Source organism: Aquimarina sp. AU58 (assembly GCF_900312745.1).
Classification (GTDB): domain Bacteria; phylum Bacteroidota; class Bacteroidia; order Flavobacteriales; family Flavobacteriaceae; genus Aquimarina; species Aquimarina spinulae.
The window spans coordinates 2,249,187-2,364,529 of the sequence record NZ_OMPD01000014.1; the positions used below are offsets into that span (position 1 = coordinate 2,249,187).

Genomic DNA, 115,343 nt, shown 5'->3' on the forward strand with positions numbered 1-115,343 from the left:
TTTAGGATTGTAATAATTTAATTTTGAATTAGGCAATTGATCATACAAGAGTTTATTTAATTTTTATAGTAAAATGTATAAAACTACCAAAATAAACTCTTGTATTGAATTAGAAAATACGCTTCGAACAGCAGCAATAGAACTATCTGCTAAGGTCATAAATTCAATAAATGATAAATGTTATAAATATAGAATTTAATCAGGGACACAATGGAAAAAAATGAAAAATATTGGAAGACAAATCTTAAGTATTTAGTGATTTTACTTTCTTTCTGGTTTGTTTTGGGCTTGGTCTTTCCAGTCCTAATTGTAGATAATTTAAATGCATATAAATTAGCAGGTTTTCCTCTAGGATTTTGGTTCGGTATGCAAGGAACACAAATTTCATTTGTAATATTAATTTTTATTTATGTCTATTTAATGAACAGATTAGACAATAAATATGATATAGATAAATAACCTTTTCAATGAATAATCAACAACTTATCACTGCAGTTTTTGTAGGAATTACTTTCTTAATATATACTATAATAGCAATACGTAATAAAGCTAAAAATACTCATGATTTTTATGTAGCAGGAGGTAATGTACATCCTTTGGCAAATGCAATGGCAACAGCAGCCGATTGGATGTCGGCAGCAACATTTATTTCACTACCTGGTATAGTATCTTTTATGGGATATGATGGATCAGTTTATTTATTAGGAGGCTCCGGAGGCTTTGTCCTTTTAGCAATGCTCATAGCACCTTATTTAAGGAAGTTTGGTAAATTTACAATACCAGATTTTATTGGAGATAGGTATTATTCCGACGCCGCCAGAATAGCAGCAATTATATGTACAGTTTTTATAACATTTACCTATTTAGCAGGACAGATGAGAGGGGTTGGTGTTGTTTTTTCACGGTTCCTTGAAGTTGAAATTAATACAGGTGTTGTAATAGGCGCAATAATTGTATTTGTATATGCAGTATTGGGAGGTATGAAAGGGATAACATATACGCAAGTAGCACAATACTGTATTTTGATATTTGCTTTTATGGTTCCTATTATATTTTTGTCTATACAACTCACAAATAATCCCATACCATTTTTGGGATTAGGGTCTAAAGTAGTAGAGTCTGAAGTATTTTTATTGGATAAACTAGATGGCTTAAATAACGAACTTGGGTTTGCAAAATTCACAGATCATGCTATGAGTATGACTAATTTGTTCGCAATTGCAATAACCTTAATGATTGGTACAGCAGGAATGCCCCATGTAATTGTTAGATTTTTTACCGTTCCAAAAGTTAAAGATGCTAGAAAATCTGTTGGTTATGCTTTGTTCTTTATTGTTATTTTATTTATTTCTATTCCGGCAGTAGGAGCTTTCACAAGAACTATATTCATAGAAAGCTTACAAGGAATTGCTTATTCAGAAGTACCCTCCTGGTTTAAAACCTGGGAGAATATTGGATTAATCACTTTTAATGATTTAAATATGGATGGGGTTATTCATTATACAAAAGATACAATGGTTAATGAATTGACGGTAGATAAAGATATTATGTTTTTAATGAGCCCCGAAGTAGCTAACCTACCAAATTGGGTGGTTGCTTTAGTAGCCGCTGGAGGTTTAGCAGCGGCTCTATCAACTGCTGCGGGATTGATTTTAGTATTATCAACTTCTATTTCCAGAGATTTATATAAAAGTTTGATAAATAAAAAAACCAGTGATAAAAAAGAATTAACCATCGCTAGGTTAGCGTCTGTATTTGCTATTTCTGTAGGAATATATTTTGGCATAAATCCTCCAGGATTTGTAATGGAAACTATTTCTTTAGCATTTGGAATTGGCGCTTCTGCTTTGTTTCCTGTAATTTTTATGGGAATATTTAGCAAGAAAATGAATAAAGAAGGAGCTATTTCGGCAATGATTGTTGGTTTAGTGTTTTCTGTAAGTTATATTATATATTTTAAATTTTTAGGAGGAGCTCCAGAAAATTATTGGTTCAATATTTCCCCTCAAGGTATAGGTCTATTAGGTATTCCTTTAAGCTTTATCACAATGTTTGTAGTATCAAAATTTTTTGATAATGCCCCAGAAGAAGTTCAGCAATCCGTCGATAAAATACGCTTACCATAAAAAAAATCCTACGAAGGTTGTCAATACTTAAGTTTTTGCTTTAATATGATAAAAAGCATATTGGTTGTGATACATTTATTTGTATGTTTGAACAATTACGTATTATCCATATACCATGACAAAGGAAATACCAAATATAGTATACAACTCTGATCATTCAAAAATAAAAGGAGTAGAGGTCATTTTAATTGAAAATCTAATAAAAAGAAGTGAAAACTTAGATCATTTTCCCGAAAAACCACACCAATTAGATTTTTACCTAATAGCCTTTTATACACAAGGAGAGACAGAACATCTTGTAGATTTTGTATGGCATAAAGTAAAAAAATACTCATTGGTGTACTTGGCAAAAGGGCAAGTGAATGCATTTAAATTCAAAAAAGATTTAAAAGGGTTTATTCTACTTTTTACTAAAGATTATTTTGATAAACAATTAAAAAACCTACCCAATGATGCGGTAAAACGATTATTTATACCACAGTTGTTTAAGCCTATTGTCCAAGTAAAAGAAAATTCAAATTTAAGGGGCTATATTGAACTTATATATAATGAATACCATATAGGAAAAAATGACTTCAATAAGAATGCTATTATTGATGCTTTGCATACTATTATATTATCAAAGGCCGAACAAATTAAAAAAGACCAAACAGAGTATCTAAAAGAATCAGACAAATTAATTCTATTCTTAAGGTTTAAAACACTTTTGGAAGAGGAATATGTAAAAAGCAGAAAAGCAGATTTTTATGCTCAAAAACTTAATATTACTTATAAACATCTAAATGTTATCTGTAAAGAAATAACAAGTAGTACTGCAAAAAGTTTTATAAATGAGTTTATTATTTTAGAAGCAAAAAGAAAATTAATTAATTCTTCTATCAAGAGTACAGAATTATCTTTTTTAATGGGCTTCGAAGAACCGTCTAATTTTGTAAAGTTTTTTAAAAAATATACAGGCTTGACTCCTAATAATTTCAAAACTCAATTTTTATAAATTTAACCTGTGTACTACTTAGTTTTTTTACACTAAATCGTAAATTAGTTTTTTTCTTCTTTATTTAATTTCTAACTCTTACAGCTCGGTTTTTACTAAAGTGTCTTACGGTAATTTTATTACATTTTTTGATAAATCTTAAAAAACAAAGAATATTAAAAAGTATTAAATTAACCTTTAAAATTGCTTTTATAGCATTTTCATATGATTTTTGGTTTGTTTTTTACCATTTTTATTTCAAATACTACCTATTCATACCTTTCCTTTTGCTTTAATTTTGTGTTATAATTTAATCAGGTATAATGAAACGAATAATTATAATGTTAACCTTATCTGGAGTATTACTTTCTTGTAATTCTAGAGAAAAGAGAAATAACACTGAAAAAGAAGAAATAATGGAAACAAAAACGCAATTATCAAACAAAGAAAAAGTAGTAGCACTATTAACAAGTCTGGAGACAGGAGATCAAAAACCTGTGAGTTATATTAATCCAAATAAATATATCCAACACAATTTAGCTGTAGCAGACGGGTTAGAAGGGTTTGGTGCGCTTTTGCAAAATGCTCCAGAAGGAGGATTTAAAGCAAAAGTAGTTAGAACATATCAAGATGGTGATTATGTGTTTACACATACCGAATATGATTTTTTTGGAGACAAAGTTGGTTTTGATGTATTTCGATTTGAAAATGGCTTAATTGTAGAACATTGGGATAACCTTTTAGAGAAAAAAGCCCCTAATCCTAGTGGACATACACAGACAGATGGACCAACAGAGGTTAAAGACCTTGATAAAACAGAAGCAAATAAAAACCTTGTAAAAGATTTTGTTTCAACCATTTTAATGAAGGGAGAGCTAGATAAACTAGTAAACTATTTTGATGGTGATAATTATATACAGCACAACCCCGCTATTGGAGATGGATTATCAGGATTGGGAGAAGCATTAGAAGAAATGGCAGCACAAGGGATATCTATGGTATATTCAAAAAACCATATCGTATTTGGAGAAGGTAATTTTGTATTATCTATTAGTGAAGGAACATTTGCAGGTGAACCAACCTCGTATTATGATTTGTTTAGAATTGAAAATGGTAAAATAGCAGAACATTGGGATGTTATGGAGCCTATTCTTCCCGAATCAGAGTGGCAAAATAAAAATGGGAAGTTTAACTTTTAATACTAGAGATTATGAAAAAGAGATTATTGTCGATATTATTGGTGAGTTTGATGTTGATATCGTGTTCCAAAAATGATGAAGCCCCAATAGAATTATCAAACAAAGAAAAAGTAGTAGCACTATTAACAAGTCTGGAGACAGGAGATCAAAAACCTGTGAGTTATATTAATCCAAATAAATATATCCAACATAATTTAGCTGTAGCAGATGGGTTAGAAGGGTTTGGTGCGCTTTTGCAAAATGCTCCAGAAGGAGGATTTAAAGCAAAAGTAGTTAGAACATATCAAGATGGTGATTATGTGTTTACACATACCGAATATGATTTTTTTGGAGACAAAGTTGGTTTTGATGTATTTCGATTTGAAAATGGCTTAATTGTAGAACATTGGGATAACCTTTTAGAGAAAAAAGCCCCTAATCCTAGTGGACATACACAGACAGATGGACCAACAGAGGTTAAAGACCTTGATAAAACAGAAGCAAATAAAAACCTTGTAAAAGATTTTGTTTCAACCATTTTAATGAAGGGAGAGCTAGATAAACTAGTAAACTATTTTGATGGTGATAATTATATACAGCACAACCCTGCTATTGGAGATGGATTATCAGGATTGGGAGAAGCATTAGAAGAAATGGCAGCACAAGGGATATCTATGGTATATTCAAAAAACCATATCGTATTTGGAGAAGGTAATTTTGTATTATCCATTAGTGAAGGAACATTTGCAGGTGAACCAACCTCGTATTATGATTTGTTTAGAATTGAAAATGGTAAAATAGCAGAACATTGGGATGTTATGGAGCCTATTCTTCCCGAATCAGAGTGGCAAAATGAAAATGGGAAGTTTAATTTTTAATTGCCCTTATAGTTTACATTTTAAACAAAAGCAAAGAACTATGATCATAGTTCTTTGCTTTTGTTTATTAGGAAAGAAGAATCTTTTCTTTTTTATATTCGAGGAACTTTTCAATTTTTTTGATAGGCTTATGCTAACCCCATTTAACATTGACTGTGCTATTATTTTTTTGAATGTTTAATAATTATATTAATAAGTTTTACTAATGTATATGATAAGAAAATAATGTTTTACTAATGTAAAAATAATTTTAAACTTTGTACTTCAATTCCTTTCTAACTTATAATAAAAGAGGATGCCACTACAGTAATGAAAACAAAAGCAGAAAGAAATACAAGACGTTATAAAGAGATCCGAAAAGCGATCTTTATCCCTGGTTTAGCTGCTTTTTCACAGTTTTATATGTTTCAGCCATTATTACCATCATTAAGCGAAAGTTTTTTGGTATCTCCGGCTGTCAGTAGCCTGGTTGTTTCATCCTCTATGATTGGTATTGCTTTAGGCCTTTTTATGTTTGCGTTTTATGCAGATATACTACACCGCAAAAAATTAATGTTGATTGCTTTATTTCTATCTTCATTAATCACAATGCTATCGGCAATCTCATGGAATTTTAATGTATTGGTCGTTTTTGGTTTTATAAAAGGGTTTTTGTTATCGGGAGTGATCGCGGTTGCTATTGTTTATATTTCTGAAGAAGTTGAGGTAAAATATGTTGGGATTGTGATTGGGATATATTTGGCCGGAAATGTATTAGGTGGTATGTGGGGGCGTGTGGTAGCAGGTTTAATTTCTAGTTGGTATGATTGGAGAATAGCTACATTATGTATTGGAGGCATAGGAATAGTATTAAGTACTTTCTTTATGAGACTTTTACCACAATCCTTAAACTTTAATCCACAAAAAATCCAAATATCTCAAAAGCTAATATACATGAAAAACTTCCTAAAAAACCCTTTATTTTTGGGAGTTTATATTTTGATGATCTTAATGATGGGGACTTTTGTGAGCATTTATAATTATTTAAGTTTTAGGCTAGAAATGCCTCCTTTTTCACTTCCGCATTATGTTATTTCCCTGTTATTTCTAATTTATATCACGGGAGTAGGAGGGACAATAACAATTGGAGCACTAACTCATCGAATTCACTCTTTTCGTATGCTTAAAATTCTGTTAGTACTATTTCTAATAGGAACATTAGGGCTATTTGTAGAAGAGTTGTGGTTATTAGTATTGGGTTTAAGTTTACTTACGTTTAGTTTATTAGGCATCCAGACTGTAGTAAACAAGATAATATCTCAGTATGCTATTGAAGGAAAAAGCACAGCAAATTGCTTATACTTAATATGCCAGTACATGGGAGCAGGTGGTATCGGAAGTTCGACAGGGCATATAGTATCAAAATGGGGATGGTCTAATTTTCTTTTTACTTTAATTGGATTCATTCTTTTTTCATTACTATTATTTATGCTGTGTGCCAGGCGGTATACCCATACATATAAATTAACAAAAGAGGTTTCTTAGAGAAGATCATGATCTAGTTTTAAAGAATAAATTTATTTAACTATGCTAAAATCTAATTACTTATTGTTTATAATTCCAGCATTAATATGGGGATCTACATGGTATATCATTAAATACCAATTGGGAACTGTAGATCCAATAGTTTCTGTTGCCTATCGGTTTGGATTAGGTGGGATTATACTATTGGGATATTCTAAGATTAGAAAACTTCCATTATCATTTACAAAGCAGCAACACTTTTTTATTGCCTTACAGGGAATTCTACTATTTGGAACAAATTATTGGTTAGTATACTTATCAGAACAATACCTAAGTAGTGGGCTGGTGGCTGTAGCATTTTCTACATTAATTTTTATGAATATAGTTTTTGGAGCGATATTTTTAGGAGATAAAATAAAAAAACAAATCATAATAGGAGCTGTCTTCGGGCTTTTAGGAACAGTTCTGATATACCAGGCCGAGTTTAGAAGAATAGATTTAACCAATGATCAACTTAAAGGATTGATGTTTTGTATTTGCTCTATCATTTTTGCTTCTTTGGGAAATATTACTTCTTCAAATAATCAACGTAGATTTAAACTACCCGTTATCCAAACCAATGGTTTCGGAATGCTATATGGCGCAACTGCTATGTTATTAATAGCCTTGTTTACCGGAAAATCTATACATTTCGACACTTCATTTTCCTATATTTCGTCACTAGCATATTTGACCATTTTTGGATCTATTATCGCATTTACTTCTTATCTCACTTTAATAGGCAAAATTGGAGCAAGTAAAGCAGCTTATGTTATTGTAGTGATACCAGTAATTGCTTTAACGATTTCTACCGTTTTTGAAGGATACAAACCTGATGTATACGCTTTTCTAGGAATTGGACTTATTATTTTTGGAAATGTACTAGCATTAAGAAACAAAAAAACAAGCTGATCAAATTCTTGGCAAACTAAAGGAAACTACAGAAACATATATCACTTATATACTAATCTATTGATTTATTGTATGAACCCTTCATTTGAAAAATATTTCATTTGGTCTTTTTTTATGAAGAAAATTCTAAAGAAATTTAATAAGCAGGATAAAGAAAAATTTCTTGCAGAAATTAAAAAAAGAAAAGATTATATGGATTAAAAAAACGATTCAAACCTCTTAAAAATATTACTTTTGGTTAAAAAATAGTTCTTAATGTCTCGACATTACATTACCAAAATCATACATAAACCTTATCCTTACCTATTTTATTTCAAAAGAAATTTAATAATTGCTCTCGTACTGGGAATGTTGATCTACATTATTAATGTATTAGCAGTAGACGAAAGTTATGTGAATGCAAACTTTGTGTTTTCAAAACCGCTCCTCTGTATACTTGCAGGGTTAATGACATTTTTTAGTATTCTCTTGGTACTCGAAGTTATACCCCGGGTATTTTTTAAACCTGATTTAAAAGAAAATTGGACTATAGGAAAAGAATGTCTTTTAATTGTTTCACTTCTTTTTGTAATTACTATTTTTAATAATACCCTGTCTCTTGTAATTAGTAAAGAACCTTCTGATAATATCATATTACATTTTTTAAACTCTTCACTATATGTTGTTCTACTTGGTATTGTTCCGGCTTTTCTTCTTGTATGGATCAATTATACCATTCTTTTAAAGGAAAATTTAAAAAAAGTCTCCTTATACAATGAACAACTTGAATCTAGAATTACATTTACAAAGAGTGAAGTATCCGATATTATAAGTATCCGAACTAGTAATAAAAATGAGGTTCTGGAGCTAGATATTGGTTCCTTCTTATTCGCTAAATCTGAAGGAAATTATATAGATGTTTTTACCAAAACGTCTGGTAAAGTACATTGTAAACCATATCGACTTACGATTCAAAAGCTAGAGGAAGAACTTAATAGTTATGCATTTATTATTAGTACACATCGATCGTATGTCATTAATATAAGAAACATTAATACGACCTCTGGCAACGCCAGAAATTACCGCATTAGTTTTGAAGGAGTTCCTCATGAAGTTCCTGTGTCAAGAAATAAATTTCAGGCATTTAAAGATGCCTTTACTATTAAAAAAGTGTAATCTTATCAAAGATTACACTTTTAAAAATTGTAATTATTATATATGTTTTCTACAAAGTATACCCAAGGCCTAATCCTAAGAAAAATCGGGAATCAAAATCTGCGGGTCTGTTTCTTCCTTTATCTAAAAACCCTTTTAAAGAAACCCATGCAAATGCACTAACACTAAAATTATTAATATTGTAACCTAGAGATTGAGAAACCCCATAATTAAAATACACATATTCATTTTTGTACTTTTCGTATACCGAATATTGTGGGATTCTTAAAGTTCCTTTTGATTTTAAATGTGTTGCTCCTATAAAAGGTTCTAGCGATAGGTAGAATTTTTTCTTGTTAAATGGGTAATAAGTAACATCAAAAATAGAATACAATCCTATATCTCTTGTATATCCTTCTACATAATCGGTAAACAAATTATCTGTTTCGGCTATGTAACTATTTTGATGAGCTGCACCATAGGATAACGTAAAATGTTTGTTGTCTAGGAACTTTAATTTTCCTTTAAATATATACCCATAGTTTTTTCCATAACTGGTATTTAATATATCCTGAGTGTATAAAAGCTCTAATTTCCATCGTTTTTGACCTGATTCTTTGTTTCCTTTTTGTCCCTGAGCCAAAACCGGTAATGCAAGAAAAAACAAAAGGACTACTACATAGTTTTTCATGATGTTGTATTTATAGAATTATAGATAATCCTTTTTTAAAGGTGATTATTGGGCTGTTTCTATGCGAAGTATTCTTTAACCTCTCATGATGTAGAATTAAACCAGTATAAGACCGTTTATCCATTTTTTCCTTAAAGGCATTATAAAAAAGATTGATCGAAGCTCCTTCTAAATCACCAACAGTTATATAAAGATTTTTATCTAATGAATCGTGTGTATCAAAATAGTGCTGTTCTAAATCAAATAGATATGCATTATACCACATGAAATTTGAACTTGCAGCAATAATATTATCAAAAGAATTGGGTTGATCTTGCTGAAATAATATATACAAAGCAAGATATCCACCTAGAGAATGACCAAATAATGTCCTGTCGACACTTTCAATTTCAAGTTCATTTTCGATATGAGGAATAAGTTCGTTATTTACAAAATTGATAAATTCTTTTGCACCTCCCGAAGTTCCGGGAAAATCTCTGTCTTCGGGATAAGAGTAATCTCTTCCTCTCTGGTTTTTATTGGCATATCCCACTCCGATAAGAATAATATCCTCTCTACCAGATTCTGCAACGATATCTGCTGCTTCTTTGAAATAGTCATCTCCATCTAACATATAAATTGTATGATAGCTATTTGAAGGATCATAAGCCCGAGGATACAAAATATTAATACTATATGTAGTATTTGTGTGATCCGATGTAATCGCAAAGGGGTGATTGTTTTTTATTGAAGAAAGGTTGTCTTTCTCGCAACTGTTTAGGCCCAATATGCCAATGATTAAACACAGAAAACTCATAGAGTTCTGAATAATTTTTTTCATAATGATTCTTATTTTTTAAATTTCTAATTCCAGCAAAAGTATTTTTGAAACCTTTATATATCGCTTAAAGAAAGGCGATTGGTACGAAGTGTCACTTTTTTGTGATGTACTGGAGTCTTAGACAAAAGATAGATTCATCTAGAAAAAGAGGAGGAGGTATGATAGAAGTATATTATTTGTAGTCTCTTTTATTTTCTTTTGTATGTAAATGTGATGTTTTTGTTATTCTTAGGTTTCATTGTCATCAGGTTGCCCTGAAACGAAACTATAAATACCTGAACATCTATAGCGCGATTATAGTCAATTAAGTGTAGTTCGGGTTTGTGTGCATTCATATACCAATATCCGTTTGATCTTGAAGTATCCGGATGTGTTTTGCGGTACGTTCCTGTCCAGCGAATAAAAATAGCTTCTTTACCTTCTGGATTGTGAGATTTTGTAATGTTTTCTTGATTCTTGTATACAGATATCAGTTGCCAGTTTCCGACAGCTTTATCTTTGGGGGATTTAGGTACATTAGAGATTCTGGATAAAGAAACTATTACTTTCATTCCATCTTCTATACGTGCCCATTTCATTTTGTTGTTAGAAAATTCTACTTTAAAGGCTCCGTACTCATCTTTACCATTTTTACTTTCAGGAAGAAATTGCTTTTCTTTTTTATTGTATGTCCAGCAACCTTCGTCATTTTGTAACCATCCATTACCAGCCTGATAAGAGTGATCAGTATTGTATTTAAACCATTTAGCGATTGGAGTCATTTTTTTGTCACCTACGCTTACTTGATCTACGGCCCATAACCCTGTTATAGATTGCGCATTTATGATGCCTGAAACAAACAAGGTAATGCTTAGAAATAGTAATCTAGTTTTCATTTTCTGTAGTATATAGTAGTGCTGTAATTTTTTTAGCAAGATCAAGTTCATTTGTTTGATCGCCTGTATTGGCAAGAAAAGCGATAATATACTCACCATTTTCGATATTTATAAGCATAGATTTATACCCTTCGGTAGCTCCCCCATGTATGATGTATTTTTTATCGATACCGATATCTCCTATACGATATTGCTTTTCTCCATCAAATACCACCCAACCGTAACCATAAGAGATTTCGAGATTAATCTCTGATAAGTGATTGGTTTGCATAAGCTCTATCTGTTTGTCATTAAAAAGAACAGGAGAACTCATTTCTTTTCCCCAACGATAGAGATCTTCAGCCGAAGAAAATATTCTTCTACCAAGGGTTAGATCAATAAATTGATTTCGCATCCAGTCGTTAGTTGCTTCGTTATAATTATATCCTTCTACTACATGCTCAAAAACAATACGATTGTCAGAAGTACTAAAAGTATGTTCTAGCTTAAGAGGTTTAGTAATTTTTTGCTCTAAAAGTTTAGAAAAAGGAAGTTGATAAAGGTCTTCCAGAATGATAATAAGCAAGTGATAAGCAAAATTGCTGTAATAAAACTGCTGGTTTGGATCACTTACTGCAGGAATCTTACTAATGAAATCAATATACTCTGTATTATCAAAGTGTTTGCGCTTAAATTTTAAGTGTTTATTTTTTGAAAGATTTGGATGTACCTGACCATAATCGGGTAAACCAGAAGTGTGGCTCAGCAAGTTATGAATTGTGATATTATGATTAAACTCTCCAGAGTATGAATATGTATTAATATGATCGGTAAGATGATCATTAAGAGATAATTTACCTTCTTCTACCGCTATAAGAATTAGTGCTGCGATAAATGATTTATTGATAGAACAAATGTCAAAACGATGATCTATTTGCATTGGGATATTCCAGATTCTATTGGATATGCCTATCGATTTTTTATAGATTATTGTATCCTTAGTGCCTATCACAACAGTACCATCAAACCGATTTTTACGATGTTCAATTTCAAATAGACTATCCAACTTGCTTGTTAGGAAACTAGTATTTACGCTCTTTTGTTTAGAGCAGGATAATGAAATAAGAACAATGCATGTGGCAATTACAATATATCTTTGCATATTTCTATTTAGTTGCTTTGTACAAAAGAATACCTCTGGATAGACTTTCTCAATTAATTTAGGGGTTTTGGTACGAAATTTCTTAATGTGTGGCGAATAATTTGGGAAACTTCTTAGCAAGTGATCTGGCATATTTTTTAGATACAGGAATAACTTCACCAGCAATACATACTTCTATTTTATTGTTTAGTCGATTTACATGATCAATGTTATTAGAATTAATGATATAACTTCGATGACACCTTATTAAAGATTGATTTAAACCAAACTCATCTTCAATATCTTTTAAACTTTTACGCATTAGATGCATATTAACCTGTTGGTTCGACAAGTAGAATATTTCGATGTAATTATCTGCTGATTTAATATAAAGTAAATTTTCTATACTGATTTGAAACCGTTGCCTTTGATTACTGGATACAATCACAATTAATGAACTCGGTGAATTGTGAAAATGACTTAAAAAGTGGTCAATTAAAATACTTAAAGTAATAGGAAATGCGATAATAAGAGGGTATTCATAGAGAAAAGGCCAATAACTTGTCCAGTATAATTCTGTCCACTGATAAAAATAATTGAATGCAAGAAATGAAAGGTTAAGTCCAATAAACGTAGCCATTAATGCAGTTACAAATGGTTTAACCTTTTTATCAATAGTCAACCATGGACTTAAATGAAATTCAACTAAATAAAAAGAAAGAGAGGTTATAATTGCGTGTGATAGCGATCTAGCAAACATGCTGTGTCCGGTTATGGCTGGTATTTTATCAATATGGTAAGCTCTATAAACAAACAATACCAGAAAAATGAAAAATCCCGACAGGATTGTAACTATCCATTTGTAGTTGTTTTTTCTAATATTTGATAATAATCTGATTTGCATGAATCGCTGGTAATGGCTTATTAAATACGTTTATGTATTTTTTAAGTAAATATAAAAAATCTATTAACCATTATTTGATTCCATCTGATATGCTTCAGCTTTTGTTTTATTGCTTTCTAAATATAATAATCTCAAGGGAGTCCCTCTTTTAGTAGATTTACTTCTTCCCTTATTATTTTTATTGGATATCTTGAGAATTCTACCTCAGTTTTTATTTATTATTAGAGTTGTACACATTTATTATTTGTGATTTTTCCTCCGGTCACAATATCAGATAGGATAACAGAAGTTGAAGGAGTTCCATATTGAGATAAAATATCGATAAACTGTTCTAAATGATAATTATCCCGTACTACAACTTTCATAATAAGACAATGAACTCCTGTTATTCTACTACACTCCAGGATTTCAGAAAAATTACCAACTAATTCTAAAAAGGGATAAAACTGGTTGTCTTTAAAACTCATAGAAATATAGGAAGATAAAGAGTATCCTAGTTTTTCATAATTTAATTCACTGGTATAAGATAATATTACACCTGTATCTTCTAACCTTAGGATTCGTTCACCTACTGCAGATGAAGAAAGCCCAATTTCTCGCCCTATTTGAGCATATGAAAATCTTGAATTTTTTTTTAGTAATTGAATTATTTTTAAATCTAGATTGTCTTTTATCATTATTGGTGGGGTTTTGAAAATTTAGTATATAATTAATAAAGAATTAGGCTAAATTTTATTAAAAATGAATTATGGCTGTTTATTTACTGCATAAACTTAATCATGAATTTGTAATATTCTTAGTTATAATTATCATAAAAATTCTAAACATTTTCTTAAATAAAAAACAAAATAATGTATTGTCATTAAACGATTTCCTTCTATTTGTATAAGATATTTCCTGAGCTTTTTATTGTACGTTTTAAATTCTTGGTTTGTTGGCTAAAAAAAACTTAATTCATCGGATAATGATTGTTTTTTCAGGTCAGTTCATTTAGATAGAAACTTGATGTTTAGGTAATTTTGAAAAAGAGAGTAAACCAATTTTAGTTTTTAAGAATTGACACTTGTATTTATGATATTGTATGTCCGTTTTGAAACTTAATATATTTTTTATAAAAGGTTGAAAAAGTTTTTTTTGGCGAGTTTATAAGCAGATTTGCGATTTCAAAATGTAAAAAATGCTGAATGAAGCTAAAACGGATATACAATTATAAAATCAAATTATTTTTTAAGAAGAACAAATTGATTTTTTTCTCACTCTTTTCATAACTAATGTAATACTAGTTACATGTTAGTCAAGCATACAAAGAGTACTATGGATTTTAGAAGTTCTGTTTTCTTACTGAAGCGATGAAAATTTATACAAAAAACTTACTTAGTTTTCTCTCAAAATTAGGCTATAGTTATTAAATGACCCTAAGTTAATGGATATAGTTGAGTTTTAGTCTGGTTTTGAGTTTTCTCCCTACAATACATTGTTGTGTAATGAATAATAAGGAGAAAGGGGTTTAGGATGAAGAGGTATGAGTAAACCCTCTTCACCTTGATCCTTTATATACAGGATGGTTAAATAAATATCTGGGCCAAATATGGTACTTTAAATACTAATAAAAAGATAACCATTTGCTGTGTTGTAATATTTAAAAGTTTGAGGACAGTATCATTTTCTCTACTTATTTATGTTTTCAGAATACTTCTAAAAAAGAACCAAAATTTAATGCCTTAACACAAATCAAATCTAAAATGAAAAAAAATGTATTTAAATCTATCATGATGATAGTCATGGTATTACCCCTCAATTTTGCGATGGCTCAAGATACTGTCTCCAGGCCTGATCCCATTATAATGCCTAGAAAAGCTCGTGATATTACGTATCACGTACAACAAAATAAAATGCAGTACTTAGACTTATCTGCAACCAGTCCACTTTTTAGTTACGGCACCTTAACCAAAGAAACTGCGGCAGACTATGTGAGAGAAATCCCTATGCGTATTGGTACAGGAAAAAATGCCAAAACCATAGGAAAATCTGCTTTTAGTGATTGGGTGATCGATGAGTTACCTACTAATGGAAAACTGTATTATGAGGAAACGCTAATCACATCAACAGGCAGTATCCCCAGTTCTAGAGGGTTGGTGTATGTGCCAAATTCTGATTTTACTGGTGAAGATACTCTGAGGTATCATGCAGTAGAAACTACAGGAAGCTCTACATCTCCTGGAGAGATTACATTTGTGGTAAATAGCCCAGAGGAGTATGTAATGCCAGCAGGTTTTCCAGAGAATCAATGGGGGTTATTTATACCAACCCCCAGTGAACCAGCAGAATGGCCAGATAGAGAAGCACCTAATGCATGGTATATCAATAACAGATGTAACCCTTGTGCTACTTCAGGAAAGGGAACTCCTAACCTACCTCGAGCTACGTTACCTCCACACAGAACAGTTTTTGGACCAGGAACTTTTATTAAGATAATTCCTTCAGAAACTCCTTATTATTTAAATAATTCAGGACAACATAACTATACTTTTAATGGTACAGCTGCTAATCCTGTTTTTATGGTAGGGGTAGATAACAATCCTAACCAACCCATCATAAGTACATCAGATGGTCGCACCTCTACTACACTATTGGCTATGGATGCTAATAATTTGGTGATTAGTGGTCTTAGGTTCTGGAATGTAAAAGTAGGAGGAGCAAAGGATGCATCTAACAATAATGTTGTTGTGCGTCACTGTCAGGTCGCATATTCAGCACAAACCAATGGTTCTGCTCTTAGTCCACAAGGACGTAGGGCATCTACAGATATCAGTATATTTTCTTGTTCGATACGAGATAACGGGTTTCGAGATGATAAATTTGAAGAAATGGATATACATGGTATAGGGTTCTTTAGCTGCACTGATTGTATGATTCTTGATATAATTTCTAGTGGTAATGGAGGCGATTCCTACCAAAACCTTCAGAAAAATGCAAATGGCCAGATCAATATAGGAAGGCTTAAAGGCCATGGTGAAGGAGAAAACTGCGTGGATATCAAAGCTCAAAACGGAGTTGCTGTAGTAAATTCTGATTGTTGGGATTTACGATCAATACGATGGGTTGGCGGCTCTGGTGGTAATGCACAATGTTACTTTACAAATGATGATGATGCAAGCCAACAAGTAGGAGATGTGCTTTTTTACAATAATAGAGGATGGGATACTAACGGCCCAGTTATAGAATGTTCTGCAGGTGGAGGAAGGCATTACCTTATAGGAAACCGTATAGAAGATGTTGCCAGAACAGGAATTAATCTGGAAAACTCACAAACTTCTGAGGTATATGTAGCTTTTAACACTACGAGTAATGCATTTGATGCTATACATACCAGACCTCATGGTGGCAGTACAAAAACTTATATATTCGCCAATGCGCATAGCGAAGCACAGGTTAATGGCTGGTTGTTAAACAGGCGTGATTATACCACTTATGATTATAATTTTTATAGCGAAAACGAGGATGATATTATATTTTCATGTTGTAGCAACAGTAATCGTCGTTTTTATGAAGGACTAGCAACTTGGCAGCAAGTTTCTGGTAAAGATCAAAACGCTGTTGCAGGGGTACAAATGGATTTAAACCCAGATTTATCTTTGAAATCCACATCAGAATTAATCGACACTGTGGATGAAGCACTTATCAATCAAATAGCCCCAGGATTCTTTGATTTTGTAAATCTTTTTGGCTTGGGAGAGTGGAGAGATGGTAATGGAGTAAAAAGAGTAAGTCCTTATGATGCAGGAGCGTTTGAGTTTGGTTCGGGAGATCCTGTTAATACTCGTCCTATTGCCAATAATGATGTAGTGTCGGTAGATGTAGATAGCAGTAATAATGACCTCAGAGTACTTGATAATGATAACTATAGAGGAGATGGAGCTAGTACAGAAACCGCTGTTATAATAACTACCTCACCAACTAATGGTACAGCTACTGTGGATGATAAAGGAACAAATTCACAAGGGGATGACAGTATAGTATATACCCCAGATCCAGAATATAATGGTCCAGACTCTTTAGTCTACCAAATAGAAGATAGTACTGGCGATACCAGTACAGCAAGGGTAGACATAACAGTAGGTGTTATTGCGACACCACCTGTAGCCAATGATGATGCAGTAAGTGTTGTACAAGATAGTGATGCCAACACGATCAACGTATTGACAAATGATGAGAATTTTAACCCAGATGAGGATAGTATTGCAATAGCAACTGCACCAGCCAATGGTACTGCGTCTGTTAATACTACAAACAATACCATTGCATATACCCCCAATGCAGGATTTAATGGTTCTGATTCATTTACCTATACGCTTACAGACCCAAATAATGCTACAAGCACTGCAATAGTAAGTGTAACGGTAATCCCTGAAAACATAACCCCGGTTGTATTAGAAAACGGAGTGCCGGTAACGGGTATCACAGGTCCTGATGAAGCAAAATTTTATTATAGCATAGAAGTCCCAGCGGGAGCAGAAGATTTGGTATTTGCGTTAACAACTCCTGACGGAGGTTCTGGAAATGGAGATTTATATGTAAAATTAGGAACATTACCAACATTTACCGATAATACTTGTAAATCAGAGAGTAATGCTTTACCTACTAATGAGCGATGTCAAATTACTGATCCTGTACAAGCAGGAACATATTTTGTATTTGTAAACCCGTATAGAGGGGCTATTGAGAATTTAACACTTACGGCTAGTTATACAGTACCAGCAAATGTATTACAAAACGGTGTACCGGTTACTGATATTCGTGGAGAAGATGATGATGAACTTCGGTATACAATGGTAGTACCAGCCGGAGCAACAGATTTATTATTTGCATTGAGCAGAGATCCTAAGATACGCCCAGGAGATGCTGATCTATATGTAAATCTTGGTGAACCAGCAACATTTAAAGAAAATATTTGTGCATCTGCGGGTAATACAAGTAATGAAGAGTGTGTCATCCCGGATCCAGTAGAACCAGGAGTTTATCATGTATTAGTAAACCCTTCGGGTGGTCCTATTGCAGGATTAACACTTGTAGGAAGCTATACCGAGCCGTCTAGGGTTGCAGAAGTTAATTCTTCACAAATTGTTATCTCACCAGTTCCGATAACTAATTCTATGCAAGTGCAGTTACCTATTATAGAATCTGGTAAGGTGACTATATTCGATCTTTTTGGAAACCGTTTAGTAGAAGAACCTTTTGTAAATACATCAAAAGTTGTGCTGGATGTTAGTAACCTTCCTGAAAATAAATTATATGTCATGAAGATAACCACAAAAGATGGTAGAATCTCTTTGAAGAAGGTGATCAAATAAGGAGATATGATATAGGATGTTTTCATGTAACCTCATTTAGACTTTCAATTTACCCAATTAAAAGTCTAAATGGGATTACTCAAATAAAGACGAATCAAATGATTAAAACCAGGGCCTTACTTTTATTTATAATAATAAGTGGCACGTTTATAAGAACACAAGCGCAAACTGAAGTTGGACTTAAAGCAGGTGTCAATTATGTCAACAATGTATTAGTAAATGACAAAATAGGAATTAATGGATCAGATAATGAGTATCGTTTCGGTTACCATGCTGGAATATTTGTAAGGATAAAATTTACAGATAAATTCTTACTTAATACCGAATTACTTTTCTCAAATAAGGGATATAAATTTGAAGGCCTTCGTAATGCTAATGCCCAGCCTTCAGGTAGTGGAAATTTACATCTTAATTATCTGAACTTACCAATATTATTTGGGTACAATATTTTTGACAAATTGATATTTGAATTAGGGCCTGAGCTTGGTTATTTGTTATCTGCCAAATCAAAATTTGGAACAGAAACAATTGATGTTAAGAACATATGGGATAACGATCTGGATTTTGGTTTATCCGCTGGTTTAGCTTATTCTGTTATGGAAAACTGGATGATTGGAATTCGATATACTCATGGTATTTCTTCTGTACTTAAAGATGTAGTTTTGAGGAATGATGAAAATGGAACTCCTAGAGATGGAAATTTGAAATTTCAGAATCGAACTTTCCAACTCTCCCTTTTCTATAAGTTGAAATAAAATCTACAAACATTAGATGAAAATGGTTGGTGTTTACTTTTTTCATAGAAATAGAGAAATAAAATTGAAAGATTCTTATCACTAACAAATGATAAGTACATTGATTTTTTAGAAGAAAAAGAGGCTGTCATAAAAGACAGCTTTTTTTATAAACTCATTTTAACCTGAATTCTAAAAACAACATATCCAAAAAAATGAAGTGTACTCTGCTTACAATTATCACCAAAATACAGATCAAAGGTATTTTTGTTAATAAACACTTCATTCAGTGGTTATAAGCCTATTTTTTAGAAGAAAATGAGTTTTTTGTATTTATCTATATAGTATAATTTTGTCCACCCTCTTATTATTTTTTTAACCTAGGAAGCTTTTTAAGAAGCTCCTAATGATGATAAAACCTCTTCTTGATAAAGTTAGCATATAAGGGATTTAAAATCTTTTATGCTATAAAAAAGTCGAGATGAATTCAATACTAAACAATCAATTTAAATTAATTATTAATGAAAAATCATTTTAAAATTAAAAGACTTGCCATTTATACAATAGCATTAAGTTCATTTTTTATTTCTTGCGAAAAAGAAATACCAGAGGCTATAGAAGAAGAAAGCGTAGAACATGTTTTGGTAAATACCGATGTTTCTGTCGAGCAAGCATATCCCGATACAAGAGGAGAATGGGTAGAGATTCAATTATATGGAGAAAAGGTAATGGTAGAAAAAATAGGAGAAAATTATATCCTGGAAGGGGATATGTTAGTAACTCCTGATAACATGGTTAAACAAAAAAATCAAAAAAGTGTCGGGAGAACACGACTTGACACCCGATGGCCAAATAAAACCGTTTATTATGCGATACAAAGCAGTATACCTAAAGATAAAAAAGAGTCTATAAAAAGTGCGATAGCACACTGGGAAACTCATACTCCCTTAAAATTTGTACGACGAGAGAATGGATCTAGTCAATCAGATTATGTGTTTTTTAAGAAAGGTAATGGATGTTCATCTTATGTAGGTCGTGTTGGAGGCCGGCAAGAGATTATTATAGGTGAAGGTACTTATTGTACTCGAGGAAATATTATTCATGAAATTGGCCATGCCGTAGGACTCTATCATGAGCACAGTAGAAAAGATCGAGACCAATACGTCAAAATTCATTATAAGAATATAGAATCAGGCAGGGAATCTAATTTTTTGAAATATGAAGAACTGGGGGCTGACGGAAATGAATTTACTTCTTCATTAGATTTTAATAGTATTATGATGTATGATTCGTATGCTTTCACAAAAAGCCTCAGAAAACCTACTATGACCTATCTCAATGGAACCCCTTTTGCCTCTAATAGAAGTTTTTTAAGTACTGGTGATATCGAAGGGATTAAAAAAATGTATCCTGGTCTTAGAGAGTTTACCCAAAAAAGATGGGCAACTAGGCAAGGAGGATTTTGGGATCCTGAATATCAACAATGGTTGAGTGGTGATTTTAATGGAGATGGTAAGGAGGATTTTGCACATGTTTTTAACCATGATCATCGTACAAGTATTAATGTACATATATCTAATGGTTCTGGTTTTTATTTACAAACATGGGCAACTAAGCAGGGGCCATATTGGAATGCTCTGTATCAACAATGGGTAAGCGGTGATTTTAATGGAGATGGTAAGGATGATATTGCACAAATTTATAACGAAGAAAATTATTCGACTATTAATGTGCATGTATCTAATGGTTCTGGTTTCACTTTAAAAAGATGGGCCACTAAGATAGGAGGGTACTGGGATGCTCAATATCAACACTGGTTGAGTGGTGACTTTAATGGAGATGGATTTTGTGATATTGCCCATGTTTTTAACCATGAAAATGGTGCAAGTATTGATGTACGTGTATCTAATGGTTCTAATTTCTTTTCACGGAGATGGGCAACTAGAGTAGGACCATATTGGAATGCCCTATATCAAAAATGGGTGGTTGGTGATTTTGATGGGAATGGTAAGGATGATATTGGACAAATTTATAACGATGCGCATCGCGCGACTATTAATGTACGTATATCTAATGGCTCTAGTTTTTCTAATCATAGATGGGCTACCAGATATGGTAGTTATACTAAAGAGGGTTCTCAAAAATGGGGAGCAGGTGATTTTGATGGAGATGGGGCTGACGATATTTTTGTAGCTGAAGATTTTTTAGGAAATGCCAATTTAAGCGTGTACAAATCGAGTGGTTCAGATTTTGGTTTACCCTATCGTAAAGGCACCCAACAGGGTGGCTATTGGCCTTCTCAACAATGGAGGGTTGGTGATTTTAATGGAGATGGATACTATGATTTCTTAAAAGCCTTTCATGATGGAGGATTTGCAACTATAGATGTACATCTCTCAACCGAAAAGTAGCTATATACCATCATATTTATCGATTTATTAATATAATCAAGGAGCACTACATTTTCCTTACTCCCTTAATATTCCCCTAGACCTCAATAGGGGAATAAATATTCCTCCTTTTAAGAGAGGTGGGACAGGTACAATTATATACACAAAACTGTACATTTTATGTTAAAAGGAAAATTTGTCGTACACCCTTAACTAATTTAAATTAATTATTAATGAAAAATGATTTTAAAATTAAAAGGTTTACCATGTACACAATGGTATTAAGTTTATTTCTTATTTCTTGCGAAAAAGAAACACCTGAGACTATAGACGAAGGCGTAGAAAATATTTTGGTGAATACCGATGTTTCTGTCGAGCAAGCATATCCCAATGCGAGAGGAGAATGGGTAGAGATTCAATTGAATGGACAATCGGTAATGGCAGAAAAAATAGAGGAAGATTATATTTTTGATGGAGACATACGGGTGATTCCTGATGCTATGGTTAAAAGAAAACATCAAAAAAGTACAGGAAGAACTCAAGCACGATGGCCAAATAATACGGTATATTATACGATAGATAGAGATTTGCCTAATAAAGAACGAGTAACGTATGCAATAGCACACTGGGAAGCTAATACTTCTCTAAAATTTATACCCCGAACGCATCAATCAGATTATGTTCATTTTAAGAAAGGTAGTGGATGCTCATCTAATATAGGTCGTGTTGGAGGTCGACAAGATATTATATTGGCTTCCGATTGTACAATGGGGGTTGTTATTCACGAAATCGGTCATGCCGTAGGATTATGGCATGAGCAAAGCAGAGTAGACAGAGACCAATACGTCACAGTTCATTATGAAAATATAGAACGAGGTAGAGCAAATAATTTTCAAACGTATATAGAGCAAGGGTTTGATGGAGATGAATATACCCAAGCATTAGATTTTGGAAGTATTATGTTGTACGATTCGTATGCTTTTTCAAAAAATAACAAACCTACCATGACCAGAAAAAAAGATGGAAGAATTTTTTATTTGCAACGAAATGGTTTGTCAAGAGGAGATATGCAAGGAATTGCAAGGATGTACCCTGCTGTGAGTAGATTTACTGCACAAAGATGGGCAACTAAACAAGGAGGATTTTGGGATCCTGAATATCAACAATGGTTAACCGGTGATTTTAATGGCGATGGTAAGGAGGATTTTGCACATGTTTTTAACCATGATCATCGTACAAGTATTAATGTACATATATCTAATGGTTCTGGTTTTTATTTACAAACATGGGCAATTAAGCAAGGGCCGTATTGGAATGCTCTATATCAACAATGGGTGAGCGGTGATTTTAATGGAGATGGTAAATTTGATATTGCACAAATCTATAATGAGGAAAATCATTCGACTATTAATGTACATGTATCTAATGGCTCTGGTTTTACTTTACAAAGATGGGCTACCAGGATAGGAGGGTATTGGGATGCTCAATATCAACACTGGTTGAGTGGTGACTTTAATGGAGATGGCAAGTATGATATTGCACATATTTTTAACCAAGAAAATGGTACAAGTATTGATGTACGTGTATCTAATGGCTCTAATTTTTCTTCACAAAGGTGGGCAACTAAAGTAGGACCGTATTGGAATGCCCTATATCAAAAATGGGTGGTTGGTGATTTTAATGGAGATGGTAAGGAGGATATTGGACAGATTTATAACGATGCACATCGTGCGACTATTAATGTGCGTATATCTAATGGTTCTAGTTTTTCTAATCATAGATGGGCTACCAGATATGGTAGCTATACTAATAAGGATTCTCAAAAATGGGGGGCAGGTGATTTTAATGGAGACAAGTTTGACGATATTTTTGTAGCTGAAGATTCTTCAGGAAAGGCCAATTTAAGCGTGTATGAATCAAGTGGTTCAGATTTTGGTTTCCCCCAGAGGAGAGCTACCCAACAATGGGGCTATTGGCCTTCTCAACAATGGAGGGTTGGTGATTTTAATGGAGATGGGTATTATGATTTTTTAAATGCCTATAATGATGGAGGGTACGCGAGTATAGATGTGCATGTTGCAAACTAAAAGTAGCTATATACCGTCATATTGTATTTATGACTATCGGTTTATTCATATAAGGTGTGCTACAAATTTTCTTTACTCACTTCCTTTTAGGGGGAGTAAAGAAAATCTTGCAAAAAAAGAGAAATTTACTGTACACTCTTTAAAACTTTAAAGCTCGCCCAATTCATTTGAACCTGAATTCTAAAAACAATCTATCCAAAAAAATAAACCCTACTCTGCTTACAATTATCACCAAAATACAGATCAAAGGTATTTTTGTTAATAAACACTTGATTTAAAGCTTAAAGGCTTGTTTTTTCAATGAAATGAGTTTTTTAGACTTGTATAAGTTATATAATTTTACTTTCTATTTTGTTACTTTTTAGCCTATTGTCCCTACTTGGTATTACTAATTAAGAAGTTTTTTATTATGCAAAAACCTTTTCTTATGATTTTACGTAGATACTATTGTTTCCGATTATATCTGTAAAGGAAGTAAACGGTATGTATTGAAAAATCATGAAAATTAAATCTTAGTATATCGATTAAAGAGGATACTATTTTTTACCCAAATCTTAAATGTTTCTATGAAAGTAAAATTATATTTAGTCCTGTTTTGTGTTGCATTAAATTCATTTTTTGTTATAGCTAATGAAAAAGATTCTTTGTCAATAAGTAAAAAAGATAGAATTAAAAAAGAAAAAATTAATGATGAATTTACTTATTTAAAGGAATTAGATAAAAAATTCCCAATCCAAAACCTAATGCAGAAAGCATCTCCAGAATTTGATTTTGATACTATAGAAAATGAATTTTTGGAAACTCCTCCAAGTGTCAATACCTCTAGAGCAACAGCAAAAAAATGGTTTGAGAAAATAGAAAAATTAGGAACTTGGATATCCTCTTTCGCTACTAGTAATAGTCAAGCACTACCTGTAGGTATTAAAAAAGAAATAAATGGAGTAGAATATCAATTGGGTTTTATTAAAGCTAAATTTACCAAGGATTATACAGAACTTACAGTTTTTGCAAGAGTTATATTACCTCAAACCGATGAAAAAGGAAATCCAATTGATCTCTATTTTGGAGCTGACAATATTAAACTATCTCATCAAGGAGGTATTATAGGAGAAGCCAAGCTTGTACTATTAGGGGATATGTTTATCCCTTTTAATGCAGGAAATTGGTTACTTACTCTTAAAGGAGGATTAGATTATACTACAGGTGCTATTGCTATTAATAATAAAACATTTGTAGCTATTGATTGTGATGGAGTAAAGGAAATGGGAATAGTAGGAGAAGTACAGTTTTCTAGAAATTTAATCCTGCCTGTAGATGAAAAAGGAAATTCTTTACCAGATACCCGAACATATATTGGAGCGAACAATAAAACTACTCAAATACCCAATCGAGTAACTGGTACTTTTAAAACAACAGCTTCAGACTGGAATGACCTTATTGTAGATATTAATCTTTCGCCATTTGTATTGGCAAGTCAACCCGATAAATTTGTCTTTTCTGCAAACCAGGCTGTTTTTGATTTTAGTGATTTAAGGACAGAAAATGTTAATTTCCCCCAATATTACTTTGATGAAGGCTTATTGCTTCCTGATATAGAATCCTGGAGAGGTATATATATAGCTTCTCTAAAGGTAGGCCTACCCAAAGAATTTAAAACCAAACAAAGTATTTCTGCAAATAGTAGGGTTCAATTTGAAGCTGCAAATTTGTTAATAGATAGCTACGGTGTTTCAGGATATTTTACTGCGAAAAATCTTTTTACTATTGATTCTGGACGTACATCAACATCAAAATCCTGGGCATATTCTATAGAAGAAATCAGTATTGATATCGCCACAAGTAAATTTATAGGGGCAGATTTTAAAGGACAACTACAACTTCCAATATCTTCTATTAAGAAAAATAATACTGATCAAAATGGATTAACATATGTTGGGATTATTTCTGAAGATGAATACTCATTAACGGTATCTGCAATTGACACCTTAGATTTCGATATTTTTAGTGCAAAAGCAGAATTATTGCCCAACTCTTCGGTAGAATTAAAGGTCGTAGAAGGCTCTTTTAGGCCCAAAGCAATCCTGAATGGAAGTATGTCAATAACTGCAAATCAGAAAACCTCATTAAACAATTCGAAGGCAGGTAGTAATAGTAAAACAGTAGATTTTAAAGGAATAGAATTTCAAAATCTTGTTCTTCAAACTGTTTCTCCAATTATTCAGGTTGATTATTTAGGATATAAAGGATCAGTAGCACTGGCAAATTTCCCCGTTTCTATAGATAATATAGCGTTTAGATCTAATGAACAGGAAGCCGGTATCGAATTTGACCTTAAGGTTAACTTAATGGGGAAGAATAGTAAAGGTTTTTCGGCGGATACACGTCTAGGGGTCTATGGGAAATATAAGGAAGAAGGATATAAACAACAATGGGAATATGATCGTATAGAATTATCTAAAATTAATTTAGATGCCAATTTAGGTGCGATCAAATTTAAAGGAGCATTAGAACTTATAGAAGATGATCCCGAGTATGGCGATGGTTTTTCAGCATACTTAGAAGGTACTTTTGGTAGTTTTGGTCCTATAACCAGTAAGGCATTTTTTGGAAAGAAAGATTTTAGATACTGGTATGTAGATGCAGCAGTGCATGGGTTAAAAATACAAACAGGGCCATTACAGATAAATGGCTTTGCAGGAGGGGCTTTTTATAAGATGAGTAGAACATCCGATATAGGCTCTTCTTTTTCTCCATCTGGGCTTTCTTATATACCTAACGAAGATGCTAATCTGGGCGTTAAGGCTATGATACTTGGTGCTATTGGAGATGAAAGGACAATGCCTGTTTCTGCAGGGTTTGAAATAGAATTCAATGGCAATGCAGGAGTGAACAGACTTGGATTCTTTGGAGAAGCACAAATAATGAAACCATTTGATTTTTCTAATCCCGTAAATAAATTAAAGCAAAAACTTGGCCAATTGGCTAATAATGAATTGGTAAAAGGTGCTTTGGAAACCAAATCAGGTAAGACATTTTTACAAAAGGCATCAGAACAATATGATTTTGAATATATTGGTAAAGCAGCCATAAGCGCAAAATTGGGGATGGATTTTGATTTTGTGAATGATTCGTTTCATGCAGAGCTAGATCTTTATGTAGATGTTGCAGGAGGGGCTATAAAAGGAAGAGCATCAAACGGTAGGGCTGGTTATGGAGTGATACATATTTCTCCTGATGAGTGGTATGTACACATGGGAACACCCACAGATAGGCTTGGTTTAAAAATGAATGTAGGCCCTATATCATTAGAAACAGGAGGGTATTTTATGATGGGAGATAATATTCCTTCAAGTCCCCCTCCCCCTCCTATAGTAGCTAGTATACTTGGTGTAGATGCAAATAGCCTTGATTATGGAAGAGATGAAGGCTCTTTGGGCCAAGGTAGAGGGTTTGCATTTGGAGCAGATCTTCAGGTAGATACCGGGGATTTGAGGTTCCTGATATTATATGCTCGTTTCCAGGCAGGAGTTGGCTTTGATCTAATGCTCAAAGACTATGGCAATGCACGTTGTGTAAATACTGGTGATGAGGTAGGGATCAATGGATGGTATGCTACCGGACAAGCTTATGCATATTTACAAGGTGAACTTGGGATTAGGATTAAACTATTCTTTAAAAAGAAAAAAATACCAATTATCAAAGGTAGTGCTGCAATCCTGATGCAAGGTAAAGGACCTAACCCATATTGGTTTAAAGGATATGCCGGAGGAAAATACAGTTTGCTAGGAGGACTAATCAAAGGGAAATACAGGTTTAAGATTACTATTGGAGAAGAATGTGAACTTGATAATACATCTCCTATAGGAGGGCTTAAAATGATTACCGATCTAACCCCAAAAGATGGAGGAAATGATGTTGATGTATTTGCAGCACCTCAAGCAACCTTTGCCTTAAGAGTGAACCAGCCAATAGTTTTACCTGAAGACGATGGAGATAAGACCTATAAAATTATCCTAGAAAAATTCACACTTACAGATGAATCAGGAACTGAGATCGTAGGTAAACTAGAATGGGGACTTTATAATGATAGGGTAACCTTTATTTCAGATGATATTTTGCCACCTCAAACCAAATTAAAAGCTTCAGTACAGGTAAGTTTTCAAGAAAAAATAAATGGTGTATTCCAAACTATACTTGAAGATGGGAAAAAAGCTATCGAATCTGAAGAGAGAACTTTCGTTACAGGAACTGCACCCAATAATATTCCACTGTCTAATATTTCATATTCATACCCTGTGGTAGACCAACAATTGTTGTATTCTGGTGAATATGGTAATGGATATGTGCAGTTAAGAAGAGGGCAGGATTACCTTTTTGATGATAAACAATGGAAAAGTTCATTGCGATATGTAGATGAAAATGGCACTCAGGAAGAGTTTAATTTTACATATTCAAATGCTGATAATAAGATTACCTATAAGCTGCCCAAAGTAAGTAAAGACACCAAGTATCAAATGTCTATTGTTAGTACTTCTAGGGGAGCAAAAAATAATACTAATGATAAGGAAGTGACTCAGACAACCAATTTTGATGATCAAAACACATTGAGTATTACCAGTAACACTGCCCAAAATGTGTTTCAAGAGGGGGAAATAGATAGGTTAACCTATGATTTTAAAACCAGTACTTACAAAACTTTTAAAAACAAAGTAAATAGTATTGATATTAATAATAACAGTTATGAAAAAATAAACTCCCTGGTCATTAATCTTGTCTCCAGAATAGATACACATGAGGGGTTTGATTTGGTCGAGTTACAAGGAAATAAGTTTTCTCAAAATAAACCTCTTGTAGTTGTAGAATCGGATTTAAAAGACCCCTATTTTAATAGAGATATAAATCCAGTGTTATATCAAAAATACCCAGAGGGAAGTAAGTTTAGCTCTAGTGTTAAGAGGGATTATTCTATATATGGATATGTACCTAAAAAAGCAGTTCCGATAATAGGAAGTTATCTAACGAGTCTCGAAAATAATATAGATATAGACTCTAGGGCAACCAGTTTTCCATTTAGGTACAATTTGGCCCAGGTATACTATCAGGATTTTGAAAATATTCAGGATGCAGTAAGGTTATCTTATGTTAGAGGTTTAGGGACTACTCCTCAGGAGTTAAGCATTCTTTCTGAATACTTTAAGTTCATATCATATGGTAAATATACCATAAACCTACAATATACTTTGCCTGGAGGAATAAAAGGAACTTCTGCAACCTATAAATATACTAACCCTATTAAATAAGTTGATGATGCCGATAGTGAAAAGTGATATATGTATATATAGGAAATCGATCCGCCTGTTGTTTTTTATGGCTTTTTTGGTAAGTTTTTCTCAAGAAAACCAAAAAGATGAGGTAAAAATTGTAGCGAGAGCCAATACAGGTAAAATTCTACTTAGATGGGGGGTTACTACGTCATCAGCATGGCTTAAAGCTAATAGATATGGGTATGTTATAGAACGTTATACGATCTTAAAAAAAGGTCAATTAGTAAATCCACCAATAAAAAAAGTTATTACACCAAATCCATTGCTTCCCAGTCCTGTTGAAGATTGGGAAAAAATTTCCGAGACTAATGACTATGCTGCCATTCTTGCACAGGCTTTATACGGAGAAAGTTTTGAAGTAGAAGAAATGCAACAAGGCGGTTTAGCGTCGATTGTTAACAAATCTAGAGAAATCGAACAACGTTTTTCTTTTGGGCTATTTGCTGCTGATATGAGCTTTGAAGCCGCAAAACTAGCGGCATTGGGGTATGAAGACAAGGATATCGTTGCAGGAGAAGAATACCTGTATATAATACAAACAGCAGTTCCTGAATCACTTTTAAAAATAAAGGAAGGAAAAGTATCGGTAAAAACCTCAGGTATTGAGCCTTTACCTCCTCCTGTAGATTTAATTGCCGTACCCAGAGACAGAAGCATTATGCTTACTTGGGAGTACGATCTTTTCAGGTCTATCTATACATCATACTATATAGAACGATCAGAAGATGGTACAAATTTTAAAAGATTGGGAGGAGATACCCCTTTAGTAAATTTGAACGACTCTCCAGAGAATCCTGCAAAAAGGATGTTTTATATTGATACATTATCCCAAAACAATAAAAAATATTACTATAGGGTATTGGGGATATCTCCCTTTGGTGAACAAAGTGGCTCTTCAAAGGTAGTCGCTGCAGAAGGAGTAAAAGAGCTTACGGCAATTCCTTATATATCAAAGCATAAAATTGATGATTCTGGTAATATTATCATTTCATGGGATTTTAAAAAAGAAGCCGAAAATGAGATTAGTAGGTTCGAACTTAATTGGGCACCAAAAGAAAAAGGCCCCTATAAAGTTGTAAAATCTGATCTACCCCCTAACAGTCGAACTTCGGTATATACACAACCTGAAGAATCTAATTATTTTAGGGTAGTGGCAATAGGAAAAAATAACCAAAGTACGAGTTCATTAACCGCTTTTGTGCAAACTGTAGATTCACTTCCGCCAGCACCTCCTGTAGGTTTACAAGGAGTTATCGATACATTAGGAATCGTAAAATTAAATTGGACAGCGAATTTAGAAAATGATATGTTAGGGTATAGAGTCTTTAGGGGTAACCTTAAAAATGATGAACTATCGCAGATAACCATAGCCCCAATTGTTAACAATAGTTTTGTAGATACAGTTCAGGTAAAATCGTTGAATGACAAAGTTTTTTATCAGGTAGTAGCTGTAGATAAACGTTATAATATGTCGGGATACTCAGACCTTCTTGAGCTTAAAAAACCAAATGTAGTACCACCATCATCACCTGTATTTTCAGGATATAAGGTTAATAACAGTGCTATTTCCCTTACATGGATAAATAGCACTAGTGCTAACATTAAAAATCATCTACTGTATAGAAAAAATGTAGAAAAATCAGAATGGAAGTTACTTTTTAAAACTGATACCGTATCGACATATACAGATGCTCAAATTAATCCTGGAATCAAATATCGTTATGCGATATATGCAGAAAACGAAGCAGGAATTCAATCAGTTTCATCTACTCCAATTACTGTTACAAGTAGGATATCTGTCGATGAAGATTTTGTTAAGGGATTCACGGTGATACCGGATAGGACTAATAATAAAATCGTATTAAACTGGAGGAAAACGTCTGCTATGATTACAGAAATTTTAATTTATAAATCAAAGAAAGAAGAGAAACCTACACTATGGAAACAGCTACCGGGTTCAATTAATAAATTGGCCGATGAATCCGTTTCTCCAAATAATACGTATGTATATCAAATAAAAGCTATTTCCAATAAAGGAAATCACTCTAAATTGAAAAAAAAGGAAGTAAAGTTTTGAGAATATAAACCTTATTCTGCTATACAAAATTGTAACAATGAATGATGTAAAAAAGAATGAAACTATGACCAATGTATATAAAATGCCCCTAATTATTAACTATAAGAGTATCATGTCAATGTTAGTTTTTGTAATGATGTGTGCTGGTATATTTGCTCAGGCTGGTGATACTACAACAGAGAAAACAAAAATAGTAGTAGAGGAATTTATTCGTGGACTGGGATTTGATCCTCGTACAGATCAAATAAGTGTTTTTGCTGTGTACGAAGATCCTACTAAAGGATATGTTATACCTGACTTTGGAGGCAAGCCTGCAACAAATGGCCAACAGTTTATTTTTTGGAGTAAATTTTTCTATTATGACGTTTTTAAATATCCCTTTAATACAGCACCGAATAATCCGTTACAAAAAGATTATATATCGTTTGGCGATTTTAATGAGGGTGTTCAAAAGTCTATTGGTCATAATCAATCACTGGTGGCTCCTTTTGAACAATATTTGCAACGAGAATATTACTTTGAGCATAAAGTAAAAGAAATTCGTATTCATTTTAATTATAGAAGAAAAAAGAACAGTAGTGATAGACATGAGGAAGTATATTCTTTTCCTGTTGGTGGGGTAGATCCATGTCAACCACAAACGATCAATACGGGAGTTGTTAATGGCAGCTTTCCTGTAGGACGTGATATCAACCCCCAAAGTATTAATTTTAGGTTTAGAGTAATTCCTTTACCAGGTATAACAAGAGGAGGCTCTGGTGTTAATATTGCCGGTTTCAATGACCCAATGAGGGTCAATGCCACTGGTTCTAATCACCCCAATGCATACCATTGGAAATATAGAATAGAAGGAGAAGGAGGGTCAAACATACAGCCAATAGCAAACGCTTTCAGACAAGGAGATTTTGCTAATGGTAATCTTGGTTTTGTTAATAAAACCAATTATCAATGGATCGATATACCTGGTGCTCCAAATGGGCCAGCTTTTGATTTAAGACCAAGTGATTTTTTAGGAGGACCCGGTAATGAAGATGCCTTTTTGGATAAAACCATTATCATAGGAGCATTTGCAAGAAATGGATGTGATAGTCATACCGTACATCATAATTTTACATCATTTAGGATCGTTAGGTCAGCACCCTATTTTCAAATTGCAAGGAATACACCTGTAACTTGTAAAGGAGGTAGTGATGGTGAAGTAACCGTTAATTTTACTCCATTTAAGTCTGGTGATCAATTAAATTTCACACTACATAAAAAACTCACCAGTGGTATTTATGATACTGGTGTAGCGTATTCAAATATAACCCCTACAGGAACAGTATCCAGTATGACGTTTTCTAATCTCCCGGCAGGGGATTATAAATTCGATAACCTTATAGGAAAGTATATACGAGGTGGGGTTCTTCAGAATTTTTATACAGATGGAGAATTCCATACATTAGAATTTACCGTAAGCGAACCAGATGCAGTTGCTTTTGCAAGGGAACCAGCCGATGACAAAACAGATGTTTGGTGTTTTGATGGGGCTGATGGTGAGATTTTATTAACAGCTACAGGTGGTGTTGGTGGATATCAATATCTTTTAAGAAAAGAAGGAGACACTTTTGGAACCAATTGGATGTCATTTCCTTCGGCAACAACACATTCTATTACAGGATTAGGGGTTGATACGTATTATATAAAGTTGAGGGATAGAAATGGTTGTATTGCCGTAGATGCTTCAAATAATGATATGGTCAAGCAGGTAACTATAGATAAACCTGATACCCCAGTAGATGTAGATGTAGAACTTATTAACCAACCAAGAGCTTTTGGTTTTGAAGACGGAAGAATAAGTGCCAGAATTTTTAACGGAACTCCTTTTACAGATGGTACGTATACGTTTGTATGGAAAAATGAAAGAGGAGATGTACTCAGTACAACTATAAATACTGTGCTTTCAGGTGATCAGGGATATCAAACCATACTGCATTCAGTTGGGGCAGGAGTGTATACTCTAGATGTATTTGATGCTAATTTTAATCCGGCTACTGATAAAAAAGGATGTTTTGTAACCAATGTTCAGTTTAATTTACAGCAACCAGAACCGTTACAAGTTACCATAGAGGTTTTTAACCCTATTTCTTGTCATATCGAAAACGAATACAACGATGGGATTGATTTTATAAATCCTATTGGGATTGCAGATCAGTTTCAGGATGGAGCGTTAATAGCAACTGTAACAGGAGGGGTTCCTTTTGATGATACTACTCTTGCTAAAGCAGGAGAATGTAGAGAAAATTTTAGCTCATATTGTTATCGTTGGAAAAAAAATGTAGGAGGAGTTTGGCAAGACATTGCTGATAATGATGAGATTATTGAGGAATTGAGTGTAGGCACTTATGCATTAAATGTAGAAGACGCAAATGGAATTGTTTTAGGAACTTATGAAGCGTACACCGATATTGATGGCTCTAGAGAATATAGATTAATTCAGGCTGTTGATAATACAAAATATTTAGCACAACCTGATAAACTAGAAGTTTCCTTTCAAAATACAGAAGTAACTTGTGCTAGTGGTAGTAATGCAAAGGCAGAAGCTATCGTTACAGGAGGAACTGAGCCATACACCTATCAATGGAGTAATGGAGAGACGACATCGACAATAAGTAATCTTATAGCCGGTACATATCTTGTTTTTATATCTGATGCTAAAGGATGTCAGGTAGAAGGAAGAGTAAAGATTGAACAACCAAATGGACTTGAAGTGAATACGGTTTCGGTGATTTCACCCACATGTTTTGGCGGGAATGATGGAAGCATAAGTGTTGATATATCAGGAGGCAGCCCTCCTTATCGTTACCTCTGGAATACGGGAAACACATCGACCAGTATTAATGGAGTACCTTCTGGGGTGTATAGAATAGAAGTAACCGATAGTAAAGGGTGTAAAGCTGTTTATGAAGAAATATTAAAAGATCCAGATCCTATTGTTGTTCGCTTAGAAAATAAAAGAACTCTTTGTAAAGATCAATCCTTTAATCTTGATATTACAATTGATGATCCTGGAGCGACTTATTCATGGTCAGGTGATAATGGATTTACGAGTTCGGATAGTGAAGTAGAACTTAACCAATCAGGTAAATATATAGCTACTATTACAAATAGTATTGGATGTGTAGGAATCGGAGAAATACAAGTAGAAGCTTTAGACACTCCTATAGATTCAGATTTTTTGATTACTACTCAGGCATATACTAATCAGGAGGTTATACTGGTCAATATTAGTGAGCCAATTGGAGAAACAATAGAATGGACAATCCCTGAAGGAGTAGAAGTAGTTTCTGAAACAGAGGATCAAATAGTTCTCGTATTCGATGAAGAAGGATCGTATGATGTTACCCTGAGGTCAACTCAAGGAGACTGTTATCAGGATTTCACAAGAACTGTTTTAGTCCAACCAGCCATAGTAGGCCCAGCAGTTTCTAATTCTGAAAATGATTTTATAGAAGAGTTTATTGTATTTCCTAATCCTAACAACGGAAACTTTCAGACTAAGATTGGTCTGGCGGAAGAAGCTAATGTAACACTAAAGATCATAAGCCTGATGTCGGGAACAATAGTAGATGAGCGTGTCGAAAGTAGTAATATTGATTTTTTAATAGACTATTCTCTTTCTCTACCTTCTGGAGTGTATTTGATGCTATTGGAAACTCCTAGAGGTTCAGAAACCCGTAAGCTAGTGTTTGAATAAGACTTTCGTTTTTGTTGAAACCTTTTTTATACTATGAAAAAAATAATATATATCATATCAGTACTTTCTCTTTTTGGTTGTGCCAAAGAAGAGGCCATCCCTGTTATTGTTGATTTTGATTTTGAAGTTTTTAATAATGACTTTTCTATTCCTGTACAAGTTGTGTTTTTTAATAAAACAGAAGGAGGAGAGGAGTATGAATGGACTTTTGAAGGAGGGACGCCCTCTAGATCTGTTAACCGTAACCCCGGAGTCATACAGTATGATCAAAAAGGAGTATATACAATAGAACTTACCGCAACTAATGAAGATGGGTCCAGAGATACTAGAATAGAGGAGATACAAATAGATGATGCTGTAATTGTAGATTTTGAGATTAATAATAGTATAGATAATTTCTCTCCAGCTACATATACTTTACAAAATAAATCATTTGGAGCAGATACTTTTTTATGGAATTTTGAAGGAGGTACTCCTACAACATCTACAGACCAAAATCCGGAAGAAGTCATTTTCACAGAGCCTGGAGATCATATAGTTACATTACAAGTGAGTAATGGAAGAGAGACATATGAGCAGCAAAAAACAATTACTGTAGCTCCATTTTTGGTATCAGATTTTGATTTTGAAGTAGCTTTTGAAGATGATGATTTTCAAATCCCAGCACGTATACAATTTAAAAATAACTCGATTAGCGATACATCATATCAATGGAGTTTTGAGGGAGTTTCAACCTCTATGTCAACAGAAGAAAACCCAGAAGTGATATTTACCCAGGAAGGAGTTCAAACGATTAGTCTAACGGTTTCTAATGGAAAAGAAACAAAGACAGTTAGTAAACAAATCGAGTTTTTTAAAAACACCAACCTCAGAGAGCTAAAAGATGTTAGGTTTGGTATTAATACAGCTCATACTACTAATGCTGTAGGAAGTTTTTACAGTATTGAAGATCGAAAAATATATACAGCAGAGGAGATCACTGCTGATATCGAGAAACGTACTGACCTTGTCTTTTTTGGTTTGAGTGATATGTTTAACCGTAATAGGTTTGTGAGCCCTGATGCATTATCAGGAACCACATTTGATGAATTGATAAACCCTAAAAAAACCATTTTTATTAATTCTCAAGAACTATGTAGTTGCTCTGCTTCATTAACAGTGACAGAGTTTGATACTATGAATGATGATATACTACTTGAAAGTTTAATTATAGAAGAGACCCCGGGAGGGTTACAGGACTTTGATGATACAGTGGTCCCAAGAATTATTCTTTTTAAGACTCAAGAAGGTAAAAACGGAGCTATTAAAGTTAAAGATTTTGTTAGGGATGGACAAAATTCCTACATACTTACGGATATCAAAATCCAAAAAGAAAACAGATAAATGTGCCATGTCTTCAAAGACAAGAACAGTTTTTAGAAATTATATAATTATGCAAAAAAAATATAAATATTATCTTTTAGCGTTTACCCTATTTTTTATATCTATTGTAAGAGCACAAGTATTTCCGGTAAATATTACTCCGCAAGTAATACCACCTTATAGTTTACAATTGTCAGAATATAGAACTTCTACTTCAGAGAAATTATTGGTAAACCTATTGCTTACGGATATCACAAGATCTAACTTAGAAATTCGGTTAAAACTCTTTATAGAAAATAATGCAGGATTGTCTATACAGAGTACCGATGTGGTAATTGGGGCAACTCCTATTTTTTTAGATGGTGGAGTACCTTTGCGCTTAAGCAATATTGATCTTCAGTCTTATTTTGCTCTTCAAAACTTAACAGGAATAACTCCTCAAAAGTATGGCACAAGCCTACCAGAAGGTATGTATCGTTTTTGTTTTGAAGCTTATGAAGTTATATCTGGCAAACAAATTTCTCGTAAGAGTTGTGCGATGGCCTATTTGGTACTTAATGACCCTCCATTTTTAAATCTCCCTAATCAAGGCGAGCAAGTTGTTATGAGAGATCCACAAAACATTATATTTCAGTGGACTCCCAGACATCTTAATGCCACTAATGTAGAATATGAATTTACACTTACAGAACTTTGGGATAGCAAAATGGATCCTCAAGCTTTGTTTTTGGCAAGCCAACCGATATATCAAACTAATACTTTTGCAACTACTTTGCTATATGGCCCTTCTGAGACTGGATTGTTACCAAATAAAAGTTATGCATGGCGAGTGCGTGCCATGGTAAGAGATGGAATAAGTGAATCTTCTGTTTTTAAAAATGATGGATATAGTGAAGTTTATAATTTCACGTATTCTGGAGATTGTGCTGAGCCAGCATATATACTAGCAGAAGCAAAAAATACAACTTCAGAAAAAATCTATTGGCAGGGAGTAAATCACTTAAAATACAATGTGCAATATCGTAAAAAAGATGTTGAAAATGCAATATGGTTTGAGGGAAATGCTGTAAATCAAAACATAAGCATATATAACCTCGAGCCCGGTACTACATACGAGTTTAGAGTTGGTGGGCAATGTATGGAAAATGGAGCATATACCTATTCTCAAATTTATGAATTTACAACAACAATTGCCTCTAATGATGCTATTACATATAATTGTGGTATTACTCCAGAAATTGAAATCACCAATCAGGATAAGTTACAGGCATTAATAAAAGAAGATGTATTTACCGCAGGAGATTTTCCGGTAGTTGTAGAAGAGATAAGACAGAGTGGAGGAACATTTTCTGGAGAGGGATATATCATTGTTCCTTACCTCTCTAATCTAAGTGTTAAAGTAAAGTTTGATGATATTGGTATAAATACAGATTATCAATTAATAGAAGGTATTGTAGAAACTGTTTATGATGAGAATAGTGGAGGTATTGTTACTATAGATGATATTTTAAATGACGATAAGGGTGATAATGATACAGCAAGTAATGATGATTCTGGTGAATATGATCCCGAAGACCCGTATTCGATTCCAAATAATAATAATGAGCCTGTTAATGAAATAGAACCCACCGTTGTAGTTGATAGCCCGGTTACAGGCAATGATAATAATAATACCCCTGTAGTTGATAATGGAACTAATACTCTTCCTATAGATAATCCTACGAATATTGATGATGATCCTGATTTAGATAATGATGATGTGACAGTTAATAACCCCGAAGAAAACAACACTACTACAGGAGGAAGTCCTGGAGGAGATGATACTAATATTTCGGATGATAATATCAATGCAAAAATCTTATTTGAATCAGATAATACATTGTATAGTGATGGAGAAACTATTGATATTCAATTCAATTATGAAGAATTACCAGTTGTATTTCAATTAGAGAACTACCCCGAGGAAACAAAAGAATTTAAATGGCAAATTTTTGAAGGAAAAGAAGATCAAACGGTTAATTTTATTATAGGACAAGGTATTAATGCAGATCAGGATACATTTAGTTTAGATCTCAAAAAAAGGAGTGGGTCAATGAGATTGAGAATTACCTATGACGATAAACAAATAGAAGTTAATCTAAATATAACTAAGAAAAGCTTTGATTTTGTAGAGTTAACTGCTACTCATAATGAGAAGAGAACGGCAAAATCTGGTGAAACCCTCTATGTTGTTAATGATTGGAGTATTCTTAAAGGTCTTGGGAATAAAGAAATTAAGTATGAAGCTGATCTTGATCCAGACCCCAAATCAAACGAATATTATAATGATATTACTTGGTCTTTTGATGAACAAAATTTATTTAAGGATAGAAAAAGTATTACTAGAAAATTGAAATTTAACGAATCTTTAAAAGAAATAAACGGTGATATGGTTTCTGAACCGGTAATGACTACCGTTAGTGCAGGGTATCCTGAAAATACAGAAAAGAGTGTTGAAGTACGATGGATTCGAGAAAATAGAATTCGTAGAGATTGGACAAAAAAGTTTAAACCCGTGTTAAGCTCATTCGACAAGTTTAATAAGTTATCCGAGATATTAAAAAATAAAGGTTTTCCATGTGAGCTATCATTTTTTGAAAACTATAAAGATTTGATAAAAAAGAGCGAGCTTAAGTTTATTGGAGAAACTTATAAAGAGGAAAGTAAAGAAAGTAGATTTTATAATGATGTTTGGCAGTTTAGGATAATGGCAAGTGGTTTTGATGTGGTAAAACTTGCATGTGGCCCTAAATTTAAGGTGCCAATTCCATTTATTCCTGATCCTGAGGTTGAATTTAAGTTTGAAATTAAGGCTGGTTTGCGAGGAACTGTAGACATCAAATATGAGAAAGAAGCCGAGACAGGAGTTAAATACTTTAATAATAGTTCAGTTTCAGGAGGCGGATATATTAACCCAGCTATTAAATTGAAAACTAAAGTATTGTCAAAAGAAGTATCAGCAAATATAGATGCTAATTCTGGGATAAGATTTATATATCCATATAAAGGAGATCCTAATGTATTGGCTTTAACTGCTTATATTTCAGATATTTATGGGTATGTTGCTTTAGATGGCGATGGTGCAACTTCAGGTTCATCATATAGACATCATCTATTTCAATTAGATGTACAATCAGAATTTGAAATTTATAAATTTAATATTAAAGAACTTTTTGAAGAAGAAGGTATAAACTAAATGGTGAGTATTATGAAAAATGGATGGATTATAATTTTGTTTTTTCTATCACAAAGCATGTTTGGACAAGAAAAGTATATGGCAAGCATTCCTACACTTGGTTTTTCGGTTACAAATAATGTTTTCTATTATACAAAATACCCAGAAGGCTTTAAAGTTTATGCAGATTGTAATTCTGTCGAAACATGTAAAAATAAATACCCTGAAAGTACACTACAATCTATTTTATCAAGTAAAAATTATGAATGGAATCAAAATAATTATGAGTATAAAATAAAAAATGATTCTGGCGAGTATGAGAAAAAAAATAAACACGGTAAAGAAGAATTATATGCAGAACTATTAAACAAGGTTACTTTTAAGGCAAACGGTCATGAGTTTGCAATTATAAAGTATCATTTTAAAACAAATAATAAAAAAACTCCTGCATGTATTACATTAAAAAAAAAGAACGATCAGTGGTTTGTTTATGTAGCTACAAGAACCATGGCTAAGGTATATATGATGTTTAATTACCTGTCTTCTGATTCTATAGATGCAATTTTCATGAATAAAAAAACAAATATGAAGTCACTAGACAGCCAAATAGCAGAAATGTATGCATCAGGGATATTAGATTTCTCCAAAGCGATACATTCTGAAAATTCTGGAATGACTCAAGAAGAATTAAAAAAAGTTTTAGATCCATTAATGATTCAACAATATTTTGGTATGAATTAATAAAAGTAAACACATTAAATAATTAAATACATGAAATATATAATCCCCCTATTTATTACATTTCATATGTTTTCTCAAGGAACAGATTACAGTCAGTTTGATAAAGGAACACTTATTAAAGTTGACTATCTAAAAGAAATATATGATCAGGTAATGTATACTTATAAAGATAGTATATATACCAATGCTAAATCAGATGATAAGTTTATGTCAATCATTGGTGTTTTGGGTATTGACAAAGACAAGGTAAAACCAGTTTTTAAATATGTTTTTTATAGTAGTAATAAACAATATTCCATTTTTAAATATAAAACAGTAGGAGATGAATTAGAAACAAAAATAATTACAAAGCTACTCGTTTTTGAAAAGGGTATATTCAAGATAGTAGATACCCCTACCAAGAATGTAAAACTCCTTTACGAAATTTTTAAAATGATCAATCTTGACTTTTATAAAGCTATTAAAAGTGAATCTAATGATCCTGAGTATTCAGAAATAAACAAACTTAAACCGTTATTAAAAGATGATAACCAAATCATAGATACTGAAAAATTATTAGAAATAATAAATAATAATAGTGATGGTTTGGGTAAATATTTAGATGATAGTTTATAATAGATACGAAGATATTATCTACATTTTCTTGTTGAAGAATATTCTTTCTTTTATCGTTAATGAGATATAAAAAACACATCGGGGATGCGTTTTTAGCACCACTTTGTGTGATTACTACTATTCATTAGATACATCTAACCTTATAATTATTGATTATTAGAGTTTCTGCAATCAATCAGATAAACAATAGAATGAAAATCAAATATAGAAATCAGAAAAGGAGAGAACCATTTTTTTGTTTTTCTCGTACATACCTATAGAAGTATATGATTAAAACAGATGAAAAATTATTTTGATTTTTAATACGTGAATACTAATAGCCCCATCAATGTAAAACAGATATATAAATTACTGGCAATACTAGTATTGCCTATGCTATCGATGAGTCAAACAATTGATTATGATAATATAAAAAACAGTAATCCTTTTAAAATCACTGGGCGTATTTCTGCCAATGGAGTGTATTATGAATCCAATAAGAATATGAATCGAGAACAGTTTACTTATTTTTTGCAAGGAGCCCTTACTATAAATATTTATAGCTTTTCAATCCCTGTTTCTTATAGTTTTTCTAATCAAGGAGAGAATTTAGGATACCAGTTACCTTTTGATTTTAACCGCATAAGCTTGCATCCAAAATATAAATGGGCAACTGGGCATATAGGAAATGTAAACATGAGTTTTTCTCCTTTTACCTTAAATGGGCATCAGTTTATGGGGGGAGGAATTGATCTTACGCCATCTGGTTCGCTAAAAATAAGTGCTATGGCAGGTAGATTGCTTAAAGCAGTAAATGATGATGGTGATCCAAGAACAGTCCCTTCTTATAATCGTATGGGATATGGTATAAAAACCGGTTTTGAAAAAGAAAAATATAAAATAGCAGTGATTGGTTTTTATGCCAAAGATGATGAAAATTCTATTGATTCTGTTCCCGAAGAAAAACAAGTATTACCTCAGGAAAACCTGGTAGTAAGTATAGAAGCCGAAGTTAAGTTAGGAAATAATTTTACTATCCAGGGAGAATACGCAACCTCTGCCATCACCAAAGACCTTAGGGCAGAAGAAATAGAAAATAATGGATCTTCTCCAATAGGAATACTTTTTAATAATCGCGCATCTACAGAATATTATAAAGCTATTAGTACCCGGTTGGGATATGTAGTAGGAAAAATAAACTTTGGATTGGGGTATGAGCGTATAGATCCGGGATATGAAACTCTGGGGGCCTATTATTTTAATAATGATTTTGAGAATATAACCTTAGATATATCCAATACGTTTTTTGGTGATCGATTAGCATTAGCATTTAATATAGGTTATCAAAGAGATGATTTAAACAGTTTAAAGAACAGTAATACAAATCGTACTGTAGGATCATTAAATGCAAATTTTAATCTATCTGATAGATTTAATGTTTCGGGGTCATACTCTAATTTTAGTACGTTTACCAATATCAAACCAAACCAATTTGATGATATTAATGATGGAGATCTTCTAGACGAACAGGTTGAAGAGTTAGATTATAAACAATTATCACAAACAGCCACTTTAGGAATAAATTATATGCTTTCTGGTAAAAAATCAGCACGGCAAAATCTAACCATGAACTATACATTAAATGATGTCTCTAATGAACAGGGTGGGGTAGTAAGACTAGGTGATGCTTCTACTTTTCATAATTTAAATTTAGGACATACCATAGGTTTTTCTGAAAGAAACCTGAGTGTTACAACTTCTCTTAATGGAACCTATAATACTATCGGGAGAGAAGATGCCACTACCTGGGGGCCTAACATGAGTGTAATCAAAAAGTATTTTAAAAAGACGCTACAAACAAGACTTTCTGCTGGATATAATACCACTAACAATAGTACTTCGAAAACCAATATAATAAATCTTAGAGGAGGAATAACGTATGTACTTAAGGAGAAACATAATTTTAATCTTAATCTCATACAATTATTTAGAAATGGTAGTAGTAATGGTAACCTAAGCGAGTTTACAGCGACTTTTGGATACAACTATACTTTTGGGCTTAAAAAACCTAAAATTAACTTCAACTTAAAACCTAAAAAACCAAAAGAACAGAACGATACAATCAATATACAATATAGAAAGTATCGTTATGAAGGTCTACCTAAGGATATTACACCACAATTACTAGCACTTCCAGAAAAAGAAGGTTTTGCAAATCTTATTGAAGATAAAAAAGGAAAGTTGGTAATATTGGGAGAACAGCTAGTAGAAACACAAGATAAGGATAAAAAAGTATACAAAGAGATAGGAGTAAATTATCTTAAAGCAATGAACCTATATTTTGATTTTATAGAATTCTATAATGAAAAAATCTATGAATCCTATTTAAAATTGGTTCGCGAGGCTCAGGATGTTGATCGTGAAATACGTGATGAATATACAATCTTAACCGGTAAAATAAATAGTGCAAAAGAAAAAGACCCAGAAGATTTAAAACGACAAAATGTACTAGAGAAAAGATATGAATCTCATACCGAACTGTTACAATCTTTATTACAATGGAATTTAAAACCTGAAGATATAGAAAATTCAGATGGAGATATTATGATACTCAAAAAACGTAATGCAGTAAACGTATTCTCTATGTATCAAAATAAAAAATCAGACGAACAAATAGTTAATTTCATTGAAATTAGACTGGCAGATTTGTTTCACAAATTACTCGAAGAATAAGAATAAAAAACAACCATCATTAACCTGGGTTATTCTTATTTAAATAACCTAAAAAACTTCACTAAACTAATTTAGTGTTAGTGGTTCTTAAAACTCAAACGAATCATGATAAAAGACAAATTAGATCATAAAATAATCAAATTACTTAAAGGTAATTCGAGGTTTTCTTATGCTCAGATTGGGCGAGAAATAGGGCTCTCATCATCTGCAGTAGGAGAGAGAATTCAGAGGTTAGAAGAAACAGACGTAATCGAATTTTACACCACAGTAATAAACTACGAAAAACTCGGATACACTTTATCTACTTATATTTCTATGCGTTTTAAAACTGCTGATAAGTTTTTTCACTTCGTGAAGTTAATAGGGGATTTTTCAGAAATACTAGAGTGTAGCAGAGTCACTGGAGATACTTCTCTTATTATGAAAGTAATTGTCTATGATCATCATCATCTAGAAGATTTTATTGACACCATATCCCAATATGGAATACCTTCAACTTCTCTTATTTTGTCTGATATTGTAAAAGAAGGGATTGTTATAAAAAAAAATATTGGAAAGCATCACATATAAATTGTTTTTAGATAGTATAAATGATATCATTCTGAAGTAAATTAAACTTTTTCAATAACCTCATTGAAAAAGTTTAATTTTTTTTTTAAGAAATAAAATTCATCTTAATTTCTCATACTCTAAGTTGTTATAGCCTTGACATAAATTCTTGCAGTTTTACTGTAGCTAGTTTAGCATTCGTGGATAAGTGAGTTACAATTGCTTGTTTTTCATTGTCATCTACAATTTTTCCTGTAATGGTTGTTTATGCAATAGTAGTAATACCACTTAATATTAGCATTATAACAAATGTGATCGTTTTCATGTTTAAGAGTTTTAATATTTATTATGTTTTTAATAAGGAGTGGTATGAAGATATTTTAGATAATACCTTTTAATTCATAAAAAAACTATGTAATATGAATACCCATAATTTAAACTTAGGTTAGTGCCGAATGACCTTTCAAAAATACATAGCGAATATAATTACAACTTAGTGATAGGTGACATATTAATACTGCGAAAAAATAACCATTGACCAATGAATTAACCTTTTTTTAAATGCTAAACAATCAAATCAAGTTTTAAAAGAAAAGACTAGTCAATTATGTACCCTATGTATAGGATATTAGATATATTTTTATGATTTTGGTTATAAATATAGATTACTTTTCTATTATATATTGAAACTATAACTAATTTAAATGAAAACATTCTATAACAAAATAATCATTGTACTATTTTTCCTTACCGGTCAATGGTTACTTGCACAATATGAAATATCAGGAAAACTATCGAATTATGATAGCTTATGGACTAATGAAATCTATTTATCCTATTTTGCTCCCGATGGTTATGGTTATAACATGATGTCTGAAGATCAAATTATTAATTCGGACATTTTAGATGAGCAAGGAAATTTTAAGATCAAGGGAAATAGTTTACCAGATCATAACAGTATTGTTCGGTTGCATTTAGGAAGTGAAAAATCGAAGTATACCTTATCCATGAGACCTATAAATCATATACATATGATTCTTAATAATCAATCAAAGATATATGTTGAAGCTCGAGATTTTAGTAGTGCCCCCTTAAAATATAATGTTTCTGGAGATTTTTCTGATCAAAATGAAAAAATAAAAGAATTAGAAGTGTTACTTTCTAACATTAATACCTTAAGAAATGAAAATTATTCAAAAACAGGATATGGTAAAGAATTACTATCGTTTAAAAGAAACCAGGACATTAGAAATTTTTGTTTATCCAATAACTATCCTTTGGTTGATTTTCTGGCGATGGAAAACACAAATTTGGAGAAAGAGTATTTGAAGAACCCTGTTTTTTATGAAAGTCTTCTTCAAAAAATGAAACAAAGTAAAGAGGGACCATCACCATATATTAATTCTTTTGAGGAAGAACTCGCTATTATTAAATTGAAGAATAACATGCAAAAAACGAATCCAGAGGTTATACATTACATGATCATTACTGGTATTCTTGCAATCATTGTTGTAGCTCTTATTGGGTATATATTGTATTTGAAAAAAAGTTCTATAGCAATAAAAGTTAATAGTTATAAAGAAAGAAGAGGAGTGGCCAATTCTAAAATATTAATTGAACAATTAAATAAACGGGAAAAACAAATATTAGAACTTATCATAAAGGAATACCAAAATAAAGAAATAGCTACAGAATTACATTTAGAAATTTCTACCATAAAAACACACCTTTCTAAAATGTATCAAAAATTAAAGGTAAAAGACAGAACTCATGCCAAAAAAAGATTTGGACATATTTTAAAATAGGACTAATAGCTCTATTTTCATACGGGACTACATCTGTTTTCATACTTCTCAAAGACATCTTAATACCATGCTAGGCTTAGTTTTGTTATCTGAAACTTAAATAATAATTCTAAATGAGAAAAATAGTATTGAGCTCTGTCATCATAGTAAGCCTTATCATTGTTAGCTGTTCAGATAAAAAGAATACAGCTTTACAGGCTATCCAGGAAGAAAATAAAATGCCTAAAGCTATTGAGTTTACTTTAGAAGGAATCTATAACAAATCAGATCACAAAATTCCTAACTTGAAGTCTCTAGAAGGCAAAATTGTGATTCTCGATTTTTGGGCGATATGGTGTGGTCCCTGTGTAGCTGCATTTCCTAGATATAATAAACTAAGTGCCAAGTATAAGGATAAAGGAGTACAGTTTATAGGAATTACAGATGACCCAAAAGAGAAGTTGAGTAATTTTTTTGAAAAAGTTGAGATTGATTTTTGGGTAGGTAGAGATGACGATAAACAAGATTTTAAAAATTACGAAATTATTTTTCGACCTACAATGATTATTATTAATAGAGACGGAAAAATAGCGTATAGAGGTTCTTCGGTTACTGAGGCTATGATTGAAGAAGTGTTGGCAACTAATACCATAGCAACCCCAGAAAAAGACGAGTGTTTAAGAGAATTTAAATATGGTGGTTTTTATCCAGGAGCCGACCCTATGTATACTGGAGTTTTTGATTTTATGAATACTAAAGAAAATGACATAAAAGTACCCAAATCAATAACTCAATATATTATTCGCCCTTCTCTTAATAAAAAAAGTATTGGTTATGCCTATGGGGTCAATAAAAGTGGCTATGTAGGAATTACTTATGATGGACATAAATTGATAAATTTATTTCAGTATATGAATAATCTATCTTCTCCTATTTGGGTAAAGAATAAAACGACCGATACCATTAGTTATGATATCATATATTATAAAAAATCAGAAAAGAATTTAACCAGGGAAGAGAATCTAAAAGAAGCCTATAAAAAAATTGAAAAAGATTTGTTAGATGGATTGTCTATGGAGCTTAAAACTGTTAAAAGTATACAGGAAGTAAATAAGTTGATCATTGAAAAAAAGAATGATGATATAATAAAACCAGAGGATATAGAAGATGGAGCTCAAAAAGCGTATACGCCAATGAGATATATCGTGACTCAATTAGAAAATAAAACCGGGGAGTATTTTATTATCGATACATCTTTACAAGATATGTTAGTATATAATAAAGGTATGAACTATAAAACATTAAAAACTGCCGAGGTATCAGATATTCTTGATTTTTTAAGCAAAAAAGGAATTAATACGATCAAGAAAAAAGAAAGCATTGAGACTTTTGAGATTACTAATAAATAAGATACTATGGTACGATTACATCACATGATGTAATCGTAATGTATTGCAATAAAAAAACTGATATAAACTGATGAAAGTTTATATCAGTTTATATGTAAAAAACAGCATACTGTTAATACTATAAATTAACAATAGAATTTGCAGTATAACCAATCACAACAAACATAGCGAGAAGGACAATTACCATTATTGTCACAAAACATTGGACCACCTCCTTTAATGTATTGTTGTTGGTGTTTACTTAATTGATTACCTAAGTTTAATAATTTTGATTTCATAATAAAAGTTTTAAAAGATTATTTTCTCTACTAAAGTTAACATGAAAGAATGTTTTTTATAAGTATAATATCCCGAAATAAAAGGGTTTATTGTGTAGATTAAATGTTTTTTTGTTAATAAACAAGGTTTTGAAGTAGTGCAGAAAAAATTTAGGAAATTAGGTGTGTATTCTAATTATTTATGATAGACTTTGGAGGAAAAGATAGTGGTTATAACTCATCATCGGTATAAAGAAATTGATTCAAGAAAAAATCAAAAAAGATATTTCCAGAATCAAAGGAAGGTCCCTCGTTTATAATTGCATCAACATTTTTATGGTTTTTTTCCAAAAACTTCCTGTCTTTTAGAAAATAATCGTTGCCGGATTCTCTGTTAAACTCAGGGTGAAATTGGATTCCGAGAAGCTTTCGTTCATAGTTGATATAGGCTTGGATTTTGGTATGCGTATTGGTAGCAAGAATTTCTGAACCTTTTGGCAATTCTACAACTTCATCAAAATGATGCTGCCATACAGTTTCTTGTTTCCTAACATTAAATAGATCTGTTGCGGTATCGGTAAAAGAAACTTGTTCCCATCCAACCTCAAAACCATTGGGAGAAGAGCGCACAACATGATCTCCTACTAATGCCTTGCATATGAGTTGATGCCCATAACAAATCCCCATTTGCCAAACCCCTTTTGCATTTATTTTTTGAATATAATCTATTGCTTTTTTTGTAAATGGAGCCGTTTCTGTAATAGATAGTGCAGATCCTGTATGAATCACGTGTGTGAATGCTGTTTTGATTAAATCATCAGGAAAAGATGCTTCTGTATCAATATATAATGAGGAAACTTCAATAGCTGTGGGTAAGCATTGTTTGATTACAGGTATTTCACTTTGATCAACAGAATAATCTAAGATCAATACTTTTTTTTGTTTCATAGTTTTCTATTTATAATTAGGATTGAACCAAGCCATGTGTAGTGGAGTTTCAAATTTTGAGTTCGAAATAAATATTTTATCCTTTTGTCTTCCTTCATTAATAAAACCAAGACTTTTATAAAATCTTACATTTCGATCATTGTGTTCTCTGGTATATAATTCGACCCGAAAGATATGAGTTAGGTCTGTTTTTACATCCTCTAAAAATTGTTCAAATAATTTTCGTCCAATTCCTTTTCCCTGATGATTTGGGTCAACTACTATGGTTACATCTGTTAATATGTGCTGAAAAGCATAAATACTAGGCGTATATGCATGAATTTCGCCAACAATCTTGTGATGCATAAGCGCAATTAAAATATGCCCATTGTTGATAGAATTTTCTAAAAACTGAGAAATATACTCTAGATTAATTTCATTTGTATTACGAATAATCCCATCATCAACCTCTGCTGTTTTTTTGTAGAGCTGTAACAGCTCGTCTTTGTTTTTTAATTCAGCTTTTTTTATATGTAGATTCATTCTCTAGATGGTATTATATGTTATGGAGTACTTTATACTTGTTATAAGAAAGGGAGATTACAAAAATAATATTTTGATTTAGAATATAGTGCAATTACTTCTAAATACGAAGCTCTAAAAACATGGTTATAAATCAATGGATTAAAGTTTTTTGTGTTAATAAACGCGGGTTTTGAAGGAAGTCGAAAAAACAAGTAAAGAAACCTCACAAATCCTTAAGACCTGTGAGGATATCATCAATCTCATTTAGTTAAGCTTATAATTGTTAGCCTGAGCCCTTCGATAGAAACTTAGGATAAACCTGTCGAAGACATTTGAAAAAGCATTTCAACAAGCCTGTCCTTGTCCTGAGTCTATCGAAGGGCTCAATGTGATATGAAATTTTAAACCTTATCCTTAACTAAACAAAAAATTAGGGAATCCTATAGAATACTATAAAGATTCACGTGCTTAATTGATTAATTGTGACCAGGGCCACCTGTATCGCAAGATTGAGTTATAGGTATACTGCGAATTTGTACATCGTTTGGATTATTATTATTAACACCTCGTACTTCTAATCTTGCTGATCTTGCTCCTTCTCTAGCGCAATTCCTCCAAGGATTGATAAGTACTCTTAAACTTCCAAATTTGGAGTGAACTTCATCGTTTGTGAATGCCCATGGAGATACATTTCTTTTAAATATAATTTTAGAGGTCCATGTATAACCTATAGACGTAATAAGAACTCGATGACCAGGTACTAATCCCCCACTACCTGCCTCTATAGTAGGGCAATCTGGAGATACACTAAATTGTGGTGGAGGTAATTGCGTTATATGAATTAACTTACTATGAAGTAACTCGCTACTGGCACCGAGATATTGAGCTATAAGAGTTATCTTCCGTGGTAGATTTGATCCACTATACCTAGCTATCCTTAGAGTAAAAGATTTTTTGTTACTTTGTGTTTGAAAGCCTTCTGCCCATGGAGCAACAGGATCATTTACAATTCTAAGAGACTCGAAATTAGGATCTCTACTTTCCCCAGTAAATACCTTAAAATCTCGTAATGAGCCAAATACAAGAGATAACTCTGTTTCTTCTTTTACTACGATTTCATCTGTTTTTAATTCATAGGTAAATGCAGCCTTAGCATCTACTGTTGTGGTTTGTTCTAATTCTATGGTTTCTGTTTCTATAGTATCATCTTTACTACAAGAAACCATAAAAAATAATACTAGTACCCCTATATAGAGGTGTAATACATTCATTTTTTTCATTTGATTTGTGTTTATGTTTATAAATATGTGTAGAAAATAAAAAAGCTTTATTCTCTATACTAAACTAGTCAAAGAGTGTACTTACTTCTAAATAAGAAACTCTGAAAACAGGGGCGTAAACCAATGAATTAAAGTTTTTTTGTGTTAATAAACAAGGGGTTTGAAGGGAGTCGAAAAAACTAGTAAAGAAACCTCACAAATCCTTAAGACCTGTGAGGATATCATCAATCTCATTTAGTTAAGCTTATAATTGTTAGCCTGAGCCCTTCGATAGAAACTTAGGATAAACCTGTCGAAGACATTTGAAAAAGCATTTCAACAAGCCTGTCCTTGTCCTGAGTCTATCGAAGGGCTCAATGTGACATGGAATTTTAAAATCGTATCCTTAACTAAACAAAAAATTGGAGTATCCTATAGAATACTATAAAGAATGATGTGTTTCATTGATTAATTGTGACCAGGGCCACCTATATCGCAAGATTGGGTTATAGGTACACTACGAATTTGTACATCGTTTGGGTCATAGTTAGAAGTAAATGTTAATTTTAACGTTGCTGATCTTGGTCCGGCAGTGCCACAATTTCTCCAAGGATTAATAGATACTTTTAAACCACCAAGCCTGGAGTGATTTTCATCTTTTGAGAATGCCCATGGAAACACATGTCTATCAAATATCATTTTGGAGGTCCAAGTATAACCTGAAGATATAATAGAAACATGATGGCCAGACAGCAATCCTCCACTGCCCGCTTCAATAGTAGGGCACGCTGGATCTACAACAATTAAGGGTTTTCCATATAGTTCTCGTAAAGCTATCTTATCTAGATCACTAAAAAATCTAGTATCACTTTCATCAACTGAGCAGCTTAAAAAAATAGAATTTAAGTCGACATTGTCAAAACCAGAAGTTCCTGGGATTATATTGGCTCCCAAGGGTAATGCCGTTTCTCCATTATCTTTGGGGCATGAGATTGAACTATCAAACCAATCGGTATGTCTTATACCTATTGTATGACCTATTTCATGCATAATGATCTTAGCCGTAAACAAAACGCTTGTTTGAGAAAGATCTGGGTTTAAATTTATATTATCAGCTGGCTTTCCGTTAACAGGAGTTGGGTTAGTTACAAATGCTCTAGTATCAGTGTTACGAAGATTCGTGTTAACAAACACCTTTATATCTTCAGTAGCAGTATCTATGTCGGACCCAGATCTAATTGTAAATGATAAAGAAAGATTAAGTTTATTATATTCACCTACTGCAATATTTAGGGCAACTCTCATATCTTGATCTAGAGAACGATCATCGTTCGGGGCATCCATAGCAAAAATTGTAATCCTTCTAGGTGCCTTAACTAGTCTGTTTGTTGAAAATTGTTTTGTGTTAAGGTTGGAAGCCTGATTGCCCAAGAGGATTTTTAAACCCTCAATTGAGAACGCTAAATCATTCTGCAAAAAATACAATTTTTCTGTCTCTCGAGTAATGGGATTGGCAATAGTTGTAATAGAAAGATCACGAGCATCATAGCCCAATTGTGTAAATTTTTGCTTCGTATCTGCCAGAGGGTCAACCATAGTTTCTTCTAGCTCTGTCTCTGTAGTTTCTGTAACCTCATCTTTGGTACAAGAAACCATAAAAAATAATACGAGTACCCCTATATAGAGGTGTAATACATTCGTGTTTTTCATTTGATCTGTGTTTGTGTTAATAAATATGTGTAGAAAATAAAAAAGCTTTATTCTCTATACTAAACTAGTCAAAGAGTGTACTTACTTCTAAATAGGAAGCTCTAAAAACATGGCTATAAACCAATGAATTAAAGTTTTTTTTGTTAATAAACCGAGAATTTGAATAATTTAATAAAAGGCACATAAAATATCCTGTCCAAATCGTAGAAAGCTATTAAATAGCTATAAATTGTTTTGGTTTTTTATTTGAGAAAATATTTAGGTTTTTTGTGATAACTATTTCAAATACATCATTAAACTTAGAGCATGTTTTAATTATAAATAGATGGCATATATGAAAAAATGAAGTTTAAACAAATAATCATTTTAATGGTGTCTTTTTTGTAGTATTGTCTTCTTGTTCTTGTAGATCAATTAACCTTATTATTTCTAGTGCTCTTTTTTCATCGATAAAAACTCCAGGGTGTGATTCAGGATAGTGACTAGTGGTACCATAAAATTGATGCCATTTACCTGCACGATACTCTTCTTTTTTCCATGAATCGGTTATAATTACTCTAATCAATGAATACTTTTTTTTACCATCAACAAAGTATTCTTCTAAATGATAAAAAAGTATTTCTAATTTGTTAATTCCCTCTTTCATCGCAAATAATAGTTTTATCTGTAGTATTCTAAATAAGTTTTTGAAAGCTTTTGATCACATCATGAAAATAATAAAAGTGTATTTATACAATAAATTTATGATTATATTATAAGTTTTAAAAGGGGTAAATCACTGAAAAATAGATTTTTAACCGCTGAATTAAGTTTTTTAAGGTGTTTTTTCAAGGATTTTTAAGGCGATTGATAAATAGCAACAATATTCCTTATACCTGGCTTGTTGTATTTAAGCTTTATTTTTGGCAATATAGGTTTTGAATAATAAGGAAGAATGTATTTTGTGGGTTCAGAGAATTTTACACCTTCAAGTAATTAAAATTCTGTTTCTAATTTTAGCTCCTAACATTTCATTTTTTATTGTAAAGTTGTTTTTGCTTTTGATGATCAATTAATATCATTATTTCTACTGCTTCTTTTTCGTTGATAAATATGCCGGGACATTGATTGCGATAATAGCTTTTAAAATATTGAATTGGATACCATCTACCGTTATGATACTTTTCTCTTTTCCAATTGTCAAATACTTTAACTCTGATTAGAGAATACTCTTTTTTGTTATCTTCTATGTATTCTTCTAAATGGTAAAAAAGTATTTCTGACTTGTTAATTTTTTCTTTTGCCTTTACAAAACAATTTTCTAGATCTGTCATTAATGTTCTAAGTTGGTTATAATAATTTCGAATCACATCATGAAAATAATGAGATGTGTTTTCTGTTGTAAATTTATGGTTATGTTTTGAAAATAATGAAGAGTAGTTTCCTGAAAAACAGCAATTTTTCAGGAAAATCAAGCTTTTTTGAAATGGTTTTTGCTTGGACTGGTAAAGTAGTTACAGAAAGGTTATTTCACGAAGTTGATTTTATATTTTTAGTAAAAATTAAGGCTATAATGACATAAATAATAGTGATTTGAAAAACAATGTATGTGTCTATATAATCTCTTGTGTTACGCTATCTGTTTTCATAGTATAATATAATATTTTCTTAGATTTTTTTGAGAAGAATATTACTTTGTTAGTTAAGATTACTTTTCTCTTAAACCACTTCAATAATGATTTGTATAAAATAATAGACCATTAAGAGAAACTCATGCATTGTAAATGATTTCTCTTAATGGGAACTATTCTACATTAAAAGGCACATATGCCCCAGTGAAGATGACATTTTCCTGAGCAGCAATCACTATGCCTATCACAAGGTATAATCTGTGGTATGCAATCAAATGATAAAGATCCGGCATTAACAGATTTTTGCTCTTCTTTTTTTAAAACTTTAATTTTTTCTACGTTTAAAATGTTGTTAATCATTGTATGAATATTTGAAGGTTAATTTATTATTCTTTTCAACTACCAGTAGACATAAGAATAGTAGCTAATAGTTAGATGGATACTGGTTTAGTTCTATAAGTTCACTAACTAAAAAGCACATAAACCTTTAAATATACCAGTTGTATTACAGGTAGTACAGCAATCTTCATTGCTTCGGCATGGGCGAATTTCGGGCAAACAATCAGAAGCAAAAGATCCGGCATTAACAGATTTTTGTTCTTCTTTTTTTAAAATTTTAATTTTTTCTACGTTTAAAATGTTTTTAATCATTGTGTAAATATTTAAAAAGTTAATGTATTAATGTTGGCTTACTTTTAAGAGGTAAGGTAAAACTATGATTTGGATAAGTAGTTTTGTACGATTTCCAAAAAGGCCATAAGCGATAATCTCTTGTGTTAAGGGTTTCCAAATTTTCATCATTTAAGTTTTTTTCAGTAAACTCAAACAACACATGAAATTAATCAATTAAAATTCTGAGATGCTTGTGTCAGTGATTAAGAAGAAATTTTGGAAACCTCAAGGCTTTTATCAAACTAAAAACAGGGTTAATTTTGAATCCATCCAATATTAGAAAGTACAGATTTGTACATGGGTGCCATTAATTATTACACCACAAGTAGCATTACAGTGCTCACATTCATGATCATACATGCATTCTCTAATTTCTGGACAAATACTTGAAAAACCACCGTTAATGTGTTTTTGTTCTTCTTTTTTTAAAACTTTAGTGTTTCTGAGGTTTAAAATGTTTTTAATCATTGTGAAATATATTTAGATTAATATTTTTATAATACGAGATACACAGGTCTAATCCAGAGAAGTGTAAAACGAATAGTTTCTATTTTTCTAAAGGTAGCTAAACAGCTCATTTATATCTAAATAAAGTATCCCAAAAACAGCTAAGAAGAGAGGCATACCATGCGTTTTTTTGTTAAAAAACCACGGATTTTTAGAAATGAAGTGAAAACAGAGTAAGGATAAACTTTGGAGTAGTGTTTTTTTCGATGAAATCGTGTTTTCCTATTACTTTATATAGTGAAGTGGTTTAAACTTTTTTCAATTTGCTAAAAAAATGTCTTTTTGCGCCTATATTTCACAATTTTTGACTTCCGTAGCTCTGCTATGCAACTAAAAAATTACTTCATCTGAACACAAAACCACTATTTTTCACTTAAACCAAAAAAGTTTAAACCACTTCAGTAAGTAGTGTGTATACTTTATGATTTAATTTTAACAATTTTTTAACGTTTCTGAAAAAACCATACGCTAATCACCTTCGTAAGTATGGCTGTAAACTTTTAAAATAAAAAAAATGAACATTATTAAAAAAACAAACTTGTTTATCATTGGCGGCCTCCTTTCAATAGGAATAGTATTAATGGCTGCTGATCATTTAGATGCTACAGCTGTTGCTGGGGGTACTGCAGACATCACAGATGTTTATGCTTTTGAAGGAGCAAACCCAGACAACACCGTTTTTGTAGCAAATGTGCAAGGGCTTTTAACACCGGGAGCTACAGCACAATTCGATGAAAATGTGTTAGTAGAGTTCAACATTGATAATACTGGAGATCTAGTAGAAGATTTAGTGATACAAGCAATACCTAGAGATGGTATTATGTATTTCTTTGGGCCTTATGCTCCAGGTACGACAGGATTAAACAGTACTATTGATGACAAAACTCAGTATTTAGGTCAGGTAGAGATTAGTACAGGAGCAAACGCAACTACGGCAACTGCTAATGGGATCTCTTATTTTGCAGGTTTAAGAGAAGATGCGTTCTTCTTTGATTTTGCTCAATTTAATGCAGTTATCGGAGGAACATCTACTGCACCAGGAGGTGGATTTAACAATCCAGGGGTAGATGCATTTGATAATACCAATGTATTATCCATTGTAGTAGAAGTATCTAATACATTGTTAGGAGGAACTTTTGACCATCCTGCAGGAACAGGAGTACAAGTATTCAACACCTGGGTAGAAGCAAAAAGAAAACAATAATAAGAAGATAATTTTTTAAAAAATACAAACATGATGAAATTAAATAATATAAAATATATAGTAGCCACTCTTGTAATCGCCATTGGAGTAAGTAGTTGTAATAAGGATGATGATGGTGGAGTAGTAATCCCACCACCAGTACAGTTGGATTTTTCTGGGACATTTGTTCAGGAAGATCAAATGGGAAGAGCCGCTATCAACACAGTATTGAATGGAGACTCTAGTGATAAAAATGATTTTAATGTTACGATTCCTTCTGAGATGGTATCAAAATTTCAGCCTAAGTTTTTGGATCGCGCTGTAGCATTGCACTCAGCTTTTGGAGTGGCTTATGAAAATAATATATTAGGTCTGGATGCAGTTACATTAACTACTATTCTGGCTGCTGATGTATTGCAAGTAGCACCAGATGGGCCAACTACATATTTTGACGGTAGTGATCCTAATAATCCAGTAGTACTTACTGGTCGAAAGTTAAGAGATGATGTTGTAGATATTTCCTTGATCCTTTTATTTGGAGGAAATAATGGAGATCGGTTTAATGGTCAACCTGATGGTTCGGGAGGTTTTCTTCCTATTTTGGTTTCTGATGGAGTAGATGCATCAGGAGAAACTCCTTTGGCTTCATTCCCATACTTAGAAGCGCCTCATATGTAAAATAGAACCCCTACTTATCTAGTCATAATCGAACGAAGTCGAGAAATTACCCCGTATTATATTCCAAGTATCATCGACTTCGTTCTTTATGACAATCCTAAAATTGCCTCGAATACAAAAACTTCAAAAAACAAAAAAGATGAAATTAATAAACATAATATATGTAATGGTTATGGTATGCATTGTTGTTTCATGCCAGAAATCAAAAAACATCATTACCAGCCCTCAGGATTATGAAGCGTATATTCAGAAAAAAGAAAACCCAAAAGCTCAACAGGCTATAAAAGAACTACAGTTCTGGAATAACAGAATAACAGAAGATAGTACACAAATTCTTGCTATGTCTCGTGCAGCAGGAGTCTGTTCACAGCTATTTCAATATACAGCAGATATACAACAGCTTAAAAAGGCAGAGCAGCTACTTCTCAAATCTGTAGCTGTAGCTGCTATAAAAAAAGAAGGCTACCTATTGGCATTAGCGCAAAATTTTATTTCTCAACATCGATTTAATGAAGCAAAAAAAGCGGCACAAGGCGCCTTTATATTAAACCCTAATAGAGCATCAAGATTAGTATTGTTTGATGTAACTATGGAATTAGGAGAGTATGACGATGCAAAAAAGCATTTAGAGAGTGTTGCAAATACAAGTGATTACAATTTTTTAATTCGATTGGCAAAATGGAATGATTATAAAGGTAATCTGGATGCTACAATACGCTATATGGAAAAGGCAAAATCGATTGCAGAAAGTAGTAAAAACCAAAATCTAATCCTGTGGTCGTACACAAATATTGCAGATTATTATGGTCATGCCGGTAGAATCAAGGATTCATATAACCATTATTTAAAAGCATTAGAAATAGATCCTTCAAATGGATATGCTAAAAAAGGAATTGCATGGATTGCCTATTCATACGAGCAGAACCCAGAAGAAGCGTTAAGAATTATGGATGCCGTGATAGAGACCCATCAAAGTCCAGATTACTACTTATTAAAAGCTGAAATTGCCGAATTTCAGAATAACAAAAAAAACAAACACCAAAATATTGCTGCCTATCAAGAGGCTGTTGATGATCATAGGTATGGCGATATGTATAATGCCTACAATGCATTACTTCTGGCAGAAGAACACCAAGAATTTGATAAAGCTTTACAGATTGCAGAAAGAGAGATTGCTAATCGACCAACGCCAGAAACCTATGATTTAAAAGCATATATCCTTACGCTTAAGGGAGACTATAAACAAGCATTAGAAATCGCACAAGAGCATATCATTGATAAAACTTTTGAACCAGAAGCTAATTATCATATCGCAGAGATTTATAAAGCCAATGGTTTACTGGACAAAGTAAAATCTATAAAAGAAGAACTACTGGAGAGTAGTTATGAATTAGGCCCCGTATTATCTAAAAGTATAAAAGAACTATAATCAAAACCCATGAAGTACTATATTTATATACTAATGATCTTTTGTTTTGGTTATGTACAAAGCCAAACTATAAAAGGTAAGATTCAAGACACTTTTACTAATCCTCTGGATGGAGTATATGTTTTGAACACAACATCAGAGAATCATACACATACCCTCGAAAACGGAAAGTTTCTTTTAGACAATGTTTCTGTTGGGGATACACTAACCATTCGTTTATTGGGGTTCGAAACCCAACAATTAGTGGTTAGAGCAGAAGATTTTACTAAAGAACAGACTATTACATTAAAAGATAAGATATTTCAGTTAGACGAATTAATAGTAAAACAAGAAATAAACCCATTACAGTTGATTACTAGACTGGATATGAAGACAAATCCTGTTAATTCTTCTCAGGAAGTACTTCGCAGGGTACCTGGTTTATTTATAGGACAACATGCCGGAGGAGGAAAAGCAGAACAAATATTTCTTAGGGGCTTTGATGTAGATCATGGTACCGATATAGCCATTTCTGTAGACGGGATGCCGGTAAATATGGTTTCTCATGCCCACGGCCAAGGATATGCAGACCTTCATTTTGTAATTCCCGAAACTATAGGTAAGGTGGATTTGGGTAAAGGTTCTTACTATGCAGATCAAGGTAACTTTAATACTGCAGGATATGTTTCTTTCTATACTAAAGAAAGATTTAAGAGCAATCAAATCAAGATAGAGGCTGGTGATTTCAATACCTTTAGAACGGTTGGTTTATTTAATCTTTTTGAAGCCTCGGCAAAAGAAGATATGATTTTGGCACTAGAATATCTCGAAAGTGATGGCCCTTTTGAGTCTGAACAGAATTTTAACAGGATTAATCTAGCTACAAAATATACAACGCAACTTTCTGATAACAATAAGATATCCTTATCAGGGTCTCATTTTACCAGTAGGTGGGATGCGTCGGGACAAGTTCCAACCAGAGCAGTAGAGTCGGGTTTAATTACCAGATTTGGCGCAATAGATGATACCGAGGGAGGTAAGACATCAAGAACAAATTTTAATATCAATTATAACAAATTTATATCTGATAATACAACACTCAAAACCAATGCCTATTATACTCATTATGATTTTGAATTGTATTCTAATTTCACTTTTTTTCTTAATGACCCAATTAATGGTGACCAGATCAGACAAAGAGAGGAGCGTAACATTTTTGGGTTCAATAGCAAATTAAAATCATTTTTCTCGTGGAATGATATTAATATTGACATTAATGCAGGAATAGGGGTTCGCAATGATGCTATTGCTGATAATGAATTGTCCCGAACGAGTAATAGAACCCAGATACTGCAAAATATAAGTTTAGGAAATGTGAATGAAACTAATGCATATGGCTTTGTAGAAACTGCTTTTGACTTCGGAAAACTAAAGATAACACCAGCGCTTCGATTAGATTATTTTAAATATATATATGAAGATGCACTTTTATCGAATTATGAGACTCAATCCAATACAAAAAGCATTCTTACTCCAAAACTCCAATTTTCATATGTCCCTACAGATAACCTGAATGTTTTCTTAAAATCAGGAATTGGTTTTCATGGTAATGATACTAGGGTAGTAGTAGCACAGCAAGGAGAAAAAATATTACCTAAAGCTTATTCGATGGATGTTGGGCTAAACTGGAAACCATTTTCAAGACTATTTTTTAATACGGCATTTTGGTACTTAAAACTAGATCAGGAATTTGTGTATGTCGGGGATGAAGGTGTTGTAGAACCGAGTGGTAAAACAAGAAGATTAGGACTAGATCTAAGTGCTAGGTATCAAATTAAGGATTGGTTGTATTTTGATACAGATATTACGTATACAAAATCCAGAAGTTTGGATGCACCTAAAGGAGGAGATCATATCCCATTAGCACCAAAATTTACAGCTGCAGGAGGAATTAGTTTTGATAAGATACACAACTTTTCTGGTGGACTTAGATACCGATATTTAGGAGATCGAGCTGCAAATGAAGACAATAGTATTGTAGCAAAGGGCTACACCATCTTTGATGCAAATGTTAATTATACATGGAATGATTTCAATATCGGACTTACTATAGAGAACCTATTTAACAGTGAGTGGAACGAAACACAATTTGCTACCGAATCCAGATTGTTTAATGAATCTGAACCCATAGAAGAAATACACTTTACTCCCGGTACACCTTTTTTTGCTAAGGTAGGAATAACATATAGTTTTTAAGTATGAAAATTAATATTGTGATAAGTGATATTAATTATAAAATAACCTCAATTTATTAATTGTTGTTTGTTTTTTGATGTGTAGAAAAGCTTGTTTGCAGGGGCGCAAACGGGCTTTTCTTATTTAGGTTTTTTTTGTAGTGAGTACTTAACCAGAATATTAGTTGAGCTAATACCATTAACAATTGGAATGTATTGTAATATTTTTTGTTGAAGCATTTATTGCTCTATTCAAGCAGGGTAAGCATATTTAAGATCAATACATATTAAAAAGAGGATTTTTAATTGTTTTTTGTAGGGTTTTGTCATTCCAGCGTAGGCTGGAATCTATTTTCAATCAAAAAAACGGTATCAAACCTATACAAATTGAACTTTTACCCTTAAAGTAAAAGTAGTTTTTTTAAATGTGTTTGCCTTGCCTTTTTCATTACATTAATTTGAAATAAACAAAAAACTAAAGGTAAAGATTGGCCCAATAAATCAAACCAAATTGTAGTAATAATCTAGTAACTAAAACAAATTTTGGTAGATTTAAACTCGCTTTTTTATGTATAAGCATATGTATATGAACCGGAAAAAATAGAATGAGCATAAAAATTATACTCCAGGCAGAAACTGTCTTGGTTGTTGTAAATAATAAACCGCAACTCACAAGAATTTCAGCAATACCACTTACATAAACCAAAAGTTTATGATAAGGAATATACAAAGGCATAATTCTCATGAATGCCTTAGGACGAATTAGATGAAAAACTCCGGCAATACCGAAGATGAAGGATAAAATATATAAATGCCAGTTCATTAGATTTTAGTGGTTTTTTTCTCGATACGGTTATGTGTATGATTTTTGTTTGAAGTCATCATTTTAATATAGCTTCTTTTCTTAAAATTGTACGGTACAATCTGTATTCATAGAAACTTGATTTCTGAAGTATATTTTTTGTAATATACAAAACCAAAGTATAAAGTATTGTGCCTTTCTTGGTTTTGAATGTATGATTTCTATAGGTAGTATTATAATAAATGAAAATATCTCTAATTATAATTTTTACTAGTTGATTTACATCAGTGCCTTAGAATTACGATGCTACAGTCCCCAATGTGTATAATTGCTCCATAGTAGGAGATTCGCTACCACCTTCAGGTTCTAGAGTTATTCCAAAGGCTTCGGATTTGTTAGGATTGTTTAACATGAAAATTTTAGTATCATCTTTGTTAAATTCATCCAATATCCCCATACTAGTAGGTGTTAACGGATCAAGTTTTAGTGACCATACTTGATATACTTTTCCTGGTGGGGGAGTTGGTAGACCCGCTACATCGATATAAGCGGTTTGTTTATCTTTATCCCAATATACAGCAGCATAAGCAGTAGGATCAATCTGTTGTGCCCGTAATGGAATTTGTATAATATCTTTATTTCTCAATACACTTAATAAAGATTTAGTTTTAGAAAGATCTTCTTCGGCAACATTTATTTTTCCTTCTAAAAGTATTTTTTCTGTTTGATTGATTACAAGTTGTTGTTGTAATGTTCTGTTCTTATTAAACTGAACAAATAATCCAATTAATAAAGCTACAGATGCTGCCCAACCGATATATGTAGGTATGTTATTGCGTTTTCGAGTAATTGGGATTACATCGCTGGTATTCTCAGATTCAATTTGATTTTTAATTTTAGTATATGTTGGTATTGTAGAAGTAGGAGCGGCTGCACTAGAAAGTTGATGTAAAGCTTTTTCTATACGATCTACCTCTTTTACTGCTTCAGGGTATTTTTGTAGTATCTTATATACTTCGGTATTCTCTTTTTCAGAGAGCGAACCATAAACGTATAGTTCTAAAATACCTGATGTTATGTATGCTTTAATATCCATGTAGTACTATACTTCTAATACCTGTTTTAGTTTATTGATACAAATTCTATTTCTCGTTTTAACTGTTCCCAAAGGGATATCAAGTTTTTCTGCAGTCTCTTTTTGTGTAAATCCTTTAAAAAATAACAAGTCTATTACTTTTATACAAAGAGGTTCTAACGCGGCTATATATTTTTTAATTCCTATACTATCTATTTTACTGGTAAAATTAGTCTTGTCTTCTAGTATATCTACGAAATAATCGGCAGTAAGGTTTTGCGAAGCGTTCTTGAAATTTTTAGAACGGGTTTTATCAATGGCAGCATTACGGGCTATATTAAGAATCCAGGTAAAAAACCGTCCTTTTTTCTCAGAGTAAGAATTTGCATTATTCCATATTTTTATAAACACATCCTGTAACACTTCTTCAGATAACACTTGGTCTCTTAATATATTATGAATAATACCAAAGACATTTTCAGAATACATATCATAAATACTTTTAAAAGCTGCTTGGTTTTTATGTTGCAAAGCTATAATAAGTTCTGTAGGTTGCATTCTATTCATAAACAATTGATTATTGAAAGTACTATTTTTCATCGACCAAAACAAAAGAAGTTATCAAAAGCTAACTTTTTTATTATTATATACATATAACCCGTTGTGCATTTTAATTAAAATTCGTTAGCTTAATGAATGTTATCAAGTTTAGATAATAAAGAACTTACTAGAAACACTGTTCTTGACATCTACCTAGCACAAAAGATTTTTTTGATAAAAAACATCAATACTGTTCGAAACAATTATTTTATATACAACGGGTTTAATTTAATAAATGTGCATATCCGTTTTAGCTCTCTGGTAAGCAAGTTCTCTATTTTTAACCCCTTGTTAGTTTATAAAATATGCTTTCAGAAAACTGTTTCCACTTAAAAGATTATAAAAACAATAGTTAAGTATCTAAACGGATATACAATTTGAATATATCATGAAGCGAACATATATATTCTGTACTAAAATAGTTATATAGTGCTGGTATGTCTAAGTGAAATACCCTAAAAAAAATGATTTTAGCCGTTGAATCAAGTTTTTTTTTGAATATAAACGATGGATTTCGGTTTGAATACAAAAATGATAAATATAGTAGCTCAATTAATTTACATTTTGCTATAAAAAAGCTAATATAACCAAACGAGTTACCTGTTTTTTATAATTAATTATTCTATAACAGTATAAAGAAAAAAGCACTGATATAGATATTTTGTTATAGCATCTAAGGAGTATTATAATGTTAGTTTTTATACTGGAATTATCCCCGTAATACCTATTTCTAAATGGTGTTTACCAGAAGTATGTGGTATGGTTTTAATACAAGTGTACGTTTACTTCTGCAGAAAAAACCATGATTGGTTACAACTCATTCTTCAAAATTCATTAAAAAAGATTAAAAGTGATTTAGCAGAAGGATAAAAAAATTTCCGCCAATATCAATATTTGACGGAAATCATTCTATAATACTATAGCTTCTAAACTACCTGTAACTTATTCTTTTTTGAAAGTGATAGTACTAGTCCCCTCCGGATCTTTTTTAGATAGAATCAATTTACTGCTATCTAAATTCACAATGGTCATGTCTTCACTTTTCTTTTCATCTGTTGTGGTGAGTGTTTTTCCATCTTCAGAGATACTCCAAGTTCCTTTTGTTTCCTTTTTCCCCATAGGCATAAGAGCTACAAAAGTTTTATCTTCTTTGAACTCGAAAGACATTTTTCCTATAAGTGCTTCTTTCATAACATCAGCAAACTCTTTCATTTCTTTATCAGCTCCTTCCATTTGATATTCGATATCACTTGCAACCCACTTTCCTTTTATAGCTTCATCATTAGATTTTGATCCACAAGATATCGCTAGTAATGTAACAAATGTTATTAATAATATTTTTTTCATAATTTGATTTTTAATTCTATTTAATTTATGTGTAATACTTGGTACTTTTTGGTTATATATTAGAAGCTATTTGTTACTATTAATTTCTTTCTGTATCTATATATTTATCTCGACGAGGCTTCTCATAGTCCCGAGTGCTAAATTATAATCGTTTGAAATAGATGGGATGAAAAAAATAGATGGGGCAAGGTAGTCATAGGACTCTATAATGTCTAAGTTTAATGTCCTGAAAAAACAACTAATAGCCGTTTAATTGAATGTTTTTTAAAATATAAACGATGGATTTATGAACGAATAAAATCTATTGTACTTTTTGTGTAAATAGTATTAAGTCTATTCATTTAAAGTAGAAAAAAGCGTTAAAATGACTCAGTTTTAACGCTTTTTTGTGAAAGCTTAATAATATTTACTTAGCTATATGAATTAGCTTTACCTCAAAGTTTGTATCTATGAAGTCAGTCATTTGACTACTTCCTTTTAATTTAATCACATACACTTTTAAATTGAGCTCCAGGATCTTTGGTCCAGTCGTTAATATAAGACGCAGAAGGGTCATCTACTTGTATACATAATGTAGACGCATTATTTTGTATAAGTACATTATTCTTTTCTAAATTGGCAGTAGCACCATTTTTAAGATTTAAAAAAGTTAACCGATTGCCTTAAGCAATCAGCTTTTCTAAAGCACTATTAGTACTAAGATTTAGTTCTGTTAGTAAAAGATCATTACAGGATAATGTGTTTAAAACTTCACATGTTATATGATACCCATACAACAACCCCTACTTATATTGATATAACAGCTTCCAATATCAATGATATCAATATAGGGAGAGAGCTACCTATACAACTCAATGCCACATATGTTTTTGATAAAGGTTATACCGATTATAATTGGTGGTTTTCAATCTATAAAAAACAATCATTTTTTGTCACAAGGTTTAAAAAGAATGCAGCTACTCATATCATTGAAGAACTTCCCATAAACAAATCAGATACGCAGCTTGTTTTAGCTGATCAGAAAGTTATTTTTAAAAATAAAACTCCACGGGGAGGGAAAATTAATCAATACACGGCTCCATTGAGGAAAATAACAATTAAAAGAGATAATAAGAATACACCTTTGGTCATAGCTACCAATGATTTTAACAAAAGCGCCGGTGAGATTGCTTCCCTTTACAAAAAAAGATGGGATATCGAATTGTTTTTCAAGTGGATAAAGCAAAACTTAAAAATCAAAAGGTTTATTGGAACAAGCCTAAACGCAGTGAAAACACAAGTTTATACAGCTATAATAACGTACTTACTGTCTTTAAAGTTGCAAAAACTCAAAGAAAATACTATGCCTTTTTACTTGTTTTTAGAAAAGCTATCTGCTTTGTTATTCGTCCCCGTTACATTGATCAAAAATGATGAACACAGCCAGAAAAAAGAGGATCAACTATTAATAAAAAAACAATTGAATTTTAGTTGGTAGATTTATTCCGGACAGTAGTGAGCCTACGTTGGAATGACAAAACCCCACAAAGAATAATTAAAAGCCCTCTTTTTAACATGTATTAATCTTAAATGTGTTTGCCCTGCTTCGACAGGGGCTCAGTGTGACACATTGAGCGCAATTGATATTATTTAGATCAAAAAATTAAGGCTCTGATCAATTAATTGATCAGAGCCTTAATAGCACATTTGTTGGAGTAATCTTATGTTCTTGAAAAATTCACTACCTTCTTTTTCATTTATTTACTTTACCGTAAAGCTAGTTTTTGATTTTGCCTTATTACCAGCACTATCTATAACATCTACTTCTACATAGTACAATTTACCAGAGATAAGTGGTATAGCTTTAATACTGGTTCCTGTTTCATTTTCTTTATATAGAGCAGGCGGGTTTTTATCTAATAAATAAATATCATAATGTGTTATATCTCCATCCAGATCTACAGCGTTCCAGGATAAATCAATAGAACCATCATTATTATCTTTTATGGTTATCTCTGCAGGAAAAGGAACATGAGTGGTTATCACTTTTCCCTGAGTATAAAAATTCCAGACTTCACTAGTAGCTTCTTTGCCATCTATAATAGATGATACAGCCCAATTATATTGAGTGCCAAGAGATAACCCTAGAGAGGTTAGAGTATCTGTTGTTACAGTTTCTATGGTTTCTCCAGAAGACTGTTTAGTAACTATTAGTTTATAACTGGTAGCATTTAGATCTTCAGACCACTCAAAAGGAATAGTAATCATATCAGAACCTACAATTTCTCCTTCCTGGCATATTTGATTATTATTCGGAAAGATTAGGTCAACTGCTATAGGCTCTACCGGAGGTGGAGCATCATCATCATCAGAGCATGAAAAAAAGACTAAAACAGCTATTAAGGTTAAAAATTTATTTAGATATCTCATTTTTTATTTTTTAATTGTTTTAAAAGTTGTTATTGGGTTATTGGGTGCTATAATAGAAACAAAGTACAATCCACTGGGGATATTGTTAAAACTGACCTCTGCTTTTCCATTATGTATAGGTAAAGTAACTTTTTTCACAAGTAACCCAGCTGGATTTAGTATTCTCACAGTTACAGGGGTTGTACCCAATAATCCTTCAACATACATTTGATCAGTTACAAGGGTAGGATAGGCAACAATAGGAGCAAAAACAATACTTTCTTTAAAGATTCCCTGGCAATCTGATTTACCCATTATTTGTATTTGATTAATACCTGTCTGTAATGGGATTTGAATATTTTGAGGTGCTGTAGTTTCAAATAGAAAGAAGTATGATTTTCTATTAACTATGGCCTCATATGACTTACTTCCTGCGACTTGGTAGGCTACAGTTTTGGTCTCATTTTTTATTCCTTGTGCTTTTACGACAAGGTCTTCATAAGCAGCGATAGTTATCTCATAACATTGCTCATAATCAGGGTAGCTATCTATCGTTAAGCATGCCTGATAAGAGTTTTTTACGAGTTTTTCTAATGAAAAAGGAGTGTTTTTATTTATGGTTGTGTGTATTGGTATACTCAAAGAGCTTCCGGTAACGGTAAGGTTGAAATTATAAGAAACATTTTGATCGATAGTCATCTCAAAACTACCATTGGCTACGCTGGGACAAGTAGCATTTTGTATTTGTATTTGTATATCGCTTACCTTGATATTGGGTTGTGGGTCTATACTCACTTTTATGGTTATTGTTGCCTGATCTTTATCACCATCCTTATCTGTAATCTCATAGGTTAAGCCATCTGTACCGGTATATCCTGGATTAGGGGTATATCTTATGGTATCATCTTCAGGGGTGTTAGTACCATTGGTATTAACGGTTGCAATACCGTTGGCGGGATCACTAACAATAACTATTGGTTTAGAGTTGTGCCCATTGGCCCCAAAACTATCGTTGGATACTACATTAAGAACATTATCATTACTGTCTTTTTGTACAGCAAAATTATCATCTCTTGCTATAGGCATGTCATCAACAGGAGTGCTGTTTACGGTTATAGTGACTTTTGCGGTGTCTTTATCTCCATCCACATCCATGATCTCATAAGAGAACGTATCTGAGCCACTAAACCCTGGTTTGGGAGTATAATTTATAGTATCGTCTGTAGGATTGTCTGGAGTACCATTGTTATTAACAGTTGCAGTGCCATTGGTTGGGTTACTTACCAAAGTTATAGCTCCAGAACTAGGTCCATCTGTACCAAAATTGTCATTTTTTAGTACATTGATAGGATTGTCGTTACTGTCTTGTTCTACGGTTGTGGTATCGTTTCTTGCAATTGGAGAACTGTTAGGAGGTGTCCCATCATTAAATTCGAAAGCACCAATATCTTCTGCCACTCCACTAGGCCGGGAAGTACCTATAAAATCTTTTGCAATATCCTCTCCAAAATCTGCTCGAAACTTATCATAGATACTTGTTAAGAGAGCCCCGGCATCAATTACAGGAGAACCATCTAGAGGCATTAGATTTACATTAAGTTTGGCATCTCCTTCTAGGTTGTCCTTAGCAAATGGATCTTGATTTAACTCATTGGCACTGTCATATCGTGTACCATCGAAGCGCATAGAAAGACTTCCTTCTACAAAATTGTTGTTCACTGTTAATACAGAAGGACCGCAACCCGTGAGATCAACTTGTCTTCCTCCAACGTCTTTAAATAAGTTATTGATGACCGAAAGGTTATCAGGTTCGCATCCCCAGGCTCTGATACCTACATTATTTATTCTTGTAAATGTATTGCTTATGATAGAGATAATACGATGCTCTTTGGCGTCAATTTGTACACCCACATCTAAATCTTTAAAAATGTTGCCTATTAACCATACATCTTGTGTTCCTTCGCAACGAAGACCTGTAGTACTATCACGAAATTCATTATACAAAAAATAGATGTTTCTGGGGCCTTCATTGGTGGCGTCATTAAAACCAGTACTACCAACAACGCAAGCATCACCATTTGATGTAGCTGAAGATTGATACCCATAGAAAACATTTTGCGAAACGACCACATCTCTAACCGATTTCAGATCTACAGCGTTTTCGCGATCATTATGCATTTTGTTTCCTCCTATGTATACATGATGAGGAGGATTGGTATTACACTTGTGACAAGCTTGAAATGAGTCTCCATTATTATTATAAGTTTCATTATATAATATCCATACATGATGTGATCCAGAACTAGCTTGAAATGCATGAGAATCTTTATCATTGTTGCGGATATTGTTATATACCTTACTATCCTGTATAAGTACATCATGACCAGAGATGGATACTACCGGGTTAAAATCGATAAACGCATTTATTGGGTTGGATACTTCTACATTTCTAAAAGAGAAAAAATTTGCTGTAATAGAGTGGCGGGATTTATGAAAAAATTTCAAGTTTTCAACAATAGCATATTGTCCTTCCCAAGTGATATCTCTTCGATTACCTCTACCATCAAAAAGAATCTGTCCTAATCCTTTTATGATTACCGGGTTACTTGCGGTTCCTTCTAATTTAATAACAGCATTATTAGGGATATCATAAGGGCCACCAGAAATTTCGACCACGTCTCCTGCGTTGAAAGTAACTGTTCTTCGACCTTTAAATAAGTCACACAAAGGTCGAGCAGCAGAGCCATCACTATTACTACAATTTGGATTTGTATTGTCTACATAAATGGTTGGGGAGACATTAGAGTCAAAATTCCACCCAAAAGTAGGAGTGGGGATACCTATTGGTAGTTCTCTATCAGCTCTTATACTGCTTCGACTTGCTTTGATTGTGCTTGTTTGGCATATATCATCTGTAGCTGTTTCACAGATAGTATCTCGATTGCTCCCTTCTAACTGTTCATTAATAGGAACTTTTATAGTAAAGGTACTTATCCCAATAAGCAACGGAATAAATAAAGTTTTTAAAAATTGTGTATACATAATTGAAGGTTTTTACGTTTTGGAGTAAGTGCCTGTATTGATATAGCCTAGAAAATTGTAAAAAGCTATTTTCTTACTTTATATATCTAAATGATTATTCTTTGACCACTTTAAAAGTAGGTGCTGCTCCCGAGTCCAAACGAAGATTGATATAATAGGTTCCATTGGCTAGTGCGCTAAGATCAATTTCTATTAGTTGTTGATTCGTGAAAGTTCTTAGGTTATAAATTTTAGCTCCTTTTGAATCATAGACACGATATGTTCCTGATCGTTCTACTCTAAAATCTATATGTGTTATACCCGAAGTAGGATTTGGTGTGATGACAGCAACAGGAAAAGAAGTTTCTTTAGTAATATTTACATATACTACAGCTTTATCGATCTCTCCCATAGCGTTGGTAATGGTATAGTCAAAAATGTCATCACCAAAAGCTTCAGGAAATGAAGTGTACATAACAAAATCATCAAATGGAGTCGTGGTATTATTGTCATTAAGAATTGCAACTCCTTTAAGAGGAAGTGTACTTCCCAAGGTAATCCCTTCATCACTGGGGCCAACATCTCCAAAATCATCTTTACCATAACCATTATCTTGCAGTACATTAATCATTTGAGGGCCACTATTCATTTCAAAAATCACAACATCATTTTGTGCTATAGGATTACTATTTACCCGAGTTATATTTATGATTACCGTTGCTGTGTCAGCATCTCCACTAGCATCTATGATTTGATAGATAAAACTATCTAAACCAGCAAAATTTGGTAAAGGAGTGTATTCGATAGTATCATCAGTTGGGTCGGGGGTACCGTTATCATTTACAATAGCGGTCCCATTTGTTGCTGGGGTTACTAGGGAAATTGGAACAGTGCCGGGCCCATCCCCACCAAAACTATCATTGATTAATACATCTATTGTAGTTGTTTCACTGTTTTCATCTATAAAAATAATATCATCTACAGCATTAGGCAGGTCATTAATAGGGGCAACTGTTATAGTTACTGTTGCTATATCTGTATCTCCATCAGCATCTGTGATTTGATAGGTAAAAGTATCTGTACCATTAAAATCTGGAGAAGGGGTATAGGTAATAGTGTCATCTGTAGGGTTATCTGGGGTGCTATTGTCATTTACAGTAGCGGTACCATTTGTAGGTGAAATTACCAGAGCAATAGGAACAGTACCAGGCCCATCTCCTCCAAAACTATCATTGACCAGTACATTTATTGTAGTTGTTCCACTGTCTTCATCTATAGTAACACTATCATTTACAGCATCGGGTAGATCATTAACAGGAGTAACTATTATTGTTACTATTGCTTCATCAATATCCCCACTAGCATCAGTAATACTATAGCTAAATCTATCTGTACCATTAAAATTTGGAGAAGGAGTATAGGTAACGGTATCATCTGTAGGGTCATCCGGAGTGGCATTATCATTGATGGCTGCTGTTCCATTCTTAGGATCTATAGCACCAAAATCAATGGGTCCAATATCTGGCCCATCTCCTCCAAAGGTATCATTAGCTAATACATTTATAGTAGTTGCTCCACTGTCTTCATCTATAGTAACAATATCATCAACAGCATCGGGTAGATCATTCACAGGAGTTACCGTTATTGTTACAGTTGCTATATCTGTATTTCCGAGAGCATCTGTGATTTGATAGGTGAAACTATCCGTACCATTAAAATTAGGAGTGGGTATATAGTTAATCTGATCGTCTGTAGGGTCATTGAGAGTACCACCATTATCTACAATAGCAGATCCATTTGTTGGTGTAGTAATCACTATAATACTTCCGGTATTAGGGCCATTGCTTCCAAAATCGTCATTAGCCAATACATTGAGAGTAACTCCTGGATTATCTTCATCTACAATAAAAGTATCATCTATAGCATCCAACACTCTTATTGTTGCAGTAACATTTATAGTTACGGTACCAGTATCGGTATCTCCATCACTATCTGTAATTATATAATTAAACCGATCTGGCCCATTAAATCCGACATTTGGAGTGTATTCAAAATAATCATCGGTAGGGTCAGTAGGGGTACCATTATCATTATGGGTTACTGTTCCATTAGCAGGGAGTATTGCTCCCAAAATAATAGGTGCCGAATTCGGGCCATTTTTCCCAAAACTATCTGGGCCATTACCATTATCATTTAAGATGAAAATATCTGTAGCAGGACTATCTTGCGGGATAGTTATATCATCGTCTTGTGCTTCTGGTTTATCATCATCTACTGTTATAACAACAGTAGCTTCATCAATATCTCCATCTGCATCTGTAATAATATATGTAAAGGTATCAATACCACCGAACCCTGGATTTGGGGTATAAGTAATAAAGTCATCTGTAGGGTCGGTAGGGGTGCCATTGTCGTTAATAATTGCTACCCCTCCTGTTGGTGAGGTTGAACCAAAAACAATACTTCCTGTATTGGGGCCATCTCCTCCAAAACTATCAGGTCCATTACCATTATCTAACAATACCATTATGTTGGTAGGTCCGCTACCGGGATCAATAGTAATAAGGTCATTTTGAGCTATCGGGAAAGAATCAGGAGGAGTAGGAGTGCCAAACTCTGCAGCACCAATATCATATTTGCTATTGAAGGGTCTATTTACCCCTTTCCAATCTTGGAAGGCTATTCCCATTTCTGATAACATTTCATTAATGCCGGGCATGAATCTGTCTACTTGGTCCTGGGTGAGGATATCAATCAATTCTGAAGTAGGTTGTAATGAGAAATCCTCTACACTGGCTAAATTAAAATCAGGGATTACTCCGGCTTCTCCATTAGTGTCATGCCCATAGGTTCTTCTCCAGGCATCTATACCGATACGTTCCTGGGGACTGGCATTACCACAGCATTGAAATCTTAAGGTTGCAGGATCTCCTGTGTAGTAATTATAATCAAAAAGATTGACTTCATTTTTAGCCATTTTAACATTGACATCAGCTTTATCAATTACATTGCCTACCACTTGTGTAAAATCACCATTGGGTCTTATTACTCTAATCCCAAATCTTACGTCAGATATGGTATTAAAATAGATATGGGTACGACCTCTTGCTCCGTTTTCGACATTGACTCCTGTACCTCTACGTAAACCAAATAATCGATTCCCTACGATATAATGACTACCTCCTTGTATTGCAGATTGCATTGCATCACCACTGGTATCCCAGCCTCTGTTGTTAAGAAAGATAATCTTACCATTTGGATCTTGTTCACTAGCATCATCATCATTTTGAAAAAATAGTTGACCATTACCGCCAGCCGAGGCCCGTTGATCCCAACAACCACAATCAACAACCCATGTTCCCTTATGTGCTTTTATATCAACACAGTTTTCACCTTCACTATGACCTTTTAATCTCCCTATACGAATTAAGCCATTACGGTTGTGCTGAAGACCCTGATAGGAATCCCCGGCGTTTCCAGAGAATAAGGCATCGAGAATCATACCATTCTCACATTTCGCAAATCCCGTACCATGCAAATCATTTTCATCAGCAGCATCGCGAAAGCCATTATCATGTATTGAGACTGCAAACAAAGCTATATCCCTTGATAACCCTCTTCCGCCATCCATGCGTATCGCCTGTCCGTTTATTGTTCTAAGGCCAAACACTTCAGAGTGTCGAACAACAATATTGGTTGAGGGAGTATCCTTATGATGGGATACTTTTAAATTTTCAAAACGCACTCCTGAAATTACAAAATATGAACCATTAAATTCTAGACGTGCAGTACTTCTGGAGGGAGTATTAACAATCGTTGGTTGTATAGCGGCATTGTCTTTTCCTACTATAAAAACAGGCTTGCTTGCTGTTCCATTAAGGTTGATAATATGGCTACTACCATTGTTACGGGTTGGGTATTTACTTTTTGTTCCTGCCAGTACTATTTTTGCTCCGGCTTGGATATTAGCTCTGTTTCCAGGTAGGTTACGTCTGGGAGCAGCAGGATACCCTTTTCCTGTACTACAAGGACTACAATCTGGATCGATATACCAATGAATAGGAGATTCGGCATTGGGCCACTCTGGTGGATCAGCTGGTGGTTCAATAAATAATCCCCACTGGGTTCTAGGAAACCCAAGAGGCATTTTATAACTACTAGGAGCATTTACATGAAATGTAATTTTAGCACTCGAACTTGGTTTGCCTGTTGTTTCTACAGCATGATAACTAATTTCATCAATACCAGTATAACCAGAATTTGGGACATATATAAACCCAGTTGATTTTCTTAAACTGGCTGGAGAAGTTATTTCAACTCCATCTTGATAAATTTTTCCATTTGTTGGGAGTGATTCTATTACCCACCTAGAAAAAGCAGATCTACTAGAACGAGATCCATTGGGGCCATTACGCCAAGGAATTTCTCTAACGTAATTTGTTACGTTTCCACCGTTCATTTGGTGGTAATCAAAAAGATCACTTAGTGCAGATAAATCAAAATATTGCATTTTATCTTTTACAACATGATAATCAAATGGTATAGCACTAGGATTACTTTGAGCAAATGATATGTTGAAGCTAAGCATCATTAATACAATGACACTGCGGAAAATAGGTTTCATTTATATTCTTAGTTTACATTAATACAATTCTATTCTATAAAAATCCAGGGGGAAACTTTAGTTTTTTAAAATATCTTAATTATATATATGTAAAGTATCTATTGACTTTGTGCTTTTCTTATATATATTATTATTTAAGTTTATACATTATTGGTTAATAAAAGGATAACAAATTTAGTTACAACCTAATTATATATATATTGCCAAATAGGTAGAATAAATGTATTTTAACCAATGAATTAAGTGTTTTTTTTGATTTTTACAGAGGATTAGCTTAGCAGGCAAATACACTCGGTATGTTATTACGCGGTTTAGTTTAATTTTTTATAAAGATATTATCGTATTAATGAAAAGTTACCAGCAAACACTCTATTACGCATATTTGGATCTCTGGGTTCATTAAACTCTACTTTAAACCAGTAATCAGAAGAAGGCATGTTTTTTCCATTATAAGTACCATCCCAACCAGGGCCACCAGCTCTTAATTGAATTAATAATTTACCATACCTGTCAAATATATAGATTAAAGCAGAGGGTTGATTCTCGATATTAATAAGACTCCAGGTATCATGAAAACCGTCTCCATTTGGCGTAAAATATTTTGGATATCCTAAAATCATAATAAGATTAGATATAATTTCACTATCTGGACAATCTGTATATCTTGCTGTAATGTAATAATCCCCAGGAGGAATATCTGAAAAAACTGGCGAAGATTGAAAAGGCTTATATTCTTCTAGTATTTGATTATTTAAAACCCTGTTTAGCCTATATTCAATAGTATCGAGCCCTATAGCTTCAATAGTTGTAGAAGCAACTATTTCTGAACTAATGGTGTATCTACCCGAAAAAGATTCTTCCTCAATACCATATCCGACAGAGATAATAGCATTAGAAACATCATACACTACTAAGTCATAAGGAGACCCCGAAACTTCTGCACCTGTATTATCATATCCTCTTAACTGATAAATTCCTTCTGAATTAGCATCTAAAAGAGGAAATATATTTTGAAGATCAGGAATGTCTATAAAATTAGTTGTACCAATATCTGCTCTTGCCCATGTATAAGTAATAGCTTCTGGAAAACTTCCTTCTATGGTAACAGGAAATTCACCGCAGGTAGTAACATAAGATTCAGTAGAAAGTAGGGTATTGGTTAATATTTCTGAATCATCATCCCAGAGAGCAGGTTTAGGAAAATTGCTTGAAGTTTTATGATGTATTTGACCATAATCAAAAATAGTATTTACTGTAGGTAAATCAAGATATGGTATTTTATTTGATGCTGTGTTATTCTCAAAAAGAAATAACATAGTAAGATGTAGTGTCATTAATATGATACCACTTCGAAAAATAAATTTCATTATATTTTAGTTTACATTAATACAATTCTATTCTATAAAAATCCAGGGGGAAACTTTAATTTTTTAAAATACTTTATTGTACCTCCGTAAGGCGCATGATTGTTTGTGTTTTCTTATGTTATACACTATTGTTTAAGTTTGAGTGATACTGGTTAAAAAGAATTTTAAATGTAATCACATTCTGAGTATAGTCATATTGCTATATGTTCGTAAAATCGATGTTTTATCCGGTGAATTAAATGTTTTTTTTGATTTTTGCAATGAAATCAGGTTTCTCTTAAAGTACGCTCATTCTTAGTAAAAGAGTTTGATAAAGAAAAAAGATGTAGTTTTTTAATACAGTTTTATGCTATTCTTGTTTTAAAGTAGTTTTGCTAATAAGAATAGGATGGTTTTTAAAGAATTTCTCTTTAGGGGATTCACTAAAAAGAATATAAACGATAAACATATTTAGAAAGAGTTGTAAAACAAAAAAGCCATACTAATAAAAGTATGGCTTTTTGTGAGCCCGATAGGATTCGAACCTATGACCGCCTCCTTAGAAGGGAGGTGCTCTATCCAGCTGAGCTACGAGCCCGTAACTCTAAAAAGTCGGGGTGGCAGGATTCGAACCTGCGACCTCCGCGTCCCAAACGCGGCGCGATAACCGGGCTACGCTACACCCCGAATCATAAAAAATAAAGCGGAGAGACTGGGATTCGAACCCAGGCAACACTTGCGCGTTGACAGATTAGCAATCTGCTCCATTACCACTCTGGCACCTCTCCTATACATTTTTTGTTATGAACGTCGCATTTAATATTTCAAATGCGGATGCAAATGTAGGTTTTATGAGTCTATGATGCAACATTTTTTTACCATTATTTTTTATTTAACTCAACCTTCTTTTTAAAAACTTGAAAATCAGTTTTTTCTTTAAACATAAATTGGCCTGAATTTTGACCAATATGCTACAGAATCCTTAAATACTTCTTTTATATATTTGTATACTATTGACCTATTATAGTATGTTATGAAGATTTATAAAAACAATAAAAAAATGAATAGTAGATACCTTTTAGTTTTTGCCTTACTTATCTCTGGCTATACATTTGCACAAAAACCTATCTTGCTTGAAGATTTTTCTTTTAAAATAGGAGAAAAATATAAACGAATACGAAATATAAACACGTATCAGGTAGCTTCAGGAAATCGACTTGTTTCTATTAAGAAAGGCCGCAATTCTATGACTATACAGCGGTATTCTCTAGATGACCTTAAAGAAGATGTAAAGAAACGGCAAGTTGTAGATGATAAAGGAAATTTTGAAACTGTCATGAAACTAGGAGGAAAAGCAGTGGTGTTTTATTCTATAAATGATAAAGCATACGCACAAAAAGTGTCTCTTACAGGTATAGTGGTAGAAAAACCTATTCAGCTGGTTAATGATAGAGAAAATGTGAATAGAGATTTTGGTTTTAAGAGTACCTACGGATTTGATGCAGGAGGAAGAATTAACAAATTTGTATTTAAAAAGTCTGCAGATCAAAAAAAGCTATTGATTTTATATCGCATAGAGACAAGTTCGGGAAAAGGAGATAAAATCGGAATAGCAGTGTATAAGGATGATCTAAGCCTTCTGTGGAAAAGAAAAGTAACGTTACCATATTCGTCTGAAAGAATTCAGAATGAAGATTTTGCGATTGGTAATGACGGTCATTTTTATATGACAGCCTCTATTTTTAATTCAGAATCAAAGGACAAAAATAAATTAGAAAATACATACCACACTGAAGTTTTTAAAATTACCGAAGAAAGCGGCAGTGAAATTATAAAAAGTAAGATCGATATCTCTGGCAGATCAATTACCGATGCTGTTATTGAAGTTGATGGAGCAGGAAAAGTAAAAGTATCTGGTTTTTATGCGAATTCAAACAATAAAGAAGAGGTCTCAGGAGTCTTTTCTGCTACCTTGTCTGATAGTGGTATAGTAAGCTCTACAATAAAAAGTGATATTCCTTTAGAAACATTACAAAGTCTTGCTTTAAAAAGAGAAGAACGGGTTAATGAAGGAACACAAAAAGAAAACGATCTAAAAGACCTAGAAAGACTTAAAATAAATGATATCATATTTAATAGTGATGGTAGTACGACTTTTCTGGCAGAACAACGTTTTGTAGAATCATTTACTACCTCTAGCTCTTCGGGATCCAGAACAACATATAAGTATTATTACAGAGATATTTTTGTTTTAAAGTTAGGATCAGATAATACAATGATATGGATGCATAAACTTCCAAAGTATCAGATGGGAACAAAAAGTAAACGCAGTATGTCTTATCTGAATTTTGAAAATGGTGGTAAATTATATTTGTTTTATATAGATGACTTTACTAATCTTAAACGATCATTTGACGAGACTCCTACACGATATTTTGATGGTAAAAAGGAGTTTATATACCTTACATCCTATGTTATCGATAATGCTACAGGAGAGGTTACTAAAGAAGCAATTCTTACCGGAAGTGACATCAGGAATGCACGTTTAGATGTTTTAGAACTTACTAAAGCTGCAATGTTACCTAATAAAAGTATGATTATGGAAGCTTATGATGGTAAAAAGAATAACCTGTTGCTTAAAATATCATTAGCCAAATAATAAATCGGCTTTTTTTACGATAGAAAAGTAATGAAGGTTTTATTAACCATATTAACTTTTTTTTTCTTCGTAGGTGATACTGTTCGTATTGAAGATATACGAGATGCGTATAAGACGTGTAATGAATCTAAAGAAAAAGCAGAACAATTCTATGAACTTACACAAAATGGGTTGCAAAATAAAGGGGCAATTTATCAGGCATATCATGGTGCAGCACTCGCATTAAAAGCTTCATTTTCCTGGAACCCATTTAGTAAAATATCGTATTTCAACAAAGCAAAGAAGATGATAGATGAAGCCATATTGTCTGAACCAGATAATATAGAGTTGAGGATGATCAGACTAAGCATTCAAACCAATACTCCTAAAATTGCGGATTATTATAAAAATTTAGAAGAAGATAAAGATTATATATTTGATAATATCGATAAGGTTGAAGATAAAGAGCTAAAGCTATATATAGAAAATTTTATAGCACAGTCTGCTATTTTTTCTGATTAAGTAATTAAATGCCCCATTGTTTTAAGAACTAAGTTTTTTACAATGAATTACTACTTTTTTGTTGTCATAACCCGTTGTGAAAAAGAGATAATCATCGCCTCCTTCTTTGATTTTAAACTTTTTTCTTAGAGTAGCGACTGATTCCTGAAAGTTACGTATTGTAATATTTGCTTTGGTGATCCCTATTTTAGACAATATCTTTTTTTGATAAGGATATACTGCTATGATTTCAAACCTTCTTCCGGGGAAATCAATTTTATGATCAGAAGTATATAAATGCGAATTAATATGAAGTTTTGTTACCTTAAAAGCAATAGCAATACGTTGAAAACTTCCACTTTTTAGGATTGCGGCATTGGGTTCATAAAGGTAGGTCATAGGTAATCCCGTATTTGCAGATTGCCTGGCTTCATCTTTTAGGAAAAAAGAAAACTCCTGATGTACCGTTTTTTGAATGTTGGCAGTCACAATTTTGATATCTTCGGTATAGGTTTTATCAAGAATCCATATCAATTCTTTAACTTCATTTTCTACAGCTACAACATGAATTTCTTTTATGTTTTGCAATGTTTTGCTCCCCATTTGAATATCTAGTAAAGGAGAAGTTTTGATTAAGATATTGTTACTTTTCCTAAAAAGTAAATCTAAATTAGAAGGAACATCGGGTAAACAGTCTTCTAGAAAGAATACTTTTCCTTTGCTATCATGTCTTCTAGAGGGATCGATGTAAATCCAATCCAGAGTATTGTGATCTTTCAAAATGTCTAACCCATCTCCGATAATAGTTTGGATATTTTTCTGCCCGAGTATTTCAAAATTATGTGAAGCAATTTCGCTTAATGATGCGTTTAATTCACAATGAATTACTGTTGAGATATGTTTTGCAAAAAAATAATCATCAATTCCGAAGCCACCGGTTAGATCGATTAAAGATGCTCCCGAAACAAGCTTACTTTTATACAAAGCTGTTACTTCAGAAGAAGTCTGCTCTAGATTAAGCGTTGGCGGGTAATAGATTTTGTTTTTAGCATACCAGGTGGGTAACTTTCTTTTTGCTTTACGTTTTCCCTGGATTTGTTGCGCTAACTCTTTGCTAGAGATCCCTTCAAAAGGGCTTCCACTTAAAATCAGGGTACTTATTTCGAGCGTACTCTCAGATTTTTCAGTAATAAACTCCTGGACCTTTTTATGTAGTAGTAAAGAATTCAATTAGAGATCTTTGGTAAGTGTTTTTACAATTTTATATTCCGAAAGAAATTCTTTAGCAATTACTTTAATCGCTGTATAAAAAGGTACCGCAACGATAAGCCCACCGATCCCAAAAAGTAATCCAAAAATAAGAATAGCCAAAAAGATCTCTAAAGGATGGGATTTTACACTGTTTCCAAAAATCAAGGGCTGATTTAAGAAATTATCAATCAATTGAATGATCAGATAACCAATCAGAATATAAGTTATTTTGGGCAAAATCACAGTCTGAAAATCAAATCCTAAGTTACTGGTGATCGCTAGTATAATCACAAATACTCCACCAAATAATGGGCCCACGTATGGAATTAGGTTACAAATTGCTGCAATTAAAGCGACTGCAATGGCATTATGAACCCCAAATATCAATAAGAGTATTGTGTATAAGATAAAGAGAATAATTACCTGTAATAGCAGCCCAACAAAGTAGCGTGAGAGTAAATCTTTAATTTTGGTAAAGGCTCTCATAAATCTGTTCTCATCTTCTTTTTTTGCAAGCACTAATAAGCTATTTTCGAGAAGGAGACTGTCTTTCAATAAAAAGAAAGAAATAAATAAAACCGAGAATAACCCAATTAAAACCGCTCCGAAACCACTTAAAAATGAGTTTATAGCATTGGGGATAACTTTTAAATCAAAAAACTGCATTAGATCGGTTTGTTTGATCAGTTCTACAAAATTTAGTTTTTCTATTTTAAAATAAGCACTAACCTCCTGATTAAACCTATTGATATCATCACCTAATTTATTGATATCAATTTCACCAATTAATTGTCCTTGTTCACTAATAATAGGAACAAATAACATGAAAATACTAAGAAATAACCCAATAACAATTAGTAGTGTGGTGATCACTGCCAACGAATTTTTAAATTTCAGTTTCTTTTTAAGAAATAGGACCAAAGGTCTACCCATTAGAGAAATTATAGAAGCAAAGGCAATGTATATAAGAACAGACTGTATTTTATATAGAAACCAGAGTAATCCCAGAACGCCGATAATAATAGCTACTGCTCTTAAGATTCCGTATGCAATTGTTTTTGAATTCATATTTTAAAATTTCGAAGATTCAAAGTTACAAAGTTTTGATTTGTCCTTTATTGCTATCCTTTGGAGTATTATTTTTTACTGTTCAATATTTGTTTTGTAATCTCATATAGAGCAATTCCCGTTGCTGTTGCAACATTCATACTACTATTATTACCATACATATTGATGTGTACACTGTGTTTTGTTAAAGCCAAAACTTCATTAGATACTCCAAAATTTTCTTCACCGATCACAAGTGCTATTTTTTCCTGGGGAGATGGTTTATAATCTGCAACAGGAATACTTGTATCGGTAATTTCTAATGCCAGAATGGTATACCCATTAGATTTAAATTGCTGTACGGTACGTATACTATCTTCGGTTTGATGATAAGGTACGATCTCATATGTAGCTCTTGCTGTACGTTGCATACGTTTACTAATCACAGTAATATCTTCTCCGCAAAAATAGATTTGTTCGATACCAAAACTATCTGCGATTCTAAATATACTTCCAATATTTGCGGGCGAATTCACCCGATCACAGATAAGCGTTATCGGAAATCGATTTTTTACAAACCGATTATGATGATGATGTAATTGCTCTGACATTAATTCTCAAAAGCGTATTTAATAATATTAGCTCCCATTTTTAGTGCTTTGGATCTTACTTCTTCTGGGTCATTATGTACCTCTGGATTTTCCCAACCATCACCCAGGTCACTTTCGAAAGTAAAGAGAAGTATCAGGCGATTTTCATGAATAATCCCAAGAGCTTGTGGTCGTTTTCCATCATGTTCATGGATTTTGGGTAATCCTTGCGGGAAATTATATTTTGATGAAAAAATAGGGTGTGTTATCGGTAATTCTACCAGTTCCTTATCAGGAAAAACCTTAACGAGTTCTTTTCGAATGTATGGTTCCATACCATAGTTATCATCAATATGTAGAAAACCACCGCTTAAGAGGTAATTTCTTAGGTTTTGGGCATCTACATCTGTAAAAAAAACATTACCATGTCCTGTCATATGAATGTATGGGTACTGAAATATATCAACACTTTCTGGCTTAACTGTTTTTGGCTTGGCAGGTATTGCAGTATTAATATTTTGATTACAAAATGTAATAAGATTAGGAAGAGCCGTAGGATTACTATACCAATCACCACCTCCTTTATATTGTAAAATGGCAATATCTTGCCCATAAATTGATATGGTTACCAAAAAAAAGAAGATATATCCAGTAAGTTTTATCATCATGCTCGTCTAAAATAAAGCCTAAAAGTACTAAAATTATGCAGATGTTACAGAAGCTTATGATGCTATTAACGCTTATTGTTTCGATACCTACAAATGCTCAGAAAAGCAATGAATCAGCAATAGTATTAGAATTATTTACCTCACAAGGGTGTAGTAGCTGTCCGCCGGCAGATGAATTACTCGAGAATATTAAGAAAAAACACAAAGATCAAAATGTAGTTGTGCTATCCTATCATGTAGATTACTGGAATAGATTGGGGTGGAAAGACCCATTTAGTTCAGCAGGATTTAGTGACTATCAAAGAGCGTATGCACAACAATTTAACAGCAGATCTATTTATACTCCGCAATTAGTGGTTAACGGAAGTGAACATTTTACCGGATCAGATCGGTATAAGGCAAATATAGCTTTAAAAAAATATTCAAAAACTAGTGTTAATTCTACTATTTTGATAAAGGACATACAACAAGAACCTTCTAAGATTATTTTTAATTATAGGGTAGATGGTGAGCCATTCAATACGATTACACTAGCCTTGGTAGTTTCTGAGCGTATTACTAATATATCGAGAGGAGAAAACAGAGATAGAACATTAAAAAACATCAATATTGTGGCGAATCGAGTGGTTAAACAAGAAGAATTGGGGAGTATCTCGATGACCATTCCTGATTGGGTTTCAGAAAATGATGAGCTATCTGTAATCGCATATACACAAGATAAGACTTTAAAAATTACAGGAGCTACAAAATTGGCGCTTCTTAGGTAATTGTTTGGGTATAGTATATTTAGAACTTTTTATAAGTTTAATACTATTCAAAATCATTATAGTAACTTTGGGTGAATGCGTTTTAATCTTAACTTTTAGTAAAGATTATACCTAGATCAATGAAGTTATGGAAATAAAGGATATACATAGTTTTCTTAAGTATTATACCAGGATAAAAGATCGTACCAGAAGATTATTTGAACATATTCCAACAGAAAAAATAGAATGGACCACTAGTAAGGGAAAATTTACTATTGGTGATATCATACGTCATCTGGCACTTACAGAAAGGTTTATGTATGTTGAAAACGTTCGACTAAGGCCTAGTTTATATACCGGTTGTGGAGAAAGCTATGCAAAAGGATATCAAAAGACAATTAGTTTGTATAATGAACTACATCTCGAATCAGTAACAATTCTTTCGCAGTTTACACCCGAAGATTTACTTGAAAAATGTGAAACACCAGGAGGCCATAAAATAACAGTATGGAAATTACTAAGAGCTATGGTAGAACATGAAATCCACCACAGAGGAGTACTATACACGTATCTGGCACTATTAGAGATAAAGACTCCGCCTATATTTGGATTAACCTCAGAAGAAGTAATACAAAAAAGGTAACCGTATGAAATTCGAGAATATCTGGGAAGAGCATAAAAAACCGTTATTAAACTTCATTAAGACAAAAGTTAATGATAACAATATTAGCGAGGATATAGTACAAGATGTGGGCATAAAACTACATACTGCCGTATACAAAAATCAAGAAATCAATAATTACAAATCCTGGCTTTTTCAAGTAGCAAGAAATACGATTGCAGATTATTATAGAAAAAATAAAATACCGACTACTAGTATAAAAGATCAGCCAGAGATTGCCGAAACATCAATGTCAGGTGCTTGTGTATGTGATCTATCGGGATTTGTTATTCAAAATTATCTTCCGAAACAATATGCAGAAGCACTTTATCTAAGTGATATCGAACAAAAGCCTCAAAAAGAGATTGCAAAAATTTTAGACTTAAGCTTAACAGCTACTAAATCAAGAATACAAAGAGGACGAAAAAAACTAAAGGAATTAGTGACCGATTGTATAGAGATATCATACAATAATAAAGGGCAGATAACAGGGTTTGTGCTTAAAGATGACTGCGAATTACCACGAGAACTGGTAACCGAGATAGATAAATTAAATTTAACGATATAAACTGCATCTTTTTGTTCTATTTGTACGACTATAGGTTAAAATAGAATTATGAAGCAAAATAAAATTTTATCTGTTTTAACCGTTCCTGCTCTACTGTTAATAACTGGCATAATTGCATCCTTAACGATTAGTAAGCGTTGGAGTTTTGAAATATCGTCTTATGTTATCTTTCTTTTTACGGCAATTTATATTTTAACATTCGAGCAAATTATCCCTTTAAAAACCGATTGGAAAACTAAAAAAAGTAATCTTTGGTCAGATATAAAGCACTTTATATTTTCGGCGGCACTTTTTGATGCGTTAGGAAAAACAGTATCGTTGTCTTTTGTATTATATCTTCAACAAAATTTATTTATAGCATCAGAAATATGGGACGATGTTCCTCTCATATTAACCTTTGTGGTGGCAAATATAATAGGAGAATTTCTACCTTATTTCTACCATAGAATTAGCCATATCGGAAACCGTAATTCTATCCTAAGTTTATTGCTATGGAAAATACATTCGATTCATCATTTACCAACTTCGTTAAATTGGTTTAAAACAAACTGGATACACCCGATTAATATTTTTTTAAATACGGTGTTTAAAATGATACCTCTTTTGCTATTAGGATTTAATGAAGATATGATCTTTTTGGTAGGAGTAGCACATGTGGTAATAGCCTATATTTCTCATGCCAATATCAAAACCAATACGGGCTTTTTGGATTATTTGATCGTTACGCCACAAGTACATCATTTTCATCATAGTAAACTACTGCATGAAGCTAAAAACTACGGGAATATTATACCCTATTGGGATTTGGTTTTCGGAACTTATTATAATCGTAAAGGCGAAGTCGACGATGTTGGAGTCATAGAAAACCATATGGTATATCCAAAAAAAGAAAACTACATACGACAGTTACTGTTTCCTTTTAAACGAGTTTTTAAGGAGTGTTGCCAAGTGAAATAACGTTATCATTCAACTTAAAATAATGATTATACCATTTGTATTTTGAATTTACTGGCAAAGAAAATTAAGATTTTTTTGTTTCAGTAAAGAAGAAAAATCAAGCATAGCAGGGCTACGGTTTATTTTTATTCTGAAACTGAGATGAAAAAAGAACATTTTATTCCAGTAGGTTTAAAGTGCAAATGGTATTACATAAACATTTATGAATGCATATAAGTACAATTGCCTTTCGTAACTTTGATACGATGGTCTAATTATATACAATACATACTCAAAAATGGAAATACCTGAAATAATACAGCAACTCGATCATTTACTAGAAAGAGGAAAAGAACTAATGAAAAACAGTAGTGAAAACGAACTTAAGTTCAAACCTTTACCCGATAAATGGTCGAAAAAAGAAATTTTAGGTCATCTGATAGATTCTGGAATACATAATCTACAAAGATTTACAGAAATTCAATTTGAAACCAAACCCTATAAAATTCGAAAATATAATCAGAATGAACTCGTTAATGTAAATCATTATAACGAAGCTAATACAGGTGAAATAATAAGTTTTTGGTTAGCTATTAATGAACGCATAAAAAAAGTAATCGAATTGCAAGATGAGTATACTTTGGCATATCAAATTGAAATTAGTAAAGGAGAAAAATCTGATTTTAAGTTTTTAATTAAAGACTATGTAAATCATATGGAACATCATTTACATCAAATAGAAAAATTACACAATTAATAAAATAAAAAAATGGAATACTTCACATTGGCACGAGTATTACACGTTTTGGCTGTAATTTTATGGATAGGAGGAGTTGCTATGGTAACAACTGTAATTATTCCTGCAGTTAAAAAACTAAAATCTAAGGAGGATCAGATAAAAACCTTTGAGCAGATCGAAGGTAAATTTGCGTTGCAAGCCAAAATCACAACACTAATAACGGGTATAACAGGATTTTACATGCTATATGTACTTGATGCGTGGGATAGATATTTTGATTATAGATTTTGGTGGATTCATGCAATGACACTGGTTTGGATATTATTCTCACTAATTCTGTATGTTTTAGAACCACTCGTATTGCATAAATTGTTTAAAAAATATGCAGAGGATAATCCCGCAAAAACGTTCAGATTTATGCATCGTATGCATTGGATTTTACTGGTGTTAAGTTTGATTACCACCGCAGGAGCAGTGGCAGGTAGTCATGGATGGTTTTTTCTGAAATAATCGATAAGAAAATGATGAATACTAACGATCAATTTTATTTAGATAAGCACGAACCCAACAAAAGCTGTTTGTTGACCATGCGTAGTATTATTCTTAATCAAGATGAAGATATTACCGAAACACGTAAATATGGGATGCCGTGTTTTTGTTATAAAGGGAAAATGTTCTGTTACTTATGGGTTGATAAAAAAACCGACGAACCCTATTTTCTTATGGTAGAAGGAAAATATCTTGATCATCCTCAATTAGAAACAGGTGATCGGGCAAGAATGAAAATTTTTAGAATAGACCCAAACAAAGATTTACCTGTAACGACAATCAAGTTAATTTTAAATCAGGCATTAGATGTATATAAAAACGGAACCATTCTAATTGCTAAGAAGTAGAGTAGGATCAAAAATCAAAAAAGATGAAGCAGTATCGAGATCAAGGTGCAGTAGGAGCACTATTAGATGAATATGAAAAAGTATTAACAGAAGTTATCACTGTTTTGTCTAATGTTAGTAATAAGAAATTGACCACTATTGTGGATGACAAAACCAAAGATCCGGATTGTAGATCAATACAAACTATTTTGACCCATGTTATAAGAGCAGGATATTGTTATGTTATTGAAATAAGAAAATCATTAGGCGAGCAGATTGATTTTGTAGAGCGCAAAACATTAAGTAGTGTAAAAGAATATCAAACAGGTTTACAAGAAATGTTTATGTACAATGAACAATTGTTTGAAGATTACCCTGATTTACATCTTGAAGAAAAAGATCCTGATAAAAAAATAGTAGTAGCATGGGGACAACGGTATAATATAGAGCAATTATTAGAACACGCGATTGTACATATTTTAAGACACAGAAGACAAATCGAAAGGTTTTTAATACAACTAAATACTTAGCATTATAACAGAGTATCGCTACGGTACCACTTTTAAAACAATGAATTGATTAAGCTGTGGAAAAAAGGAATTAAAGTTATTGTCAGAAATTACAACAATCGTTCGACTACCATCTTTTAATTTTGGTCCAAACGAAAAACCTTCAAGGTTATCTACAGTGTTATTAGTGAGTTGACTTCGAATATTATCAAAAGTAAAAAGCAAAGTTTTTGTTGCTGCAGTATAGGAGGTAGTTGCTAATGCCTCTGTAGACAACGTATTTGTAGCATTTGTAGCATCTACCTTATATATTTTTACTGTATTTCCTCCATCTATATATCCAGAAGAGAAAGAACGTTCTAATGCCAAAAATTTGTTAGTGTTGTATTCCAGGATTTCTACCAAACCATTCACTTCAAATGTAGTGCCTAGTGTGGCCTCACGTGCTACAGGGTCTAGCTCATAGGCAAATTGTCGTTCAGCAATTCCCGATGTTTTGTTTATATAAGTGATTCTTACGGGAGATTGTGTATCTGTAGTGGTGGGTTCAGGGCCATCTTCAATAAGAGGTAACTCAAAAGAGATCCAGTATCCTTTATTCTCAAAATCCAATGAAAGGCCTTCTAGGACTCCGTTATGTCTTGGCCCAGAAGAGGGATCCACCGTATTGGCTTTAAAGTTATCAGGTAGCGTAAAACGTTTGATTTGATTTCCTTCGGGAGCTATTTCGATCAAAGCAGGATCCACACCATTGGTAATAGAGCCCTCACTGGTATATACAATCGTACCTGTACCGATATCAAAGCGTATAGCTTCGGGATCAACAACTCCCTGTTCCAAAGGAGTACCTGTATCATCTTTAATTTCTATCATGGTATTAATACCAACCGAAGTAAATCCATCTTTGGTATATGTTATATCTGCCTCATAATATCGTATGGGCGGGGTAGAAGTATCACAGATGATATACCACTTACCATTTTGATAATCGATTCCAGAAAATCCTCCGATAGGAACACCATCAATTTCCTGATCTGCAAGTACAGATTCATCGATATACTCAAGTGCACTAATTGTATTTTGTTCATTTACAGGGAGTATTGGCGTAGGTTCATCGTCTGTTACTGGTGACGTATCACTTGTACTCGAAGAACAACACCAACATATCAAAACGATCAAAAATACTTTTTTTACTACCTGTACCATAATGAACTGCATTAAGCGATAAAGATATCAATTTGTAATGAAAAGTACCGCTATAAACTTACAAATAGTGTCTTGTAATCTACTAGTAAATATACAAAATAAAACAGGCTTTTACCTTTGTATTTATGGGGTGTAACCACTTGATAGTCATTGGGTTGTTTTGTAAATTAGTAGTGATGGGTTGGTGTAGGGAAACACCATGAAAGATCTTTGATTTCTCGTTAGCAGGTACTCAGAAAAATCAATGGTTAGAGAAAGCTGATTGTGCAGACCCATAACTATGTTGTAAGTATAGAAGAATATGTTTTTAACCAATTTAAATATAAATCATCATGAAAACAATTTTATGTAGTGTAGCCTTTTGCTTTATTACAAGTATGGGCTTTTCACAATTTCAACACACGTTCGGAACAGAAAAATCAGAGATGGGTAGATCTCTTACTCAACTACAGCAAGTTGAAAGGGGATATTTGATAGCAGGATATACTTCAAAAAACTTTATTGGTAGTCTTGAAGCAACCTTGGTCAAAACAGATCTTAACGGTAATCAAATATGGTCTAGAGTATACGGAGGGCAAGATTATGAATATTTTAATTCAGTAAGACAATCCACCTTTTTTAGTCCTAACAATAGAACAGCTTATGTGGCTGCAGGAATTACTCGTAGTTTTGGTTTTGGAGGCGGAGACGCATATCTCATGGGAGCCGATACCAATGGTGCTCTCGTTTTTTCTGCGGTATATGGAGGGCAACAATATGATGCTGCTCACTGTGTGCAAAATAATAGAGAAGTAACAGGAAAACCGGGGTATATCCTTGTTGGTGAAACCAGAAGCTATACAGCATTCCCGGGAGCTAATGTGTATGTTGTTAAAACAGATTTACAAGGAAACCTAATAAGAGCTACAGTAATAGGAGGTAAAGGAGATCAACGAGGTATGTGGATAGAACAAACAAGAGATGGAGGATACATCATCGCAGGATCGACTACAAATTATTGGTGTGGTGTTAGTACTACATTGGCCAACCCGCCTACAGATCTTTTTGTGATAAAACTAAAACCTGACCTTACCATAGAGTGGAACAGAATATTAGGATATCCTAATGAACTAGACCCTACAATGGGATATAGAAATGTAGCTACTTGTGTAAAACAAGATAGAAATGGTAATTACGTTCTTACCGGGTATACCAATAGTTTTGGGATTAATAATTCTTATGATGCATTTTTACTATACCTGGATGGGGGAGGTAATTTCTTAGGTATGAAAACATATGGAACAGAGAGAACAGAGCTAGGATTTAGTTTAGAAGAAACTTTTGATAGTGCAGGAAACCAACGGTTTACTGTAGTTGGTCAACAGGTTATTTCATCACGTAAAGCTATGCTGTTTCAGACAGATGCTGGGGGTACGTTACAATGGGCACGTGAGTATGGTTATGATAAACAAGAAGGAGGAATGGAAATGGTAACCGATACTTATGATAAAGGATTTGCCTTTACAGGATATACAACTTCTTTTGGAGCCGGGGCTACAGAAATTTACTTAGTAGAAACCACAGATACAGGCAAGACGGGTACAATTTGTGAAAAAGAAATAGATCTAAAAGAAATAAAGCACGAACCTTGTATTGCTAAAAGCGCGCAACAAATCTTTGTAGATGAATATAGAAGAATAGAGCATCCTGCGATTAGAGTAGAATACAAAGAAGATCTCTGCAAAAAAAGTAAAGTTGGACTTACAACAGAAGAGGCTAAGCCATTAGAAACAGATGTAGTTCTATTCCCTAATCCGGTAAATAATCTCCTTACATTAGATGTTGAAAAAACATTTGCGGTAACCAAAGTTGAGGTTTTTGATGTGCATGGTAAGATGGTTATTCAAAATGCAGAGCCAGGTCAAAAAGGCAAAATAGTACTAGCCACAGAAGGCCTGCAACCAGGAATGTATATCGTTAAGCTACGAACTCAAAATGGAGAAACTCGTATGATGAAATTCCTTAAAAAATAAAAGTATTTAGTACTGTAATTAAATAATTAAAAATGAGCTGCTTCTATTATCTTGAGGTAGCTCATTTAGTTATTTATAAAAGCTATGCTATGTACTGCAACGATTGCTGCAGTCTCGGTACGTAATCGGGTTTCTCCCAATGTAACCGGTGTGTATCCCGAACTTAATGCTATATCAATTTCTTTTGTCGAAAAATCTCCTTCGGGACCGATAAGAATGGTGGTATTTACTTCTGGCAGAAGAACACTTTTTAAAGATTGCTTTTTGGTTTCTTCGCAATGTGCGATTAATAACTGATCTTCATTTTCCTGTTTTATAAACTCAGAAAATGTAATAGCAGGGTTTAGCTTTGGTAAATAACATTGCAGCGATTGTTTCATCGCACTTTGTAGGATACGTTCGAATCGTTCTGCCTTGACGATTTTTCGCTCACTGTGATCACAAATAACAGGAGTAATCTCATCGATACCAATTTCAGTAGCTTTTTCCAAAAACCATTCGTATCGATCATTCATTTTAGTAGGAGCTACAGCCAGATGTACTTTATACTTTCTATGCTGTTGTTGCTTATAGCTTTCAATTTTGGCAATACATTGAGATGGATTAGAAAATGTGATGCGAGCAATAAATAAAAAACCACAACCATTGGTAATATGCAATTGATCTCCTTCCTTTTTTCGTAATACTTTAGCAATATGTTTGCTTTCTTCTCTCGAAAATTTTATTTCACTACTAGATGTTGTTAAAGTATGGTTATAGAATAATTGCATTTTATATTTTATGGTCAAAAATCAGGTTATATATTTATATAATGCTATAGATTAGAATTGTATTCGAGCTTTGGCTACGACACTCATATCAGTAAAATCTTTCTTCAGGTATTTTAAATAACCTACAATCCCGATCATTGCAGCATTATCTGTAGTATATTCGAATTTGGGAACAAAAGTTTTCCATCCATACTTTTGTTCTCCTTCTTTTAGTGCTTTTCTAATTCCAGAATTTGCCGAAACACCGCCACCGATTGCAATACTTTTAATACCGGTTTGTTTAGAAGCTTTTTTAAGTTTATCGATTAGGATATTAATAATTGTATACTGTAGAGAGGCACATATGTCATTAAGATTTTCGGCTACAAAATCAGGGTTTTCTTTTATTTTTTTCTGAACAAAATAGAGAACAGAAGTCTTAAGCCCACTAAAGCTAAAATTGAGATCACCAACTTTTGGCTTAGGAAAAGGAAACGCTTTTGGATTTCCCATCTGTGCATATTTATCAATTAATGGTCCGCCAGGATATGGTAATCCAAATATCTTTGCGCTTTTGTCAAAAGCTTCTCCAACAGCATCATCGATAGTTTCACCAATAATTTCCATATCAAAATGTGCATTAACTTTAACAATCTGTGTATGTCCGCCACTTATTGTCATTGCCAAAAAAGGAAATTCTGGGATATCAAATTCATCTTCTTCAATAAAATGAGCCAAAATATGTGCTTGCATATGATTAACATCTATTAATGGGATATCCAGAGCCAGGGCTAATGACTTGGCAAATGAAGTACCCACTAATAGAGATCCCATTAACCCGGGACCTCGGGTAAAAGCAATAGCATGTAAATCTTCTTTCTTTATATTTGCTTGTTTAATTGCCTGATCGATTACTGGAACAATATTTTGCTGATGTGCTCTAGAGGCTAATTCGGGCACAACACCACCATATAACTCATGTATTTTTTGCGATGCAACAACGTTGGATAAAACCTGTCCATTACATAATACAGCAGCAGAAGTATCATCGCATGAAGACTCAATACCGAGGATGTATATTTTTTGTGGATTCATTATGAGGAAAAGGGCATAGAAATTGTTAATATTGTCAACAAAGTTAAAACAATAAAACGTATCAGGAAATTTAGGAAAATATTGTTAAGGACATTTCTTGTCCTTTTGTCGCTATTTGCATTTTTGGTAGTGTTGTTTTCTATTCCTGCAGTTCAAACATATTTTGCAGAAAAAGTTACCAATTATCTTAATGAAACCTATGGTGTTGATATTCATATTGACCGAATAGGATTGACTTATGCAGGTAATGTATATCTCGAGGAAATCTTAGTCAGAGACCATCATCAGGATACATTAATATATGCCGGGAGTATAAAAACTTCGATAGGAAGTATTACACAAATAACCAAAGGCAGACCCGAGTTGGGACAAGTTTCTATAGAAGATCTGGTCTTTGATATGAAAATATATAAAGATGAAAGTAGTGATAACCTGATGACGTTTGTTAGAAAATTCAATACAGGGAAAAAACCACCTTCTGGAGAAAAATTTATCCTTTCAACAAAAAATATAGACCTGCAGCGAGGAAAATATAGTTTTACCAATGAGAATTTAAGAAACCCGAAAGCCGTAGAGTATACCGATATTGTTCTTGATGCAGAGAGCCTTTTGGTAGACGGCGATGATGTATATATTACTATTGATGCCCTATCATTTAAAGATTTTAGAGGATTAGATGTCTCCAAACTTCAAACCTGTTTTACGATAACTTCTACAGATATGAAGTTTCAGGAATTGGTTATAGAGACTAAAGATTCTAAGATCAAAGGTGAAATTCTATTCTCTTATGATGTTGGAGGGTTAAACGATTTTGAAAATAAGGTAAATATTACTGCAGATTTTGATAAGGCGACTATTTCTACCAATGATTTGATTCCTTTTTACCGCGAATTTGGAAAAAACCAAATGCTTAGAATGCAAAATACATCGGTTAGAGGAGTGCTTAATGATTTTAAAATAGTTAATGCCAACATATCGGGATTAGATAGATCTATAATACAAGGAAATATAAGAATTAAAAATGCAGTAAGTGACGCCACAAAATTTGAGCTCGAAGGAGATTTTAAAAACTTAACCAGTAATTATTATGATCTGGTGAATTTATTACCAGATGTGCTAGGCACCTCTTTACCACGGCAATTATATCAATTTGGTAGTGTACGCGCCGTTGGAAATGCTATTGTAACTACAAAAGCTGTAGATATAGATATGGATCTGTTTTCACAATTAGGGAAGATTAATGCTTTTGTTTTGCTAGAAAACCTTAATGATATAGAACGAGCATCCTATAACGGAAATATTATTTCTAATAATTTTAATGTAGGTCAGCTATTAGGTAGAAAATCAATAGGAAATTCTGTTTTTGATATTCATGTAGACGGAACAGGTTTTACTTTAAAAAGCCTGGATACTAAGATAGAAGGAGATATTAGTAAACTTGACTTTAATGGGTATACATATACAGATTTAAAAGCTCAAGGAAACCTTAAAGACCGTGTATTTGACGGTAATCTTAATTCTAGAGATCCTAACATAAGATTTAGTTTTAATGGGGTAGCTGATTTATCACAAGAAATACACAATTACAATTTTAAGGCTTATGTAGATCATATGGATCTTAATAAACTAAACTTATTCACCCGAGATAGTATTTCTGTTTTTAATGGCGATGTATACATGAATATGAAAGGAACGGGGATCAATGATGCTTTTGGTACTATTGCTTTTGAAAAAACACTGTATACCAATCAGGATGCAGGATTTTATTTTGAAGATTTTGAGATCGCTTCAAGTTTTGATGATAAGAATATACGTACCATTACAATCAATAGCCCAGATATTGTAGAGGGTAATGTAAAAGGAATTTTTAGGTTCGAAAATGTATATGACCTGTTTAGAAATTCTATAGGAAGCCTGTATACCAATTTTGAAGCCACAGAGATTACCGATGATGAGTTTATGGAGTTTAATTTCAATATTTATAATAAAATAGTTGATGTATTCTTTCCAGAAGTTCAATTTGCACCAAATACCAGTATTAAAGGAAAAGTAGAGAGTAATGAATCAGAGTTTAAACTTACGTTTAAATCACCATTGATTCAGGCTTTTGATAATTTTATGGAGAATGTCGATATCCAGATAGATAATAAAAACCCATTATTTAATACCTATATCGCTATTGATAGTATTGATTCAAAATATTATGATGTTTCTGAGTTTAGTTTGATTAATGTAACCTTAAAAGACACCTTATTTATGCACTCAGAATTTAAGGGAGGAGAAAACAATAAGGACAATTTTAACCTGGAGTTCTACCACACTATAAACGAAGATAATAACTCTGTAGTAGGGATAAAAAAATCTGATTTTACATATAAAGGCCATACCTGGTATGCCAATAGAGAAAAGAGTAAATCAAACAATAAGATTATTTTTGATAATGATTTTAAGAATATAGATATACGATCGGTAATCTTTAGTTACCTGGATGAAGAGATCAAACTTAATGGAGTTACCAGAGGTAAAGATTATAAAGATCTAAAAGCAACCTTTGAAAATGTAGATCTCAATAAAATAACACCCAGGATTGATAGTTTAAATTTTAAGGGTAGAGTAGATGGAGAATTATCGGTTCTTCAGGAAAACGGCGGCTATTTTCCAACATCTACTGTAGTAATTCGGGATTTAGAAGTTAATAAGACACTGCTGGGAGAATTAAGATTTAATGTTTCCGGAAACGAAGATCTTACTCAATATAACGTGAATACGAGGTTGATTAACAATCAAAAACAAAAAACATTATCAGCCATAGGAGGAATTAATGTTTCAAAAACGAATCCATCAATAGATGTAGATCTAGAATTAGATGATTTCGATATTTCAGAATTTAGTGCACTCGGGGGAATCGTGCTTACCAATATACGGGGATTTGTTTCGGGAGAAGCAAAAATATCGGGCAGCTATAAAAACCCTTCTATGGATGGAGTATTAACATTAGATCAGGTCGGACTTACAGTACCCTATCTCAATATTGATCTCGATTTAGACGATAATTCTAAAGTTATTTTAAAAGAACAACGTTTTAACTTTGATAATGTTGATATTACAGATACAAAATATAAAACCAAAGGTATTCTGGGAGGATATATTGCACATCGAAGATTTTCTAAATGGGAACTTGGATTAGAAGTATTGGCTAATGAAAGACTCCTGGTTTTGGATACCGAAGAAGACGAAGAATCCTTGTATTATGGTACCGGCTTTATTAGTGGCGAAGCAACTATTAAAGGACCAACCGATGAACTGGTTATTGATGTTAATGCAACGACCGAAAGAGGCACTATTTTTAAAATCCCGTTAAACGAAACAGAATCTATAGGAGATAATTCATATATCCATTTTTTAAGCCCAGAGGAGAAACGAGCCCGATTAGAAGGAAAAGAAATTATACTAGACGAAATAAAAGGACTAGAGCTTAATTTTGAACTTGATGTAAATAATAATGCCGAAGTAGAGGTCGTTGTAGATAAAAGTACAGGGAGTTCGTTAAAAGGACGCGGAGCCGGGACATTACTTATTGAGATTAATACCAATGGTAAATTTAATATGTGGGGTGATTTTGTAGCTTATGAGGGAACATATAATTTTAGATATGGAGCCTTTGTAGAAAAACTGTTTACTGTTAGAGAAGGAGGAACAATTAACTGGGATGGGAGTCCTACAAGAGCGCTTTTGGATCTTAGTGCAGTATACAAGACAGAAGCAAACCCTGCAATATTGTTAGAAAACTCTTCTATAAATCGTAAAATCCCGGTAGAAGTAGTTATAGATCTTCAGGGAGAATTAATTCAACCCAATGTTAATTTTAATATAGAATTCCCGAACTTAAGCTCTGTGATAAAAAGTGAGTTGGATTATAAACTAAGTGATCAGTCTAATAAAGAATTACAAGCACTCTCTTTGGTCTCTTCTGGGCAGTTTTATAACGGAACCCTTGATGCCAATGCGCTTACTGGTGGTTTGGTGGCAGAAAGAGCATCCAACCTTTTTAATAATGTTTTCTCTGATAAGGATGATAAGTTTCAGGTAGGGTTAAATTACGTTCAGGGTGTTAAAAGCTTAGATCAGGAAGATGCAGATCAGTTTGGACTAACGCTTTCTACCCAGATTAGTAATAGAATTCTGATTAACGGACGAGTAGGAGTTCCTATCGGAGGAGTTAACGAATCTAGTGTTGTTGGAGATGTTGAGGTAGAATACCTTTTTAATGAAGACGGATCGCTGAGAGGAAAGATTTTTAATAGAGAAAATACAATTCAATTTGTCGGCTCGGGAAATCAGGGATATGAACAAGGGATTGGACTTTCATACTCGGTTGATTTTGATAATTTTAATGAGTTATGGACTAAGATTTTTAAAAATAAAAAAGCGAAAGATTCTATTGCAAAACCTAAGGATACGACTAAAATTGAAACTCCGAATTTTATTAACTTTACCGAGAAAAACAACTAATCTGTTGAGCAAAGATTTTGTTTCAACTACAGATCAATTTATCGACTAAATATCTAATTATGGCAAAAGAGATAAGAACCATTGGTGTTATGACTTCGGGAGGAGATGCTCCCGGAATGAATGCGGCAATACGTGCTGTTGCGAGAGCATGCGCTTATTATAATGTGAAATGCATAGGGTTTTATCGAGGATACCAGGGGATGATAGAAGGAGATTATACCGTAATGAATGCCAGAAGCGTTCGCAATATTATTAGTAGAGGAGGAACAATACTTAAATCTGCCCGTTCTGTAGATTTTAAAACTTCCGAAGGAAGAAAAAAAGCAGCAGATCAGCTTAAAAAAATAGGAGTAGAGGCTATGGTTCTTATTGGCGGTGATGGGACGTTTAGAGGAGGACAGATTTTTAGCGAAGAATATGATATTCCTGTTATTGGTGTTCCCGGTACTATAGATAATGATATTGCAGGAACAAACTATACGATTGGCTATGATACTGCTTTAAATACAGTGATCAATGCGATAGATAAAATAAGAGATACGGCCAGTTCACATAATCGATTGTTTTTTGTTGAGGTAATGGGGCGTGATGCTGGGTTTATTGCTCTAAATAGTGGAGTAGGAGCAGGAGCAGAAGAAATTTTAATTCCCGAAGAAGATTTAGGGCTTGATCGATTATTAGAGTCACTAAAACGCAGTAAGCGATCGGGTAAATCGTCGAGTATAGTTGTGGTAAGTGAAGGCGATAAAACAGGAAAAAATGTATATGAACTGGCAGACTATGTGACAGAAAACCTACCAGATTACGAAGTAAGAGTCACTGTCTTAGGGCATATGCAGCGCGGTGGCTCCCCATCATGTTTTGATAGAACACTCGCTAGCCGATTATGCGTTAAAGCAGTAGAATTACTTCTTGACGGAGAGAAAAATGTAATGGTAGGGATTATTAATAATGAAATTACGGCAACCAGTTTTGATGTTGGCCTAAAAGAAGGCCACGAAATTAATAAAGAATTACTTCGCATTTCTGATATTCTTTCTACTTAAAATTTTTATCCCACTTTCAAAATATAAATTTTACCTGAACTACAATTAAAATTGTAGCATGTGACTTTAAAAAAAATGATGCATTAGCATCATTTTTTTCTTATTTTATCATGAAAATCTCTCGAATTTATACTTTTCTTAAAATATCAGTCTTTAAATAAGATTTGTATTTAAGTATATTTAAATCAGTATTTTAAGTATGGTGAAGTAAGTCGTATTTGATAAATGTCGACTTACTTTTCTTGTTTTTGATTAGGTCGTAACCGTACATTTGAGGAAACAAAAAAATAGTAAGATGAACCATTACAAAGGATACCAAAAGAAACAGATTTATAGCAAATATCCTAAAAGGATGTATATAACAAAATACCTTTTTTAGCTCCATTACGTACCTAATGAATTTATCTTGAGTAGTGGTTTTAAGCCGAAAAGTTTGGCTTTTGTGCCATAATGAAGTTAATTTTTTTCAGCATAGCCTTAGCTACGTTGAAAAAAATAGCAAAATTAGGGTAGAAAATGTGAATTTTGTAAGCAAAAGCAATACTCAAGATGAGTTCAATGTAAACTACCCCATAATTGCATTAAACAATGACTAATATTCTCATTACTTTACCTTAGATAATGTATTAGGAAATGCATGCTGTGTTGAACGTATAGCAAAATATAACATGTCAATATGCTTTTAGAAAAAGCATATTGAGGTTATGTCGATGTTTAGAAAACATCTTTCCTTACATTTTTAGCATTGATATCAAAGTTCTAATGCATTATCTGGGTTTAATCTGCAACTCATTATGAATAGTATTATCAAACAGATCGAGCTTATAGAACGTATTGATCAGCTTATTCGATTGCAAGCAACAGGATCACCAGAAGAATTGTCCTCTAAATTAGGAATCTCAAAAACCAAACTATACCGCATTATTAATACAATGAAAAGTTTAAATGCTCCTATTGAGTACGACATCACAGTACAAAGTTTTGTATACGCTGAGCTCGTTGATTTTACTTTTGGGTTCTATACAAAAGATCGAAAAACGAATATTCTTAATCCTTTTATAGGGTAGCTAAGAGAACGATTAACCCAAACCTGACACCTGATACCTGAAACCAGATACTTGGTGCAGAAAACCCTTCTAATTTTATTTAACATAATTTTAACAATTCTTACATTCTCAGTCCCGAAAAACGAAACTGGGATGCTTTACTATTGCATTGGGAATACGATTAAAAAAACAAAAAACAAGTTCATTTATAATGCTTTACCTGTGTTTTTAGACGCTTACTAAAGATGACTTTACCAGTATAGAGTTTCTGGTTTGTTTTCATAGTTAGTTAGGAGTTTACCAGGGGTAAGTAATTGAACAATTCAATCCTTACAAAAATTATTTTTATGAAAAAACAACTTTTATTCTTTGTTTTTATGCTGAGTGCTTTGATGGCGGGTCAGGAGTTACCAGATCTGGCTCCTCCTACCCCAGAGGTAGCCGCTATGGGTAAGTATCTAGATGTGCCTGTGAGTCTTTTTACAGGTACTCCTAATATTTCGATTCCGCTGGCCAGTATCTCCGAGGGAATGCTGAGTGCTTCGGTTTCTGTGAGTTATCATGCTTCAGGGATTAGAGTAGGTGAGATGGCCTCCCGAGTGGGATTGGGCTGGTCACTTCATGGCGGCGGTATGATCTCCCGCCAGGTTCGCGGTATTGCCGATGATCACACCGAAGGCTTTATTAATACCAGTAACACAATAGATCATTATTTTGCCCAGGATGCCAATGGGCGAGCACAATTATTTCAATCCACCTTATCAGACAACCAGGACTTTGAATCAGATGTCTACCATATCAATGTAGCCGGGTTGTCAGGCAAGTTCTTTTTTAATCAGAACGGTACTATCGTTATGCATCAAAAGAGTGATTTAAAGGTTGTGGCGCTTCGGGATGGGATTACCATTTCAGGATGGCAGGTGACCACCCCAGAAGGAGTGCTCTATAGTTTTGGAGTCATTCCGGGAACTACTCAACAGGTAGCTGAAATCAAGGAGACCCGTTTTTTTTCGCAAGCGACTAATTTACCTTCAAAAATTAGTGTACATACTACGGGATGGTACTTAACTCAGATTTCTGATTATCGTGGGAATCAAATTAATTTTAACTATACCAGGGGGACTCAGCAGATTACCTATTGGAATATAACGGGGCAAAGTAAAAATTTAATAGGGGTTGGATCATCGTGTAGTAGCAGTACTGCAGAGCCTGTTTCTTTGACAGAAGATAAGTATACCCCTACCTATTTATCGTCTATCACGACTACTCAAGGCAGTATTGTTTTAGAATATAATGATACTCGTATAGATCTTAAAAATGACAAAGCGCTTACCGGGGTCAAACTGTTAGATAGCAACAATGTTACTATTGATCGATATGTGTTGGAACAAGGCTATTTTACTTCTGCTGGTGGTATGGAGCATTTATTGAATTATGGGGATACAGATCAGCGTACCAAGCGCCTTTATCTTAAAACGATCACCCAACAAAAAGGTAGTACAGACAATAAAATTCATCGTTTTACCTATAACCAGGCTCATCAATTACCAGAGCGTTTTTCGTTTTCACAGGATTTATGGGGGTATTATAATGGAGCAAATAATGCTAAACTATACCCTGGTATTGTATATGTTCCTTATACTTCTGCTGTAGAGGTAGAAGGAGCAGATAGAACAGTAAGCGAATTGCATACCAAGGCCTTATTGTTAGAAGAGATCGTTTATCCTACAGGAGGAAAAAGCAAGTTTATTTTTGAATCCAATACCTTATCAGGGAATCAAGATTTTTTTATAGGAACCAAAATGGTAGACCAACAAATCCCAGGAGCCCAGTTGCATAACGACGCTTCACAATCCGGGGCTACTTTTTCTACCACCTTTACCCTTAGTGAATCTACTGATGCACATTATAGTGTAGAGGCAGAAACCTCCTGTCAATACAGTAACAACGATTGCCCGGCGATACGTTTATATAAAGACGATGCTATTATAACGACTTTTAATACCGCCAATGAGACCGGTATTGAGCGTTTATCTGCTGGTAGCTATACTATAAAAATTGAAAATGGTCCATTTCAAACGGGGAATACTGTGAGTATTGCTTTTACTCAAAAAATAGCCATTAATGCAAGCCAGGCTAATGAGGCAATAGTTGGAGGCTTACGGATAAAAGAAATCCAGTTTATGGATCATGATAATGCCATGATTAACAGCAAAAAATATGACTATCAAAAGTTTGATGATGCTACAGTATCTAGTGGTAGGTCTTTAAACCCTCCAGTTTTTGTATCGCGTAGGATCCCTTTTAGTGACTGTAGCCAGGATGTTTTACGGTCAAATGCAATTTTTCCACTCAATGGTCAGGGTGGTTCTCATGTAAATTATACTAATGTTACCGAGTATACTCAGGGGCAGGAAAATGGAAAAACCCAATACATCTATAGCTACAGTGCAGATGGGAGTATTAATGCTACTAATGTATTTGATGGTATTGGCCATTTGATGGTTCCTGCAACAGATTATTCACACCGTAGAGGGCAGTTATTAGAAGAGAAACAGTATCGATATGAGAAATCAACAAGTAAGTTTACCATAGCTGAAGCCACAAAAACGATCTATAGCCCTACCGATGATTTACGAACGCAAAACCTGATGATGGGTAAGGTTGGAGATCTTAATGAACATGCAAGATATGATAACATCAGTGAACGGTATTTACCCTCTGGTACAGAAAAGACAATATATTACCCATCGGGAGATGTAAAAACGACGACTCAGTATAGTTATGATATAGGGTATCAGGGGAGAACCATCCCTATAGCAACTACCACTACCAATAGCTTTGGAGAGACCATAACCTCTAAACGCTTTTTTGCAGATGATGTAACCTCTGCTACTGCTCTGGGAGCACCTCTTACTGCCGAGGAGTACACCGCAATTGGTACTCTTAAAAAGAGTAGTGGTTATCGTATAGGAGCGCCTATCCAGCAAGAAACCTGGGTAGGGGGTCAACAAGTAAGTGTACAACGTACTACATATAAGGTTTGGAATGGTATGACCTTACCCAAGGCGATTCAAGCCTCTAAATCGGGAGGGGCTCTGGAAGATCGTATCGAATACCTCTCTTATGATGCCAAAGGGAATCCCTTAGAGGTAAAACAATCAGAAGGGAGTCACCTTATTTATATCTGGGGGTATCAGGATAGTTTTCCTATTGCCAAGGTTGTAAAGTCCAGTTATACGGGTATGCCAGCAGCAGTAACGAGTTTGATTGATCAGTTAAAAACGGTTTCAAACAGTGAAGATACTACCGCAAAAGAGCAAAACATGCGAGATCTGGTGGTTCAGCTTCGGGCACATCCTTATTTTGCAGGTGCACAGATCACTTCCTATACCTATGACCCACTGATAGGGGTAACCTCTGTTACCGATCCCAAAGGATATACTATGCATTATAGCTATGATACCTTCAATAGATTGGAATATGTAAAGGATGATGCCGGAAAGCTGATTTCAGAGAACAAATACGGGTATAAAAAATAAGAAAAACAATGAGAAATACTAAAATACAACAGTATATAATAATGCTTATTGTAATGATGAGCAGTACAATGATGTTCTCCCAGTTTGGGGGTGGAGATCCTGTTCTGGGAGATTGTGGTATTACTTCCTACCGTGATGCCGATGGTGATGGTTGGGGAGATTATAACAACAAAACCTGTCAGCTTACTATTCCCAGTGGATATGTTTCTAAATACGGAGATATTAATGATAATAATCAATGGATTACCAATATCCCACCCAAGAACTTTTATAGAGATGCCGATGGAGATGGTTGGGGTAATCCCAATATAGTAACCTATCGTAGTGTACAGCCTTCTGGTTATGTGACCAATAATAGTGATCGTGATGACAGTACCAGTCTGATTACCAATATTGCTCCTCGACATTTTTATAGAGATGCCGATGGCGATGGATATGGTCATCCTGGTATAAGCACCTATCGCAGTGTACAACCCTCTGGATATGTAACCAATAGTAGTGATTGTAATGATGGCAGCAGTGCCATACACCCTAATACAGTATGGTATAAGGATAGTGATGGGGATGGTTTTGCGATTGCAACAAAAAAGCAATGTAGTAGCCCCGGAGCAGGATATACCCGTACAGTACTACCGGTTACCGATTGTCATGATGGCGATAGTGATTTAAACCCCAATACGATTTGGTATCCTGATGGTGATAGTGATGGCTGGGGAACGGCCTCTGATTTGGGAGCGGTAAAGAGACAATGTAGCCAACCAACCGGCTATACACAAAAGGTAGGAGATTGTAATGATCATAACATTAATATCCACCCCGAAACCGTTTGGTATAAAAATAGTGATGGTGATGGTTTTGCCAGTACCTCTAAGGTGCAATGCATCAATCCGGGAGCAGAGTATACCTATGAAGAATTACCACTGGGAGATTGTGATGATAATAATGCAGCTATCCATCCTAATACGGTTTGGTATAAGAATAGTGATGGGGATGGTTTTGCCAGTACGACCAAAACCCAATGTACCAATCCCGGAACTGGATATAGTTTAACGGTAAAACCCTTAGGGGATTGTGATGATAGTAATGCTGCAATCCATCCGAATACAGTTTGGTATAAGAATAGTGATGGTGATGGTTTTGCCAGTACGACCAAAACCCAATGTGCTCACCCAGGTAGCGGCTATAGTTTAACGGTAAAACCCCTGGGAGATTGTGATGATGGTAGTGCTGCTATCCACCCTAATACGGTTTGGTATGCCGATACCGATGGCGATGGTTTTGGGGATCCTAATGTTTTAAAACAACAGTGTATCCAACCTGCGGGGTATGTATTGAATAATAATGATCAATGTCCAGAAAAATCAGGCCCCCAACAAGGCTGTATTTTTATTCCTCACCAGCTTCATCTCTCTAATGAGAATTATGTGTTTACCCGGGTGTATCAAAAGCCCATGACCTCACCAGATGAGCTACATTATAATAAAGATGTGATAGAGAGTGTTACTTATTTTGATGGATTGGGCAGAACAAAACAGCAAATAGCGATCAAAGCTTCACCCGATGGTAAAGATATTGTAACCCATATCGGGTATGATGAGTATGGCAGGCAAGACAAACAATACCTGCCTTTTGAGTCGAATACTAGCGTTGGCAGTTATAAAGATGTTGATATTGTTAATGATATTAACCAGTATTATGAAACTAAATACGCCGATGATTTTATTGGAGTAGCAAAAGAGCATGAGGATTTTAATGCCTATTCAGAGAGTGTGTTTGAAGCTTCTCCTCTTAACAGAGTAGTAGAACAGGGAGCTCCGGGTAAGGATTGGAAAGCTAATAAAGATAGTGACACAGATCATACGATTAAATTTAATTGGGATACCAATATGGCTAATGAAGTGGTTGCTTTTAAGGTAAATTTTGCCAATCCTGGTGATACAGAAACCCCGGCCTTAGTACAAGATGGTTTTTACCCTGCCAATCAGTTGTATGTTACCATCACCAAAGATGAGAACTGGACTGCGGCAGATGGTCATAACCATACGACCAAAGAATACAAGGATAAGCAGGGTAGAGTGATCTTAAAAAGAACGTTTGCCAATGTTGGGGCGCCGAGCGTAGTCGAGGCGCATGATACCTATTATGTGTATGATAGATTTGGGAATTTAACCTATGTAATCCCTCCTAAAGTAGCGGCTAGTGATGGGGTAAGCCAGAGTGAGCTTGCAGAACTCTGTTATCAATACCGATATGACAATCGTAATAGACTTATCGAAAAGAAAATCCCTGGTAAGGATTGGGAGTATATTGTCTATAACAAATTAGATCAACCCATCCTAACTCAGGATGCCAACCTAAAAGCAGATAATGCCTGGCTCTTTACCAAATATGATATTTTTGGAAGAGTAGCCTACACCGGTAAAATCAGTATTACAGGAAAAGATCGTAAACAATTACAAACCGAGGCAAATGGCCATGTAGATGAGCTATGGGTAACTAGAGGAGCTAAGGTTAGCATCGGAGGAGTAGATATGTACTATACTGATGGCGGTTATCCAAAAGTCCTTGCAGGTGAGGTATTAACAATTAATTACTATGATAACTATGCATTTTTGGGAACTACTCCACAGCAAACTTTTATAAAACCGAATACTATTTATGGAGAAGCAGTTTCAGATCAAACCAAAACATTGGCAACCGGAAGTTTAGTAAAAATATTAGATACCTCATATTGGACAACTACAGTTACCTATTATGATAAAAAATCAAGACCTATCTATGTAGCTCGCAAAAATGAATATTTAAATACTACCGATATTGTAGAAAGTGATCTTGATTTTACGGGCAAAGTAAAACAAACCAAAACTACTCACATCAAAGACAGCAATGCTGCTATTGTAACGATAGATACGTTTACGTATGATGATATGGGTAGAATGCTCACCCAGAGACAATGTATAGAAGACACCTCTGGGGTAAATTGTACGGATAATACTGGGGTTACACCAGCAGTAACCTTATCACAACCGATCACCCAGACTACAACTACTGTAGCGGGTAATACTATTACCTTATCTAATGGGTTTCATTTTGCAGCCACGGCTAGTACTTCTTTCTTTGCTAAGATTCAGAATGAGGAATTCCCGGGAGAATTGATTGTATCTAATACTTATGATAAGCTAGGACAGTTAACTTCTAAAACAGTTGGAGGAGGATTACAAGAAGTGGATTATACCTATAATGTACGAGGTTGGCTTACTAAGATCAACGATCCAAATACTGCTCTTGGCAACAAGCTTTTTGCTTTTAAGATCAATTATAATACACCACAATATGGGGCTACTGCGTTGTTTAATGGTAATATCTCTGAAACCACTTGGAAAACTGCAAATGATAATGTAGCGCGACATTACAAATACAGTTATGATGCCTTAAACCGAATTACCGATGCAAATTATAATAATCAGGATAATAGTGAACAGGATTGGTTTAGGGTTTTTGGGATTACTTATGATAAGAACGGTAATTTAAAAACATTAAAAAGACATAAAAAGGAAAATGTGGCATTAGATTACCTATCCTATACTTATGATACAGGGAATAAACTCTTAACTGTAGAAGAACAAATTGATGGAGCCAGTGGGTTTGAAGATGGTACCAATACCAATGATGATTATACCTATGATGCCAATGGTAATATGACTATGGATCAAAACAAGGGGATTACAGGGATTACCTATAACCATTTAAACTTACCTAAAACAGTAACGGTAAATAATGCTTCTCATAATGGAAATATTACCTATATTTACGATGCCACTGGGGTAAAATTAAAAAAGATTACAACAGAGGGAAGTTCATCGACAACAGAATATGCCGGTAATTATGTGTATAAGAATGGTATGCTAGAGTTCTTTAATCATGCAGAAGGGATTGTAGAACATGAGGCCGATGGGTATAAGTATGTATACCAGTACAAAGACCATTTAGGGAATATCAGATTATCATACAAAGATGCGGATAAGAATGGTGCTATAACGGAAAGTGAGATCGTGCAGGAGAAGAACTACTACCCCTTCGGTATGACTCATTCTGGGTATAATAATACACTACGTGGTAGAAATCATAACTATGGATATAATGGTAAGGAAGAACAATCAGAACTAGGATTAGATTGGATGGATTATGGAGCTAGGAATTATGATGCCTCTTTAGGTAGATGGATGAATATTGACCCTTTGGCAGAATACTACTATAGTGTTTCTACATATAATTACACTCTAAACAATCCTATTATTTATGTTGATCCTGATGGGCGAGGCGTATTTGATCTAAAGTTTAATACTGATACAGAATCAGCTAGAAATAAAGTGCAATCCAACCTAGACGCTGGTTTAGGTGCAGGTGTCGCAACTGTTGGAGAAGATGGATTTGTAACCCTAAATGGATCAAGAGATGATTTGGAGACAGATGAACAAAAAGCCTTTTACGATACAATAAAGGAAAGTGTAGATGCTGAAGGAGTTGTCGAGATTAATGTTACTGAAAGTTCTGATAAAATCACTTTTGGGGATTTTACTAAAGAGACTATTGATATAGATGACATTAATGCAATAGGTGAAGGAGAAGCTCTAAATCAAAATTCTATTTTAGGTCACGAAATTAACGAACAACACGAAAAACAAATTTTAGACAATACAGAAAGAACAAATAAAGAAGGAACGGGAGCTCATCAAAAATCTTTTAAGACTGAAGAAAATATTACGGGATATACTAGAGGAGAACAAACATATTCTAATAGGAGTGCAACAAAAGTTGTGAAAAGAGAAAGATATGGAACAAGTACTTATTATCAACGTTCTTATGATTCTTCTATTAAATTTACAAAAGGAAGTAAAACAGTAACAGAAAGTTATAAAGTGAGAAAAGGGAACGTAGTTCCAAGAAAAAAACAATAATTTATGAAAACAGTATATTATTTTTTAATTCTTTTAATTGTTACTCTATCTTGTAATACAGGGCTTTCTCAAGAGAAAGAAGCCATTGATAAATTTGAATCTAAACTTCATATTTTAAAAAGATATTTTAATGAAGAAACAATTAAAGGCAATGGATTAGATGAAGCAATTACGTTCTTAGAACAGCTAACAAATATTAAATCTGATATAGGAGATGGATATGAAGATATAAAAACTCCTACCATTAAGAATTTAAATGACTGGCAAGACTGGTATAAAGAGAATAAACATCTTTTGTATTGGGATGACCAAGAACAGAAAGTAAAAGTCAAAACAGAATAAGTAAAAAGCCACCTTCGGGTGGTTTTTTTATGAGTACGCTTTTTTAGCTTTAGTATCTCTAATGATGGTATCAATTAATCTAAACAACATATTTTGCGTCTCTTCGTCTAGATTCTGTATATCTTGCAACCGTTGTACTGTTTTTTTATCAAAAGAAGCGTTAACACCTTCACCTACCAAATAATCAAGAGACACCCCAAAAGCATCTGCAATACTTTTAGCAGCTTCAATAGATGGTATTGCTTCATTACGTTCGTATTTACCAATCATCACACGGGATACATTAGTCTTATTGGCTAAGTCTGTTTGTGATAAATTATGTTTTTTACGAAGTTCTTCTATGATCTTACCTGTATCCATGAATATGTTTAAATGTTACAAAAAGCAACAATAGTAACGCTTTAAGGCAAAAATACGTAATTAAAAGTGAAATAAGTATCTAATAGTTTTGTTGCAAATGTAAATAAAAGATATATTTGTATCCAATAGTTAGGTAATGGGTCAAACTGGTGCTTTTGAGAAAAAGTGTATTTTTGATATTGATTATCAATAATTTATAAAACAAATAAGCCTCTTTATTGAGGCTTATTTATGTTGTTTGTACTACTTAAAATTGCTTAGAACCTATTAAATAAGGGTTTTGTATTGCTACGTGGGTCAAATTGGTGCTTGGTTATATTTGCTAACTAAACAAGTGAAATATTACCTATATTTACGATGCCACTGGGGTAAAATTAAAAAAGATTACAACAGAGGGAAGTTCATCGACAACAGAATATGCCGGTAATTATGTGTATAAGAATGGTACATTAGAATTCTTTAACCATGCAGAAGGTATTGTAGAATTTGAAGCCGATGGGTATAAGTATGTCTATCAGTTTAAAGACCATTTAGGGAATATCAGACTATCCTATAAAGATGCTGATAAAGACGGTAGTATCAGTACTTCTGAGATCATACAAGAGAAGAATTATTATCCTTTTGGATTACAAATGCGTGGGATTAATGAAACGCTACGTGGTAGAAATCATAACTATGGATATAATGGAAAAGAAGAGCAAGACGAGTTAGATTTTAATACACTTGATTATGGAGCAAGGTTTTATGACCCTGGAGTAGGTCGATGGTTCACTCCTGATGCTCTGGCAGAAAAATATTATTCTACTTCACCATATAATTATGCGCTTAACAATCCAATACTTTATATAGATCCTGATGGGAATCAGGTAGAAATGTGTTGTGAGAAGCTACAAGGTTTTTTAGCAGGAATGATAGATAATACTTTTGGAACTAATCTAAGAAGTGGAGGAAATACTCAAAAGTTTCAAACAGGAGTTAAGCAAGCAAATGGAGCTTCGTTAGCAATTGCTACAATTTTATTAGTTGATGGTGCAGTAAGTACTACCGCTGGTGGAGGTGGATTAATTGCTTCAGGTGCTGCGGCATCTACAGGTGTAGGTGCTCCTGTAGGAGGAATTGGTGCTGCAGCTAGTGGAGGATTACTTGCTAAAGGCGCTGTAGAACTTACTGTTGGTGGCGTTATGATGGCAAATACCATTAGTAACATGCAGGAAGATGCCCAGAATGGAAATAGTAATTCTTCTTCAGGTAATAATAATTCGTCAGGAGAAAGTAGTGTTTCTAAAGATATACATAATGGGAAACAAGGTAAACATGTTGAGGGACATAATAATTATCAAGAAGGTAAAAGTACAATCACTGAAGATCCACAATCTTTATTAGATGATTTTCATAACGGAAGTGTAGAAAGCTCTAGTGCAATTAATGATACTAAAACAAGAGTTAATTTTGGAAAAAAGATAGGTAATTATATTAATCCAGAGACAGGAGAAGCTACATCGACAACAAACGGAATAATCCATAATAGTAAAAAAGGAGCGCATATAGTTCCTTCAAGACCAAATTTATAATGTATAAACAATCAAACTATGTTATTTCAGTACAAAGAGCTTTGCTTGGCTGTCTAACAAACAATATGAGCGCTATCACAATAGCATATAAAAATGATGAATTTATATTAAGAGTATATTTTGAGGAAAGACCTTCAGAAGATGAGATTGAATCTTTATCTGAAATTACATCAGAAGTAGCTGCTGATTTTCCTGAAATGACAAATATAAGAGAAGAATTTTTTATAAAAACCGATGAAAATTATAAAGAAGAGATTTTAGATGTATGGATTATTAAAAAAGCTCCTGTTGGGTAATGGGTCAAACTGGTGCTTTTAAGAAAGAGTGTATTTTTGATATTGATTATCAATAATTTATAAAACAAATAAGCCTCTTTATTGAGGCTTATTTATGTTCTTTACACTACTTAAAACTGCTTAAACCTGTAACCATCCATAGTGTGGTTTTCACTTTCGTACCAAAAATCAGTAAGTGTTCCCGCTCAATATCCAGAACATGAATCCCTCGCAAGCGACCATCTTTTAGCTCTCTACATAGTAATCGAGCATCGATCTTATCGCTCTTCTGAAATTGTGACCCGATCGCTCGGATATGATAGCGCAGAAATGTTTTCTGTGCAGGCATGAGTAAGCGATAAGAGTAAATAAATGATAAAACTGGTTATAGTGATATAGCTGGTTTTTTTATATAGAAAAGCTACAAACTATTTAATGATTTTGTAGATAAAGAGATTAATTATAATCCTATCAAACTGAAAAAATCAGAAATCTTAATCTCTCTGGCTTCACATATTTTCTCTAGAGTTTTTACAGGAATCCTATAGCCTTCTGGTCGCAGAAGTTTCCGTACAGTTTTTTCATCAAGATTATGATCGGTAGCAAAAGCTCTATTTGATTTGGCCTTAGCTACCCATTCTTTAGCAATATAATTACAAATTCTTTTGTTGATATCTGACATATGACAACAAAGAAATAGGTTGTTATAATAAATTTTGCGGACGATAAGACGCAAAAGAATAGATTTGCCTATATTTGAAGAAATTTAAACGAAAATGAAAAATGAAGACGCTAATATTACGATCTTCTATTGGGAGGGGAAGGTATATAGGTGTAAGCTGGTAAAAGCGATACTGCTGGATGAAATTTCATTTCAGAATGGATATAAAAAAACAAACTCTACTATAGTAGATGAGTATACAGAGGATCATCCGGTATTTAAGAGATGTAAAGATTTAATAGAAAAAGAACAGATCTACAGAAAACAAAAACTAACCCTGGATGTATTAGCCAAAAAACTAAAAACAAACAGAACTACACTTTCTGGGGTAATAAACCAGGTGTCACAACAAAGGTTTACAGATTTTATTAATACATATCGGGTAAAAGAAGCCAAAACATTACTAAGCAATCCAGATTTTGATAAATACAAAATCTCTGCGATTGGGTATGAGGTAGGATTTAATCATGTAAGTACATTTTATAACGTTTTTAAAAAACATACAGGGGTTACACCAACGGCGTATAGGCAAAGTTTACGGTAACATTTGTATGTAGAACACGAGTAATCATTTTTAATAGGTTAAAAATTTCCCAGTTCCGAAAAATGAAACTGGCGGGATGTATTATTGTAGGATCAAACAATAATTAGATACCATTATGACCAGACAAGAATATTTACAATTTTGTAAAATCTGTACAAATCAAAAATTTGACTCAAAACAAGGGATAGTTTGCAGATTAACTGATGCAATTGCAAATTTTGAAGATACCTGCACTACATTTGAAGAAGACCCGATACTTGCAGAAAAAGAAAAGCAACTTGCGATACCAAGAACAGTAGTGGGTAAAGAAGCGAGCCAGGGAAAAAGATTTACCAACTATATTATAGATTCTATATGTATTTTGGTATTTGGTTTTGTGTTTGGTATTGTCGTAGCCTTTATTTTTCCATCTATACTATCGATTTTAGAAACAGATAGCCGAATTATAGACTACGGGTTAGGCTTTATATTAGGAATGATTTATTATTCTTTTTTTGAAATAACTACAGGTAGAACCATTGGCAAGTTGATTACAGGAACAAAAGTCGTTGATGAGTATGGAAATAATCCTGATATACAAACCATATTAGTACGTAGTCTATGCAGGCATATTCCTTTTAATGCGTTTTCGTTTTTGGGTGACGGTTCGGGCTGGCATGATACACTGTCTAAAACAAAAGTAATAGAAGTATAAATAAACAAGTTTGATCATTTAAATAGAGGTATATAGAAATTGTTGTTTTAAATTTATTTTGAAGTTTTAAAAACACGGATTGCAAATCCGTACCATCGTGTTCATTTTTTAATAAAGAAAAATTAAATATGAAAAAGCTAGAGGTTTTTTGTTTAGATGATACTGAGTCCAGAGAAATTGATTCAATACATAGAGGTTTTAGAGGAGATATTTATGTCAAAGTTAAAGAAGAATATTTTAACTTGAACTTTTATGATATAATACGTTTAAAACAAGATTTTGAAACAGAAATAGAAGTTTACGGTGTTTTCTCCTCAGAACCCAATATGATAATAGTAGAAGAAGTTAAAAAAGAGTTAATAATTAGAAGTGTTGAAAATTTGTTTAAACGGAAGTATTTTGATCAAATTAAGCCATTATCTAATGCAAAACTTCAAAACTTAGAACTTTTCTTATTTTCGAAATGATAAGGTGTTTCTCGATGACACAGATTTGCAAACCCCGATTGCTCGGAGTATAAATAAACGACTTTGATTATTTAAATAGGGTTAGATAAAAATAGGTGAAATGATACTAATAATTTATTAGTTGTAATTATGATAAAAAAAATAGGTTTTGGGATCGTTTTTTCTTTACTAGGTATGGTGATTGCTCTTTTTTTGACTTCATTTTTTAGAAACCAGATTCAGTTATTGTTTCAATTAACAACTAATGATAGGATTCAATATTTTGGAAAAGGTTTTTATCTTTTTTTAAGTACTATATATTACATAAGTTTTACAATTTCAATAGTAGTGCTAGGTATGACTAATCTAACATTGAATTTTAAGTTGATACTAAAAAATGTGTTGATATGGATAGGAATATTTACCATCACATTGGTCATCATTTGTGCAATTAATGCCAATTTCAAAATAATAGCATGCACGACTTGTGATGATGGAATACTTAGTATGCATCATAATGCAATTAATTATGGAATAATTCTGAGTATAAGTGCAGTTTTTGCATCAATCCCGAGTATATTAAAAATCTCAAAACAAAAAAAGATGTATTGAAAATATCGTTGATATGGGTTACCAGCCAGTCCTTCTCTTTATTAAATATATAGCACTATGTACTCTTATCTAATATCAAAATAAAGACAGATGTAAGAAAAGATTTAGAAAAAGATGCAACCTATTGTTTTTTCGGTTGTCATTAGATGAACAACATACATTCATATCATTACATCATAACAAATTAAAACTAACGCCTAAATGATAAGAAAAAATAGAATTGTCATTATGCTGTTACTGTTTATATCGGTAGCAGGTATTTCGCAAACAGAAAACCCAGAGCTTTCTAAGAAAGAAAAAAGAAAAAACAGACCTGCTTATATAGGGTTTACAGCAGGACTAGGGAAATCATCTTTTAGAGATTTTGCCACCTCTCCACTTTTTTATAAGGGCACGCCAAGAAACATAGCGCTATCATATACCAAAGCTGATATAGAACGAGAATCCGAAATTGGAGCATCCTACCTTTTTGGGCAGTTTCATAATAACTTTAACAGGCATTCTCAAAGTAGTAAACTACATAGTGTATCCTTGTACTATTCCAGGTTATACCAGTTAAACATGCTTAGTTCTCCTAAGTTAAATGTAAAAGTGGGTGGATTATTTAATGCCACTACTAATTTTAGAACTAATGAAGGATTTGGTAATAACGGAGTGGGAGTAGAAATTATTCCAACTCTTTTTGGCTCTGTCAAAATCGAAAAAGATATAAGTCGTAAAGAAGAAAAGAGTAAAAAATTCTTATTTATTAAATATAAACTAAAGAAAAGAACAAGAAATTTAGCATTTAGACTAAATGTTGGATTGGTCAATAGCTCGTTTCGAAATGGATATGTGTATAATGGGCAATCAGGTTTGTTAAACGAAGCAAATATATTTGATGAGTATGAGTTCGATATATTTTCTGGGTTTAGGGTGAATAGTTCTTTAGACTATACTATTTCCCTTCAGAACAAAAATGCACTACGATTTTCGTATGTATGGGATGCGTATAAAACCGGAGGAGATTTTGATAAATTCGAAATGTCTGCCCATCTTTTAAAACTCACTTTTCTATTTAATACCAATAATAAGTAATGAGAAAGTTATATAGTATAGTAATAATAAGTCTATCTCTTATCTCTTGTGAGAAAGCACTTTTTGAAAACGACCTGGCCTCTACAAAACCAAAAGATAATTTTGAATATCTATGGAACGAATGCAATGAAAAATACTCCTACTTTGATGTAAAAAATATTGATTGGGATGTTGTGAAATCTGAATATTCTGCCAAAATTTATGATGGAATGAGTCAAGATTCCCTATTTAAAGTATTGGGAGGGATGTTAACAGAATTAAGAGATGATCATACCAATCTAATATCGAATTTTAATATCTCTACATTTAGAGTAGATTACTTAGGACAAGATAATTTTGACTGGCGTATCATAGAGGACCACTATTTAAATAGGGACTATTACATTACAGGGCCGTTTTTGCATAATTTTCTTGATAATAAAGAAATAGGATATGTACGTTTTCCTTCTTTTCCTGGTACTGTAGATGCCGATAACCTGAATTTTGTTCTAAACAGATATAAAAATACAAAAGGACTAATCTTAGACATGAGAGAAAACGGAGGCGGAGCTGTAACCGATATTTTTGCAATTTTAAGCCGTTTTGTAGAGCGTAAAACACTGGTTAACTATTCTAGAATAAAAAGTGGCCCGGGGCGAAATGAATTTTCTGAAGCAGAGCCGGTATATGTCTCTCCGTATAGTGGAATACGGTATAAAAATAAGATTGTCGTATTAGTAGATCGAGGAACATACAGTGCAGGTTCATTTTTCTCACTTGCAACCAAAGCGCTTCCAAACATTACACTTATCGGGGATACTACAGGCGGGGGACTTGGCCTACCTAATGGAGGACAATTGCCTAATGGTTGGACCTACAGGTTCTCGATTACACAAGCATTAACATTGGATAAGAACCCTGATTACGAAAATGGAGTTCCACCAGATATTGAAGCCTTGATAGATTGGAGTGATTTGACAACAGATGAAGTCCTGGAGCGTGCAATTTTAGAACTGCAATAAGGCATAATTTAATAACGTTTCTAACTCAGATTATAAGTTGTGAGACTTAACAAAAGAAGAAAACAGTCACTACAATGTGACTGTTTTTTTATTTTTATTTCTGAACTTATCTAGAGTAGAGGTTTATTGTTCACTCACTTTTTGTACTCTTTCTACAGAATCGTTTTTAGAAAGCGAAAGCCGAACAATACTATCTTCTAATGCGACTAAATTATGCATGATACTAGGCTCCAGAGAAATAAGGTCTCCTTTTTTAAGAATATGTTCGGTAGTGTCGACTCCAAAATTAATCTCACCTTCAAAGATAGAAACAGTAATAGGGAATGGGGTCTTATGATTTTTCATTTCCTGCCCTTTTTTGAAAACGATTCTAATTTCTTTGGTAGCATCATTT

86 protein-coding genes and 3 tRNA genes (2 of these 89 cut by a window edge) are annotated in these 115,343 nt (G+C 33.3%); 54 read left to right on the forward strand and 35 right to left on the reverse strand.

All coding sequences use genetic code 11. The annotated features are described in order from the left end of the window. From DK441_RS21170 to DK441_RS21210, 9 genes are all read left to right on the forward strand, one after another. On the forward strand, positions 1–13 hold the end of the coding sequence (locus DK441_RS21170; RefSeq protein ID WP_109852483.1) for a TonB-dependent receptor. It extends 2,735 nt beyond the left edge of the window; only the last 13 of its 2,748 coding nucleotides appear in the window; the start codon falls outside the window, past its left edge; it ends in the stop codon at positions 11–13. 197 nt (positions 14–210) lie between these two features. Then, positions 211–459, forward strand: a complete 249-nt coding sequence (locus DK441_RS21175; protein ID WP_109852485.1) for a DUF4212 domain-containing protein — start codon at positions 211–213, stop codon at positions 457–459. An 8-nt stretch (positions 460–467) separates the two neighbouring features. Continuing rightward, positions 468–2,126, forward strand: coding sequence for a sodium:solute symporter family protein (locus DK441_RS21180; protein WP_109852487.1), 1,659 nt, complete (start codon positions 468–470; stop codon positions 2,124–2,126). Positions 2,127–2,241: 115 nt separating this feature from the next. Next, positions 2,242–3,120, forward strand: a complete 879-nt coding sequence (locus tag DK441_RS21185) for an AraC family transcriptional regulator (RefSeq protein WP_109852489.1) — start codon at positions 2,242–2,244, stop codon at positions 3,118–3,120. Positions 3,121–3,422: 302 nt separating this feature from the next. After that, complete coding sequence (locus tag DK441_RS21190; protein WP_109852491.1) at positions 3,423–4,298, forward strand: nuclear transport factor 2 family protein; 876 nt, start codon at positions 3,423–3,425, stop codon at positions 4,296–4,298. A gap of 11 nt (positions 4,299–4,309) precedes the next feature. Continuing rightward, positions 4,310–5,155, forward strand: a complete 846-nt coding sequence (locus DK441_RS21195) for a nuclear transport factor 2 family protein (RefSeq protein ID WP_109852493.1) — start codon at positions 4,310–4,312, stop codon at positions 5,153–5,155. A 309-nt stretch (positions 5,156–5,464) separates the two neighbouring features. Next, the gene (locus tag DK441_RS21200) at positions 5,465–6,679 is read left to right on the forward strand and encodes an MFS transporter (RefSeq protein ID WP_109852496.1); all 1,215 of its coding nucleotides are present in this window, start codon (positions 5,465–5,467) and stop codon (positions 6,677–6,679) included. Positions 6,680–6,721: 42 nt separating this feature from the next. Next, on the forward strand, positions 6,722–7,609 hold the full coding sequence (locus DK441_RS21205; protein WP_109852498.1) for a DMT family transporter: 888 nt from the start codon (positions 6,722–6,724) through the stop codon (positions 7,607–7,609). 255 nt (positions 7,610–7,864) lie between these two features. Beyond that, positions 7,865–8,764 (forward strand): LytTR family DNA-binding domain-containing protein, encoded by a 900-nt coding sequence (locus DK441_RS21210; RefSeq protein ID WP_109852500.1) that lies wholly within the window; start codon positions 7,865–7,867, stop codon positions 8,762–8,764. Positions 8,765–8,813: 49 nt separating this feature from the next. Here the strand turns inward: DK441_RS21210 and DK441_RS21215 are convergent, their stop codons facing one another. From DK441_RS21215 to DK441_RS21240, 6 genes are all read right to left on the reverse strand, one after another. Continuing rightward, on the reverse strand, positions 8,814–9,434 hold the full coding sequence (locus DK441_RS21215) for a hypothetical protein (RefSeq protein ID WP_109852502.1): 621 nt from the start codon (positions 9,432–9,434) through the stop codon (positions 8,814–8,816). Between the two features lie 10 nt (positions 9,435–9,444). Next, positions 9,445–10,254: an alpha/beta hydrolase gene (locus tag DK441_RS21220; protein ID WP_109852503.1), complete on the reverse strand. Its 810-nt coding sequence runs from the start codon at positions 10,252–10,254 to the stop codon at positions 9,445–9,447. Positions 10,255–10,442: 188 nt separating this feature from the next. After that, complete coding sequence (locus DK441_RS21225) at positions 10,443–11,129, reverse strand: hypothetical protein (protein ID WP_109852505.1); 687 nt, start codon at positions 11,127–11,129, stop codon at positions 10,443–10,445. Beyond that, the gene (locus DK441_RS21230) at positions 11,119–12,270 is read right to left on the reverse strand and encodes a serine hydrolase (RefSeq protein ID WP_160112213.1); all 1,152 of its coding nucleotides are present in this window, start codon (positions 12,268–12,270) and stop codon (positions 11,119–11,121) included. Before DK441_RS21230 ends, DK441_RS21225 begins: the two co-directional genes overlap by 11 nt. Positions 12,271–12,352: 82 nt before the next feature. Next, positions 12,353–13,153 carry a LytTR family DNA-binding domain-containing protein gene (locus DK441_RS21235; RefSeq protein WP_109852510.1) on the reverse strand — a complete coding sequence of 267 codons (801 nt, stop codon included), beginning with the start codon at positions 13,151–13,153 and terminating at the stop codon, positions 12,353–12,355. A 221-nt stretch (positions 13,154–13,374) separates the two neighbouring features. Next, positions 13,375–13,830: an Lrp/AsnC family transcriptional regulator gene (locus DK441_RS21240; protein WP_074410275.1), complete on the reverse strand. Its 456-nt coding sequence runs from the start codon at positions 13,828–13,830 to the stop codon at positions 13,375–13,377. Positions 13,831–14,895: 1,065 nt separating this feature from the next. On the opposite strand from DK441_RS21240, the gene DK441_RS21245 reads away from it, so the two are divergent. The 15 genes from DK441_RS21245 (at position 14,896) to DK441_RS21315 (ending at position 47,238) form a co-directional block, all read left to right on the forward strand. Continuing rightward, the gene (locus tag DK441_RS21245; protein ID WP_109852512.1) at positions 14,896–18,504 is read left to right on the forward strand and encodes an Ig-like domain-containing protein; all 3,609 of its coding nucleotides are present in this window, start codon (positions 14,896–14,898) and stop codon (positions 18,502–18,504) included. A gap of 98 nt (positions 18,505–18,602) precedes the next feature. After that, positions 18,603–19,259, forward strand: a complete 657-nt coding sequence (locus tag DK441_RS21250) for a porin family protein (RefSeq protein WP_109852515.1) — start codon at positions 18,603–18,605, stop codon at positions 19,257–19,259. 500 nt (positions 19,260–19,759) lie between these two features. Next, entirely contained in the window at positions 19,760–21,649 is a 1,890-nt protein-coding gene (locus DK441_RS21255; RefSeq protein WP_109852517.1) for a M12 family metallopeptidase, read from the forward strand. Positions 21,650–21,861: 212 nt separating this feature from the next. Next, positions 21,862–23,715: a M12 family metallopeptidase gene (locus DK441_RS21260; RefSeq protein WP_109852519.1), complete on the forward strand. Its 1,854-nt coding sequence runs from the start codon at positions 21,862–21,864 to the stop codon at positions 23,713–23,715. A 566-nt stretch (positions 23,716–24,281) separates the two neighbouring features. Continuing rightward, complete coding sequence (locus DK441_RS21265; RefSeq protein ID WP_109852521.1) at positions 24,282–29,015, forward strand: hypothetical protein; 4,734 nt, start codon at positions 24,282–24,284, stop codon at positions 29,013–29,015. A gap of 67 nt (positions 29,016–29,082) precedes the next feature. After that, positions 29,083–31,116 (forward strand): fibronectin type III domain-containing protein, encoded by a 2,034-nt coding sequence (locus DK441_RS21270; RefSeq protein WP_109852523.1) that lies wholly within the window; start codon positions 29,083–29,085, stop codon positions 31,114–31,116. A gap of 37 nt (positions 31,117–31,153) precedes the next feature. Beyond that, on the forward strand, positions 31,154–34,852 hold the full coding sequence (locus DK441_RS21275) for a T9SS type A sorting domain-containing protein (protein WP_109852525.1): 3,699 nt from the start codon (positions 31,154–31,156) through the stop codon (positions 34,850–34,852). 33 nt (positions 34,853–34,885) lie between these two features. Continuing rightward, complete coding sequence (locus tag DK441_RS21280) at positions 34,886–36,235, forward strand: PKD domain-containing protein (RefSeq protein ID WP_109852527.1); 1,350 nt, start codon at positions 34,886–34,888, stop codon at positions 36,233–36,235. A gap of 49 nt (positions 36,236–36,284) precedes the next feature. Next, positions 36,285–39,449 carry a fibronectin type III domain-containing protein gene (locus DK441_RS21285; protein ID WP_160112214.1) on the forward strand — a complete coding sequence of 1,055 codons (3,165 nt, stop codon included), beginning with the start codon at positions 36,285–36,287 and terminating at the stop codon, positions 39,447–39,449. 12 nt (positions 39,450–39,461) lie between these two features. Next, positions 39,462–40,169 (forward strand): hypothetical protein, encoded by a 708-nt coding sequence (locus DK441_RS21290; RefSeq protein ID WP_160112215.1) that lies wholly within the window; start codon positions 39,462–39,464, stop codon positions 40,167–40,169. A 30-nt stretch (positions 40,170–40,199) separates the two neighbouring features. Continuing rightward, on the forward strand, positions 40,200–40,784 hold the full coding sequence (locus DK441_RS21295) for a hypothetical protein (RefSeq protein ID WP_160112216.1): 585 nt from the start codon (positions 40,200–40,202) through the stop codon (positions 40,782–40,784). Positions 40,785–41,090: 306 nt separating this feature from the next. After that, a complete protein-coding gene (locus DK441_RS21300; RefSeq protein WP_235015799.1) occupies positions 41,091–43,496 on the forward strand; it encodes a hypothetical protein in 2,406 nt (801 codons plus the stop codon). A 105-nt stretch (positions 43,497–43,601) separates the two neighbouring features. Beyond that, entirely contained in the window at positions 43,602–44,066 is a 465-nt protein-coding gene (locus DK441_RS21305; protein ID WP_109852535.1) for an Lrp/AsnC family transcriptional regulator, read from the forward strand. 683 nt (positions 44,067–44,749) lie between these two features. Further along, positions 44,750–45,850 (forward strand): response regulator transcription factor, encoded by a 1,101-nt coding sequence (locus DK441_RS21310; protein ID WP_109852537.1) that lies wholly within the window; start codon positions 44,750–44,752, stop codon positions 45,848–45,850. A 113-nt stretch (positions 45,851–45,963) separates the two neighbouring features. Then, positions 45,964–47,238, forward strand: a complete 1,275-nt coding sequence (locus tag DK441_RS21315; protein ID WP_109852539.1) for a TlpA disulfide reductase family protein — start codon at positions 45,964–45,966, stop codon at positions 47,236–47,238. 125 nt (positions 47,239–47,363) lie between these two features. On the opposite strand, the gene DK441_RS26780 is transcribed toward DK441_RS21315, so the two are convergent. From DK441_RS26780 to DK441_RS21350, 8 genes are all read right to left on the reverse strand, one after another. Beyond that, positions 47,364–47,516 (reverse strand): hypothetical protein, encoded by a 153-nt coding sequence (locus DK441_RS26780; RefSeq protein WP_160112217.1) that lies wholly within the window; start codon positions 47,514–47,516, stop codon positions 47,364–47,366. A 210-nt stretch (positions 47,517–47,726) separates the two neighbouring features. Next, the gene (locus DK441_RS21320; RefSeq protein ID WP_109852542.1) at positions 47,727–48,443 is read right to left on the reverse strand and encodes a type 1 glutamine amidotransferase; all 717 of its coding nucleotides are present in this window, start codon (positions 48,441–48,443) and stop codon (positions 47,727–47,729) included. 6 nt (positions 48,444–48,449) lie between these two features. Continuing rightward, entirely contained in the window at positions 48,450–48,965 is a 516-nt protein-coding gene (locus DK441_RS21325; RefSeq protein WP_109852544.1) for a GNAT family N-acetyltransferase, read from the reverse strand. 458 nt (positions 48,966–49,423) lie between these two features. Then, positions 49,424–50,227, reverse strand: a complete 804-nt coding sequence (locus tag DK441_RS21330) for a hypothetical protein (RefSeq protein ID WP_109852546.1) — start codon at positions 50,225–50,227, stop codon at positions 49,424–49,426. A gap of 447 nt (positions 50,228–50,674) precedes the next feature. Further along, entirely contained in the window at positions 50,675–51,916 is a 1,242-nt protein-coding gene (locus DK441_RS21335; protein ID WP_109852548.1) for a M57 family metalloprotease, read from the reverse strand. Positions 51,917–52,277: 361 nt separating this feature from the next. Next, a complete protein-coding gene (locus tag DK441_RS21340; RefSeq protein WP_109852549.1) occupies positions 52,278–52,562 on the reverse strand; it encodes a hypothetical protein in 285 nt (94 codons plus the stop codon). A 364-nt stretch (positions 52,563–52,926) separates the two neighbouring features. Continuing rightward, positions 52,927–53,229 carry a hypothetical protein gene (locus tag DK441_RS21345; protein ID WP_109852551.1) on the reverse strand — a complete coding sequence of 101 codons (303 nt, stop codon included), beginning with the start codon at positions 53,227–53,229 and terminating at the stop codon, positions 52,927–52,929. A gap of 765 nt (positions 53,230–53,994) precedes the next feature. Continuing rightward, positions 53,995–54,177 carry a hypothetical protein gene (locus tag DK441_RS21350; protein WP_025667074.1) on the reverse strand — a complete coding sequence of 61 codons (183 nt, stop codon included), beginning with the start codon at positions 54,175–54,177 and terminating at the stop codon, positions 53,995–53,997. A gap of 1,051 nt (positions 54,178–55,228) precedes the next feature. Here DK441_RS21350 and DK441_RS21355 point away from each other — a divergent pair. From DK441_RS21355 to DK441_RS21370, 4 genes are all read left to right on the forward strand, one after another. Further along, on the forward strand, positions 55,229–55,909 hold the full coding sequence (locus DK441_RS21355) for a DUF4331 family protein (RefSeq protein WP_109853597.1): 681 nt from the start codon (positions 55,229–55,231) through the stop codon (positions 55,907–55,909). A gap of 30 nt (positions 55,910–55,939) precedes the next feature. Then, complete coding sequence (locus tag DK441_RS21360) at positions 55,940–56,566, forward strand: hypothetical protein (protein ID WP_370444334.1); 627 nt, start codon at positions 55,940–55,942, stop codon at positions 56,564–56,566. Positions 56,567–56,705: 139 nt separating this feature from the next. Further along, positions 56,706–57,995 carry a cell surface protein gene (locus tag DK441_RS21365; protein WP_109853598.1) on the forward strand — a complete coding sequence of 430 codons (1,290 nt, stop codon included), beginning with the start codon at positions 56,706–56,708 and terminating at the stop codon, positions 57,993–57,995. Positions 57,996–58,004: 9 nt separating this feature from the next. After that, positions 58,005–60,230 (forward strand): TonB-dependent receptor domain-containing protein, encoded by a 2,226-nt coding sequence (locus DK441_RS21370; protein WP_109852554.1) that lies wholly within the window; start codon positions 58,005–58,007, stop codon positions 60,228–60,230. A gap of 453 nt (positions 60,231–60,683) precedes the next feature. On the opposite strand, the gene DK441_RS21375 is transcribed toward DK441_RS21370, so the two are convergent. The 4 genes from DK441_RS21375 to DK441_RS21390 all read right to left on the reverse strand — a co-directional run bounded on the left by DK441_RS21375 (position 60,684) and on the right by DK441_RS21390 (position 64,032). After that, a complete protein-coding gene (locus DK441_RS21375) occupies positions 60,684–61,031 on the reverse strand; it encodes a hypothetical protein (RefSeq protein ID WP_109852557.1) in 348 nt (115 codons plus the stop codon). 277 nt (positions 61,032–61,308) lie between these two features. Then, entirely contained in the window at positions 61,309–62,106 is a 798-nt protein-coding gene (locus DK441_RS21380; protein WP_109852559.1) for an anti-sigma factor domain-containing protein, read from the reverse strand. A 6-nt stretch (positions 62,107–62,112) separates the two neighbouring features. After that, complete coding sequence (locus DK441_RS21385; protein ID WP_109853599.1) at positions 62,113–62,643, reverse strand: RNA polymerase sigma factor; 531 nt, start codon at positions 62,641–62,643, stop codon at positions 62,113–62,115. A gap of 984 nt (positions 62,644–63,627) precedes the next feature. Continuing rightward, on the reverse strand, positions 63,628–64,032 hold the full coding sequence (locus tag DK441_RS21390) for a lipocalin family protein (protein ID WP_109852561.1): 405 nt from the start codon (positions 64,030–64,032) through the stop codon (positions 63,628–63,630). A 736-nt stretch (positions 64,033–64,768) separates the two neighbouring features. Here DK441_RS21390 and DK441_RS21395 point away from each other — a divergent pair. Beyond that, complete coding sequence (locus DK441_RS21395; protein ID WP_109852563.1) at positions 64,769–65,509, forward strand: IS4 family transposase; 741 nt, start codon at positions 64,769–64,771, stop codon at positions 65,507–65,509. Positions 65,510–65,772: 263 nt separating this feature from the next. Here the strand turns inward: DK441_RS21395 and DK441_RS21400 are convergent, their stop codons facing one another. From DK441_RS21400 to DK441_RS21430, 7 genes are all read right to left on the reverse strand, one after another. Next, positions 65,773–66,441, reverse strand: coding sequence for a fibronectin type III domain-containing protein (locus DK441_RS21400; RefSeq protein WP_109852565.1), 669 nt, complete (start codon positions 66,439–66,441; stop codon positions 65,773–65,775). A gap of 3 nt (positions 66,442–66,444) precedes the next feature. After that, entirely contained in the window at positions 66,445–69,462 is a 3,018-nt protein-coding gene (locus DK441_RS21405; RefSeq protein WP_109852567.1) for an Ig-like domain-containing protein, read from the reverse strand. 94 nt (positions 69,463–69,556) lie between these two features. Then, positions 69,557–74,065 carry an Ig-like domain-containing protein gene (locus DK441_RS21410; RefSeq protein ID WP_109852570.1) on the reverse strand — a complete coding sequence of 1,503 codons (4,509 nt, stop codon included), beginning with the start codon at positions 74,063–74,065 and terminating at the stop codon, positions 69,557–69,559. A gap of 335 nt (positions 74,066–74,400) precedes the next feature. Beyond that, the gene (locus DK441_RS21415; RefSeq protein ID WP_109852572.1) at positions 74,401–75,432 is read right to left on the reverse strand and encodes a T9SS type B sorting domain-containing protein; all 1,032 of its coding nucleotides are present in this window, start codon (positions 75,430–75,432) and stop codon (positions 74,401–74,403) included. Positions 75,433–75,935: 503 nt separating this feature from the next. Then, positions 75,936–76,009 (reverse strand) — tRNA-Arg (locus DK441_RS21420). Between the two features lie 14 nt (positions 76,010–76,023). Further along, a tRNA-Pro gene (locus DK441_RS21425) sits at positions 76,024–76,098 on the reverse strand. A gap of 17 nt (positions 76,099–76,115) precedes the next feature. After that, a tRNA-Ser gene (locus DK441_RS21430) sits at positions 76,116–76,199 on the reverse strand. Between the two features lie 272 nt (positions 76,200–76,471). On the opposite strand from DK441_RS21430, the gene DK441_RS21435 reads away from it, so the two are divergent. After that, the gene (locus tag DK441_RS21435; protein WP_160112219.1) at positions 76,472–78,070 is read left to right on the forward strand and encodes a hypothetical protein; all 1,599 of its coding nucleotides are present in this window, start codon (positions 76,472–76,474) and stop codon (positions 78,068–78,070) included. 30 nt (positions 78,071–78,100) lie between these two features. Then, positions 78,101–78,571 carry a hypothetical protein gene (locus DK441_RS21440; protein ID WP_109852576.1) on the forward strand — a complete coding sequence of 157 codons (471 nt, stop codon included), beginning with the start codon at positions 78,101–78,103 and terminating at the stop codon, positions 78,569–78,571. A gap of 21 nt (positions 78,572–78,592) precedes the next feature. Here the strand turns inward: DK441_RS21440 and DK441_RS21445 are convergent, their stop codons facing one another. The 4 genes from DK441_RS21445 to DK441_RS21460 form a co-directional block, all read right to left on the reverse strand. Continuing rightward, the gene (locus DK441_RS21445; RefSeq protein WP_109852578.1) at positions 78,593–79,780 is read right to left on the reverse strand and encodes an SAM-dependent methyltransferase; all 1,188 of its coding nucleotides are present in this window, start codon (positions 79,778–79,780) and stop codon (positions 78,593–78,595) included. Further along, complete coding sequence (locus DK441_RS21450; RefSeq protein ID WP_109852580.1) at positions 79,781–80,869, reverse strand: AI-2E family transporter; 1,089 nt, start codon at positions 80,867–80,869, stop codon at positions 79,781–79,783. 68 nt (positions 80,870–80,937) lie between these two features. Continuing rightward, on the reverse strand, positions 80,938–81,459 hold the full coding sequence (locus DK441_RS21455; RefSeq protein WP_109852582.1) for a TrmH family RNA methyltransferase: 522 nt from the start codon (positions 81,457–81,459) through the stop codon (positions 80,938–80,940). Next, a complete protein-coding gene (locus DK441_RS21460) occupies positions 81,459–82,103 on the reverse strand; it encodes a DUF4159 domain-containing protein (RefSeq protein WP_109852584.1) in 645 nt (214 codons plus the stop codon). The genes DK441_RS21455 and DK441_RS21460 overlap by 1 nt, the downstream gene beginning before the upstream one ends. Positions 82,104–82,147: 44 nt before the next feature. Here DK441_RS21460 and DK441_RS21465 point away from each other — a divergent pair, with 44 nt between their 5' ends. The 8 genes from DK441_RS21465 (at position 82,148) to DK441_RS21500 (ending at position 87,161) form a co-directional block, all read left to right on the forward strand. After that, complete coding sequence (locus DK441_RS21465) at positions 82,148–82,873, forward strand: thioredoxin family protein (protein ID WP_160112220.1); 726 nt, start codon at positions 82,148–82,150, stop codon at positions 82,871–82,873. Between the two features lie 127 nt (positions 82,874–83,000). After that, on the forward strand, positions 83,001–83,495 hold the full coding sequence (locus DK441_RS21470) for a DinB family protein (protein ID WP_109852589.1): 495 nt from the start codon (positions 83,001–83,003) through the stop codon (positions 83,493–83,495). 4 nt (positions 83,496–83,499) lie between these two features. After that, positions 83,500–84,081 (forward strand): sigma-70 family RNA polymerase sigma factor, encoded by a 582-nt coding sequence (locus tag DK441_RS21475; protein WP_109852591.1) that lies wholly within the window; start codon positions 83,500–83,502, stop codon positions 84,079–84,081. A 48-nt stretch (positions 84,082–84,129) separates the two neighbouring features. After that, positions 84,130–85,038, forward strand: a complete 909-nt coding sequence (locus DK441_RS21480; protein ID WP_109852593.1) for a sterol desaturase family protein — start codon at positions 84,130–84,132, stop codon at positions 85,036–85,038. A gap of 277 nt (positions 85,039–85,315) precedes the next feature. Beyond that, on the forward strand, positions 85,316–85,774 hold the full coding sequence (locus DK441_RS21485; RefSeq protein WP_109852595.1) for a DinB family protein: 459 nt from the start codon (positions 85,316–85,318) through the stop codon (positions 85,772–85,774). A 12-nt stretch (positions 85,775–85,786) separates the two neighbouring features. Then, positions 85,787–86,266, forward strand: coding sequence for a hypothetical protein (locus DK441_RS21490; protein WP_109852597.1), 480 nt, complete (start codon positions 85,787–85,789; stop codon positions 86,264–86,266). 11 nt (positions 86,267–86,277) lie between these two features. Next, positions 86,278–86,652 carry a DUF1801 domain-containing protein gene (locus DK441_RS21495; RefSeq protein WP_370444335.1) on the forward strand — a complete coding sequence of 125 codons (375 nt, stop codon included), beginning with the start codon at positions 86,278–86,280 and terminating at the stop codon, positions 86,650–86,652. A 23-nt stretch (positions 86,653–86,675) separates the two neighbouring features. Next, positions 86,676–87,161: a hypothetical protein gene (locus DK441_RS21500; protein WP_109852600.1), complete on the forward strand. Its 486-nt coding sequence runs from the start codon at positions 86,676–86,678 to the stop codon at positions 87,159–87,161. An 18-nt stretch (positions 87,162–87,179) separates the two neighbouring features. On the opposite strand, the gene DK441_RS21505 is transcribed toward DK441_RS21500, so the two are convergent. Continuing rightward, on the reverse strand, positions 87,180–88,346 hold the full coding sequence (locus DK441_RS21505) for an esterase-like activity of phytase family protein (RefSeq protein WP_160112221.1): 1,167 nt from the start codon (positions 88,344–88,346) through the stop codon (positions 87,180–87,182). Positions 88,347–88,678: 332 nt separating this feature from the next. On the opposite strand from DK441_RS21505, the gene DK441_RS21510 reads away from it, so the two are divergent. Next, positions 88,679–90,358, forward strand: a complete 1,680-nt coding sequence (locus DK441_RS21510; RefSeq protein WP_109852604.1) for a T9SS type A sorting domain-containing protein — start codon at positions 88,679–88,681, stop codon at positions 90,356–90,358. A 65-nt stretch (positions 90,359–90,423) separates the two neighbouring features. Here DK441_RS21510 and DK441_RS21515 read toward each other — a convergent pair whose 3' ends face one another. Together DK441_RS21515 and tsaD are read right to left on the reverse strand one after the other, a co-directional pair. Further along, positions 90,424–91,128: a 16S rRNA (uracil(1498)-N(3))-methyltransferase gene (locus tag DK441_RS21515; protein ID WP_109852606.1), complete on the reverse strand. Its 705-nt coding sequence runs from the start codon at positions 91,126–91,128 to the stop codon at positions 90,424–90,426. Between the two features lie 51 nt (positions 91,129–91,179). After that, positions 91,180–92,202 carry a tRNA (adenosine(37)-N6)-threonylcarbamoyltransferase complex transferase subunit TsaD gene (gene tsaD, locus DK441_RS21520; protein ID WP_109852608.1) on the reverse strand — a complete coding sequence of 341 codons (1,023 nt, stop codon included), beginning with the start codon at positions 92,200–92,202 and terminating at the stop codon, positions 91,180–91,182. 105 nt (positions 92,203–92,307) lie between these two features. On the opposite strand from tsaD, the gene DK441_RS21525 reads away from it, so the two are divergent. The 6 genes from DK441_RS21525 to DK441_RS21550 all read left to right on the forward strand — a co-directional run bounded on the left by DK441_RS21525 (position 92,308) and on the right by DK441_RS21550 (position 107,648). After that, entirely contained in the window at positions 92,308–96,714 is a 4,407-nt protein-coding gene (locus DK441_RS21525) for a translocation/assembly module TamB domain-containing protein (RefSeq protein WP_235015800.1), read from the forward strand. A gap of 59 nt (positions 96,715–96,773) precedes the next feature. Further along, a complete protein-coding gene (gene pfkA / locus DK441_RS21530; protein ID WP_109852611.1) occupies positions 96,774–97,760 on the forward strand; it encodes a 6-phosphofructokinase in 987 nt (328 codons plus the stop codon). Positions 97,761–98,554: 794 nt separating this feature from the next. Further along, complete coding sequence (locus DK441_RS21535) at positions 98,555–98,827, forward strand: DNA-binding protein (RefSeq protein WP_109852613.1); 273 nt, start codon at positions 98,555–98,557, stop codon at positions 98,825–98,827. 326 nt (positions 98,828–99,153) lie between these two features. Further along, positions 99,154–102,348 carry a hypothetical protein gene (locus tag DK441_RS21540; RefSeq protein WP_160112222.1) on the forward strand — a complete coding sequence of 1,065 codons (3,195 nt, stop codon included), beginning with the start codon at positions 99,154–99,156 and terminating at the stop codon, positions 102,346–102,348. Positions 102,349–102,356: 8 nt separating this feature from the next. Next, on the forward strand, positions 102,357–107,306 hold the full coding sequence (locus tag DK441_RS21545; RefSeq protein ID WP_109852618.1) for a DUF6443 domain-containing protein: 4,950 nt from the start codon (positions 102,357–102,359) through the stop codon (positions 107,304–107,306). A 3-nt stretch (positions 107,307–107,309) separates the two neighbouring features. Continuing rightward, positions 107,310–107,648: a hypothetical protein gene (locus DK441_RS21550; RefSeq protein ID WP_109852620.1), complete on the forward strand. Its 339-nt coding sequence runs from the start codon at positions 107,310–107,312 to the stop codon at positions 107,646–107,648. A 27-nt stretch (positions 107,649–107,675) separates the two neighbouring features. Here the strand turns inward: DK441_RS21550 and DK441_RS21555 are convergent, their stop codons facing one another. Next, entirely contained in the window at positions 107,676–108,008 is a 333-nt protein-coding gene (locus DK441_RS21555; RefSeq protein ID WP_109852622.1) for a helix-turn-helix domain-containing protein, read from the reverse strand. Between the two features lie 431 nt (positions 108,009–108,439). Between DK441_RS21555 and DK441_RS21560 the strand changes: the two genes are divergently transcribed. After that, positions 108,440–109,579, forward strand: a complete 1,140-nt coding sequence (locus DK441_RS21560) for a polymorphic toxin type 50 domain-containing protein (protein WP_109852624.1) — start codon at positions 108,440–108,442, stop codon at positions 109,577–109,579. Positions 109,580–109,644: 65 nt separating this feature from the next. Next, positions 109,645–109,875 (forward strand): hypothetical protein, encoded by a 231-nt coding sequence (locus DK441_RS21565; protein ID WP_109852626.1) that lies wholly within the window; start codon positions 109,645–109,647, stop codon positions 109,873–109,875. A 439-nt stretch (positions 109,876–110,314) separates the two neighbouring features. On the opposite strand, the gene DK441_RS21575 is transcribed toward DK441_RS21565, so the two are convergent. After that, entirely contained in the window at positions 110,315–110,536 is a 222-nt protein-coding gene (locus DK441_RS21575; RefSeq protein WP_109852631.1) for a helix-turn-helix domain-containing protein, read from the reverse strand. 94 nt (positions 110,537–110,630) lie between these two features. Here DK441_RS21575 and DK441_RS21580 point away from each other — a divergent pair, with 94 nt between their 5' ends. The 6 genes from DK441_RS21580 (at position 110,631) to DK441_RS21605 (ending at position 114,949) form a co-directional block, all read left to right on the forward strand. Beyond that, positions 110,631–111,119, forward strand: coding sequence for an AraC family transcriptional regulator (locus DK441_RS21580; protein WP_109852633.1), 489 nt, complete (start codon positions 110,631–110,633; stop codon positions 111,117–111,119). Positions 111,120–111,234: 115 nt separating this feature from the next. Beyond that, entirely contained in the window at positions 111,235–111,813 is a 579-nt protein-coding gene (locus tag DK441_RS21585; protein ID WP_109852634.1) for an RDD family protein, read from the forward strand. A gap of 128 nt (positions 111,814–111,941) precedes the next feature. Further along, positions 111,942–112,280, forward strand: a complete 339-nt coding sequence (locus DK441_RS21590) for a hypothetical protein (protein ID WP_109852636.1) — start codon at positions 111,942–111,944, stop codon at positions 112,278–112,280. 129 nt (positions 112,281–112,409) lie between these two features. Then, positions 112,410–112,871, forward strand: coding sequence for a hypothetical protein (locus DK441_RS21595; RefSeq protein ID WP_109852638.1), 462 nt, complete (start codon positions 112,410–112,412; stop codon positions 112,869–112,871). Positions 112,872–113,072: 201 nt separating this feature from the next. After that, on the forward strand, positions 113,073–113,948 hold the full coding sequence (locus tag DK441_RS21600) for a hypothetical protein (RefSeq protein WP_160112223.1): 876 nt from the start codon (positions 113,073–113,075) through the stop codon (positions 113,946–113,948). Then, the gene (locus tag DK441_RS21605) at positions 113,948–114,949 is read left to right on the forward strand and encodes a S41 family peptidase (RefSeq protein ID WP_109852642.1); all 1,002 of its coding nucleotides are present in this window, start codon (positions 113,948–113,950) and stop codon (positions 114,947–114,949) included. Before DK441_RS21600 ends, DK441_RS21605 begins: the two co-directional genes overlap by 1 nt. A 123-nt stretch (positions 114,950–115,072) precedes the next feature. Here the strand turns inward: DK441_RS21605 and DK441_RS21610 are convergent, their stop codons facing one another. Then, positions 115,073–115,343: the 3' portion of a cupin domain-containing protein gene (locus DK441_RS21610; protein WP_109852644.1), read on the reverse strand. It continues 71 nt past the right edge of the window; 271 of the gene's 342 nt are visible here — the last part of the coding sequence; the start codon falls outside the window, past its right edge; it ends in the stop codon at positions 115,073–115,075.

Excerpts from the sequence above, each read along its gene's own strand:
- DK441_RS21325 (WP_109852544.1), bottom strand. The coding sequence starts at position 48,965 with ATGAATCTACATATAAAAAAAGCTGAATTAAAAAACAAAGACGAGCTG.
- DK441_RS21270 (WP_109852523.1), top strand. The coding sequence starts at position 29,083 with ATGGCTTTTTTGGTAAGTTTTTCTCAAGAAAACCAAAAAGATGAGGTA.
- DK441_RS21370 (WP_109852554.1), top strand. The coding sequence starts at position 58,005 with ATGAAGTACTATATTTATATACTAATGATCTTTTGTTTTGGTTATGTA.
- DK441_RS21470 (WP_109852589.1), top strand. The coding sequence starts at position 83,001 with ATGGAAATAAAGGATATACATAGTTTTCTTAAGTATTATACCAGGATA.
- DK441_RS21410 (WP_109852570.1), bottom strand. The coding sequence starts at position 74,065 with ATGAAACCTATTTTCCGCAGTGTCATTGTATTAATGATGCTTAGCTTC.
- DK441_RS21205 (WP_109852498.1), top strand. The coding sequence starts at position 6,722 with ATGCTAAAATCTAATTACTTATTGTTTATAATTCCAGCATTAATATGG.
- DK441_RS21440 (WP_109852576.1), top strand. The coding sequence starts at position 78,101 with ATGAAGGTTTTATTAACCATATTAACTTTTTTTTTCTTCGTAGGTGAT.
- DK441_RS21465 (WP_160112220.1), top strand. The coding sequence starts at position 82,148 with ATGTTACAGAAGCTTATGATGCTATTAACGCTTATTGTTTCGATACCT.
- DK441_RS21505 (WP_160112221.1), bottom strand. The coding sequence starts at position 88,346 with ATGGTACAGGTAGTAAAAAAAGTATTTTTGATCGTTTTGATATGTTGG.
- DK441_RS21475 (WP_109852591.1), top strand. The coding sequence starts at position 83,500 with ATGAAATTCGAGAATATCTGGGAAGAGCATAAAAAACCGTTATTAAAC.
- DK441_RS21245 (WP_109852512.1), top strand. The coding sequence starts at position 14,896 with ATGAAAAAAAATGTATTTAAATCTATCATGATGATAGTCATGGTATTA.
- DK441_RS21280 (WP_109852527.1), top strand. The coding sequence starts at position 34,886 with ATGAAAAAAATAATATATATCATATCAGTACTTTCTCTTTTTGGTTGT.
- DK441_RS21295 (WP_160112216.1), top strand. The coding sequence starts at position 40,200 with ATGAAATATATAATCCCCCTATTTATTACATTTCATATGTTTTCTCAA.
- DK441_RS21200 (WP_109852496.1), top strand. The coding sequence starts at position 5,465 with ATGAAAACAAAAGCAGAAAGAAATACAAGACGTTATAAAGAGATCCGA.
- DK441_RS21225 (WP_109852505.1), bottom strand. The coding sequence starts at position 11,129 with ATGAAAACTAGATTACTATTTCTAAGCATTACCTTGTTTGTTTCAGGC.
- DK441_RS21275 (WP_109852525.1), top strand. The coding sequence starts at position 31,154 with ATGAATGATGTAAAAAAGAATGAAACTATGACCAATGTATATAAAATG.
- DK441_RS21490 (WP_109852597.1), top strand. The coding sequence starts at position 85,787 with ATGGAATACTTCACATTGGCACGAGTATTACACGTTTTGGCTGTAATT.
- DK441_RS21480 (WP_109852593.1), top strand. The coding sequence starts at position 84,130 with ATGAAGCAAAATAAAATTTTATCTGTTTTAACCGTTCCTGCTCTACTG.
- DK441_RS21575 (WP_109852631.1), bottom strand. The coding sequence starts at position 110,536 with ATGTCAGATATCAACAAAAGAATTTGTAATTATATTGCTAAAGAATGG.
- DK441_RS21485 (WP_109852595.1), top strand. The coding sequence starts at position 85,316 with ATGGAAATACCTGAAATAATACAGCAACTCGATCATTTACTAGAAAGA.
- DK441_RS21515 (WP_109852606.1), bottom strand. The coding sequence starts at position 91,128 with ATGCAATTATTCTATAACCATACTTTAACAACATCTAGTAGTGAAATA.
- DK441_RS21550 (WP_109852620.1), top strand. The coding sequence starts at position 107,310 with ATGAAAACAGTATATTATTTTTTAATTCTTTTAATTGTTACTCTATCT.
- DK441_RS21545 (WP_109852618.1), top strand. The coding sequence starts at position 102,357 with ATGAGAAATACTAAAATACAACAGTATATAATAATGCTTATTGTAATG.
- DK441_RS21230 (WP_160112213.1), bottom strand. The coding sequence starts at position 12,270 with ATGCAAAGATATATTGTAATTGCCACATGCATTGTTCTTATTTCATTA.
- DK441_RS21210 (WP_109852500.1), top strand. The coding sequence starts at position 7,865 with ATGTCTCGACATTACATTACCAAAATCATACATAAACCTTATCCTTAC.
- DK441_RS21565 (WP_109852626.1), top strand. The coding sequence starts at position 109,645 with ATGAGCGCTATCACAATAGCATATAAAAATGATGAATTTATATTAAGA.
- DK441_RS21310 (WP_109852537.1), top strand. The coding sequence starts at position 44,750 with ATGAAAACATTCTATAACAAAATAATCATTGTACTATTTTTCCTTACC.
- DK441_RS21215 (WP_109852502.1), bottom strand. The coding sequence starts at position 9,434 with ATGAAAAACTATGTAGTAGTCCTTTTGTTTTTTCTTGCATTACCGGTT.
- DK441_RS21555 (WP_109852622.1), bottom strand. The coding sequence starts at position 108,008 with ATGGATACAGGTAAGATCATAGAAGAACTTCGTAAAAAACATAATTTA.
- DK441_RS21235 (WP_109852510.1), bottom strand. The coding sequence starts at position 13,153 with ATGCAAATCAGATTATTATCAAATATTAGAAAAAACAACTACAAATGG.
- DK441_RS21250 (WP_109852515.1), top strand. The coding sequence starts at position 18,603 with ATGATTAAAACCAGGGCCTTACTTTTATTTATAATAATAAGTGGCACG.
- DK441_RS21405 (WP_109852567.1), bottom strand. The coding sequence starts at position 69,462 with ATGTATACACAATTTTTAAAAACTTTATTTATTCCGTTGCTTATTGGG.
- DK441_RS21180 (WP_109852487.1), top strand. The coding sequence starts at position 468 with ATGAATAATCAACAACTTATCACTGCAGTTTTTGTAGGAATTACTTTC.
- DK441_RS21585 (WP_109852634.1), top strand. The coding sequence starts at position 111,235 with ATGACCAGACAAGAATATTTACAATTTTGTAAAATCTGTACAAATCAA.
- DK441_RS21265 (WP_109852521.1), top strand. The coding sequence starts at position 24,282 with ATGAAAGTAAAATTATATTTAGTCCTGTTTTGTGTTGCATTAAATTCA.
- DK441_RS21415 (WP_109852572.1), bottom strand. The coding sequence starts at position 75,432 with ATGAAATTTATTTTTCGAAGTGGTATCATATTAATGACACTACATCTT.
- DK441_RS21395 (WP_109852563.1), top strand. The coding sequence starts at position 64,769 with ATGTGTTTAAAACTTCACATGTTATATGATACCCATACAACAACCCCT.
- DK441_RS21340 (WP_109852549.1), bottom strand. The coding sequence starts at position 52,562 with ATGAAAGAGGGAATTAACAAATTAGAAATACTTTTTTATCATTTAGAA.
- DK441_RS21260 (WP_109852519.1), top strand. The coding sequence starts at position 21,862 with ATGAAAAATGATTTTAAAATTAAAAGGTTTACCATGTACACAATGGTA.
- DK441_RS21455 (WP_109852582.1), bottom strand. The coding sequence starts at position 81,459 with ATGTCAGAGCAATTACATCATCATCATAATCGGTTTGTAAAAAATCGA.
- DK441_RS21580 (WP_109852633.1), top strand. The coding sequence starts at position 110,631 with ATGAAAAATGAAGACGCTAATATTACGATCTTCTATTGGGAGGGGAAG.
- pfkA (WP_109852611.1), top strand. The coding sequence starts at position 96,774 with ATGGCAAAAGAGATAAGAACCATTGGTGTTATGACTTCGGGAGGAGAT.
- DK441_RS21605 (WP_109852642.1), top strand. The coding sequence starts at position 113,948 with ATGAGAAAGTTATATAGTATAGTAATAATAAGTCTATCTCTTATCTCT.
- DK441_RS21350 (WP_025667074.1), bottom strand. The coding sequence starts at position 54,177 with ATGATTAAAAACATTTTAAACGTAGAAAAAATTAAAATTTTAAAAAAA.
- DK441_RS21380 (WP_109852559.1), bottom strand. The coding sequence starts at position 62,106 with ATGGATATTAAAGCATACATAACATCAGGTATTTTAGAACTATACGTT.
- DK441_RS21190 (WP_109852491.1), top strand. The coding sequence starts at position 3,423 with ATGAAACGAATAATTATAATGTTAACCTTATCTGGAGTATTACTTTCT.
- DK441_RS21345 (WP_109852551.1), bottom strand. The coding sequence starts at position 53,229 with ATGACAGATCTAGAAAATTGTTTTGTAAAGGCAAAAGAAAAAATTAAC.
- DK441_RS21185 (WP_109852489.1), top strand. The coding sequence starts at position 2,242 with ATGACAAAGGAAATACCAAATATAGTATACAACTCTGATCATTCAAAA.
- DK441_RS21240 (WP_074410275.1), bottom strand. The coding sequence starts at position 13,830 with ATGATAAAAGACAATCTAGATTTAAAAATAATTCAATTACTAAAAAAA.
- DK441_RS21365 (WP_109853598.1), top strand. The coding sequence starts at position 56,706 with ATGAAATTAATAAACATAATATATGTAATGGTTATGGTATGCATTGTT.
- DK441_RS21460 (WP_109852584.1), bottom strand. The coding sequence starts at position 82,103 with ATGATAAAACTTACTGGATATATCTTCTTTTTTTTGGTAACCATATCA.
- DK441_RS21330 (WP_109852546.1), bottom strand. The coding sequence starts at position 50,227 with ATGAAAAAAATGAATGTATTACACCTCTATATAGGGGTACTAGTATTA.
- DK441_RS26780 (WP_160112217.1), bottom strand. The coding sequence starts at position 47,516 with ATGAAATCAAAATTATTAAACTTAGGTAATCAATTAAGTAAACACCAA.
- DK441_RS21360 (WP_370444334.1), top strand. The coding sequence starts at position 55,940 with ATGATGAAATTAAATAATATAAAATATATAGTAGCCACTCTTGTAATC.
- DK441_RS21285 (WP_160112214.1), top strand. The coding sequence starts at position 36,285 with ATGCAAAAAAAATATAAATATTATCTTTTAGCGTTTACCCTATTTTTT.
- DK441_RS21540 (WP_160112222.1), top strand. The coding sequence starts at position 99,154 with ATGAAAAAACAACTTTTATTCTTTGTTTTTATGCTGAGTGCTTTGATG.
- DK441_RS21390 (WP_109852561.1), bottom strand. The coding sequence starts at position 64,032 with ATGAAAAAAATATTATTAATAACATTTGTTACATTACTAGCGATATCT.
- DK441_RS21510 (WP_109852604.1), top strand. The coding sequence starts at position 88,679 with ATGAAAACAATTTTATGTAGTGTAGCCTTTTGCTTTATTACAAGTATG.
- DK441_RS21375 (WP_109852557.1), bottom strand. The coding sequence starts at position 61,031 with ATGAACTGGCATTTATATATTTTATCCTTCATCTTCGGTATTGCCGGA.
- DK441_RS21400 (WP_109852565.1), bottom strand. The coding sequence starts at position 66,441 with ATGAGATATCTAAATAAATTTTTAACCTTAATAGCTGTTTTAGTCTTT.
- DK441_RS21175 (WP_109852485.1), top strand. The coding sequence starts at position 211 with ATGGAAAAAAATGAAAAATATTGGAAGACAAATCTTAAGTATTTAGTG.
- DK441_RS21500 (WP_109852600.1), top strand. The coding sequence starts at position 86,676 with ATGAAGCAGTATCGAGATCAAGGTGCAGTAGGAGCACTATTAGATGAA.
- DK441_RS21255 (WP_109852517.1), top strand. The coding sequence starts at position 19,760 with ATGAAAAATCATTTTAAAATTAAAAGACTTGCCATTTATACAATAGCA.
- DK441_RS21385 (WP_109853599.1), bottom strand. The coding sequence starts at position 62,643 with ATGCAACCTACAGAACTTATTATAGCTTTGCAACATAAAAACCAAGCA.
- DK441_RS21315 (WP_109852539.1), top strand. The coding sequence starts at position 45,964 with ATGAGAAAAATAGTATTGAGCTCTGTCATCATAGTAAGCCTTATCATT.
- DK441_RS21290 (WP_160112215.1), top strand. The coding sequence starts at position 39,462 with ATGAAAAATGGATGGATTATAATTTTGTTTTTTCTATCACAAAGCATG.
- DK441_RS21335 (WP_109852548.1), bottom strand. The coding sequence starts at position 51,916 with ATGAAAAACACGAATGTATTACACCTCTATATAGGGGTACTCGTATTA.
- DK441_RS21600 (WP_160112223.1), top strand. The coding sequence starts at position 113,073 with ATGATAAGAAAAAATAGAATTGTCATTATGCTGTTACTGTTTATATCG.
- DK441_RS21305 (WP_109852535.1), top strand. The coding sequence starts at position 43,602 with ATGATAAAAGACAAATTAGATCATAAAATAATCAAATTACTTAAAGGT.
- DK441_RS21595 (WP_109852638.1), top strand. The coding sequence starts at position 112,410 with ATGATAAAAAAAATAGGTTTTGGGATCGTTTTTTCTTTACTAGGTATG.
- DK441_RS21195 (WP_109852493.1), top strand. The coding sequence starts at position 4,310 with ATGAAAAAGAGATTATTGTCGATATTATTGGTGAGTTTGATGTTGATA.
- DK441_RS21450 (WP_109852580.1), bottom strand. The coding sequence starts at position 80,869 with ATGAATTCAAAAACAATTGCATACGGAATCTTAAGAGCAGTAGCTATT.
- tsaD (WP_109852608.1), bottom strand. The coding sequence starts at position 92,202 with ATGAATCCACAAAAAATATACATCCTCGGTATTGAGTCTTCATGCGAT.
- DK441_RS21320 (WP_109852542.1), bottom strand. The coding sequence starts at position 48,443 with ATGAAACAAAAAAAAGTATTGATCTTAGATTATTCTGTTGATCAAAGT.
- DK441_RS21535 (WP_109852613.1), top strand. The coding sequence starts at position 98,555 with ATGAATAGTATTATCAAACAGATCGAGCTTATAGAACGTATTGATCAG.
- DK441_RS21590 (WP_109852636.1), top strand. The coding sequence starts at position 111,942 with ATGAAAAAGCTAGAGGTTTTTTGTTTAGATGATACTGAGTCCAGAGAA.
- DK441_RS21495 (WP_370444335.1), top strand. The coding sequence starts at position 86,278 with ATGATGAATACTAACGATCAATTTTATTTAGATAAGCACGAACCCAAC.
- DK441_RS21220 (WP_109852503.1), bottom strand. The coding sequence starts at position 10,254 with ATGAAAAAAATTATTCAGAACTCTATGAGTTTTCTGTGTTTAATCATT.
- DK441_RS21435 (WP_160112219.1), top strand. The coding sequence starts at position 76,472 with ATGAATAGTAGATACCTTTTAGTTTTTGCCTTACTTATCTCTGGCTAT.